The organism is Brevundimonas sp. Br13, from assembly GCF_055391505.1.
In genome coordinates, this window is sequence record NZ_AP044008.1 from 497,468 (window position 1) to 607,358 (window position 109,891).

General features: G+C 68.5%; 104 protein-coding genes, 1 tRNA gene, 1 pseudogene and 1 riboswitch (2 of these 107 cut by a window edge). Of the genes and pseudogenes, 45 read left to right on the forward strand and 61 right to left on the reverse strand.

Features of this window, described 5'->3' with window-relative positions; genetic code table 11:
• Positions 1 to 55: the end of a 4-hydroxy-tetrahydrodipicolinate reductase gene (dapB, locus tag ACZ5M6_RS02445; protein WP_152949186.1), read on the forward strand. 695 nt of this gene lie to the left of the window's left edge; 55 of the gene's 750 nt are visible here — the last part of the coding sequence; its start codon lies off the left edge, out of view; the stop codon is at positions 53 to 55.
• Positions 56 to 86: 31 nt separating this feature from the next.
• Here dapB and ACZ5M6_RS02450 read toward each other — a convergent pair whose 3' ends face one another.
• Positions 87 to 452: a hypothetical protein gene (locus ACZ5M6_RS02450; RefSeq protein WP_152949187.1), complete on the reverse strand. Its 366-nt coding sequence runs from the start codon at positions 450 to 452 to the stop codon at positions 87 to 89.
• Positions 453 to 586: 134 nt separating this feature from the next.
• Between ACZ5M6_RS02450 and ACZ5M6_RS02455 the strand changes: the two genes are divergently transcribed.
• Together ACZ5M6_RS02455 and ACZ5M6_RS02460 are read left to right on the forward strand one after the other, a co-directional pair.
• On the forward strand, positions 587 to 1,525 hold the full coding sequence (locus ACZ5M6_RS02455) for a DMT family transporter (RefSeq protein WP_191554729.1): 939 nt from the start codon (positions 587 to 589) through the stop codon (positions 1,523 to 1,525).
• A gap of 210 nt (positions 1,526 to 1,735) precedes the next feature.
• On the forward strand, positions 1,736 to 2,779 hold the full coding sequence (locus ACZ5M6_RS02460; protein WP_464159540.1) for an aspartate-semialdehyde dehydrogenase: 1,044 nt from the start codon (positions 1,736 to 1,738) through the stop codon (positions 2,777 to 2,779).
• Between the two features lie 18 nt (positions 2,780 to 2,797).
• Here the strand turns inward: ACZ5M6_RS02460 and truA are convergent, their stop codons facing one another.
• From truA to ACZ5M6_RS02505, 9 genes are all read right to left on the reverse strand, one after another.
• The gene (truA, locus tag ACZ5M6_RS02465; RefSeq protein WP_348685422.1) at positions 2,798 to 3,541 is read right to left on the reverse strand and encodes a tRNA pseudouridine(38-40) synthase TruA; all 744 of its coding nucleotides are present in this window, start codon (positions 3,539 to 3,541) and stop codon (positions 2,798 to 2,800) included.
• Positions 3,541 to 4,464 carry a methionyl-tRNA formyltransferase gene (fmt, locus tag ACZ5M6_RS02470; protein ID WP_464159541.1) on the reverse strand — a complete coding sequence of 308 codons (924 nt, stop codon included), beginning with the start codon at positions 4,462 to 4,464 and terminating at the stop codon, positions 3,541 to 3,543. Before fmt ends, truA begins: the two co-directional genes overlap by 1 nt.
• Before the next feature lie 18 nt (positions 4,465 to 4,482).
• A complete protein-coding gene (locus ACZ5M6_RS02475; protein ID WP_183216513.1) occupies positions 4,483 to 4,725 on the reverse strand; it encodes a hypothetical protein in 243 nt (80 codons plus the stop codon).
• A complete protein-coding gene (def, locus tag ACZ5M6_RS02480) occupies positions 4,725 to 5,303 on the reverse strand; it encodes a peptide deformylase (RefSeq protein ID WP_183216511.1) in 579 nt (192 codons plus the stop codon). Before def ends, ACZ5M6_RS02475 begins: the two co-directional genes overlap by 1 nt.
• Positions 5,304 to 5,347: 44 nt before the next feature.
• Positions 5,348 to 5,749, reverse strand: coding sequence for an acyl-CoA thioesterase (locus ACZ5M6_RS02485; RefSeq protein ID WP_054764324.1), 402 nt, complete (start codon positions 5,747 to 5,749; stop codon positions 5,348 to 5,350).
• Between the two features lie 113 nt (positions 5,750 to 5,862).
• On the reverse strand, positions 5,863 to 6,522 hold the full coding sequence (locus ACZ5M6_RS02490) for a hypothetical protein (protein WP_191554733.1): 660 nt from the start codon (positions 6,520 to 6,522) through the stop codon (positions 5,863 to 5,865).
• A gap of 5 nt (positions 6,523 to 6,527) precedes the next feature.
• Positions 6,528 to 7,700: a polysaccharide biosynthesis/export family protein gene (locus ACZ5M6_RS02495; RefSeq protein ID WP_464159543.1), complete on the reverse strand. Its 1,173-nt coding sequence runs from the start codon at positions 7,698 to 7,700 to the stop codon at positions 6,528 to 6,530.
• A 31-nt stretch (positions 7,701 to 7,731) separates the two neighbouring features.
• On the reverse strand, positions 7,732 to 9,021 hold the full coding sequence (locus ACZ5M6_RS02500) for a glycosyltransferase family 4 protein (RefSeq protein WP_464159544.1): 1,290 nt from the start codon (positions 9,019 to 9,021) through the stop codon (positions 7,732 to 7,734).
• A gap of 7 nt (positions 9,022 to 9,028) precedes the next feature.
• A complete protein-coding gene (locus ACZ5M6_RS02505) occupies positions 9,029 to 10,021 on the reverse strand; it encodes a KpsF/GutQ family sugar-phosphate isomerase (RefSeq protein WP_201463426.1) in 993 nt (330 codons plus the stop codon).
• A 168-nt stretch (positions 10,022 to 10,189) separates the two neighbouring features.
• On the opposite strand from ACZ5M6_RS02505, the gene otsB reads away from it, so the two are divergent.
• The 3 genes from otsB to ACZ5M6_RS02520 are packed head-to-tail and all read left to right on the forward strand — an operon-like array spanning position 10,190 to position 14,192.
• On the forward strand, positions 10,190 to 10,948 hold the full coding sequence (gene otsB / locus ACZ5M6_RS02510) for a trehalose-phosphatase (protein WP_464159546.1): 759 nt from the start codon (positions 10,190 to 10,192) through the stop codon (positions 10,946 to 10,948).
• Positions 10,949 to 10,952: 4 nt separating this feature from the next.
• Positions 10,953 to 12,737, forward strand: coding sequence for a glycoside hydrolase family 15 protein (locus ACZ5M6_RS02515; RefSeq protein ID WP_201463427.1), 1,785 nt, complete (start codon positions 10,953 to 10,955; stop codon positions 12,735 to 12,737).
• Between the two features lie 42 nt (positions 12,738 to 12,779).
• Positions 12,780 to 14,192, forward strand: a complete 1,413-nt coding sequence (locus ACZ5M6_RS02520) for an alpha,alpha-trehalose-phosphate synthase (UDP-forming) (protein WP_348683308.1) — start codon at positions 12,780 to 12,782, stop codon at positions 14,190 to 14,192.
• 13 nt (positions 14,193 to 14,205) lie between these two features.
• Here the strand turns inward: ACZ5M6_RS02520 and ACZ5M6_RS02525 are convergent, their stop codons facing one another.
• From ACZ5M6_RS02525 to ACZ5M6_RS02550, 6 genes are all read right to left on the reverse strand, one after another.
• Positions 14,206 to 15,192, reverse strand: a complete 987-nt coding sequence (locus tag ACZ5M6_RS02525; protein WP_464159549.1) for an esterase-like activity of phytase family protein — start codon at positions 15,190 to 15,192, stop codon at positions 14,206 to 14,208.
• A complete protein-coding gene (gene cobT, locus ACZ5M6_RS02530) occupies positions 15,189 to 17,072 on the reverse strand; it encodes a cobaltochelatase subunit CobT (RefSeq protein ID WP_191558672.1) in 1,884 nt (627 codons plus the stop codon). The genes ACZ5M6_RS02525 and cobT overlap by 4 nt, the downstream gene beginning before the upstream one ends.
• Before the next feature lie 41 nt (positions 17,073 to 17,113).
• Positions 17,114 to 18,355 carry a DUF418 domain-containing protein gene (locus tag ACZ5M6_RS02535; RefSeq protein ID WP_054764331.1) on the reverse strand — a complete coding sequence of 414 codons (1,242 nt, stop codon included), beginning with the start codon at positions 18,353 to 18,355 and terminating at the stop codon, positions 17,114 to 17,116.
• A gap of 50 nt (positions 18,356 to 18,405) precedes the next feature.
• The gene (locus ACZ5M6_RS02540) at positions 18,406 to 18,951 is read right to left on the reverse strand and encodes a phthalate transporter (protein WP_191558671.1); all 546 of its coding nucleotides are present in this window, start codon (positions 18,949 to 18,951) and stop codon (positions 18,406 to 18,408) included.
• Entirely contained in the window at positions 18,948 to 19,829 is an 882-nt protein-coding gene (locus ACZ5M6_RS02545) for a 3-hydroxybutyryl-CoA dehydrogenase (protein ID WP_464159551.1), read from the reverse strand. The genes ACZ5M6_RS02540 and ACZ5M6_RS02545 overlap by 4 nt, the downstream gene beginning before the upstream one ends.
• Before the next feature lie 106 nt (positions 19,830 to 19,935).
• Complete coding sequence (locus ACZ5M6_RS02550; RefSeq protein ID WP_054764334.1) at positions 19,936 to 20,241, reverse strand: YggT family protein; 306 nt, start codon at positions 20,239 to 20,241, stop codon at positions 19,936 to 19,938.
• 164 nt (positions 20,242 to 20,405) lie between these two features.
• On the opposite strand from ACZ5M6_RS02550, the gene ACZ5M6_RS02555 reads away from it, so the two are divergent.
• Positions 20,406 to 20,481: transfer RNA gene (locus ACZ5M6_RS02555), tRNA-Ala, on the forward strand.
• A gap of 14 nt (positions 20,482 to 20,495) precedes the next feature.
• Here the strand turns inward: ACZ5M6_RS02555 and ACZ5M6_RS02560 are convergent.
• Positions 20,496 to 20,873, reverse strand: coding sequence for a hypothetical protein (locus ACZ5M6_RS02560; protein WP_054766780.1), 378 nt, complete (start codon positions 20,871 to 20,873; stop codon positions 20,496 to 20,498).
• A gap of 280 nt (positions 20,874 to 21,153) precedes the next feature.
• On the opposite strand from ACZ5M6_RS02560, the gene ACZ5M6_RS02565 reads away from it, so the two are divergent.
• Together ACZ5M6_RS02565 and ACZ5M6_RS02570 are read left to right on the forward strand one after the other, a co-directional pair.
• Positions 21,154 to 23,757 (forward strand): TonB-dependent receptor, encoded by a 2,604-nt coding sequence (locus ACZ5M6_RS02565; RefSeq protein ID WP_464159553.1) that lies wholly within the window; start codon positions 21,154 to 21,156, stop codon positions 23,755 to 23,757.
• Between the two features lie 66 nt (positions 23,758 to 23,823).
• Positions 23,824 to 24,657, forward strand: a complete 834-nt coding sequence (locus ACZ5M6_RS02570) for a hypothetical protein (protein WP_464159555.1) — start codon at positions 23,824 to 23,826, stop codon at positions 24,655 to 24,657.
• Between the two features lie 4 nt (positions 24,658 to 24,661).
• On the opposite strand, the gene ACZ5M6_RS02575 is transcribed toward ACZ5M6_RS02570, so the two are convergent.
• The 3 genes from ACZ5M6_RS02575 to fsa form a co-directional block, all read right to left on the reverse strand.
• Positions 24,662 to 25,585: a tyrosine recombinase XerC gene (locus ACZ5M6_RS02575; protein WP_191558412.1), complete on the reverse strand. Its 924-nt coding sequence runs from the start codon at positions 25,583 to 25,585 to the stop codon at positions 24,662 to 24,664.
• Positions 25,586 to 25,742: 157 nt separating this feature from the next.
• Positions 25,743 to 26,450 carry a DUF484 family protein gene (locus ACZ5M6_RS02580; RefSeq protein ID WP_464160091.1) on the reverse strand — a complete coding sequence of 236 codons (708 nt, stop codon included), beginning with the start codon at positions 26,448 to 26,450 and terminating at the stop codon, positions 25,743 to 25,745.
• A gap of 36 nt (positions 26,451 to 26,486) precedes the next feature.
• The gene (gene fsa / locus ACZ5M6_RS02585) at positions 26,487 to 27,140 is read right to left on the reverse strand and encodes a fructose-6-phosphate aldolase (RefSeq protein ID WP_287398013.1); all 654 of its coding nucleotides are present in this window, start codon (positions 27,138 to 27,140) and stop codon (positions 26,487 to 26,489) included.
• A gap of 30 nt (positions 27,141 to 27,170) precedes the next feature.
• Here fsa and ACZ5M6_RS02590 point away from each other — a divergent pair, with 30 nt between their 5' ends.
• A complete protein-coding gene (locus ACZ5M6_RS02590; RefSeq protein ID WP_464159557.1) occupies positions 27,171 to 29,333 on the forward strand; it encodes a primosomal protein N' in 2,163 nt (720 codons plus the stop codon).
• 40 nt (positions 29,334 to 29,373) lie between these two features.
• Here ACZ5M6_RS02590 and ACZ5M6_RS02595 read toward each other — a convergent pair whose 3' ends face one another.
• On the reverse strand, positions 29,374 to 29,787 hold the full coding sequence (locus ACZ5M6_RS02595; protein WP_464159559.1) for a Tat pathway signal protein: 414 nt from the start codon (positions 29,785 to 29,787) through the stop codon (positions 29,374 to 29,376).
• A gap of 135 nt (positions 29,788 to 29,922) precedes the next feature.
• On the opposite strand from ACZ5M6_RS02595, the gene ahcY reads away from it, so the two are divergent.
• From ahcY to ACZ5M6_RS02610, 3 genes are all read left to right on the forward strand, one after another.
• On the forward strand, positions 29,923 to 31,314 hold the full coding sequence (ahcY, locus tag ACZ5M6_RS02600; RefSeq protein WP_182713753.1) for an adenosylhomocysteinase: 1,392 nt from the start codon (positions 29,923 to 29,925) through the stop codon (positions 31,312 to 31,314).
• Positions 31,315 to 31,338: 24 nt separating this feature from the next.
• The gene (locus ACZ5M6_RS02605) at positions 31,339 to 32,544 is read left to right on the forward strand and encodes a BaiN/RdsA family NAD(P)/FAD-dependent oxidoreductase (RefSeq protein WP_464159561.1); all 1,206 of its coding nucleotides are present in this window, start codon (positions 31,339 to 31,341) and stop codon (positions 32,542 to 32,544) included.
• A gap of 303 nt (positions 32,545 to 32,847) precedes the next feature.
• Entirely contained in the window at positions 32,848 to 33,147 is a 300-nt protein-coding gene (locus ACZ5M6_RS02610) for a TFIIB-type zinc ribbon-containing protein (RefSeq protein WP_464159562.1), read from the forward strand.
• A gap of 3 nt (positions 33,148 to 33,150) precedes the next feature.
• Here the strand turns inward: ACZ5M6_RS02610 and ACZ5M6_RS02615 are convergent, their stop codons facing one another.
• On the reverse strand, positions 33,151 to 34,869 hold the full coding sequence (locus ACZ5M6_RS02615; protein WP_464159564.1) for a hypothetical protein: 1,719 nt from the start codon (positions 34,867 to 34,869) through the stop codon (positions 33,151 to 33,153).
• 197 nt (positions 34,870 to 35,066) lie between these two features.
• On the opposite strand from ACZ5M6_RS02615, the gene ACZ5M6_RS02620 reads away from it, so the two are divergent.
• The 5 genes from ACZ5M6_RS02620 to ACZ5M6_RS02640 all read left to right on the forward strand — a co-directional run bounded on the left by ACZ5M6_RS02620 (position 35,067) and on the right by ACZ5M6_RS02640 (position 38,611).
• The gene (locus tag ACZ5M6_RS02620) at positions 35,067 to 35,771 is read left to right on the forward strand and encodes a response regulator transcription factor (protein ID WP_054764344.1); all 705 of its coding nucleotides are present in this window, start codon (positions 35,067 to 35,069) and stop codon (positions 35,769 to 35,771) included.
• Positions 35,740 to 37,365: an ATP-binding protein gene (locus tag ACZ5M6_RS02625; protein ID WP_444571606.1), complete on the forward strand. Its 1,626-nt coding sequence runs from the start codon at positions 35,740 to 35,742 to the stop codon at positions 37,363 to 37,365. The genes ACZ5M6_RS02620 and ACZ5M6_RS02625 overlap by 32 nt, the downstream gene beginning before the upstream one ends.
• Positions 37,362 to 37,820: an HPr kinase/phosphorylase gene (locus tag ACZ5M6_RS02630; RefSeq protein ID WP_464159566.1), complete on the forward strand. Its 459-nt coding sequence runs from the start codon at positions 37,362 to 37,364 to the stop codon at positions 37,818 to 37,820. The genes ACZ5M6_RS02625 and ACZ5M6_RS02630 overlap by 4 nt, the downstream gene beginning before the upstream one ends.
• Positions 37,821 to 37,937: 117 nt before the next feature.
• Positions 37,938 to 38,342 carry a PTS sugar transporter subunit IIA gene (locus ACZ5M6_RS02635; RefSeq protein WP_054764347.1) on the forward strand — a complete coding sequence of 135 codons (405 nt, stop codon included), beginning with the start codon at positions 37,938 to 37,940 and terminating at the stop codon, positions 38,340 to 38,342.
• On the forward strand, positions 38,339 to 38,611 hold the full coding sequence (locus tag ACZ5M6_RS02640) for an HPr family phosphocarrier protein (RefSeq protein WP_054764348.1): 273 nt from the start codon (positions 38,339 to 38,341) through the stop codon (positions 38,609 to 38,611). The genes ACZ5M6_RS02635 and ACZ5M6_RS02640 overlap by 4 nt, the downstream gene beginning before the upstream one ends.
• 12 nt (positions 38,612 to 38,623) lie before the next feature.
• Here ACZ5M6_RS02640 and ACZ5M6_RS02645 read toward each other — a convergent pair whose 3' ends face one another.
• The gene (locus ACZ5M6_RS02645; protein WP_464159570.1) at positions 38,624 to 39,727 is read right to left on the reverse strand and encodes a phytase; all 1,104 of its coding nucleotides are present in this window, start codon (positions 39,725 to 39,727) and stop codon (positions 38,624 to 38,626) included.
• 237 nt (positions 39,728 to 39,964) lie between these two features.
• On the opposite strand from ACZ5M6_RS02645, the gene ACZ5M6_RS02650 reads away from it, so the two are divergent.
• From ACZ5M6_RS02650 to lpdA, 3 genes are all read left to right on the forward strand, one after another.
• Positions 39,965 to 42,814 (forward strand): TonB-dependent receptor, encoded by a 2,850-nt coding sequence (locus tag ACZ5M6_RS02650; RefSeq protein ID WP_464159571.1) that lies wholly within the window; start codon positions 39,965 to 39,967, stop codon positions 42,812 to 42,814.
• A 203-nt stretch (positions 42,815 to 43,017) separates the two neighbouring features.
• Positions 43,018 to 44,898 carry a PAS domain-containing sensor histidine kinase gene (locus ACZ5M6_RS02655; protein ID WP_182713761.1) on the forward strand — a complete coding sequence of 627 codons (1,881 nt, stop codon included), beginning with the start codon at positions 43,018 to 43,020 and terminating at the stop codon, positions 44,896 to 44,898.
• A 112-nt stretch (positions 44,899 to 45,010) separates the two neighbouring features.
• Entirely contained in the window at positions 45,011 to 46,417 is a 1,407-nt protein-coding gene (gene lpdA / locus ACZ5M6_RS02660; RefSeq protein ID WP_464159573.1) for a dihydrolipoyl dehydrogenase, read from the forward strand.
• Between the two features lie 88 nt (positions 46,418 to 46,505).
• Here lpdA and ACZ5M6_RS02665 read toward each other — a convergent pair whose 3' ends face one another.
• Together ACZ5M6_RS02665 and mutS are read right to left on the reverse strand one after the other, a co-directional pair.
• On the reverse strand, positions 46,506 to 48,332 hold the full coding sequence (locus ACZ5M6_RS02665) for a methyl-accepting chemotaxis protein (protein ID WP_464159575.1): 1,827 nt from the start codon (positions 48,330 to 48,332) through the stop codon (positions 46,506 to 46,508).
• A gap of 86 nt (positions 48,333 to 48,418) precedes the next feature.
• Complete coding sequence (gene mutS / locus ACZ5M6_RS02670) at positions 48,419 to 51,103, reverse strand: DNA mismatch repair protein MutS (protein ID WP_464159576.1); 2,685 nt, start codon at positions 51,101 to 51,103, stop codon at positions 48,419 to 48,421.
• A 50-nt stretch (positions 51,104 to 51,153) separates the two neighbouring features.
• Positions 51,154 to 51,361, forward strand: a riboswitch (cobalamin riboswitch).
• Positions 51,362 to 51,506: 145 nt separating this feature from the next.
• On the opposite strand from mutS, the gene ACZ5M6_RS02675 reads away from it, so the two are divergent.
• On the forward strand, positions 51,507 to 53,330 hold the full coding sequence (locus ACZ5M6_RS02675) for a TonB-dependent receptor plug domain-containing protein (RefSeq protein ID WP_464159579.1): 1,824 nt from the start codon (positions 51,507 to 51,509) through the stop codon (positions 53,328 to 53,330).
• Here ACZ5M6_RS02675 and ACZ5M6_RS02680 read toward each other — a convergent pair.
• The 3 genes from ACZ5M6_RS02680 to ACZ5M6_RS02690 form a co-directional block, all read right to left on the reverse strand.
• On the reverse strand, positions 53,314 to 54,234 hold the full coding sequence (locus ACZ5M6_RS02680) for an aldo/keto reductase (RefSeq protein ID WP_054764355.1): 921 nt from the start codon (positions 54,232 to 54,234) through the stop codon (positions 53,314 to 53,316). The two genes, ACZ5M6_RS02675 and ACZ5M6_RS02680, sit on opposite strands and share 17 nt — an antisense overlap.
• Positions 54,235 to 54,324: 90 nt before the next feature.
• Positions 54,325 to 54,960 (reverse strand): maleylacetoacetate isomerase, encoded by a 636-nt coding sequence (gene maiA, locus ACZ5M6_RS02685; RefSeq protein WP_444571598.1) that lies wholly within the window; start codon positions 54,958 to 54,960, stop codon positions 54,325 to 54,327.
• A complete protein-coding gene (locus ACZ5M6_RS02690; RefSeq protein WP_152949214.1) occupies positions 54,960 to 55,613 on the reverse strand; it encodes a fumarylacetoacetate hydrolase family protein in 654 nt (217 codons plus the stop codon). The genes maiA and ACZ5M6_RS02690 overlap by 1 nt, the downstream gene beginning before the upstream one ends.
• A gap of 137 nt (positions 55,614 to 55,750) precedes the next feature.
• On the opposite strand from ACZ5M6_RS02690, the gene ACZ5M6_RS02695 reads away from it, so the two are divergent.
• Positions 55,751 to 56,095, forward strand: coding sequence for an ElaB/YgaM/YqjD family protein (locus ACZ5M6_RS02695; protein ID WP_054764358.1), 345 nt, complete (start codon positions 55,751 to 55,753; stop codon positions 56,093 to 56,095).
• Positions 56,095 to 56,505 carry a hypothetical protein gene (locus ACZ5M6_RS02700; protein ID WP_464159582.1) on the forward strand — a complete coding sequence of 137 codons (411 nt, stop codon included), beginning with the start codon at positions 56,095 to 56,097 and terminating at the stop codon, positions 56,503 to 56,505. The genes ACZ5M6_RS02695 and ACZ5M6_RS02700 overlap by 1 nt, the downstream gene beginning before the upstream one ends.
• Positions 56,506 to 56,518: 13 nt before the next feature.
• Here the strand turns inward: ACZ5M6_RS02700 and ACZ5M6_RS02705 are convergent.
• Positions 56,519 to 57,285: pseudogene (locus ACZ5M6_RS02705) on the reverse strand (IS5 family transposase).
• 199 nt (positions 57,286 to 57,484) lie between these two features.
• Here ACZ5M6_RS02705 and ACZ5M6_RS02710 point away from each other — a divergent pair.
• Entirely contained in the window at positions 57,485 to 57,664 is a 180-nt protein-coding gene (locus ACZ5M6_RS02710) for a DUF1328 domain-containing protein (RefSeq protein ID WP_008262305.1), read from the forward strand.
• Between the two features lie 100 nt (positions 57,665 to 57,764).
• Here the strand turns inward: ACZ5M6_RS02710 and ACZ5M6_RS02715 are convergent, their stop codons facing one another.
• The 3 genes from ACZ5M6_RS02715 to ACZ5M6_RS02725 form a co-directional block, all read right to left on the reverse strand.
• Positions 57,765 to 58,616, reverse strand: coding sequence for a metallophosphoesterase family protein (locus tag ACZ5M6_RS02715; RefSeq protein ID WP_054764360.1), 852 nt, complete (start codon positions 58,614 to 58,616; stop codon positions 57,765 to 57,767).
• On the reverse strand, positions 58,616 to 59,572 hold the full coding sequence (locus ACZ5M6_RS02720) for a diacylglycerol/lipid kinase family protein (RefSeq protein WP_464159585.1): 957 nt from the start codon (positions 59,570 to 59,572) through the stop codon (positions 58,616 to 58,618). Before ACZ5M6_RS02720 ends, ACZ5M6_RS02715 begins: the two co-directional genes overlap by 1 nt.
• Positions 59,573 to 59,638: 66 nt before the next feature.
• Positions 59,639 to 59,905 (reverse strand): hypothetical protein, encoded by a 267-nt coding sequence (locus ACZ5M6_RS02725; RefSeq protein WP_182713769.1) that lies wholly within the window; start codon positions 59,903 to 59,905, stop codon positions 59,639 to 59,641.
• Between the two features lie 133 nt (positions 59,906 to 60,038).
• Here ACZ5M6_RS02725 and ACZ5M6_RS02730 point away from each other — a divergent pair, with 133 nt between their 5' ends.
• The 3 genes from ACZ5M6_RS02730 to ACZ5M6_RS02740 all read left to right on the forward strand — a co-directional run bounded on the left by ACZ5M6_RS02730 (position 60,039) and on the right by ACZ5M6_RS02740 (position 63,246).
• On the forward strand, positions 60,039 to 60,380 hold the full coding sequence (locus ACZ5M6_RS02730; protein WP_054764362.1) for a YMGG-like glycine zipper-containing protein: 342 nt from the start codon (positions 60,039 to 60,041) through the stop codon (positions 60,378 to 60,380).
• A gap of 112 nt (positions 60,381 to 60,492) precedes the next feature.
• Entirely contained in the window at positions 60,493 to 60,933 is a 441-nt protein-coding gene (locus ACZ5M6_RS02735) for an OmpA family protein (protein WP_054764363.1), read from the forward strand.
• Positions 60,934 to 60,984: 51 nt separating this feature from the next.
• Positions 60,985 to 63,246 (forward strand): protein-disulfide reductase DsbD family protein, encoded by a 2,262-nt coding sequence (locus ACZ5M6_RS02740; protein ID WP_464159588.1) that lies wholly within the window; start codon positions 60,985 to 60,987, stop codon positions 63,244 to 63,246.
• On the opposite strand, the gene ACZ5M6_RS02745 is transcribed toward ACZ5M6_RS02740, so the two are convergent.
• Complete coding sequence (locus ACZ5M6_RS02745; RefSeq protein WP_183216447.1) at positions 63,218 to 63,694, reverse strand: hypothetical protein; 477 nt, start codon at positions 63,692 to 63,694, stop codon at positions 63,218 to 63,220. The genes ACZ5M6_RS02740 and ACZ5M6_RS02745 overlap by 29 nt on opposite strands.
• 114 nt (positions 63,695 to 63,808) lie before the next feature.
• On the opposite strand from ACZ5M6_RS02745, the gene pgi reads away from it, so the two are divergent.
• Complete coding sequence (gene pgi / locus ACZ5M6_RS02750) at positions 63,809 to 65,416, forward strand: glucose-6-phosphate isomerase (protein ID WP_464159590.1); 1,608 nt, start codon at positions 63,809 to 63,811, stop codon at positions 65,414 to 65,416.
• Between the two features lie 3 nt (positions 65,417 to 65,419).
• Here pgi and ACZ5M6_RS02755 read toward each other — a convergent pair whose 3' ends face one another.
• On the reverse strand, positions 65,420 to 65,989 hold the full coding sequence (locus ACZ5M6_RS02755; RefSeq protein WP_464159592.1) for a DUF1826 domain-containing protein: 570 nt from the start codon (positions 65,987 to 65,989) through the stop codon (positions 65,420 to 65,422).
• 96 nt (positions 65,990 to 66,085) lie between these two features.
• Here ACZ5M6_RS02755 and zigA point away from each other — a divergent pair, with 96 nt between their 5' ends.
• Positions 66,086 to 67,306, forward strand: coding sequence for a zinc metallochaperone GTPase ZigA (gene zigA, locus ACZ5M6_RS02760; RefSeq protein WP_464159594.1), 1,221 nt, complete (start codon positions 66,086 to 66,088; stop codon positions 67,304 to 67,306).
• A gap of 50 nt (positions 67,307 to 67,356) precedes the next feature.
• Here the strand turns inward: zigA and ACZ5M6_RS02765 are convergent, their stop codons facing one another.
• Positions 67,357 to 67,782, reverse strand: a complete 426-nt coding sequence (locus tag ACZ5M6_RS02765; RefSeq protein WP_464159595.1) for a hypothetical protein — start codon at positions 67,780 to 67,782, stop codon at positions 67,357 to 67,359.
• 275 nt (positions 67,783 to 68,057) lie between these two features.
• Between ACZ5M6_RS02765 and groES the strand changes: the two genes are divergently transcribed.
• Both groES and groL read left to right on the forward strand, forming a co-directional pair.
• The gene (groES, locus tag ACZ5M6_RS02770) at positions 68,058 to 68,345 is read left to right on the forward strand and encodes a co-chaperone GroES (protein WP_054764370.1); all 288 of its coding nucleotides are present in this window, start codon (positions 68,058 to 68,060) and stop codon (positions 68,343 to 68,345) included.
• Between the two features lie 137 nt (positions 68,346 to 68,482).
• Positions 68,483 to 70,129: a chaperonin GroEL gene (groL, locus tag ACZ5M6_RS02775; protein WP_054764371.1), complete on the forward strand. Its 1,647-nt coding sequence runs from the start codon at positions 68,483 to 68,485 to the stop codon at positions 70,127 to 70,129.
• Positions 70,130 to 70,228: 99 nt separating this feature from the next.
• Here the strand turns inward: groL and ACZ5M6_RS02780 are convergent, their stop codons facing one another.
• Positions 70,229 to 70,969: a glycosyltransferase family 2 protein gene (locus ACZ5M6_RS02780; RefSeq protein WP_054764372.1), complete on the reverse strand. Its 741-nt coding sequence runs from the start codon at positions 70,967 to 70,969 to the stop codon at positions 70,229 to 70,231.
• A 75-nt stretch (positions 70,970 to 71,044) separates the two neighbouring features.
• On the opposite strand from ACZ5M6_RS02780, the gene ACZ5M6_RS02785 reads away from it, so the two are divergent.
• From ACZ5M6_RS02785 to ACZ5M6_RS02795, 3 genes are all read left to right on the forward strand, one after another.
• Positions 71,045 to 72,748 carry an ArnT family glycosyltransferase gene (locus ACZ5M6_RS02785; protein WP_333895597.1) on the forward strand — a complete coding sequence of 568 codons (1,704 nt, stop codon included), beginning with the start codon at positions 71,045 to 71,047 and terminating at the stop codon, positions 72,746 to 72,748.
• Positions 72,745 to 73,659 (forward strand): hydroxymethylglutaryl-CoA lyase, encoded by a 915-nt coding sequence (locus ACZ5M6_RS02790; RefSeq protein ID WP_228184880.1) that lies wholly within the window; start codon positions 72,745 to 72,747, stop codon positions 73,657 to 73,659. The genes ACZ5M6_RS02785 and ACZ5M6_RS02790 overlap by 4 nt, the downstream gene beginning before the upstream one ends.
• 67 nt (positions 73,660 to 73,726) lie before the next feature.
• Complete coding sequence (locus ACZ5M6_RS02795; protein WP_054764375.1) at positions 73,727 to 74,149, forward strand: hypothetical protein; 423 nt, start codon at positions 73,727 to 73,729, stop codon at positions 74,147 to 74,149.
• A 179-nt stretch (positions 74,150 to 74,328) separates the two neighbouring features.
• Here ACZ5M6_RS02795 and ACZ5M6_RS02800 read toward each other — a convergent pair whose 3' ends face one another.
• The 3 genes from ACZ5M6_RS02800 to trhA all read right to left on the reverse strand — a co-directional run bounded on the left by ACZ5M6_RS02800 (position 74,329) and on the right by trhA (position 76,105).
• A complete protein-coding gene (locus tag ACZ5M6_RS02800; protein ID WP_054764376.1) occupies positions 74,329 to 74,691 on the reverse strand; it encodes a hypothetical protein in 363 nt (120 codons plus the stop codon).
• Positions 74,688 to 75,305, reverse strand: coding sequence for a polyhydroxyalkanoate synthesis repressor PhaR (gene phaR, locus ACZ5M6_RS02805; RefSeq protein WP_287104030.1), 618 nt, complete (start codon positions 75,303 to 75,305; stop codon positions 74,688 to 74,690). The genes ACZ5M6_RS02800 and phaR overlap by 4 nt, the downstream gene beginning before the upstream one ends.
• A gap of 86 nt (positions 75,306 to 75,391) precedes the next feature.
• Positions 75,392 to 76,105 (reverse strand): PAQR family membrane homeostasis protein TrhA, encoded by a 714-nt coding sequence (trhA, locus tag ACZ5M6_RS02810; protein WP_054764378.1) that lies wholly within the window; start codon positions 76,103 to 76,105, stop codon positions 75,392 to 75,394.
• A gap of 157 nt (positions 76,106 to 76,262) precedes the next feature.
• Between trhA and ACZ5M6_RS02815 the strand changes: the two genes are divergently transcribed.
• Positions 76,263 to 77,438, forward strand: a complete 1,176-nt coding sequence (locus tag ACZ5M6_RS02815; RefSeq protein WP_464159598.1) for an acetyl-CoA C-acetyltransferase — start codon at positions 76,263 to 76,265, stop codon at positions 77,436 to 77,438.
• A gap of 166 nt (positions 77,439 to 77,604) precedes the next feature.
• Here ACZ5M6_RS02815 and ACZ5M6_RS02820 read toward each other — a convergent pair whose 3' ends face one another.
• The gene (locus ACZ5M6_RS02820; RefSeq protein ID WP_348683886.1) at positions 77,605 to 79,209 is read right to left on the reverse strand and encodes a M20/M25/M40 family metallo-hydrolase; all 1,605 of its coding nucleotides are present in this window, start codon (positions 79,207 to 79,209) and stop codon (positions 77,605 to 77,607) included.
• Between the two features lie 147 nt (positions 79,210 to 79,356).
• Positions 79,357 to 80,343, reverse strand: a complete 987-nt coding sequence (htpX, locus tag ACZ5M6_RS02825; RefSeq protein WP_191558427.1) for a zinc metalloprotease HtpX — start codon at positions 80,341 to 80,343, stop codon at positions 79,357 to 79,359.
• Between the two features lie 93 nt (positions 80,344 to 80,436).
• On the opposite strand from htpX, the gene ACZ5M6_RS02830 reads away from it, so the two are divergent.
• Both ACZ5M6_RS02830 and ACZ5M6_RS02835 read left to right on the forward strand, forming a co-directional pair.
• The gene (locus tag ACZ5M6_RS02830) at positions 80,437 to 80,694 is read left to right on the forward strand and encodes a DUF1674 domain-containing protein (protein WP_054764382.1); all 258 of its coding nucleotides are present in this window, start codon (positions 80,437 to 80,439) and stop codon (positions 80,692 to 80,694) included.
• A gap of 60 nt (positions 80,695 to 80,754) precedes the next feature.
• Positions 80,755 to 81,582 carry a hypothetical protein gene (locus ACZ5M6_RS02835; protein WP_054764383.1) on the forward strand — a complete coding sequence of 276 codons (828 nt, stop codon included), beginning with the start codon at positions 80,755 to 80,757 and terminating at the stop codon, positions 81,580 to 81,582.
• Here the strand turns inward: ACZ5M6_RS02835 and pyrF are convergent, their stop codons facing one another.
• Entirely contained in the window at positions 81,583 to 82,314 is a 732-nt protein-coding gene (gene pyrF / locus ACZ5M6_RS02840) for an orotidine-5'-phosphate decarboxylase (RefSeq protein ID WP_054764384.1), read from the reverse strand.
• Between the two features lie 88 nt (positions 82,315 to 82,402).
• Here pyrF and ACZ5M6_RS02845 point away from each other — a divergent pair, with 88 nt between their 5' ends.
• Positions 82,403 to 83,098 (forward strand): MarC family protein, encoded by a 696-nt coding sequence (locus ACZ5M6_RS02845; RefSeq protein WP_054766783.1) that lies wholly within the window; start codon positions 82,403 to 82,405, stop codon positions 83,096 to 83,098.
• A gap of 4 nt (positions 83,099 to 83,102) precedes the next feature.
• Here the strand turns inward: ACZ5M6_RS02845 and ACZ5M6_RS02850 are convergent, their stop codons facing one another.
• On the reverse strand, positions 83,103 to 83,513 hold the full coding sequence (locus ACZ5M6_RS02850; RefSeq protein WP_464159601.1) for a metallopeptidase family protein: 411 nt from the start codon (positions 83,511 to 83,513) through the stop codon (positions 83,103 to 83,105).
• 128 nt (positions 83,514 to 83,641) lie between these two features.
• Here ACZ5M6_RS02850 and ACZ5M6_RS02855 point away from each other — a divergent pair, with 128 nt between their 5' ends.
• On the forward strand, positions 83,642 to 86,014 hold the full coding sequence (locus ACZ5M6_RS02855) for a sensor histidine kinase (protein WP_191558338.1): 2,373 nt from the start codon (positions 83,642 to 83,644) through the stop codon (positions 86,012 to 86,014).
• A gap of 14 nt (positions 86,015 to 86,028) precedes the next feature.
• Here ACZ5M6_RS02855 and ACZ5M6_RS02860 read toward each other — a convergent pair whose 3' ends face one another.
• A complete protein-coding gene (locus tag ACZ5M6_RS02860) occupies positions 86,029 to 87,255 on the reverse strand; it encodes a BaiN/RdsA family NAD(P)/FAD-dependent oxidoreductase (protein ID WP_409613011.1) in 1,227 nt (408 codons plus the stop codon).
• A gap of 63 nt (positions 87,256 to 87,318) precedes the next feature.
• Between ACZ5M6_RS02860 and greA the strand changes: the two genes are divergently transcribed.
• A complete protein-coding gene (gene greA, locus ACZ5M6_RS02865; protein ID WP_464159603.1) occupies positions 87,319 to 87,798 on the forward strand; it encodes a transcription elongation factor GreA in 480 nt (159 codons plus the stop codon).
• Positions 87,799 to 87,804: 6 nt separating this feature from the next.
• On the opposite strand, the gene ACZ5M6_RS02870 is transcribed toward greA, so the two are convergent.
• The 12 genes from ACZ5M6_RS02870 to ACZ5M6_RS02925 form a co-directional block, all read right to left on the reverse strand.
• Complete coding sequence (locus ACZ5M6_RS02870) at positions 87,805 to 88,218, reverse strand: helix-turn-helix domain-containing protein (protein WP_464159605.1); 414 nt, start codon at positions 88,216 to 88,218, stop codon at positions 87,805 to 87,807.
• A gap of 22 nt (positions 88,219 to 88,240) precedes the next feature.
• The gene (gene lnt / locus ACZ5M6_RS02875) at positions 88,241 to 89,893 is read right to left on the reverse strand and encodes an apolipoprotein N-acyltransferase (RefSeq protein WP_183216420.1); all 1,653 of its coding nucleotides are present in this window, start codon (positions 89,891 to 89,893) and stop codon (positions 88,241 to 88,243) included.
• Positions 89,894 to 89,897: 4 nt separating this feature from the next.
• The gene (gene ybeY, locus ACZ5M6_RS02880; protein WP_464159606.1) at positions 89,898 to 90,359 is read right to left on the reverse strand and encodes an rRNA maturation RNase YbeY; all 462 of its coding nucleotides are present in this window, start codon (positions 90,357 to 90,359) and stop codon (positions 89,898 to 89,900) included.
• Complete coding sequence (locus ACZ5M6_RS02885) at positions 90,356 to 91,342, reverse strand: PhoH family protein (RefSeq protein WP_464159608.1); 987 nt, start codon at positions 91,340 to 91,342, stop codon at positions 90,356 to 90,358. The genes ybeY and ACZ5M6_RS02885 overlap by 4 nt, the downstream gene beginning before the upstream one ends.
• Entirely contained in the window at positions 91,342 to 92,757 is a 1,416-nt protein-coding gene (gene miaB / locus ACZ5M6_RS02890; RefSeq protein WP_464159609.1) for a tRNA (N6-isopentenyl adenosine(37)-C2)-methylthiotransferase MiaB, read from the reverse strand. Before miaB ends, ACZ5M6_RS02885 begins: the two co-directional genes overlap by 1 nt.
• 44 nt (positions 92,758 to 92,801) lie before the next feature.
• Entirely contained in the window at positions 92,802 to 93,287 is a 486-nt protein-coding gene (locus ACZ5M6_RS02895) for a Fur family transcriptional regulator (protein WP_054764392.1), read from the reverse strand.
• Positions 93,288 to 93,314: 27 nt separating this feature from the next.
• A complete protein-coding gene (rimI, locus tag ACZ5M6_RS02900) occupies positions 93,315 to 93,758 on the reverse strand; it encodes a ribosomal protein S18-alanine N-acetyltransferase (protein ID WP_228184868.1) in 444 nt (147 codons plus the stop codon).
• Positions 93,755 to 94,435 carry a tRNA (adenosine(37)-N6)-threonylcarbamoyltransferase complex dimerization subunit type 1 TsaB gene (gene tsaB / locus ACZ5M6_RS02905; RefSeq protein WP_054764394.1) on the reverse strand — a complete coding sequence of 227 codons (681 nt, stop codon included), beginning with the start codon at positions 94,433 to 94,435 and terminating at the stop codon, positions 93,755 to 93,757. The genes rimI and tsaB overlap by 4 nt, the downstream gene beginning before the upstream one ends.
• Positions 94,436 to 94,517: 82 nt before the next feature.
• Positions 94,518 to 94,925 carry a helix-turn-helix domain-containing protein gene (locus tag ACZ5M6_RS02910; protein WP_054764395.1) on the reverse strand — a complete coding sequence of 136 codons (408 nt, stop codon included), beginning with the start codon at positions 94,923 to 94,925 and terminating at the stop codon, positions 94,518 to 94,520.
• Positions 94,926 to 94,970: 45 nt separating this feature from the next.
• A complete protein-coding gene (locus tag ACZ5M6_RS02915; RefSeq protein WP_287396449.1) occupies positions 94,971 to 95,552 on the reverse strand; it encodes a helix-turn-helix domain-containing protein in 582 nt (193 codons plus the stop codon).
• Between the two features lie 58 nt (positions 95,553 to 95,610).
• On the reverse strand, positions 95,611 to 96,171 hold the full coding sequence (locus ACZ5M6_RS02920) for a NifU family protein (protein WP_182715032.1): 561 nt from the start codon (positions 96,169 to 96,171) through the stop codon (positions 95,611 to 95,613).
• A 180-nt stretch (positions 96,172 to 96,351) separates the two neighbouring features.
• Positions 96,352 to 97,881 (reverse strand): helicase HerA-like domain-containing protein, encoded by a 1,530-nt coding sequence (locus ACZ5M6_RS02925; RefSeq protein WP_464159613.1) that lies wholly within the window; start codon positions 97,879 to 97,881, stop codon positions 96,352 to 96,354.
• 110 nt (positions 97,882 to 97,991) lie between these two features.
• Here ACZ5M6_RS02925 and ACZ5M6_RS02930 point away from each other — a divergent pair, with 110 nt between their 5' ends.
• The 3 genes from ACZ5M6_RS02930 to ACZ5M6_RS02940 all read left to right on the forward strand — a co-directional run bounded on the left by ACZ5M6_RS02930 (position 97,992) and on the right by ACZ5M6_RS02940 (position 104,873).
• Complete coding sequence (locus tag ACZ5M6_RS02930) at positions 97,992 to 99,116, forward strand: AI-2E family transporter (RefSeq protein ID WP_054764399.1); 1,125 nt, start codon at positions 97,992 to 97,994, stop codon at positions 99,114 to 99,116.
• A 354-nt stretch (positions 99,117 to 99,470) separates the two neighbouring features.
• Positions 99,471 to 104,327, forward strand: coding sequence for an NAD-glutamate dehydrogenase (locus ACZ5M6_RS02935; protein WP_464159615.1), 4,857 nt, complete (start codon positions 99,471 to 99,473; stop codon positions 104,325 to 104,327).
• A gap of 78 nt (positions 104,328 to 104,405) precedes the next feature.
• The gene (locus ACZ5M6_RS02940; RefSeq protein ID WP_152949247.1) at positions 104,406 to 104,873 is read left to right on the forward strand and encodes a universal stress protein; all 468 of its coding nucleotides are present in this window, start codon (positions 104,406 to 104,408) and stop codon (positions 104,871 to 104,873) included.
• Positions 104,874 to 105,430: 557 nt separating this feature from the next.
• Here ACZ5M6_RS02940 and ACZ5M6_RS02945 read toward each other — a convergent pair.
• On the reverse strand, positions 105,431 to 106,555 hold the full coding sequence (locus ACZ5M6_RS02945) for an MltA domain-containing protein (RefSeq protein ID WP_464159617.1): 1,125 nt from the start codon (positions 106,553 to 106,555) through the stop codon (positions 105,431 to 105,433).
• Entirely contained in the window at positions 106,555 to 107,196 is a 642-nt protein-coding gene (gene timA / locus ACZ5M6_RS02950; RefSeq protein ID WP_054764403.1) for a TIM44-related membrane protein TimA, read from the reverse strand. The genes ACZ5M6_RS02945 and timA overlap by 1 nt, the downstream gene beginning before the upstream one ends.
• Positions 107,197 to 107,384: 188 nt before the next feature.
• On the opposite strand from timA, the gene secB reads away from it, so the two are divergent.
• The gene (gene secB / locus ACZ5M6_RS02955; RefSeq protein ID WP_054764404.1) at positions 107,385 to 107,897 is read left to right on the forward strand and encodes a protein-export chaperone SecB; all 513 of its coding nucleotides are present in this window, start codon (positions 107,385 to 107,387) and stop codon (positions 107,895 to 107,897) included.
• 75 nt (positions 107,898 to 107,972) lie between these two features.
• Here the strand turns inward: secB and dnaQ are convergent, their stop codons facing one another.
• The 3 genes in view from dnaQ to ACZ5M6_RS02970 are tightly spaced (at most 6 nt apart) and all read right to left on the reverse strand, a layout consistent with a single transcriptional unit that may run on beyond the window.
• Positions 107,973 to 108,701, reverse strand: coding sequence for a DNA polymerase III subunit epsilon (gene dnaQ / locus ACZ5M6_RS02960; RefSeq protein WP_054764405.1), 729 nt, complete (start codon positions 108,699 to 108,701; stop codon positions 107,973 to 107,975).
• Between the two features lie 6 nt (positions 108,702 to 108,707).
• On the reverse strand, positions 108,708 to 109,358 hold the full coding sequence (coaE, locus tag ACZ5M6_RS02965) for a dephospho-CoA kinase (RefSeq protein WP_464159619.1): 651 nt from the start codon (positions 109,356 to 109,358) through the stop codon (positions 108,708 to 108,710).
• Positions 109,355 to 109,891 carry the 3' portion of a shikimate dehydrogenase family protein gene (locus ACZ5M6_RS02970; RefSeq protein ID WP_152949253.1) on the reverse strand. It continues 294 nt past the right edge of the window, so the window shows 537 of its 831 coding nt (coding positions 295-831); its start codon lies beyond the right edge, outside the window; the stop codon is at positions 109,355 to 109,357. Before ACZ5M6_RS02970 ends, coaE begins: the two co-directional genes overlap by 4 nt.

The following is a 109,891-nucleotide window of genomic DNA, read 5'->3' on the forward strand; positions in this document are numbered from 1 at the left end:
CCGCCGACCCGGCCTTTACGACATGCAGGACGTGCTGGGCTTCCGTCAGGCTTGAAGCCGCGCCTGGCCCCCCGAGCCCGCTGAACTCAGTGCAGCACCCTGCGCCGCCCGAAGGCCGTGCCCGTCAGCAAGGTCTTGATGAAGAAGAAGACGGCGATGACGATGGCGTAGCCCAGGAACAGGGCCAGACCCGTCAACCAAAAGCCCGCCGTCAGGATGGCCGGCAGGGCGAAGTCGCCGCCGTTCAGGACGGGAAGGACGGCCACGACGATCAGATGAACCAGGGTCGCCCCCAAGGCCGTCGATCCCAAGGATCGCCAATCGACCATCATCAAAGCGGCGATCACGGCGATGATCAGACCCATGACCTGATTGACGCCGTCGAAACCGGCGCTGGCCAGGTTGAACAGGCCGTTGAGGAACTGACCGATCTGATCCAGCAGATTTTCCATAGAGCGCCTCCAACCCTGTCGATGTTGCAGCGAAGCTTGCCGATCCGCAGGCTTAACGCGGCCGGATGGAAATCGCTCCGCCGGGGTGGGCGGCGGCGACGCGAAGGCCTATGGGTTCGTGCGACAGGAGCGGCATGAGCAAGACGACCGGAAGCGAAGACATTGCGAGGGGCATCGCCCTTCGGATCGCCGCAGCGGGCGCCTTTTCCATCATGGCGGCGGTTCTGAAACTGGCCTCCCTGGACGGGGTCACCGCGCCGGAGATGCTGTTCTACCGCGCCTTCTTCGGCCTGCCGGTGGTGTTGATCTGGGTGCTGACCCAGCCGGGCGGACTGACGGGCCTGGCCACGCGCCGCCCCCTGGCGCATCTGGGCCGCAGCGCCCTGGGCGTCGCCTCCATTCTGTGCGTCTTCCAGACCCTGACGCTTCTGCCGCTGGCAGAGGCCACGACCATCAGCTTCACCGCCCCGATCTTCGCCACCATCCTGTCCTTCCTAGTTCTGAAGGAGGCGGTCGGCCCCCGGCGCTGGGCGGCGGTGGCGGTCGGCTTCATCGGCGTGCTGATCGTAACCCGCCCCCTGTCTCTGGCTTCCGGGGCGGGCTCAACCCCCTTGCCCTTGGCCGGCGTCGGCTTCGGCCTGGCCGCCGCCCTCCTGACGGCGGCGGTCACGATCACCCTGCGGCAGCTGCGCGACACCGAACATGTGGCGGCGATCGTCTTCTGGTTCTTCGTCTGCTCGTCCATCGTCGGCGCCCTGCTTCTGCCCTTCGTCGGCCGGATGCACGCCCTGACGACCTTCGCCCTCCTGGCCGGGTCGGGCGTGGCGGGCGGCGTCGCCCAGCTGTTGATGACCGCCTCCCTGCAAAAGGCGCCCGTCGCCGTCGTGGCCCCGTTCGACTATCTGCAGATCCTCGGCGCGGTCGCCTTTGGCGCCTGGCTGATGAAGACCACCCCGACCGCCGACACCTTGGCCGGCGCCGCCCTGATCGCCGCCAGCGGCCTCTATACGGCTTGGCGTGAACGGGTCCGCCGCCGCCAGGCCCTGTTGCAGACGACCGCCCCGCCCGTCTGAGGTTTACACATCGCAGTTTCGGCCCTAGAGAGCTTGGCCGTGACCGTCTCCATGACCAAAGCGATTACCTCGAAAACCACCGGCTTCGGCGGGGCGGTTTCGGGTGTGCGCGAGGTCTGAAGCGCCGAACCCCGATCCCAAGCCCCGCCGATGCGCGGGGCGGTCGATCCGGCTGAACCCCGCGCCTCCATCCCTCCAGGAGACGCCTGAATGTCCTTTTCCCCGTCCAATCCGCCCCATGTGGGCATCGTCGGCGCCACCGGCCTCGTCGGCGAGATGATGCGCGGCCTGCTGGCCGAGCGGAACTTCCCCCTGGCCTCGCTACGCCTGTTCGCCTCGGCCCGGTCGGCGGGCAAGACCATCCGCTTCGGCGAGACCGACATTGTGGTCGAGGATGCGGCGACGGCGGACTACGCCGGGCTGGACATCGTCTTCTTCTCGGCCGGCGGGGATACCTCCAAGGCTCTGGCGCCCAAGGTGGCGGCCGCTGGGGCGGTGGTGATCGACAACTCGTCCGCCTGGCGCAGCGACCCCCAGGTGCCGCTGGTGGTCGCCGAGGTGAACCCCCACGCCCTGGCTGACCTGCCCAAGGGGATCATCGCCAACCCCAACTGCACCACCATGGCCGCCATGCCGGTGCTGAAGCCCCTGCATGACGCGGCGGGGCTGAAGCGCCTGACCGTCTCGACCTATCAGGCCGTCTCGGGCGGCGGGATCGAGGGCATTCGCGTGCTGGAGGACCAGGCGCGCGCCATCGTGGGGCAGGGCGCGGCCCTGGCCCGCGACGGCGGGGCCGTGGACTTCGGCGCGCCTGAAAAGTGGATCGTGCCGATCGCCGCCAACGTCGTGGCCCTGAACTACAAGCTGGGCGAGGACGGCTATACCGACGAGGAGCTGAAGCTCCGGGACGAGAGCCGCAAGATCCTCGAGATCCCCGGCCTGCCGGTCTCGGGCACCTGTGTGCGGGTGCCGGTCTTCACCGGCCACTCCCTGTCGATCAACGCCGAGTTCGAACGGGCCCTGTCCGTGACCCAGGCGCTGGAGCTGCTGGGCCAGGCGCCGGGCGTGGTCGTCACCGCCGTGCCGAACCCGCTGGACGCCGCCGGCCAGGACCCGGTCTTCGTCGGCCGGGTGCGTCCCGATCCGACGGTCGAGCACGGCCTGGCCCTGTTCGTCTCGAACGACAATCTGAGGAAGGGCGCGGCCCTGAACGCGGTCCAGATCGCCGAGGTCCTGGTTCAGCAGCGCGGCTGATCCGGCCCCAGGCGGGGTTCAGTCGTAGCGCACGCCGCTGAGATAGAGCCCCGCCGAGGGGGCGACGGGGCCGCACCGGGCGCGGTCCTTCGCCTCCAGCGCCGCCTTGACGTCATGGGCGGTCCAGCGGCCCAGGCCCACCTCGACCAGGGTCCCGGCCATCGACCGGACCTGGCGGTGCAGGAAGCTGCGGGCCTGGAAGACCAGATGCACCTCCTCGCCGAACCGGCTGACGCGGGCCACGTCCAGGGTCTTGACCGGCGACTTGGACTGGCAGCCCACGTCGCGGAAGGTGGTGAAGTCGTGCAGGCCGACCAGGACCTGGGCCGCATGGTGCATGGCCTCGGCGTCCAGGCTCTTCTTGACGTGCCAGACGCGGTCGCGCTCCAAAACGGGTTGAGGCCGGCGGTTCAGGATCCGGTACAGATAGCCCCGGCCGGTGGCGGAGAAGCGGGCGTGCCAGTCGGGATCGGGCGCGTATTCGGCCGACAGGACGCAGACGTCCTGTTTGATAAGATGGGCGTTGACGGCGTTCAGCACCGTATCGACCGGCCAGTCGCGCTCCAGATCGGCGTGGATGACCTGGGCCGTCGCATGGACGCCGGTGTCGGTGCGGCCGGCGGCGGCGATCCGCACCCGCTCGCCTGAAAAGGCCAGTATGGCGGCCTCGACCGCGCCCTGCACCGTCGGCTGGTCTTCCTGAGCCTGAAAGCCGTTGTAGGCCGTGCCGTCGTATTCGAGGATCAGCTTGTAGCGCGGCATCAGCCGAGCACGGTCCCGACCGGCAGGGCAAAGCCGCGCAGCATCTCATCGGCCGATTGCGCCGCCTTGCCCGCGCGCTGAACCCGGATCAGCCGCACCGCGCCGGTTCCGCAGGCCACGGTCAGGGCCTCGTCCAGCGCCGCGCCGGGCGCGCCAGAACCGTCGGCGACGGCCGACAGCAGGGCCTTGATCCGAACCGGACCAGCGTCTGAGGGGGCCTCGAACCAGGCGCCGGGGAAGGGCGACAGGCCGCGGATATGGGCGTCGACCTCGGCCGCCGGACGGGTCCAGTCGATCCGGGCCTCGGCGGGGGTGATCTTCTTCGCATAGGTCGGCTCGCCGACCTGTTCGGTCGGGGTGACGCCGCCGCGCTCGATGGCGGCCAGGGCGCGGGGCCACAGGGCGGCGCCGACATGGGCCATGCGCTCGGACAGGCTGGCGGCCGTGTCGTCGGGCCGGATGTCCATGATTTCGCTGAGCAGGATCGGCCCTTCGTCCAGGCCCAGGCTCATCTGCATGATCTGGACCCCGGTCTCGGCGTCGCCGGCCATGATGGCCCTCTGGATCGGCGCCGCGCCGCGCCAGCGGGGCAGCAGCGAGCCGTGCAGGTTCAGGCATCCCAGCCGGGGCGCGGCCAGCACCTCAGCGTTGAGGATCTGGCCGTAGGCGACGACGCAGGCGGCGTCGAGGTCCAGGCTCTGGAAGTCGGCGACGGCCTCGGGCGACTTCATGCTTTCAGGCGTGAAGACCGGCAGGCCCATGGTTTCGGCGAAGGCGTGAACCGGCGACGGCGTCAGCTTCTGGCCCCGGCCCCTGGGGCGCGGCGGCTGCGAATAGACGGCGACGATCTCGTGGCCCGAGGCGAGAAGCTCGGCCAGGGACGGCACGGCGAAATCGGGAGTTCCCATGAAGGCAAGGCGCATGGGCACGCCTTTAGAGGTTTACTGCCAGCGGGTGAAGACGCCGCCGCCCTCGTCCCATTCGCCGCCCGCGTCCAGAGCGTCGTCGAAATCGAGCAGCCGGTCCAGCAGCAGGCCCGCCACCACGCCCAGCAGGGCCACGCCCGCCAGGGTCGCAACCCCGGCGACGCCGATCTTCTGGCTGCGGGTCAAGCGACGGCGCCCTTGGGTGTCGATCACCAGGGACTGGCCGCGGCGGATGGGGCGGGGGCTGCGCTTCGTCATCAGGCGGCGATCCTGTCTCGGGCGGCCTTCTTGACCTTGGTCACGGCGCGTTCCCGCTTCAGCCGCGACAGGTGGTCGATGAAGAGCACGCCGTTAAGATGGTCCATCTCGTGCTGGATGCAGACGGCGTAGAGGCCCGAAGCCTCTTCCTCCACCGACTGACCCTCACGGTTCAGATAGCGAATGCGAACGCGGGCCGGCCGTTCCACCTTGTCGAAATACTCGGGAATGGACAGGCAGCCCTCTTCGTAGGTGTAGAGCTCGTCCGAGGCCCACAGGATTTCCGGATTGGCGAAGAAGCGCGGGTTGCGGCGCGCCTCGGCGGCCTCCGGCGTGTCTTCCTCTTCCGTTTCGCAGACGGTTCCGTCGCGATCGCCCAGGTCCATGACGATGACCCGGTCCAGGGCGCCGACCTGAACGGCGGCCAGGCCGATGCCCGGCGCCGCGTACATGGTCTCCAGCATGTCGTCCATCAGGGCGCGCACGGCGTCGTCGACGCCCGCGACGGGCTTGGAGACCTGTTTCAGGATCGCCAGGTCGGCGGCGTTGTCGATGGTGAGGATACGTCGGATGGCCATGGTCGGGACGTAGGCGCGCCCCGGCGCGAGGTCAAGATTTCCGCCTATTCCTTGCCCGGCAGGGGGCGCGGCTTGCGGTACTGGTCGATGGCCACATAGGTGAAGACGCCTTGGGTCACGCGCACGGACGTGGCCAGCGGCTGACCGCGCGACCGCTTCCAGGCCTCGACATGGATGCGGATCGAGGTGCGGCCCGTGCCGACGACCTTGGCGTAGATGCTGACCTCGTCGCCGACGGAGACGGGCTGGTGAAACACCATGCCGTCCAGGGCCACGGTGGCGCAGCGTCCCTGGGCCAGTTCAAAGGCAGGAGTCGCGCCGGCCACGTCCATCTGGGCCAGCAACCAGCCGCCGAAGATGTCGCCTTCGGGGTTGGTGTCGGCCGGCATGGCGATGATCCGGCCGACCGGCTGGGTTTCGGGGGGGAACTGGGGCGCGTCGGACATGGGAGGCTCTGGCGTTCGAGGACAGCTCGCTCTTAGATCAAGTTTGCGCGATACAAAACAGAGCCGGCAATATTGTTGCGAGTTACGCCGCCTGCAGAAACGGGCCGCCCGCCTCAGCCCGGCTTGGCGGGCTTATCCGCCGTTGCAGCGGAGGCGGCCTTGGACCGGCGCTTCCTAGGGGGCATGGCTGCCGGTTCGGTCGAGGGTTTGGCCGAAGGCTTGCGGGGCGTCTTGCGGGGCTTGGGTGCGGGTGGGGCCGCCGACGCAGGCGCGGCCTTGGCGTCCCTCAACGCCCGCCAGGCCCCGCCGAGTTCCATGGCGACCAGCAGATGATCTTCGGTCAGAACGCCCCTCCGCGCCAGGCGCAGGTCGGCGATCTCGTTCAGCAGCCGTGAGGCCGCGCGCAGGTCGGGACGACCGGATCGCGCGCCCAGGTCCTGAAGCCGGGCGAAGCGCCAGCCCGTCTCCGGCGGATGCTCCAAGGCCAGGGCGAAGCGCGCCTGAGGCGTCAGATCCGCAGCGACGAAGTCCCAGACGGTCTGGTTCGGCGCCCGACGATAGTGTCCGGGACGGGTGGGAAGACCCGCGCCGGCGTAGACATCCAGAGCGCCCGCCTCGATCTCATCCAAGGCGTCGTCCAGAGGCGAAGGATCGCCCGAGGGGATTTCGGCGGGGCGGGCGAAGGGGTCGGCGGCGATCGGATCGACCGCATCACTCCCGACGGCGGCGGCGCGCCCCGTCAACTGGGACAGAAGGGCGCGCCAAGCCTGCACAGGCGTCAGTCGACGTTGATCGCACTGGTCACCGACACGTCATAGACGACGCGGGTCACGCTCTGAACGAACTCGAAGAATTTCCGAGCCTCTGCGGCGCCGGCCAGGGGCACATAGATCACGTCCTCGGGCATGATCTCCATATTGGTGGCGGCGAAGACGTTGGCGGCGTTGTTGAAGTCCAACTGATAGACCACCGGCACCCCCTTGGGCGTAGCCGGCTGGTTGATTCCCAGAGCCTGGGCCACCTCAGGTCGCTCGAAGCGGAAGACCAGAACACGCCGGGCGTTGGCGGTGGTTGTGTTCAACCCCCCGACCTTGGACATGGCGCCCGTAAGCGTCATCGGCCCCGCCGGCATATCGACCTGGGCGACGGCGTTCAGAGCGCCGAAGGTGGAGAACCGACGCGGCTTGTACTGGACGTTGATCACATCGCCCCTTTGCAGGCGCACGTTCTCGCCGAACTCGGTGGTCACGGCTGAAAGAGGGGCGGTGTAGGTCTGACCGCCGCGCTGGATGCTGATCGTCAGATCGTCGGTCGGGCGGGCCGATCCGCCGGCGGCGGCGATGACGTCCAGAATTCGGTCGCTGTTGACGCCCAGAGGCGCGCGGCCCGGCTGGCGCACGTCGCCCAGGACGTTGACGGTGTTTGAGGCGTTGCCGGCGATGCCGACCAGGACCTGGGGGTTGGCGACCTTGCCGGCCAGGGCCCGGCGGATCGCGGCCGCCGCCTGGGTCGAGGTCAGGCCGACGACGCGAACCGGACCCGCGAAGGGCACGGAAACAGAACCGCTGCGATCGACCGTCACCCCCGGCAAGGCCTGGGACCCGCCGGACAGGCTGGGAACCGTGCGCGCCGAAGCCGACGTCCCGCCCAGGCTGCCGCCGAACAGGGCGCCGGAGGGATCATAGATCGAGATCGCCAGCGTATCGCCCTCGCCGATCACATCGACCGGCTGTTCGCTGGAAGCGGCCGCCAGGGTGCCGAAGAACTGAGGCGGCACCGCCTTCATCCGCTCCGTCACCTCATAGGTCAGGGGCACGAGGGCGTAGCTGCCCAGGGCCTGGGGCGTCGAAGCCCCGGCGTCGATGGAGGCGCCCGAGGGTCCGTCGCGCGGCAGGGTGGAGCACCCGCTCAGGATGGCGACGATGGCAAGCGGCAGGATGGTGCGAGTCATGGAAACGGATCGGCCCTTGTTCGCGCGTTGATTACCCGCCTTTCGCACCGCCCGCCAGAGGCGAGGCCGCCGCCAGGCCGACCGCCCGAGCGACGATGTCGAAATGGGCTTCCCACGACGGCGCAGCGCGAGCCTCCGAGGCGGCGGGCGGAGACGTCATGGTCGCCCGCTCAATCGCCGCCAGCCAGCCCAGCCCGTCCAGGGGATCGATCAACTCGGCTTGGGGCGTCAGTTCCCTGTGCGGCGGAATGTCGGAGGCGATCAGGGGGCGGCCCATGGCCACCGCCTCGACCGCAGGCAGGTCGAACCCCTCGACCGACGAGGGCGCCAGCACCGCCCGCGCGCCCCGCATCAGGCGCGCCAGCACCTCGTCGGACAGGTTGGCCGCCTGGTGAACGATCCCCCGCAGATTGGGCGAGCGCTGCAGATGATCCAGCACCGCCTCATTCTCCCAGCCGTAGCGCCCGACCAGGACCAGGGAGGGGGTGCGTTCGCCCAGCCGTTCCTCCAGCCGCCGCCACAAGGTCAGCAACAGGGCCAGGTTCTTTCGCGCCTCTATGGTGCCCACATGGACGAAATAAGGACGGCTGGTCGCCACCGCATCGCCGGCGACGAAGGCCGGTTCCAGGCCCAGGTGCGCCACATGGACCGGCGGCTGCGGCAAACCTTCTCGCGCCGCAAAGGCCCGCAACTCGTCGCGGGTATAGGCCGAGTTGACGATCACCCGACTGGCGTGACGCAGGGCGTGGGTCACTCGGGCGTGGTGTTTGGCGCCGTCGCCCGGCCGACAGAACTCCGGATGGGTGATGGGGATCAGATCATGGATCAGAACGACCCGTTCCACACCCGCCGCTTCCAGATCCCTCAGAGCGTCGGCCTGATGCAGGGTCGTATGGCCCACGTTCAGATAGAGGTCGGCGGCCGGCAGGGGCGCGACGTGACGGGATTTGAAGAACTGTTTCAACACCCGTCCCTTGTCCGCCGGCTTCTCACGCTCCGGCGGGGGCGGGGGACTGATGACAGACTCTGCGGGTCGGGCGGGGGCGGCCAGAGCCTCGAGCAACAAGGCTTCATGCGCCACGTCGGCGGGGGCGACGCCCGCCCCGCTCCAACGCGCGCGCAGATCGACCACGAAGTCCCGGAACCACTCGGGCTGGACGGCGACCAGGCGGTTCTTGCGCCCGCGAACCGGAAGGGTGACGACGTCGGGCCGTGACAGCAGCCATTCGGCATAGGCCAGACAGACGCGATCGACGCCGGTGGGGGCGGAACGTTCGGCCCGGCTCATCAGCCGGCTGGCGTCATAGAGGATACGCATCATCAGCGGCTCAGGCGACGTAGCCGGCCTGCATCAGTTCCGCGATATGGACGATGGCGGTCGGCCGCCCCTCCTCCACCACGAACAGATTGGAAATCTTGTTCGCGGTCAGCAGATCGACGACGTCGCTCATCCGCGCGTTCGGATCGACCGTGATCGGATTGGCCCCCATGATGTCGGCGGCGGTTAGGCCGGTGATGTCGCGCTGGAAGGCGCGACGCAGGTCGCCGTCGGTGACGATCCCCGCCAAGGCGCCGTCCGCCTTCAATACGGCGACCGCCCCCTTTCGGCCTTCCGTAATGGCCGAGACCACTTCGCTGAAGCTGGCGTTCAGCGGCACGCTGGCCGGGGCCGCGGCGTTGTCCCCCATCCATTCCCGCACGCTTTGCAGGCTCATGCCCAAGGCGCCGCCGGGGTGGTGCAGGCCGAAGTCCAGGGCGCTGAACCCGCGCCGGTCCATCAGCACCATGGCCAGGGCGTCGCCCAGGGCCAGGGTCATCAGGGTCGAGGTGGTCGGCGCCAGGCCGTTCGGACAGGCCTCAGCCACCTTGGGCATGGTCAGGCAGACCGCGGCGTTGCGTCCCAGGAAACTGGTCGGACGCTGGGTGATGGCGATGACCGGAATGCCGTTGCGCTGGCAGAAGATCAGAGGATCGCGCAGTTCGCGGCTCTCGCCCGAGTTGGAGATGGCCAGGACCGTCACATCCGGTCGCAGCATGCCCAGGTCGCCGTGGCTCATCTCCGCCGGATGGACGAAGAAGGCGTTGGTACCGGTGGACGCCAGGGTGGCGGCGATCTTGCCGCCGATGTGGCCGGACTTGCCGATGCCGGTGACGACCACATAGCCGGGGCGGCTCATGATCACATCCACCGCCCGCGCGATCGAGACGTCGATCATCCGCTCCAGCGCTTCCAGCGCCTCGATGTTCAACCGCATGACCTCGCGGGCGCGCCCCGTCATGGCGGCGATGTCTTCGGGCGAGGAATGGGCGATCTCGGTCATGTTTGGTCAGGCCCGCGGCCGGGCTCTCCTTGTTTCAACGCACGGCCGCAGACAGTCCCCTCGGCGGCGCGCACCGCCTCTTTCAGACGACTTTGTCGCTTTCGGGTCAACCTTTGCCGCTTTGGCGCGTTATGGGGGCCTGGGGAAGCCGTAAAGAGTCAGATACCTATGCCGTCTCACGCCGGAGCCGCCGATCTGTTGTTGCCCCGACCGCCGGTCGCCGCCCAGGGAATCGCCCTGTTCCTCGACCTGGACGGCGTCCTTGCGCCCATGGCGCCGACGCCGGACGAGGTCGGTCCCGTGGCCCGCCGCACGGCCGTGCTGAAGGCGGTGCAGGATCGCCTCGACGGCCGGGTGGCCGTGGTCAGCGGCCGCACCATCAGAGAGATCGACCGGATCACCGACCGGGCCCTTGAATCCGCCTCGGGCGTTCATGGACTGGAGCGGCGCCTGAAAGGCGGCCCGGTCCAGAGGACGACGGCCGACTCCGCCGTCGCCAGGGCTTTGGACGCCTTTCACGCCTTCGCCGCTGACCGGCAGGGAGTGATCGTCGAGGACAAGGGAGTCTCTGCGGGCCTGCATTATCGACTGGCGCCCGACCAGGGCGCGGCGGCGCAGCGACTGGCCCGGCAGCTGCAGGCCGAGACAGGCCTGGCGCTGCAGCCTGGCCATATGGTGCTGGAGTTGAAGACGCCGGGCGCCGACAAGGGCACAGCCGTCGCCGCCTTCATGCAGGAGGAGCCGTTCAAGGGGGCGACCCCCGTCATGCTCGGCGACGATCTGACCGATGAACATGGTTTCGAGGCCGCCGCCGCCCTAGGCGGCTACGGGGTATTGGTCGGGCCTGAGCGCGAAACCGCGGCCCGCTATCGCCTGGACGACGTGGACGACGTCCTGACCTGGCTGGAAGCGGTGGCGGGGGCCTGAATCGATGACGCCCAATCTCGATCTCTTCCCCATCGGCAACTGCGCGATCAGCGCCCTGATCGACCGTCAGGGTCGGTTCGTCTGGGCCTGCGCCCCGCGCGTCGACGGCGACCCCGTCTTTTCGGCCCTGATGAACGGAGAAGCGCCCGAGCATGGCTATTGGTCCGTCGAGCTGGAGGGGCTGAAACACGTCAGCCAGGCCTATGTCCGCAATACGCCGGTGCTCAAGACCGTTCTGACGGCCGAAGACGGGGCCGCGGTGGAGATCATCGACTTCGCCCCGCGCCATCCGAAACATTCGCGAACCTACCGCCCCCTCGCCTTCGGGCGGATCATTCGACCGCTGCACGGCACGCCGCGTATCCGCGTCCGGCTGCGCCCCTCGTCCGACTGGGGCGCGCGGCCGGCGCCCCACACCTCGGGCTCGAACCATATCCGCTTCCTGTGCCCGGACGTCACCTTCCGTCTGACGACCGACTGTCCCGTCTCTCACGTCCTGGAGGAGCGGATCTTTCGGCTGGAACGGCCGCACGCCTTCTTCTTCGGCCCGGACGAGGGCTATGATCAGGATGTGGGACCGGGGGTTCAGGCCGCGCTGGACCGCACGGTCGCCTATTGGCAGGACTGGGTCCGCAAACTCTATCTGCCGCTGGACTATCAGGAGGCCGTCATCCGTGCGGCCATCACCCTGAAGCTCTGCGCCTATGAAGAGACCGGCGCCATCGTCGCGGCCATGACCACCTCCGTTCCCGAATTCAAAGAGAGCGGGCGCAACTGGGACTATCGCTACTGCTGGATCCGCGACGCCTATTATACGGTGCGGGCGCTGAACCGGCTGGGGGCGGTCGACATTCTCGAGAACTACTTGGGCTATCTGCGCAATCTGGTTGACGCCTCGGCCGGCGGCCATGTCCAGCCGGTCTATGGGGTGGGGCTGGAGCCGGGCATCGGCGAGAGCATCGTCGATACGGTCGAGGGCTATCGCGGCATGAAGCCGGTGCGGATCGGCAATCAGGCCCATGAGCACCTGCAGCACGACGTCTATGGCCAGATCGTCCTGCCCCTGGTCCAGGCCTTCTATGACCAACGCCTGCTGCGTCCCGGAACGATCGAGGATTTCCACGCTCTGGAGAAGGTCGGCGAGCGGGCCTTCGCCATGCACGACCAGACCGACGCAGGGCTTTGGGAGTTCCGCACCATCGCGCGGGTTCACACCTATTCCTCCGTCATGTGCTGGGCGGCCTGCGACCGTCTGGCCAAGGCGGCGGATCATCTGGGCCTGCAGGCTCGCGCCGACGTCTGGCGTCAGCGGGCGGCGGCCATCCGAGAGCGGATCGAGGCGGAGACCTTCCTGACGGACGAGGGGCGTTTCGCCGCCAGTTTCGGCGGGCGCGAACTGGACGCCTCCCTGCTGCAACTGACGGATCTGGGCTTTCTGGACGCGCATGATCCGCGCCAGGTGGCCACCTTCGATGCGATCGAGCGGGATCTGAAAAAAGGACCCTTCCTGTTTCGCTATGTCGAACCGGACGATTTCGGCGAGCCCGAAACGGCCTTCAACTTCTGCACCTTCTGGTTCATCGAAGCCCTGCATCAGAACGGCCGGGTGGAGGAGGCGCGCGCCATATTCGAAGAGATGCTGGCCCGTCGCACCCAGGCCGGCCTCTTGAGCGAAGACATTTCCGTCGAGGACGGGGAGCTGTGGGGCAACTATCCCCAGACCTACTCCCTGGTCGGGATCATCAATTGCGCCGTGATGTTGAGCCGATCCTGGACCGACGTGCGTTGATCTTTCTGGTCCCGGGGCTGGGATCGCTGCCGAAGTGAAGTCATGAGCCGTCTCATCGTCGTATCCAACCGGGTTTCGGCCCCGACCGATCCCGCTGCGGGCTCCGCCGGCGGCCTGGCCATGGCCCTGTCTGCGGCCCTGCGAAAATACGACGGCCTCTGGTTCGGCTGGTCTGGAGAGACGATCGACAGCTTCACCGGCGAGATGAAGGTCGAGGACCGCGCCGGCGTGACCGTCGGACTGGTCGATCTGGAGCCCCAGGACGTCGAGGAATATTACAACGGCTACGCCAACAAGACCCTGTGGCCGCTGTTCCACCACCGGATCGACCTGGCCCAGTACGAACGCTCCTACGGCGAGGGTTATGAGCGGGTGAACCGCCGCTTCGCCGAGGTTCTGGCGCCGGTGATCAAACCGGACGACGTCATCTGGATCCACGACTACCATATGATCCCCATGGCGCGGGATCTGCGTCGTCTGGGCGTCCGCAACCGGATCGGCTTCTTCCTGCACACCCCCTGGCCGACGCGCCAGCTGCTGGTGACCCTGCCGCATCACCGGCGGCTGGTGGAGTCCATGTTCGACTTCGATCTGATCGGCTTCCATACGCGCGAATGGTGCGACCTCTTCACCGACTATGTGGTCAGCGAGGCCCAGGGCGAGCTGTTCGGTCATGGCGGGCTGGAATGTTTCGGCCGCCGGGTTCAGACCGGCGTCTTCCCCATCGGCATCGATGTGGACGGCTTCCTGGCGGCGAAGAACTCGACCCTCGGGGCCCGGACCTATGATCGGATGGCGGCCTCGGCGGCCTTCCGCGCCATGATCGTGGGCGTGGACCGGCTCGACTATTCCAAGGGGCTGGAGGAGCGGCTGCTGGGCTATGAGCAGTTCCTGCAGGACAATCCGTCGATGCGCGGCGAGGTCTTCCTGCTCCAGGTGACGCCGATCTCGCGGGACGATGTGGATTCCTATCAGGACATGCGGGCGCGGCTGGACGCCCTGGCCGGGCGGGTCAACGGGGCCTTCGCCGACATGGATTGGCAGCCGATCCGCTATCTGAACCGCACCTACCGCCGCGACCAACTGGCGGGGATCTATCGCGCCGCCAGGGTTGGGCTGGTGACGCCGCTGCGCGACGGGATGAACCTGGTCGCCAAGGAATATGTCGCCGCCCAGAACCCCGACGATCCCGGCGTCCTGATCCTGTCCCGGTTCGCGGGGGCGGCGGAACAGATGCGTGAGGCGCTTCTGGTCAATCCCTACAGCCGCGAGGAGCTGTCGGACGCCATCCAGAAGGCCTTGACCATGCCCCTGGCCGAGCGGGTGCGGCGATGGGAGGCCCTGATGCAGGTGGTGCGCGACACCGACGTGGGCATCTGGCGCGACGCCTTCGTCAAGGCCCTGCTGGCGGTCGAGACCGAGCCGGAAAAGGCCCAATGGGCCGGGGCGGCCTGATCTAGCGCCGCATCTAGCGAATATCGAAGGCCAGGAGCAGGGTGCGCTGGGCCGGATTGGCGTTGTCGTCCGACAGTAGATAGAGCCGGGTCGCCTGGCCGCGCCGCTCAGCGGCGACGCCTTCGAAATTGTCTGTCGTGCCGGGCAGTTTCAATTCGATCAGGACAGGTCCCACCGTGCCCTCCGCCGACAGGCGACGCACCCGCGCCCGCATGTCGATCGGCGGCGTATAGCGGCGTTGCACCAGAAACCAGCCTTCGCCGGTCGGGTCGCGGTCCAGGCCCGTGGGGCGATAGTCGCCGTCCAGCAGGTTCTGTGACACGGTCGGCCCCGCCCCTCGGCATCCGCCCGATGTACAGTCCCACACGCCACCGCCTTCTCCGACCACCCGCCAACCGTCCTCGCCGCGACGTGTCAAACCTGCGGCGAGGCCCTCCATCCCCTCATTGTCCGGGAAGGGAAATTCCGGCGACGGCGCCGGGGTTGGCTCCCGTATCCCAGACAGGGGGCCATAGTTCCAAATTCGATGGCGACGTTCGAAACTGACCAGCAGGTCGCCGGAGCGCGTCAAAGCCAGCCCTTCCGCATCGCCGTCGATCTTGGAGGCTATGGGCCGTCCGTCCTCCAACGTCAGTTCGCGCGACGCCAGTCTGTCCAAGCCGATCAGACGGCCGCGCGCGTCCAGGCGCAAGACGCCGCGAACCAGATCCCCCGCGTCGGACACGGCGACAAAACCGCCGTCTCCGCTCAGTTTGAGATCGGAAAGCCCGTGCAGCGGCGATTCAGGGCCGGCCACGATCTCGATGCCGCCCGCGAAACGCACGCCGGGCGCCAGCACGGCGCCGGGCAGGCCTAGACCGACCGGCTTCAACTCGGCGGCGGCGAAGGACCAGCCGTGTTCGTCATAAAGGGACGGTTGGGGCGGGCCCAGGGTCGCGGCGCAGGCCGTCAGGGCCAGGGCCGCCCAGGCCGCCACGAGACGCGGTAGACGACGTCTCATGCGGCGATCTTCTGACGCGGCCGGCGCGCGGCCGGGGCGGCGACGTCCGCCTCGAACAGCTCGGCCAGTTTTTCGGTCATGGCGCCGGCCAGCTGTTCCACGTCGACGATGGTCAGGGCCTTGCGGTACCAGCGGGTCACGTCATGGCCGATGCCGATGGCCAAAAGCTCGACGGGCGATCGGTCCTCGATCTCGGCGATGACCTGGCGCAGGTGCTTGTCCAGGTAAAGGGCGGCGTTGGCCGACTGGGTCGAATCATCGACAGGCGAGCCGTCGGAAATGACCATCAGGATGCGGCGCTGCTCGGTGCGGGCCAGCAGGCGATTGTGCGCCCATTGCAGGGCCTCGCCGTCGATGTTCTCCTTCAGCAGGCCCTCGCGCATCATCAGGCCCAGATTCTTCTTGGCCCGGCGCCAGGGCGCGTCGGCGGCCTTGTAGATGATGTGGCGCAGGTCGTTCAGCCGGCCGGGATTGGCGGGCTTGCCCGCGCTGATCCAGGCCTCGCGGCTCTGTCCGCCCTTCCAGGCGCGGGTGGTGAAGCCCAGGATCTCGACCTTGACGCCGCAACGCTCCAGCGTGCGGGCCAGAATATCGGCGCAGACCGCCGCCACCATGATCGGCCGCCCGCGCATCGAACCCGAATTGTCGAGCAGCAGGGTCACGACCGTATCGCGGAACGGGCTCTCGCTCTCGGCCTTGAAGGACAGGGGCGCGGTCGGGTCGGTGACGATCCGGGTCAGCCGGGCCGTGTCCAGCATCCCCTCTTCCAGATCGAAGGTCCAGGCGCGGTTCTGCTGGGCCAGCAGCCGCCGTTGCAGCTTATTGGCCAGGCGCGAGACGACGCTGGCCAGCAGGGTGAGCTGTTGATCCAGCAGATTGCGCAGCCGCTCCAGCTCCATCGGGTCGCACAGGTCGGCGGCGTCCACCACCTCGTCATAGGCGGTGGTGAAGACGCGGTAGAAGTCGACCGCCCGGCCGTCGTCGGCGGTCTGCTGGCGATTGGGCTGCTGGCCCTCGTTCAACTCCGGCCCGTCCTCGGCGCCGTCGCCCTCCGGATCGGCGGGCGCGCCCTCAGGGCGGCTCTCGCGCTCCTGCTCCGACGATTGATCGTCGGCGTCGCCCTCCATGGACTGGGAGCCCTCGCCGCCCTCCTCTTCCTCGTCCTCGTCCGGCTGATCGTCGGCGTCGGGCTCCTGGGGATCCGGCTCCTGATCGCCCGGGTCGTCCGAGGCGTCCTCGCCCTGGCCGTCGCCGGGATCCAGGTTCAGGGCGCGCAGCACTTCGCGCATCTTTTCGGCGAACAGAGCCTGGTCGCCGGCGGTCGCGGTCAGGGCGTCCAGCTGATCGCCCGCCTTGGCCTCTATGCCGGCTCGAACCAGATCCAGCAGGGATTTGGTTCCGTCGGGCGAAGGCCGGCCCGTCAGCCGTTCACGCACCAGGAGAGCCACGGCCTCCGAAACCGGCGCCCGTTCGGGCTCGAGGATGCGAAGCGCCCCGGTCTTCTCCAGCCGCGTCACCAGGGCGGCGTCCAGATTGTCCCTGACCCCCGCCAGGAATTCGGAGCCCACGGCCTCGACCCGCGCCTGTTCAACCGCGTCGAAAACCTCGGCCGCCTGGGTGTCGGCGGGGCGCATACGGGCGTCGATCCCCGCGTCATGATTGGCCAAACGCAGGGCCAGGCGGTCGGCCTGGCCTCGCAGGGACGCGCTCTCGTTACCGGAGGGGTCGCGTGGGGGATGCGGCAGAGTCAGAATCCCGCCAGCCAGCTTGGGTCCGTCCGACCCGAACACCACCTCCAGCTCAGGCTGCTCGGCCAGGGCGCGGGCGGCGTGGCTGAGCGCGCGTTTGAAGGTTTCGGCGGGAGTGTCCGGGGCGGCCATGCTCCTCAGTTAATCTTTTCACGCCGCTGATAAAAGCGCGATCAGGCGGCTTTTCGGATCGGCACGCGCCGCCCATAGGTCAGGCAGCGCCACACCCATTCCAGCGGCCCCATTCTGAACCGCGCCAGCCACAGCGGAGACCAGATCAGCTGGACCGCCCAAACGGCCGCCACCAAGCCCCACATGCCGACATAGTCCACCTGACCGAACAGACGCGGCCCCCAAGGCATGTAAAAGAGGGTGGTCATGATCAGCGTCTGGCTCAGATAGTTGGTGAGGGCCATCTGCCCCACCGGCCGAAGCGGGGCGACCAGCCAGGCCGGTCCGCGCGTGGTCACGAGCACGATCAGGCTGACATAGGCCAGGGTCACCAGGATCGGGAAGGCCGCGACCGCCTCCGCCAGCCCTTGCGTCGGATGGGCGTCGGGCGCGGCCATGATTTCGGTCCAATGGGTCGTCGCCACAAGGGCCAGGACCGCGCTCCCGACCGCCAGGACGAAGAGATAGAGCCAGGTCGGCGCCCGGCCGCTGAGGAAACCCGCCTTGAACAGACCCATGCCGGTCATCATCAGGGCGACGGTCGAAAAGACGAACATGGCCAGGCTGGCGCCCTGGAGGAAGAACCAGGCGGTCAGGTTCTGGCCCATGGCCCCGGCCCAGCCGCTGCGATAGGCGGCGATGGCGGCGGCGACGGCCTCCTGGCTGTTCTGCGGCTGGCCCTGTTTCATCGCCTCGACCACTTCTGCGGGGCCGGCGACCATCAGCCAGCTCAACCCCGCCTGCATCGCCCCCAGCGCCAGGGTGACCCCCAGCCCGACCCCGATCAGAACGGGGGCGGAGAAGGACCGCATCAGCATGACGAACAGGCCGGACCAGGCGTAGAGCAGAAGGACGTCGCCGTACCAGAAGGCCAGGCCGTGGATCAGGGCGATCACAGCCAGCCAGAACAGGCGCCGGCGCAGCAGCCGCCCCCGCGCCGCATCGCTTCGTTCACCGCCCACCAGAAAGATCGAAGCGCCAAACAACATGGCGAAGAGGGTGATGAACTTCTGGTGGAAGAAGACGTCCATCGCCCAACGGGCCACGGCGTTGGCGCCCGTCACAGGAAAGGGGCTGAGGTCCGCATCGCCATAGACCATGAAGGGCAGGCCGAAGGAGACGACGTTCACCGCCAATATGCCCAGGACCGCCAGCCCCCGCATCACGTCCAGAGAAGCGATACGGGCGGGCGCCTCGACCGGCGCCAATCCGGTCGGTTCCGTCGTCTGGTTCACCGTCGACATTCACAGCCTCCCCCGAAGCGTTTCAGCGCCTGAGCGGCGCTCGGATAATCTTAGCGACGCCGCCCGACCTCGATCGTCGGCCGCGCCTCAAAGGCGATGAAGGCCACGCAAAGACCCGCCCACAGAGCGTAGCTGACCCCGACGATCATGGCGATGGGCAGGCCGCCCACGCCGAAGATCAGGAGGGTCGTCTCGGCCGCGCCGAGACCCTGCATCAGGTCGCCCGCCTCCAGCCAGCCCATGACCACCATGGCCAGGCTGACGACCACCTGGACAAGGGCGGCGGTCAGGCCGCCGAACAGCATGAAACGCCAGACCACGCCCAGCCGCGACCCCGGCCGACCCTCGCGACGGCGCTCCTGATTGATCCGCCACAGGCCCGCAGGAACGGCCGCCAGACCGATCAGCAGCACCAGAATCCGCCAGTCGATGTCACGCCCCATCCCGATCGCGTTGGGCGGCCAGAAGGGCAGGGTCAGAATCAGCGGGGGCCAGGCGGCGCCGGCCAGAGAGGCCAGGATCGGATAGAGCGGCGCCGGCCGCGACTGGATGGTCGCCTGGCCCGGCAGGTCGGCATAGGTCTCGAACCGGCTCATCGCGTCGGCGCCGGCGTCTCGCCGGAATAGTCATAGAAGCCGCGCCCGCTCTTGCGGCCCAGCCAGCCGGCCTCGACATATTTCACCAGCAGCGGACAGGGGCGGTATTTGCTGTCGGCGAGCCCGTCGTACAGGACGTTCATGATGGCCAGGACCACGTCCAGTCCCATGAAGTCCGCCAGCTCCAGCGGCCCCATCGGATGGTTGGCGCCCAGGCGCAGCGCCTTGTCGATGGAGGCGACGTTGCCGACCCCTTCATACAGGGCGAAGATCGCCTCATTCATCATCGGCACCAGGATCCGGTTGACGATGAAGGCCGGGAAGTCCTCGGCGTCGGTGGTGGTCTTGCCCAGGCTTTCGGCGAAATCGACGGCCGCCGCATGGGTCTCGGCCGAGGTGGCGATGCCGCGCACGATCTCGACCAGTCGCATGACCGGCGCCGGCTTCATGAAGTGAAGGCCGATGAACCGGTCGGGCCGATCCGAGGCCGAGGCCAGTCGGGTGATCGAAATGGAGGAGGTGTTGGAGGCCAAAAGGGTCTGGGGGCCCAGATGGGGGGCGACCTCGGCGTAAAGGGCCTTCTTGACCGCCTCGTCCTCCAGCGCCGCCTCAATGACCAGGTCCGCGTCGGACACGGCCTCGGCCATGTCCGTCGTGACGGCGATCCGGGCCAGGGCGGCGTCGGCCTCGGCCTGGGTCACCAGATGGCGGCCGACGTGGCGCGACAGGCTGGCGGCGATCTCGCCCTGGGCCAGCGGCAGTCGCGCGGGCGCCACGTCGTAGAGTCGGACCGAATAGCCGCCCAGGGCCACCGCATGGGCGATGCCTGCGCCCATCTGTCCGGCGCCCAGGACGGCGACTGTGGTGATCGTGCTCATGAACCGTGGTCAATAATGGTCGGGGCCGGCACCTTTAGGAAGCTGGCGGCGGGGCGCAAGGGCGGAATCGCCGTCTCGCGTCGGAATCTCCCGCCGCCGTGGCGCCTCAGCCCAACATGCCGATCAGGACCGGGGCCGCCGAGGCGTTGAACAGGATGCGGACGAACTGAAGCAGCAGCAGGACGACGATGGGCGAAATGTCGATCCCGCCCAGCGGCGGAATGATCCGACGGAAGGGTTCCAGAATGGGGGCGGTGATCCGGTCCAGGAAGTCGGCGACCTGGCTGACGAACCGGTTGCGATGGTTGATCACGTCGAAGGCGAACAACCAGCTCAAGATCGCCTGGATGATGATGAACCAGACCATCAGGCCGATGACGGTGTTCACAAGCCAGACCAGGGCGGTGCCCATATGTATTCTCCTGCAAGGCGCGAACCTCGGCTTCTAGCCGTCCCCCGCCCATCCGACAATCTTCTGCGGTCGCCTGCGCGGATTGCGCGCACAAGCCCGTTGACACCACGCCCGCCCGCCTTCTATGTCCCGCGCTCGCCTGGAGGCCTGCTCCTGACTGGAACGGGGCCGTAGCTCAGTTGGTAGAGCGCGTCGTTCGCAATGACGAGGTCAGGGGTTCGACTCCCCTCGGCTCCACCAGGCGTCCTTAGAGCCTATTTCAGCACCACATAGCCCCGCTCGACCATGCGGCGCAGGGCTTCGTAGACTTCGGCGAGTTCGTCGAAGGCGGTGCGGGCGGCGGTCAGGCGGGCGACCTGGTCGGGGGTGACGGGCGAGCCCGAATGGGCCAGGCGCAGGGCCTCGGCCCCCCATTTGGCGCGGGCGCCGGCGGTCAGGACCGCCAGTTTCTGAAGCGAGGCGGCGTCCAGACCGGTCAGGGTGTGGCCGATCAGCTCCTTATTGGCGACATAGGCGGCGTAGTCGATCTGCTCCAACTGGCCGCGCAGGCGGCGCTGCTCGTGCGGATCGGTGTCCTGCGGTTCGAAATGGTCGCTGTGGCGACGCACGCTCGAAGTCATCTTGGTCGACATGGGCCGGCCCTCCACGGCCACCAGACGTTTCCGGCGGCCACATTGACAAGAGGGTGCGCCGCTTCGGTTAACGTCCCGTTTGCGCCGAGGCGGCTCAGGTTTTGACAATCGACCGACTGTCGCAATCTCCGCACAGCCTCGGGTCGCAAAGGGCGCGTAGCGGCGAAATCGCCATCGAATCTCCACCCACTGTTGTCGGGCGCGACACAGAACAGACGCCTGCACGTCGCCTCCGCCCCCTATGCGAGCCCCGTCGAAATTCGACGTTGGGGGATAGAACATGTGTTTTTCGTCACAGAGCCGGCAACGGTTTCTGCTCGCCACCACCGCCCTGATCAGCGCCGGACTTGCGGCCAGCGCCCAGGCCCAGGTTCAGGACAACCCGACCGCCGAGGTCGATGAGATCGTCGTGACCGGCCAGCGCGAGGCGCAGCGCGCCGCCATCGCCGTGAAGCGCGCTGAGTTCGAGGTGATGGACGCCGTCTCCGCCGACGACATCGGCAAGCTGCCGGACCACAACACCGCCGCCGCCCTGCGCCGCATTCCCGGCGTCTCGGTGATGGAGGATCAGGGCGAGCCGCGCTGGCCGATCCTTCGGGGCCTGGCCTCCACCTACAACCGCACGACCATCGACGGCGCCTTCGTGGGTTCGGTGGATGAAAGCGCCCGCACCGTGCCGATGGACATCGTGCCCTCTGTGATGGCCGGCCGGGTCGAGGTGATCAAGACGGTCACGCCCGAGAACGACGGCAACGCCATCGGCGGCGTGATCAATGTCGCCACCCGAAGCGCGTTCGACGCCGTCAAACCCTTCTTCAACGGCATGGCCTCCTACGGCGTCTATGAACAGCACGGCGACGTCCGCAACGACGATCCGTCCTATCGCCTGGCCTTCGCCGCCGGTCGCCGCTTCGGCGCGGCCGACGAATGGGGCGTGGTGATCGGCGCCTCCCACGAGCAGCTCGACTACGACATTCCACAGGCGGAATCGGCCGCGCCTTCGATCCGCGAATACGATGCGGCCGGCAAGCCGGTGAACTCGGGCTCTCCGGCCGGCAACGGAATCCAGGTGCCGACCCAGCTGCGCCTGTTCTGGTACAACAACACCAAACAGCGTTCGGGCGCGAACGGAAAGCTGGAATGGCGGCCGAGCGTCGATTTCCGCTGGGAGGCCTCGGCCCTGTACGCCCGGATGGAGGACAATGAAGAGCGGACCGAATTCCGCACCGAGCCGGTCGGCAATGTGACCAACCAGACCCGCACCTCGGGAACCTTCGCCACGGGCCGCAACATCATCGGTCTGAACCAGCCCATCACCCGTCGCGAGATCGGCCTGGGCCGCACCGCCTTCCGGTGGGACGCCACCCCGCAATGGCGGCTGGACGGCGATCTCGTCTATTCACAGGCGGGCTCAGAGACCCCCAACACCTCGATGGAGTTCCGCACGGCGTCGAACGCCAACTTCGGCTTCCGCTACGACACCTCGAACTTTTTCCCTGTGTTCACGCCGACCAATCCGACGGCCTTCCGCGATCCGACCCTGTTCAATCTCCAGCAACGGCGCGTGTCCTTGCTGCGGACCGATGAAGACACCACCCAGGCGCGGTTCAACCTGGCCTTCGACGACGGCGGCGAGACGCGGAACCTGAAGGCGAAGGTCGGCGCCGTGTGGCGCTCCAGCGATCGCAGCTATCGGTCCAGCCGCACCGACTACACCCCCAAGACCGGCTTTATCTATACGCTGGACAAGGTCGATCGTCCCGGGCCGGACAAGCTGATCGAAGGCCAGTATCGTCTGACGCCGCGCATCGACGTCGCCACGGCGGAGGCCTTCTATGCGGCCAACGCGGCCAGCTTCGACGCCAAGACCGCCGCCCCGACCGGCGACTATGACGTCACCGAGGACGTCTTCGCCGGCTACGCCCAGGCCAGCTACAAGATCGGCGACCTGATCCTGCTGGGCGGACTGCGCTATGAGAAGACCGAAGTCAGTTCAGACGCCGCCCGCCTGTCCGGCGGCGTCCTGACGCCGGTGTCGAACAGCGGCGACTACGACAACTGGCTGCCCAGCCTGCACCTGCGCTGGAACCTGCGTCAAAACGTGGTCGTCCGCGCCGCCTGGACCAACACCATCGGCCGACCGGACTTCGGTTCGCTCGCCGCCAGCGAGAGCATCAGCTTCGACGGCTCGCAGCCGACCCTGTCACGCGGCAACCCCGGCCTGAAGGCGCGTGAGAGCGAGGGTCTGGACCTGTCGTTCGAATACTATCCGACCGACGGGCTGATGTCGGTGGCCCTGTTCACCAAGGACATCGCCAACGAGATCTTCACCCTCAGCTCGGTCCAGAACCTGGACGTGGGCCGGGGCGTGGAGGCGGTGATCGTCTCGACGCCGACGAACGCCGAAACGGCCAAGATTCGCGGCGTCGAAGTCGCCTTCCAGCAGGCCCTGACCATGCTGCCGGCGCCGTTCGACGGCCTGGGCGTCAGCGCCAACGCCACCTTCCTGGACACGGAGTTCACCTTCCTGACCACGGCGGGCAAGCGTCACACGGGCCTGTTCCAGCAGCCTGCGACCACCACCAATGAATCGATCTGGTATCAGCGCGGCCCGATCGAGGCCCGCGTCTCGCACAACTATATCGGCGGCTTCCTGGAAACGATCAACGACACCATCCCGAACGCCGACCAGTATTGGAAGGGGCGCCACGTCTATGACGCCTCGGTCAGCTGGCGCTTCGGCAACGGCCTCACCGTCTTTGTGGAAGGCCAGAACCTGTCCAACTCGGGCCGTCGCGAAGTGACCGGCCCGGGTCGAACCTATCTTCAGGAATCGGCGAACTACGGCCGGACCTACTGGGTCGGCCTCTCCGCCAGCTTCTGATCCCCGCCACGCAAGGGGCCGCCTCCCCCAGGAGGCGGCCCCTGTCCTTTTGAAGGAACCTCCGTCATGCTCGCTTCAATGCTCTTGTCTCTGCTTGTCTCCGCCGCCCAGGCCGCGCCGACGGGCGGAGGCGACGCGGTCGCGCCGATCGTTCTCGCGGGCGAGGCTCAGACCCTGCGTCGCTATGAGGCCGAGGCGCGTCAGGGCGCGGCGGTGGGACCCGATGACGTCTACGCCGTCTCCAACTGGTCGATTGTGCGCTATGACAAGAAGACGGGCGCCAAACAGGCCGAATGGACCGGCGACCGCGCCCGATTTCCGCACATCAACTCCTGCGCCGTGATCGACGGCGAACTGGTCTGCGCCAGCTCCAACTTTCCCGCCGTTCCTCAGATCAGCACGGTGGAGGTCTTCGACGCCGTCGACCTGCATCACAAGCGCAGCGTCGCCCTGGGTCTGGGGACGGGTTCGATCACCTGGGTTGATCGACATGACGGCGCCTGGTGGGCCATGTTCGCGAACTATGACGGTCGCGGGGGCGAGGCGCCGCGCGACCACCGCCACACCACCCTGGTGCGGTTCGACGACCAGTGGCGACGGCTGGAGGCCTGGGGGCTGCCGGCCTCCATTCTGGAGCGGATTGCGCCGATGAGCATTTCCGGCGGCGGCTGGGGACCGGACGGACGTCTCTATCTGACCGGCCACGACCGGCCCGAACTCTATGTCGTCGCCCTGCCCGACGGCGGGGGAGTTCTGGATCATCTGGAGACCCTCGGCATAGAGGCCGAGGGACAGGCGATCGACTGGGATGAAAGCGAGCCCGGCGTCCTCTACGGCATCACCCGGCGAACACGGGAAATCCTGGCGATGCGCATGCCCGTCACGACCACGGCGCCCTGATCTGTCAGGCGCCGCTCGCGCGCGGATGGGCCGCAGAATAGGCGCTCAACAGGCGCTCCGCATCGACGCCGGTGTATTTCTGAGTGGTGGACAGGCTGGCGTGGCCCAGCAGTTCCTGGATCGAGCGCAGGTCGGCGCCGGCCCCCAGCAGATGGGTCGCGAAACTGTGGCGCAGGGCGTGGGGGGTGGTGCGTTCGGGCAGGCCCAGCCGCCCGCGCAGTCGCTGGACCGAGGCCTGGACGTGGCGCGGGCTGAGCGGGCCGCCGCGCCGAGCCCGGAACAGGGCGTCTGACGGCTGAAGCGGGAAGGGCAGCAGCGCCAGATAGGCGTCCACGGCCGCGCGAACGGCCGGCAGAACGGGCGCGACCCGGGTCTTGGCGCCCTTGCCGACGATGCGCAGGGTCTCGCCCAGGGGCGCATCGGCGCGGACGAGAGACAGGCCTTCGGAAATCCGCAGGCCGCAGCCGTACAGCAGGGTCAGGACGGCCCGGTCGCGCGCGGCTTCCCAGGGTTCGGCGTCTGGATCGGCGTCGGGTTCGGCCAGCAGGCCGCGCGCCTGGTCCTCGCTGACGGGGCGGGGCAGGGACGGCTTGATCCGGGGACCGCGCACCAGAGCCAGCTGGGGGGCGGGCGTGTCCAGCCGCCGGTCCAGAAAGGCGTGAAAGCCCCGAACGGCCGACAGGGTCTGGCTCAGGGATCGGGCCGCCAGGGGGTGATCGCCGCTGCGGCGGTCGGCTAAATGGGCGCGCACCTCGGCGGCAGTGATGGTTCCCAGGCCTTTCAGCGTCAGGGTCTCGCCGCGATGGCGTTCGAGAAAGGCGACATAGAGCCGGCCGATATGGCCGTAGGCCTCCAGGGTGCGGGGCGACAGCCGTCGCTCGTGCGCCAGATGCTCCAGCCAGGCGTGGAGGGCCTCGGCGGCGGTCATTCGCCCGTTTCCTGTCCGTCACCCTCGGGCTTGATCCGAGGATCGGGCGTTGAGCGAGGCGAATGGCGGGGATCGCGCGCCAACCCGTACGCATTTGCGACGGAGCGTCCGACCCTCGGGTCAAGCCCGAGGGTGACGGTGAGCGAAGTACGGAAAGTCAGTTCAACACCGGCCATCGCTCGGCCATCCGCTCGACCACCCGCGCCAGAAAGGCCGCCAGTTCGCAGCCCATGTTGGGGGTGAAACCCTCGGGCTCGGGCGAGCCGAAGGCGCACAAGCAGGGTCGGGGCGGTTCGCCGGGGGTCAGATGCGGCGCCATCCGGACAAGGGCCACCGACTTCACCTGATCGCCGGCCGCGCCGAACAGGTCGAGCCCGTCGAACATCGGCCCCAGCCAGCTCAGGCCGTGGTCGCCCAGCAGGCGGTCCACCTCGCCGGCGTCCAGTCCGCGCCAGCCGAACGGCACCCCGCCAGGGCGTTCCAGGGCGATGGCGGCGCCGGCCAGGCCGAACCGGCCCTGGGCCGCCGCATCCAGCCGCCGCGCCAGGTCGGAATGATTGCGCGCCTCCATCAGGTCCAGGGCGGCGACGTGGGTCTGGGTCTGGGCGGCGAAATTGGCGCGGGCGATCATCTCGACCTCGCGCCGGGCGCCGGCCTCGCGCTCGACCACCGCCTCAAGCCGCGTCAGGGCGGCGGCGCCGAACTCGATCACATTGCGACCGTGCGGGCGCAGGCCGATCTCCTCCAGCAGCGACCGGTCGTCCAGCAGCATCTGGGGATGGGCCTGCAGCCAGCCGCGAACATCCGGCCAGTGGAGACCGTCGCCCGAGGCGGCGTCCGCTTCAGAGGTTTCGAAAAGGTCCAATGAGCCGCTCAACAGACCTTCTCCGTGACGCGCGAGTTACAGGATGGACTGACCGGTCTTGGCCCAGTCCGCCACAAAGGCATCAAGACCCTTGTCGGTTAACGGGTGCTTTACCAGGGCCTTGAAAGTGTCGGCGCCGAAGGTGGCGGCGTCCGATCCGGCCACAGCGGCGGCGGCCACATGGGCCACGTTGCGCAGCGAGGCGGCCAGGATCTGGGTCTCGAAACCGTGGACGTCGTACATCACCCGGATTTCTTCCAACAGGGCGATCCCGTCAGCGCCGTTGTCCTCCAGCCGCCCGACGAAAGGCGAGACGAAGGTGGCGCCGGCCTTGGCGGCCAGCAGGGCCTGGGCGGCCGAGAAGCACAGGGTGACGTTGGTCTTGATCCCCTTGTCGGCGAAGACGCGGCAGGCGCGCAGACCGTCCCAGGTCAGGGGCAGCTTCACGACCACATTGGGGGCGATGGCGGCCAGCTTGTCGCCTTCCTTGACCATGGTCTCGAAATCGAGCGAGACGGCCTCGGCGGAAATCGGACCCTCGACCAGGGCGCAGATTTCGGCGATGACCTCGGCGATGTTCCGACCCGACTTGGCGATCAGCGACGGATTGGTGGTGACCCCGTCCACCATGCCGGTGGGAACCATGTCCTTGATGACGGCGACGTCGGCGGTATCGAGAAAGAGTTTCATGGACGGCTTCATAGCCGAGGGCGCAGTTCGTTGAAAGTCGCCTCGGTCCTCATTCCCCTGCCCGTGCCGGAAGCCTTCGACTACGAGGTTCCCGAGGCGCTGAGCCTGGCGCGCGGCGATCAGGTCGCCGTCCCATTGGGTCCGCGCCTGATCCGGGGCGTGGTGGCCGAGGTGTTCGAGACCACCGGCTCGAACCGGCGGCTGAAGGCGGTGGACTCGAGACTGGACGACCCCGCCCTGCCGGCAGGGGTGATGGACTTCGTCGAATGGGCCGGGCGCTGGACCCTGTCCCCGCCCGGCGAGATGGCGGCCACCGCGCTGAAGGGTCTGCGCGCGCCGCGTCCCCGGCCGGAACGGAGGGTGCGGCGGGTCGGCGACCGTCAGCCGGCCCGCGCCACCCCCGCGCGAACGGGCGTGCTGGAGGCCCTGGGCGCGCGATCAATGACGGCCGCCGACCTGGCGCGGGACGCCGGCGTGTCGGCGGGCGTGGTGAAGGGACTGATCGACGAGGGGGTTCTGGAGATCGTCGAGATCGCCGCCGAAGCCGCCTTCGCCCGGCCCGATCCCGACCATGCGCCGGCGACCCTGAACGGCGACCAGGCGGCGGCGGCTTCAGCCCTGGCGGCCGGAGCGACCCAGGGCGGGTTTCGACCCTTTCTGCTGGACGGGGTCACGGGGTCCGGCAAGACCGAAGCCTATCTGGAGGCGATCGCGCGGGTGCTGCGCGCCGATCCGGCGGCGCAGATCCTGATCCTCTTGCCTGAAATCGCCCTGACCCAGGCCCTGATCGAACGGATTGCAGCCCGCTTCGGCGCGGCCCCAGCAGAGTGGCATTCCGGCGTCGCCCCGCCCCGCCGCCGCCAGGTGTGGGAGGCGACCATCGCGGGCCGTTGCAACATCGTGGTCGGCGCCCGGTCCGCCCTGTTCCTGCCCTTCGTCAATCTGCGGCTGATCATCGTCGACGAGGAGCACGACGGCTCGTTCAAGCAGGAAGAGGGGCTGGTCTATCACGGCCGGGACCTGGCCGTGGCGCGGGCGCGGATCGAGGGGGCGGCCGTAGTCCTGGCCTCGGCGACCCCGTCGCTGGAGACGCTGTGGAATGCGCAGAACGGTCGCTACGACTGGTTGAAGCTGGGCGCGCGGCATGGGACCGCCGTCCTGCCGGACATCGACCTGATCGACCTGCGCGCGGCGCCTCCGGATCCGCAGACCTGGCTGTCGCAGAGCCTGAGGGAGGCGATCGGCGAAACCCTGGTGCGCGGCGAACAGACGCTGCTGTTCCTGAACCGACGCGGCTATGCCCCCGTGGTCCTGTGCCGCGCCTGCGGGCACAGGCTGACGGCGCCGGACACCGACAGCTGGCTGGTCGAACATCGCTACACCGGCCGACTGGTCTGTCACCTGACCGGCTTTTCCATGGCCCGGCCGAAACTCTGCCCGTCGTGCGGGGCCGAAGACAGTCTGGTCTCGGTCGGACCCGGCGTCGAACGGGTCGAGGAGGAGGTGCGCCAGCTGTTCCCCGAGGCGCGGACGGCGGTGTTCAGCTCCGACACCGCGCCCGACGCCAAATCGGCCCGGGCCCTGATCCAGCGGATGACCGACGGCGAGATCGACATACTGGTCGCCACCCAGGCGGCCGCCAAGGGCCACAACTTCCCCCGCCTGACCCTGGTCGGGGTGGTGGATGCGGATCTGGGCCTGAGGGGCGGCGATTTGCGGGCGGCCGAGCGCACCTATCAGCTCTTGGCCCAGGCGACGGGACGGGCGGGCCGGGCGGATCGGCCGGGACGGGCCCTGTTGCAGACCTGGACCCCCGAACATCCGGTGCTTCAGGCCCTGGCGGCCGGCGACCGGGACGCCTTCGTCGAGGCGGAGATGGCCGAGCGGGAGGCGGCGTCCCTGCCCCCCTTCGGCCGGCTGGCGGCGATCATCCTGTCCAGCGAGAATGCGCAGGCGGTGGAGAAGACCGCCGCCGACCTGGCCCAGACCATTCCCAACGCCGAACGGCTGGAGGTCTATGGCCCCGCCGATGCGCCCCTGGCCCTGGTGCGCGGCCGTCGGCGCAAGCGGCTCTTGGTGCGCGCGGATCGCGACGTCGATCTGCAAGCCTTTCTGCGCGCCTGGCTGCAGCGGGTGAAGGTTCCGGCCTCGGTCCGGCTGGCCGTGGACGTCGATCCCTATTCCTTCCTCTGAGGGGGACTCTGAGGTGGACGCGGCCGTCCGAGAGGGCGGATCAGATCGCCATGACCGTGCCCAGCAGCAACCGGGCGCCGGGGCGGCCCAGGGTGGCGTTGGTCGCCGCCTGCAAGGCGTTGGCCAGGCGGTCGATGTCGGGCGCCGCGCCGGGCCGCAGGCCTGCGGCGAACTGCTGAGCGGCGGTGTTATAGGCGGCGCGGAGGCGGGGCGTGGACTGCTGGGCGCGAAGACGCAGGGCCGCGTCAGGCACGTCCAGACCGGTTTCGATCGACAGAACCCCCCGGCGCCCGGTCAGTCCGGCGATGGAGGCGGTCACGACCGGCAGTCGGAAATAGGTTTCAGTGGAGGCGCCGCCGCCCTCCTTGCTCGAAGAGGCTGCGGCGGGCTCCGGCGAGGCCGAGGCGGCGGCCGTTGCGACAAGGGCGAGACCGAGAAGGGCGCGGCGTTCCATGGCCTGATCCTAACGCGCGGCGCTTAATAAACGGCTACGCCCCGCATATAAGGACATCCTTATATGTTTATTGCTCCTTCAGACCTGCCGGGCTATGAGGCGCGCAATACCCCCTTACGGCCAGGAGCCCCTGCCATGACCGACTACATCATCCGCGACATCTCTCTGGCCGACTGGGGCCAGAAGGAAATCGCCATCGCCGAGACGGAAATGCCGGGCCTGATGGCGCTGCGCGCCGAGTTCGGCAAGGACCAGCCGCTGAAGGGCGCCCGGATCGCCGGCAGCCTGCACATGACCATCCAGACGGCGGTTCTGATCCAGACGCTGGAAGCCCTGGGCGCCGAAGTGCGCTGGGCCTCGTGCAACATCTTCTCGACCCAGGATCACGCCGCCGCCGCCATCGCCGCAGCCGGCACCCCGGTCTTCGCCGTCAAGGGCGAGACCCTGGAGGAATACTGGGACTACGCCCACAAGATTTTCGAATGGGCTGACGGCGGCTATCCGAACCTGATCCTGGACGACGGCGGCGACGCCACCCTGCTGTGCGTGCTCGGTCCGAAGGCCGAGAAGGACCCCTCGGTCCTCGACAACCCGACCAATGAGGAAGAAGAAGCCCTCTACAAGGTCATGAAGCGGTATCTGAAGGAGAAGCCCGGCTTCTATTCGGCCATCCGCGACGCCATCGGCGGCGTGTCGGAAGAGACCACCACCGGCGTGCACCGCCTCTACCAGATGTCGGAGCGCGGCGAATTGCCCTTCCCGGCCATCAACGTCAACGACAGCGTCACCAAGTCGAAGTTCGACAATCTGTACGGCTGCCGTGAATCCCTGGTCGACGCCATCCGTCGCGGCACCGACGTCATGCTGTCGGGCAAGGTGGCCGTGGTCTGCGGCTACGGCGACGTGGGCAAGGGCTCGGCGGCCTCGCTGCGTCAGGGCGGCGCCCGCGTGATCGTGACCGAGATCGACCCGATCTGCGCCCTGCAGGCGGCCATGGAAGGCTATGAGGTCCAGACCCTGGACGACGTCGCAGACAAGGCCGACATCTTCGTCACCGCTACCGGCAACAAGGATGTGATCACCGTCGACCACATGCGCCGGATGCGCAACAACGCCATCGTCTGCAACATCGGCCACTTCGACTCCGAGATTCAGGTCGCGGGCCTGAAGAACTTCAAGTGGGACGAGATCAAGCCTCAGGTCCACCACGTGGAGTTCCCGAACGGCAACAAGATCATCCTGCTGTCGGAAGGCCGTCTGGTGAACCTTGGCAACGCCACGGGCCACCCCTCCTTCGTGATGTCGGCCTCCTTCACCAACCAGACCCTGGCCCAGATCGAACTCTGGACCAACAAGTCGGCCTATGAGACCAAGGTCTACACCCTGCCCAAGCACCTGGACGAAAAGGTCGCGGCCCTGCACCTGGGCAAGCTGGGCGCCAAGCTGACCGTGCTGAACAAGGAACAGGCCGATTACATCTCCGTGCCGGTCGAAGGGCCGTTCAAGCCCGAACACTACCGCTACTAAGAACCGCCTTCCGGAGCCGGTCTCGTGAGCCGGGCGTCGTTCGACGTCCTGGTGGTCGGGGCCGGCGCCGCCGGCATGATGTGCGCCGCCGAGGCCGGGCGGCGCGGCCGTCGGGTTCTGGTCGTCGATCACGCGGCCCATCCCGGCGAGAAGATCCGCATCTCCGGCGGCGGACGGTGCAACTTCACCAATCTGGGCTGCGGGCCGGCGAACTTTCTGGGTGAAAACCCCCGGTTCGCCACCTCGGCCCTGCGCCGGTTCACCCCCCAGGACTTTATAAAGCGGGTCGATCAGGCGGGCATCGCCTGGCATGAGAAGACCCTGGGCCAGCTGTTCTGCGACGGCAGCGCCAAACAGATCGTGCGACTGCTGACCGACGCCCTGGCGGAGGCCGGGGTCGAGCTGCGGATGAAGACCGGCGTCGATCGGATCGCCCGAAAGGGCGAGGGCTGGTCGATCGGCCTGTCTGATGGGTCCGAGATCGCGACGGCCTCGCTGGTGGTCGCCACAGGCGGAAAGTCCATTCCCAAGATGGGGGCGACCGGCTGGGCCTATGAGGTCGCGCGGCAGTTCGACATCCGCGTGACCGAGACCCGTCCCGCTCTCGTGCCGCTGACGTTCGAGGCGGGCCTGCTGGAGACCCTGACGCCGCTCGCCGGGGTTGCGGTGGAGGCTCGCGTGGCCTCGGCCCCGGCCGAGAAGACGCGCAGGGCCCGGTTCGACGAAGCCATGCTGTTCACCCACCGCGGCCTGAGCGGTCCGGCCATACTTCAGATCAGCTCCTACTGGCGCGAGGGCGAGCCCATAGTCGCCGCCATGGCCCCGGATCACGACGTGTTCGAGGCGCTGAAGGCCGCCAAGGCGGCGAACGGACGCCAGGCGGTCCACACCGCCCTGTCCCAGATCGTGCCGCGTCGGCTGGCCGAGAGCCTGTGCGCGCGCGAAGGCGTGGCGGGCAATCTGGCCGATCTGTCGGACAAGGCCCTGCGGCGACTGGACCAGGCGGTCAACGCCTGGACGGTGAAACCGGTGGGGTCCGAAGGCTACCGCACGGCCGAGGTCACCCTGGGCGGGATCGACACCGCCGCCCTGGACCAGCAGACTCTGGTCGTGAAGTCCGTCCCCGGCCTCTATTTCATCGGCGAGGCGGTGGACGTCACCGGCTGGCTGGGCGGCTATAATTTCCAGTGGGCCTGGTCTTCAGGCTGGGCCGCCGGTCAGGTCTGCTAGAGCCTGATCCGTTGAGGAGGAACCGCTTCGCGGTTCCGCTGAAACGGTGAATCAGGCTCCAGATTAAAGCGAGAGCAGGATCAAGCCGCGCCCTGTGGCGCCACGACGCATGGCGGCGCAGACGCCGACCCCTTAGCTTGGTTTTGCGGAACGGGCCCCTCTGGCGTCGTCGCGGCCGGGTTTCCCCTCCCCTGGGCGTGCGATGCGATGTCGGACCGCACGGGTGCATCGACGCGACGGGTCTCGGACCCCCTGCCTTCCCGTCGCGTCGCACCCGATCGTCAACCGACCAGGAGCCCGCCCATGCCCCTTCTGATGTGCCCCAACGACAACAGCCCGATGCAGAGCCTGGATCGGAACGGCGTCCAGTTCGACATGTGCCCCACCTGCCGGGGCGTCTGGCTGGATCGCGGCGAGTTGGAAACCCTGATGGCCTCGGCCGTCGATGAAGGACGCGCCGCCCCCCCCTCGCCGCAGACCCGCCCCTGGAACGCGCCGTCCGACTATGGAGAAGTCAAGGGCTACAGGGACGATCGCCGCCGCGACGACGGCTATCACTACAAGAAGAAGAAGCGCGACAGCATCTTCGACATTTTCGACTGACGCCTAAAGCCGAATCCCGGCGGCCGGCATCAGGGCGTTCAGCGCGGCGGACGCCTCCGGCTCAACGCTCAGGGCCTCCTTGACCTCGGACGCGCGCAGCATGCGCAGCGCTTCCGCCCGGGCGCGATCGGCGGCCGGTCCCAGAGGCGCCGTCTCGCCGGCCGCCATTCTCAGCAGGACGCCCAGCTTCTGCGTCACGGCGGCCGAGGCGCGGGCGATCTGGCTGATCAGGCCGGCGTCCGCCTCCAGGGTTCCGCCCAAGGTCCCGATCGAGGCGGCGATCTCACGCTCGTCGATCTCTCCCAACTGCACCGCGCGCACCGAGCGCTGCAGCCGCGCCAGAGTGAGCAGTTTCTGCGAGGCGTTCGAACCGCCCGGCGTCGATTGCCGGAGCTCGGCCTCAAGCCGCACCGATTTGACGCAGCCGCTCAGCCATCGCGCCGCCGCCCGCTTGTTGGCGGCGCCGGTCACATTCTCGCAAAGCCGCGTCAGATGTTCGGCCTCGGCCAATACGGTCGCGCATGACTGAACATAGGAGGTGACGAAATCGGGCGTGACCAGGCTTCTGGACCGCTCGACGAAGGCGTTCTGCACCTCCTCCAGGGTCAAAAGCCGACCCGAGGCGGACGTCAGGGCCATAGCCAGGGTCCGAAGAATATCGATCTCGCCCGCCGGATCAGCGGGGCGCAGGCGGCGGGAACTGGACAGTTCGCGCGTTATGAATCGGGCCAAGGCGGCCGACAGACGCGGAAAGTCGCCGGCGGCGATCCGGCTGCCGAGCCGGGCTGCGGGGCCATCCACGGTCGGGGTCAGAAGCCCCATCCGGGGATCCACGGCGATCAGCCGCTCCACCTCCTTGGGCGCCACCATCCGCACGAGGGCCGCCAGACTGGCGCCGAGATCCAAGGACGGCCCCAGGATGTCCGCCAGATTTGACCGGATCGCCAGCATCTCCGTCGCAATCTGCTCGACGACGCTCACCACCAGGGCGCGCGGCGGCCCTTCCGTCGGCGCGCCATCCATCAGATCCATCAGCCGGTCCAGCCGCGCCCGTGCGCCCTGACGATCGGCCAGGGCCTGGGCCGCCACGCCGCCCATGATGAAGGCTCGGTCGGCCGATCCCGACAGGCGATGGGCCACATCGGCGATCGAAAGATCGTCCAGTGACGGAAACTGGCCGCTTCGGCCCGCCTTCATCAGCTGGGAGATCGTGGCGTCGGCCAGCCGCTGGTAGTGGCGCACCATCCCATGCAGATCCTGGCCGCTGGCCTGGCTTTCGGGCACGGCCACCTTCTGAACGGCATGTTGAAGTTCGACGCCCGAGGCGTCCAGCCGTTCCGCCAGATCCGGCCGGTGCAGAAGCTCGAAGGCGGTCACCCCGTGCCGCTTCAGCCAGTCCTCGAGGACGCGGCCGATCAGGGCCCGAGCATGGGGCGCATAGAGTTCCTTGGGCGAGCTGCAAGCCGGACGAGCCGCCGCTTCCGGCTTCTTCTTCGACTTCTCCTCCGGCAGCCCGAGATTCAGAATCGTCAGGCTGTTGAACTCCATCGTCTCGGGGTCCAGCGTCTCCTTGGTGACCCGCACCGCGACGGCCTGTTTGGCCTGAAACTGCTCTTCGGCGGTTTCCAGCGCGGTTTTTCGATCTTCGGTCGCGATCAGCAGGGCCCAGGCCGCCGGGGCGGTCCTTCGGACATAGACTTCATAATGGATTGGGCCGGCCATGCGACCACCCTAAGCGCCAAGGCTTTAAGGCGGGGTTGCCCGGTAAATTGTCAGTTTCTGAAGGATCCGCCTATCGCCGTCGTTGAAACCTGCGGCTTGGCGGCCCATCTGTCTTGGCCCTAATGTAACCGCGATCGAACGGTTACGCTTGCCGTGCGTTCTCGGTTTCGGGAACGGGAAGTTCAGGAGAAGACCCCTTGGCCAACATCACCCTGGTCGATGACGACGAGAACATCGTGACGTCCGTCTCGCTGGCGCTGGAAAGCCATGGCCATAAGATCACCGCCTATCACGACGGTGCATCGGGTCTGGCGGCCTTGGAGAGCACGCCGCCCGATCTGGCCATTCTTGACGTGAAGATGCCGCGCATGGACGGGATGGAGGTGTTGCGCCGGCTGCGCCAGACCTCGCAGCTCCCGGTCATCATGCTGACCTCCAAGGATGAAGAGATCGACGAGATCCTAGGCTTCAACCTCGGCGCCGACGACTATATCCACAAGCCGTTCAGCCAGAGGCTGCTGATCGAGCGGGTCAAGGCCCTGCTGCGCCGCACCGGAGCCGACGGCGTGGAGCCCGAGCCCTCGGCCGAGGTGTCCGGCAAGGCGATAAAGCGCGGCAAGCTCAGCATGGACCCGGCGCGCCATGAATCGACCTGGGACGGCAAGCCGGTGAAGCTGACCGTCACGGAATTTCTGCTGCTTCAGGCCCTGGCCCAGCGCCCCGGCTTCGTGAAGAGCCGCGACAATCTGATGGACGCGGCCTATGACGACCAAGTCTATGTCGATGACCGCACCATCGACAGCCACGTGAAGCGGATGCGCAAGAAGTTCCGCGCCGTGGACCCCGAGTTCGACGCGATCGAGACCCTGTATGGCGTCGGCTACCGATACCGCGAAAGCTGATCTTCCCGGCCGCGAGGCCGAGGAAGAGCCTCATCGACGGCCGCTGTTCCGCTTCGGCGGCTCGCGGCTCGGCGGCTTTATCCTCGCCCTCAATCTGCTGAGCCTGCTGATCCTGTTCGGCGGCGCCCTCCTGCTCAATGAATGGAGCAAGGGGTTGATTCAGGCGCGCCAGGAATCGCTGAAGGTCCAGGCCGAACTGCTCGGCAACGTGCTGGGGCAGCTCAGCATCACGCGAGGCGAGCCCACGCCGGAGCTGGACGTCGGCGAGGCGGCCCGCTGGCTGCGCGACAACTTCGTGCCCGAGGGCCAGCGGGTGCGCCTGTACGACATCAACGGCCTGCAGGTCATCGACAGCTATCAGGTCACCGAAAACATCCCCGGCCAGGCCTTGCCGCCCGCCCGGCCGGCGGGTTCCAAGGCGCCCGGCGATCTGGCGCGCGTCAACGCGCGTCGGGCCGAACAGAAGGACGCGGCGGAGCGCGAGGTGACGGCCGAGGTGGAGCTGGCCCTGGCCGGCGCGCCCCAGACCACGCTCCGGCGCAATGAGTCGGGCGATCGCGTCGTCTCCGTCTCCATCCCCATCCGCCATGTGCGTCAGGTCCTGGGGGTGTTGACCCTCGAGGCCGGCAATGTCGATGAGATTCTCGGCGCCCAGAGGCGCGCCCTGGTGCCCTTCGCCCTGGTGGCCCTGGGGGTGAATCTCCTGGCCTCCCTGCTGCTGCATCTGTTCGTGGCCCGGCCGATCATGCGGCTTTCGGCGGCGGCGGACGGGGTCAAGCTGCAACGGGCCCGATCCATCTCTCTTCCCGATCTGGAGGACCGCAAGGATGAGATCGGCGACCTGGCCCGGTCGCTGGAATCGATGACCGACACCCTGTCCACGCGGATGGACGCGATCGAACGGTTCGCCGCTGACGTGTCGCACGAGATCAAGAACCCCCTGACCTCGATCCGCTCGGCCCTGGAGACCCTGCCCCTGGTGAAGACGGACGCTCAGCGCGAAAAACTGACCGCCCTGCTGCAGCAGGACGTGCGGCGCCTGGATCGGCTGATCACCGACATATCCAACGCCTCGCGGCTGGATGCGGAACTGTCGCGCGATCGGCCCCGCCCCATCGCCCTGAACACCCTGCTGAGCGACATCGTCAACGTCTATGAGACGACGGCCAAGCCCGGCGACATTCCGGTCCTGTATGATCCGCCGGCTCAGGCGCTGCGGGTGGTGGGGCGCGACGGGCCTCTGGGCCAGGTCTTCCGCAATCTGATCGACAACGCCCGCTCCTTCAGTCCGGCCGACGGATCGGTGCGCGTGACCCTGGAAGAGACGGAGGGCGAGCTGCCGATCCGCATCCGGATCGAGGACCAGGGGCCGGGGGTCCCGCCCGAAAATCTCGAGACGGTGTTCGAACGCTTCTACACCTCGCGACCCAAGGGCGCGGCCTTCGGCTCGAACTCGGGTTTGGGCCTGTCCATCGTCCGCCAGATCGTCGAGGCGCACGGGGGGCGCGCCTGGGCGGAGAATATGACCGAGGGCGACCGCATCCTGGGCGCCCGCTTCGTGGTGGCCCTGCCGGCGAACGGCCGCCGGCCGTGACCGGGGCCGCCCCGATCCACGCCCCCATCGACGCCCCCGTCCACGCCACGACGGTGGCCCGGCGCGGACCGGGCGAGGGCGCGTGGCGGGCGGTGATGATCCTGGGACCCTCAGGCGCCGGAAAAAGCGATCTGGCGCTGCGGCTGATCGGACGCGGTTGGCGACTGGTCAGCGACGACTATACTCGGGTCTGGGCCTCGGACGGAGCGCTTTACGCAACGGCGCCCCAGTCGATCGCCGGCCGGATCGAGGCGCGCGGGGTCGGAATCGTGTCCGCCAGAACACGTTGGATCGCCCGTGTCGTCATGGCCGTCGCCTGCGCGCCCGAGGCGGTCGAACGCCTGCCCGAGACGCAAACGCGCCGGTTCGCGGGGGTGGATCTGCCGCTCCTGGCGCTGGATCCCCGCCCCCCGTCCGCCGTCGAGATGGTCGCAGTCGCGCTCGGAACGCTTTGAACCGGCGCGCAACGAGTCTATGACACGGCCCTTGCGGTCCCGAGGTGGGCGCGTCCGGCCTCCCTGTCGGACAGGGAGAGGTCCGGGGATGGTTCGGGGGATGCGAGTGACGTTCTCATGATTGGCCTTGTTATCGTCACCCACGGAGGGCTGGCTTCGGAGTTTCTTTCGGCGATGGAGCATGTGGTCGGCCCGCAGCGCGGGGTGGCGGCCATCTGCATCGGGCCCGAAGACGACATGGAGCGCCGTCGGCGCGACATCGTCGACGCCGCCGCCGCCGTGGACGACGGCGACGGCGTCATCCTGCTGACCGACATGTTCGGGGGCACGCCTTCCAATCTGGCGATTTCGGTGATGGAACAGACCCATGCCGAGGTCATCGCCGGGCTGAACCTGCCCATGCTGATCAAACTGGCCAGCGTGCGCGGGCGTGAGACGCTGGAGGCCTGTGTGGCCCATGCCCAGGACGCCGGTCGCAAATACATCTCCGTCGCGTCCTGGGTGCTTGCAGGCGAGAAATGAGCGTCACCGCCACACTGGACATCTGCAATGCGCGGGGGCTGCACGCCCGCGCCTCGGCCAAGTTCGTCAAGCTGGCGTCCAGCTTCGACAGCGAGATCCATGTCTCGCGCGACGGCGTCACCGTGGACGCCCGGTCGATCATGGGCCTGCTGATGCTGGGCGCCGGGATCGGCTGCCAGATCGAGGTCTCAGCCGAAGGCTCCGACGCCCAGGAGGCGATCGAGGCCCTGACGGACCTCGTCGCCCGCAAGTTCGACGAGGATCAGTAGAACCGGCGGGTCCTAGAGCCCCAGGGTGCGGCGGATGTCGCGCCAGTCCACATATTTGAAATTCTGGGTCCCGACGTCGTTCACATCGTCCTGGATCACCACCACGCCTTCGGGGAAGGGGCCGACTGCGCCGCCGGCGGCGGCCAGGCCGTCGGTGCCGGTGATCCCGTCCACCGACCCGTCCACGACCTTGAACCGGCCCTTGTATTCGGGCGCCGCGCCGTCGATGCGCCAGACGGGGAAGGTCGAATCGCCCTGGCTGGAGGCGATCAGATAACGTTTGTCTCCATCGGTCAGGGTCGTCAGCCCTTCGGCGTCGGCGACAAGGCGGTCCTTGGCGATCGGCTGGACCAGGGTGCGCGCCGCGCCCGTCGCCGGATTGAGGCCATAGCGCCACAGGCCGACGTTCTCTTCGTTAATATAGAGGGCGTCGGTCGCCTCGTCGGCGGCGCAGCCTTCGGAGATCGAACCGATCTCGGCCCGGCGCACCTCGCGCGACGCCGGACGGCCGGCGGCGTCCACGCTCAGGATGAACTGGCGCAGCTCGCCCTCATGCCCGACCAGGATCGCATGGACCTCATCGCCCCGACGCGCGAAGCAGAAACCATAGGGTTCGACCACGTCCGTAGCGATGGCGCCCCAGGGCCGCACGCGGTTGTCGCCGGTTCCCGCCGGGTCGAACAGATACAGAGACACCCCCGTCTTGCCCGGCGTGCGGTCGCTGGCGCCCAGGACGATCTGCGGACGGCCCTCGACGGTCAGACCTTCGACCAGATCGACGTTGTTCAGCAGGCCCTCCGGCAGGAATTGCAGGATCCGCCCGTCGAGGCCGTAGATGTAAAGACCCGACTTCTTGTCCGTGCCGGCGACGAAACCGAGCGTGGTCTGGCCCCCGACCGTCACCGGGGTTGACGACGCCCAGACGGCCGGGTCGTCGGCGGCGTCCTGGCCCGCCGTGCCGACCGAGGGGGTCTCCAGCACCGCCTGAACCTCCGCCCCCGGCCCCACGAAGCCTTCGCCTTCGCCCTGGAAATCCACCTCATGGGTCGCGCAAGCCGCGAGCAGGAGTGCGGAGATCGAGATCCCGGACCAAACGGCGCCTTGATTGACCTTCATGATATCCCCCTAAGGAATGAGAAGCGCCTGATCCGCAAGACGCCGCACGGCGTCAACGGCGAATGAGTGACGTTTTCGAGACGACAGAACGATGATTCGCCAGCTTACTGACGATTTGTCACACCAGCGACGCCGAACCGATCCGCAAGCGTCGCTGAACCGTCGCGATCCTTTCGCCGCTCGGCGCTAAGCGCGGCTGTATTCGTCGGGATTGAACCCGGCATTGGGGACATCGTCATGAAATTCCATCTCCTCGCGGGCGCCTCGCTCGCGTCGCTCGCCGCTGTGACCGCCGCCCTGCCGGCTCACGCCTATGAGAGCTCCGCCCTGGCCGCCTCGGTCGCCGTCGCCGGCGAAGTGGTTCACGGACGGGTCACCAACGCCGCCGGCGACGCCCTCCCGGGTGCGGAGGTGGTCGTTCGCGCTACCGGCCAACGCGCCGTGACCAACACCCAGGGCGAGTTCGACCTGGTTCTGCCGACCGGTACGGCGGTTCTGGACGTGCGCTACATCGGCCAGCCCTCGGCCAGCCAGACCGTCAATGTGGTTCAAGGTGGAACCGAAGTCGCCATCGCCCTTGGCGCGGCCGAGGCCGCCACGGTCAGCGACGTGATCGTCACCGGCGTCATCACCGACGGCGTGGCCCGTTCGCTGAACCAGCAGAAGAACGCCGACGGCACCATCAACGTCCTGTCGGCCGACGCCATCGGCCGCTACCCCGACCCCAACGTCGCCGAGTCCCTGCAGCGCGTCCAAGGCATCGCCATCCAGCGCGACCAGGGCGAAGGCCGCTACATCAATGTCCGCGGCGCGCCGTCCAGCTTCACCGCCATCTCGGTGGACGGGGTGGCCGTCCCCGCCGTGTCGCCGTCGACCCGCGCGGTCGATCTCGACACCCTGCCGTCGGACATCGTCTCGACCGTCGAGGTCTCCAAGACCCTGCGCCCCAGCCAGGACGCGGATTCCATCGCCGGCGCCGTGGACATCAAGACGCGCTCGCCCTTCGACAAGCGCCGCCTGGCGCTCAGCGGTTACGCGGGCGGCAGCTACAATGATTACGGCGGCGAGGACTATCGCGGCGGCCTGACGGCTTCCAACGTCTTCGGCCCGAACCAAACCTTCGGCGCCCTGGTGTCGTTGAGCTATTCCGAAACCAACCGCCGTCCCGACAACGTCGAGAACGGATGGGTGCTGATCAACCGCAACCCCGCGCAGGGCGGCGGCCAGATCTGGGGTCTCGAGAACACCCTGTTCAAGGACTACGAGACCGAGCGCACCCGCAAGGCGGTGACGGGCGCCCTGGAATGGCGTCCCAGCGAGGCGACCCGCGTCTGGCTGAAGGGCTCCTACGCCCAGTTCCGCGACGACGAGTTCCGCAACACGCTGAACTTCACCTACAGCGACGGCACGCTGCAACCGGGATCGACCGACACCAGCGCCACCTTCAACAACGCCCGCATCTACAAGCAACTGCGTCACCGCACGCAAGAGAACGACATCTCCACCGTGCAGTTGGGCGGCCAGCGGACGTTCGGCAACGGGGCGGTCTGGGACGCCGTCCTGTCGTTCGCCGACAGCGAGCAGACCTATCCGCACCGTGACGAACTGGTCTATCGCTCGGACCCGGTGCCGACGATGTTTTACAACACGGCCGACCACTATCAGCCGACCTATTCGGTCTTCACCGACCCGACCGGCTTCTACCTGAACTCCAACAACTATAAATTCCGCGAAAACACCTTCCGGTCCAACTCGACCGAACAGGACGACGTCGCCTTCAAGACCAACTTCGAACTGCCCACGATCATCGGCGGACGAGAAGTCGAGCTCAAGTTCGGCGCCAAGTACAGCGCACGCGAAGTGACGGCCGATGAGGAGCGTTTCCGCGACCGCTCCGCCGCCGCAAATCCGGGTACCCTGGCTTCGCTGCTCAGCGATCGTCCGTCGCAGAACTACGACTATAACCTCGGCTTCAAATTCGACGCCGGTTTGGTGACGGACTATTTCGACCGGGTTCGGGCTGGCTCGACCAACCCGGATTCGGCCGCTGGCGTGCGCCGCATTCCCCAGTCGATCACCGCCGACTACACCGCCAAGGAAGACATCCTGGCGGGCTACGCTCAGGCCAGGTTCGACCTCGGCGCGACCGATGTCCTCGTGGGTCTGCGCGTCGAGAAGACGGACTTCGAAGGGTCGGCGACCAGCGTCGCCCTGTCGGGCGCCCAGACCCCGGTCACGGTCGATCGCGATCAGACGGACTTCTTCCCCAATCTGACGCTGCGCCACAGCTTCAGCGATCAGCTGATCGGACGGTTCGCCCTGACCCGCGCCATCTCGCGTCCGGACTATACGGACATCGTCCCGCGCGTTCTGGAAACGACCGACAGCGGCCGCACGACCGTGACGCGGGGCAATCCCGATCTGAAGCCGACCCTGTCGAACAACGTCGATCTGGGTCTGGAATACTATCTGCGTCCTCTGGGCGTGATCTCGGCCAACGCCTTCTACAAGGACCTGTCCAACTACCGCTTCACCCTGGTGACGGACAATGTGCCCTACGTCACCCCGACCAGCACGGTCGCCCAGGTGACCGAGGCCCGCAACGCTCGCGACGGCCACATCGCCGGCGTCGAGTTCAACTGGCAGCAGACGTTCGACTTCCTGCCGAGCTGGGCGTCCGGCTTCGGCGTCTTCGCCAACTACACCCTGACGGATGCGGAAATCAAAACCAGCCGCGCCTTCGCCGGCCGTGACACCTTCGCCCTGCCGGGTCAGTCGGACGAAACCTACAACGCCGCTCTCTTCTATGAGCGGTACGGGTTCAGCGCGCGGATCTCCTACACCCACCGCGGGGACTTCCTGGAGGCGATCGACGCGACCAATCCGGGCAAGGATCTGTATGTCGAAGGTCGCGGTCAGCTGGACTTCACCACCAGCTACGACTTCGGCAACGGCGTCGAAGTGTTCGGCGAGGCCAAGAACCTCACCGACTCGGCGGGCGTCCGCTACTACGGGGTCAAGGAAAGGACCTATGAGTACGAGAAGTTCGGCTACAACGTCTTCGTCGGCGTGCGCTTCAAACTGTAAGGCTCAGCCGAGCCGCGAATAGAAGGGGCCGGGCGGCGACGCCCGGCCCTTTTTTCGTTGGGGCTGAGAGGGTTGGAACGGCTTGACGACGCCCGTCGCGATGTCGTGTGGTTAACACGCTAAGTCTCCGCTTCACCGGTTCGCCTTTTGCACGGGGACGCCGATGCGGGGGATGTGAGCCCCAAATTGAGACGGATCGACTGATGTTCCTCGAAGGCGAGGTCAACTGGACCCTGGTGCTTGGACTCCTGGCGGGCTTCGGCAATGTCGCGGCGGTCATCGCCATCTGGTTCGCCATCGCCAACCGGGTGCGCCACGCCAGCGCGACGGATCAGCTGGACATCGTTCAGAAGGTGGCGGAGTCCTCGGATCGCCGCCTGTTCGAAACCCTGAACGCCGTTCCCGTCGCCATGGTCGAGACGGACCAGACGGGCAAGTTCGTCTTCGCCAACCGCGCCGCGCATCAGTTGCTGGGCCGTCGCGACGCCGAACTCCTGGGGCTGCGGTTCCACTCCGCCACCTGGGGCATCACCTTTCCGGACGGCAAGACCGTGCCGCCCGACCTCCTTCCCAGCGCACGGGCTCTGCGGGGCCAGACGGTGCGCGGCTTTCAGCACCTGATGGTCAATGCGGCGACCCGCAAGAAGATGCTGGTTTCGGTGACGGCCATGCCGATCGAGAACGAGCACGGCCAGATCACGGGCTCGATCGCCGCCATCGTCGAGACGGACGTCCTGACCACCCCGGCGATCGAACCGATGACGCCTCCGCCGGCGCCCCCGGCCGCGCCCTCGGCGCGCCCGGCGGGACCGAGCCTGTCCGACCGCGTCTTCGACGCCGCCTCCAGCGCCCTGGTGGTGGTCGGGGCCGACGGCGCGATCCGCCAGGCCAACCGCGCCGCCCTGGTCATGCTGGGCCGCAGCGAGGGCGTGGCGGGGGCCGATTTCGCCGACCTGTTCCTGCCGCCCGACCGCCGGGTCGAGGCTCGCCAGACCCTCAGAGCCGTTCTGACCGCTCCGAGCGAGGATATCCCTCCGATAGAGACGATCGACGCCGAGGGCGCGGCGATCCGCTGGACCCTCCTGCCTCTGACCGACGAGGCGGACGCTGCGGATGCCATCCTTCTGGCCGGCTCGCCCGTGTCCGAGGCCCAGGATACGGCCCCGGCTGCGCCCGCCCTCGCCGAGGCAAACGACGATGCGGCCGCCTCCGACGCGGTCGCCGCCGCCCTTACCGCCGCCCAGGCCGAATTCTCCCGCCGTCAGGAGGCCCAGGCGCTCGCCCATGAAAAGGCGCTGGCCCAGGCGGAAAAGGCGGAGCGCGATCTGCGTGAGGCCTTGGAGGCCGAACGCCGCATGGCCAATGTCGGCCGTTTGGCGGGCGGGGTGACGCAGGATTTCGCCGCCCTGCTGAACGTCATGACCTCCGCCCTGGACATGCTGTTGCGCCACTCCGACGATCCTGACCGCGTCCGCCGGCTGGGCCAGGCGGCCCTGACGGCGGGGCGACGCGGCGAACAGATGACCCGCCGGCTGAGCGCCTTTTCTCAGGACGAGGACCGCACCCTGCTGCGGCGCCTGGACCTGGGCGTACTGTTGGCGGGGCTGGAGGGCCGGCTGCGCCAGATCGCCGGACCGGACGTCGATCTGATGATCGAGACCCCGAACCAGCCCGCGCCGGCGCGGGTCGATCCCGTCGCATTCGAGGCGGCGGTCATCGCCTTGACCCGCAATGCGGTCGAGGCCTCGAACGGCGCCGGATCGGTCGCCGTTCGTCTGGCGATCGCCTCGGCCGGCGACCTGCGGCTCAGCGTGCGCGACTCCGGCCCCGGCATGGATTCGGACACTCTGCGTCGCGCGCCCGAACCCTTTTTCACCACCCGAAGCGACGCGGCGGGGCTGGGTCTGTCTCAGGCCTTCGCCTTCGCCCGACAGGCGTCCGGCGCCCTGACCGTGGAGAGCGCCCCGGGCGAGGGGGCTGAGGTGGCCATCACCCTGCCGCTGGATTTGACGCCTGAAGGCGCCGCCGGCGCCCAGCCCGAGCCGTCGCCGCAGGAGCAGACCAGGGCCGAGCCGGTCGTCTGACCCCCTGCAAAGGTCGATTCCGCGCCCCATATGATGCGCGGCGGTTGACCCGTGCGGGGTCGGCGCTAGTGTCCGCGCGCTTTTCCCGCGCGCCAGAAGACCAGAGGATATCATGGCCGAAGCCCCCGCTCCCTACGACGTCGTCATCATCGGCGGGGGGCCCGGCGGCTATAACGCCGCCATCCGCGCCGGCCAGCTGGGCCTGAAGGTCGCCTGCGTCGAGATGCGCGCCACCCTGGGGGGCACCTGCCTGAACGTCGGCTGCATGCCGTCCAAGGCCCTGCTGCACGCCTCGGAAATGTGGGACGCCGCCAACAGCGAGTTCGCCAAGATCGGCATTGAGGTCCAGCCCAAGCTGAACCTGAGCCAGATGCACAAGTCCAAGGACGACAGCGTCACCGCCCTGACCAAGGGGATCGAGTTCCTGTTCAAGAAGAACAAGGCCGACTGGATCAAGGGCAAGGGCAAGATCGTCGGAAAGGGCCAGGTCGAGGTGACCGCCGCCGACGGTTCGGTCCAGACGCTCGAGGCCAAGAACATCGTCATCGCCACCGGCTCGGAGCCCACCCCCCTGCCCGGCGTCGCCTTTGAAGCGGGCAAGGTGATCGATTCCACCGGCGCCCTGTCCCTGCCGGCCGTGCCGAAGAAGCTGATCGTGGTCGGCGCCGGCATCATCGGCCTGGAGCTGGGTTCGGTCTGGCGTCGCCTGGGCGCCGAGGTGACCGTCGTCGAATTCCTGGACCGGATCACCCCCGGCATGGACACCGAGGTCGCCACCGCCTTCCAGCGCACCCTGACCAAACAGGGTATGACGTTCAAACTGGGCGCCAAGGTCACGGCCGCCAAGTCCGGCAAGGACGGCGTGGAGCTGACGGTCGAGCCCTCGGCCGGCGGCGCCGCCGAAACCCTGAAGGGCGACGTCGTCCTGGTCGCCATCGGCCGTCGCCCCTATACGGACGGCCTGGGTCTGGAGACCATCGGCGTCACGCCGGACAAGCGCGGCTTCATCGACCATGACCACTTCAAGGTCGCCGACGGCCTTTGGGTGATCGGCGACGTGACCCACGGCCCGATGCTGGCGCACAAGGCCGAGGAAGACGCGGTCGCCGTGATCGACACCATCGCCGGCAAATACGGCCACGTCGACTACGCCCTGGTCCCCAGCGTGGTCTACACCTTCCCGGAAGTGGCTTGGGTCGGTCAGACCGAGGACCAGCTGAAGGCGGCCGGCGTCGCCTACAAGAAGGGCAAATTCCCCTTCACCGCCAACAGCCGCGCCAAGATCAACCACGAGACCGACGGCTTCGTTAAGGTTCTGGCCGACGCCGCGACGGACAAGGTGCTGGGCGTCCACATCATGGGCCCCCAGGCCGGGGAGATGATCCACGAAGCCGCCGTCACCATGAGCTTCGGCGGCGCCTCGGAAGACATCGCCCGCACCTGCCACGCCCACCCGACCCGTTCGGAAGCCGTGCGTCAGGCGGCCATGGACGTCGAAGGCTGGATGATGCAGGCCTGATCCGGCCCCCGTCGACCTGTCAGTCGATGTGACAAGGCCCGCCCGGAGGATCCGGGCGGGCCTTTCATTTGCGCCTGTTCGATCCTGCTCAGGCGGCCCAGACCCTCCGTTCGTCCTGAGCGTCGCCGTATGGCGCCCCGTCGCCCAGACGGAAGCGCGACACCAGTTCGGCCAGCCGTTCCGCCTCCTGGCTGAGCGCCTGGTTGGCGGCGGTGGTCTGTTGGACCATGGCCGCGTTCTGCTGGGTGGTCTGGTCCATCTGGTTGACGGCCGTATTGACCTCGGCCAGCCCCTCGGCCTGCGCCTTGGCCGAGGCGGCGATCTCGCCGGCCAGCTGGTTGATTTCGGCCACCTGGCCGATCAGGGCGGTCAGGGCCGCACCGGTCTGGGACACCAGTCGGGCGCCTTCGCCGACGCTGGCGCTGGAGGCGGCGATCAGGTCTTTGATCTCCCGCGCGGCCTCCGCCGACCTTTGGGCCAGGGCGCGAACCTCTGAAGCCACCACCGCGAAACCGCGACCGGCCTCGCCCGCCCGCGCCGCCTCGACCCCGGCGTTAAGCGCCAGAAGGTTGGTCTGGAAGGCGATTTCGTCGATCACCCCAATGATCTGCCCGATCCGACCCGAGGTCGCCTCGATCTCGCCCATGGCGGTTGTGGTCTCGGCGATGATCTGCTCTCGCGTCGCGGCGCCGCTCCGGGCCTCGGCGGTGATGTCGGCGGCGGACCGGGCGCCTTGCGCAGTCTTGCGCACCGTGACCGTGATCTGGTCCAGAGCGGCGGCGGTCTGTTCCAGGGCGGCGGCCTGTCTTTCGGTGCGGCGCGACAGGTCGTCGGTCGCGGTCGTCACCTCCGATGTTCCCGCCCGCATCGCCTCAACCAGGTCGATGATGTCGGCCATGGTCGCCGCCAGGGTGTCCACGGCGGCGTTGTAGTCGTCCTTCAGCTGGCGGCTGCGCTCAGCGAAGTCTGCGGTGATCCGGTGGCTCAGATCGCCGCGCGCCAGGGCGGACAGGCCCTCCCCGAGGGCTGCGGCGACCCGGGCGTCTTCCTCGGCCAGACGATCCCGCTCCGCCTCTCCCGCCTCTCGCGTCGCGCGGGCGGCCTCACGCATGGCCTCGGTCTCGGCTTCCGTGGCCTTCTGGCGCACGGCGGCCTCGCGGAAGGCGACCACCGCCCGGGCGATTTGGCCGATGTCGTCCTGACGGGCCGCCCAGGGCGCGTCGAAGTCGGTCCGGCCCTGTCGCAGGGCCTCCATCCGATCGCAAAGCGCCTTCAGGGGCGAGAACATGCGGCGAGAGGCGAGCAGGCAGAGCGCCACCCCTATCAGGGCGGCGATCAGGCCGCATAGGACGAGGGCCGAGATGACCTGGTTTACCGGGGCCATGAAGTCGGCCTTGGGGATGCCGACGTACAGCACGCCGATGGTCTGACCCGAAGCGGTCTTGATCGGGTCGTAGGCGACGAAATAAGGCTTGCCCAGAATGTCCGCCTGACCGCGATAGGGTTCGCCCGCCTTCAGCACCGCGTCATAGACGGGGCCGGGCTTCAGCCGAGTGCCCACGGCGCGGGAGCCGTCATCCTTGACCACATTGGTCGTCACCCGCAGATCGTTCAGGAAGACGGTCGCGGTTCCCCCGACCAGGGCCTTGATCCGGTCCACGGGCTCGACGAAGTCGTTCATCGGAGTCGATCCGACATACAGCCTGCCGTCGCGCGCCGTGAAGCCGTCGCCGTAATCGGCCAGCACGTCCCAGGCGACCCGCATATTGGCCTCCTGACGCTCGGCGGCCTGGGCCTCAGCGTCGCGGGTCAGCAGGACCGCAGCGACGGCCGTCAGCACCAGGGTCAGGACGCCGAGGGCCGTAATGACCATCAAGGCCGTCTTGCCGGAAAGGGAAAGCGCGCTGGGCTTCATGGCCGATCCTCAGCGATTCGGTCTGGCGGACCACGACTGTTACCGAACAGGGTCTAGATTTCTATCCCTGGCAAGGGCCGACCTTCTCAATCAGCCAGGCTCTTCAACCTGTAGAGCGTCTCCAGAGCCTCGCGCGGCGTCAGGGCGTCGGGGTCCACCGCCTGCAAGGCCGCCTCCAGCTTGGAAGGCGCGCGCGGCGGCTCCGGCTCGGCCACGGCGAACAGCGGCAGATCGTCCAGGCGGGCCGCTGCCGCCTTCTCCCCTTCCAGCCGCTCCAGCACCGCCTTGGCCCGCGCCACCACCGCGGCCGGCGCCCCGGCCAGCTTGGCCACCTGAACGCCGTAGGATCGGTCCGCCGCCCCCGGCGCCGCCTCGTGCAGAAAGACCAGATCGCCGTTCCATTCCTTGGCCGTCATGGACAGGTTGCAGACGTGGTCCAGCCGCGTCTCCAACTGGGCCAGCTCATGATAGTGGGTGGCGAACAGGGTGCGGGCGCGATTGACGTCGTGCAGGGCCTCGGCCGTGGCCCAGGCGATGGCCAGGCCGTCATAGGTGGCCGTGCCGCGGCCGATCTCGTCCAGAACCACGAAGCTGCGCGGCGTGGCCTGGGTCAGGATGGCGGCGGTCTCGACCATCTCCATCATGAAGGTGGACCGGCCCCGCGCCAGGTCGTCGCCGGCGCCGACGCGGCTGAACAGCCGGTCGACCACGCCCAGACGCATGGCGCGCGCCGGTACGAAGGCCCCGGCCTGGGCCAGGATCACCAGAAGGGCGTTCTGGCGCAGGAAGGTCGACTTACCGGCCATGTTCGGCCCGGTGACGATAGCCAGGCGGGCGCAGTCCGATCCAGACCCGTCCAGGCGGGCGTTGTTGGGCGTATAGGGATCGCCGGCCGCCTTGACCGCCGCCTCGACCACCGGATGCCGCCCGGCCTCGACCGAGAAGACCAGACTGTCGTCCACCACCGGCCGAGTCGCCCCGGCCTCCTGGGCCCATTCCGCCAGGGCCGCATGGGCGTCCAGCTCGGCCAGAGCCTCCGCGACCGCCTGCAGCGGCTGGGCCAGGCGGGCGACTTCGCGCCGCCAGCCCTCGAAGGTCTCGGCCTCGATGGCCAGGGCGCGGTGACCGGCCTGGCTGATCCGGGCGTCCAGCTCCGACAGTTCGACCGTGGTGAACCGTACCTGGCTGGCCAGGGTCTGACGGTGGATGAAGGGACTGTCCGGCCCGGCCCGCAACAGGCCCTCCGCCGCCTTGGCCGAGGTTTCCAGGAAATAGCCCAGGACGGCGTTGTGCTTGACCTTGAAGGGTACGCCGGACTCGGCGACCGCCCGCGCCTCCAGATCGGCCACCACCCGGCGGCTGTCGTCGCGCAGGGTGCGGGCGGCGTCCAGTTCGGGGCGATAGTCGGGGCGCACGAAGCCGCCGTCGCGGGCCAGATGCGACGGTTCGTCCACCAGGCCGTCGATCAGATCGGCCTTCAGCCGCGACACCTCGGGCGACAGGTTCAGTCGGTCCAGGGCCAGGGCGATGCGGCGCGGCTGGCCGGTAAGCGGGTCCACCTGACCGATGAACAGGCCCGCGATCCCCTCGGCGACGGACAGGCCCACGCGCACCGCCGCCAGGTCGCGCGGACCGCCGCGCCCCAAGGCCAGCCGTCCGACCGCCCGCGCCACATCGGCCGACGCCTTCAGACCGTCGCGGAGGTCGCGCCGCAGATCGCGCCGCTCCAGCAGCCATTCGACGGCGTCCAGCTGTTCATTGATCGCCAGGGGGTCGCGCAGCGGTCGGGCGATCCGTTCCGCCAGGGCCCGGGCCCCGCCCGAGGTGACGGTGCGGTCGATACAGGCCAAGAGCGAGCCTTCACGTTCGCCCCTCTGCGTTCGGTCGATCTCCAGACTGGCGCGGGTCGCCGGGTCGATGGCCAGAAACCCGCTCTCGCCCAGACGGCGGGGCGGGGCCAGGGCCGGAACCTTGCCGGCCTGGGTCGTCTCCAGATAGGCGGCGATCAGGCCGAGCGCCGAGACCTCGGCCTCCTCGAAGGCGCCGAAACCGTCCAAGGCCGCAACCCCGTACAGCCGCTCGACCCGCGTCCGCGCCGCCTGGGGCTCGGCGATGGCCGAGGCCAGGGCCTGAACCACGCCGCCGGACCCGTCCAGGGCGTCCCGCGTCGTCGGGTCGGAATAGATCCGGTCAGTGACCAGAACCTCGGACGGGCGGAAGGCGGCCAGCGTCGCCCCGAGATCCTCCAGCGCACAGGCGACGCTGTCCACCGCGCCGGAAGACAGTTCGACCACCGCCACGGCCGCCCGACCCTTGCGCACCGCTGCGGCGGCCAGCCGGTTGGCGCCGCGCGCGTCCAAGAGACTGTCCTCGGTCAGGGTGCCGGGCGTCACCACCCGCACCACGCCGCGCTGGACCACGGCCTTGCCGCCGCGCTTCTTGGCCTCGGCCGGGTCTTCCAGCTGTTCGCAGATGGCCACCTTGTGGCCCAGGCGGATCAGCCGGGCCAGATAGCCCTCCATGGCGTGGACCGGCACCCCGGCCATGGGGATGTCCTCGCCCTGGTGCTTGCCCCGCTTGGTCAGGGTGATGCCCAGAGCCGCCGCCGCCACCTCGGCGTCCTTGAAGAACAGCTCGTAGAAGTCGCCCATGCGGAAGAACAGGATGGCGTCCGGCTGTCCGGCCTTGGCCGTCAGATACTGGGCCATGAAGGGCGTGGCGCCCTCCAGAGAGGCGGCGATGTCAGGCGGGTGAGAGACAGGGGCGTTCATGTTGCGACAGGGTGACGGATCGCGTCCTGGCGCTCAAGCCCGTTGACCGGCTCTTGCACAGGCTTGTCGCCCCTGCGATAGGCCGGATCAGGCGGTTAAGGGAACACGGTGAGACACCGTGGCTGTGCCCGCAACTGTAGGCGGCGAGAGCGTCGTCCGTCCGGGGTCTAGACCTCGGCGCCACTGGGTGACTGGGAAGGCGAGGACGGCGGTTTATGACCCGCAAGCCAGGAGACCTGGCCGCCGACGTCGCTCGCTCCTGTCCGGGACCAGACAGAGGCGCGGTTTCTCCGTGGAAGCGACCCGATCTTGCGTCGTCCCGGCCTCGCGGCCGGGCGGATCGGCTCGCTGGTCACGACCCTGCGCGCGCATTCGCCGGGCCGATACGGGGACATCGCTCACAATGAAGCGCTCCATTCTTTCATCGACGGCGGCCATGGCCGCCGTCATCGCCGCACCCGCTTTCGCCGATGAGGCGACCCAGCTGGACGAGGTCGTGGTCACCGCCACCCGCCTGCCCGCCATCGTCGCCGAGACGCCCGGCGCCCGGGTCATCGATTCTAGGATCATCGAGCAACGCGGCGCCGTCTTCGCCGCCGACATCCTGTCCGACGTGCCTGGCCTGTCGGTGACGCGAACGGGGGCCTTCGGCGGGATCGCCCAGGTCCGCATGCGCGGCGCGACGCCGGGCAAGACCCTGGTGCTGGTGGACGGGGCGCCGATCAATGATGCGGCCGAACCGAACGGCGCCTATGACTTCTCCAGCTTCGAACTGGCCGACATCGACCGGATCGAGGTGCTCAGTGGTCCGCAGTCGTCCCTGTGGGGATCGGACGCCATCGGCGGGGTGATTTCCTTCACCACGCGCGAAATCGATGGCGTTCGCGCCGAGGCCGAGGCCGGCAGCTTCGACACGGCGCGCGGTCGTCTGTCGGCCGGCGTCGCCAATGAGACCTACGCCTTCAGCGCCTATGTCTCGCGCTTCCAGACCGACGGGATTTCCGCGGCGGACAAGGCGGACGGCAATCCCGAGACCGACGGCTTTCGCAGCACGACCCTGGGCGCCAAGGGCCGCTATGTCCTGTCCGACGCGGTCAAGGTCGAAGGCGCGGCGCGCTGGAACGACAGCCACGCCGACATCGACGGCTTCCCCGCGCCTGACTATGTGCTGGCCGACACCGGCGACGCCCAGGACAGCGAACAGTGGTCGGGCTTCGGTCGGGTGACGGCCCAGGCTTTCGGTCTTGATCATCAGTTCAGCATCTCGGCGTCCGATCTGGAGCGCACCTCCTACAGCGACGGCTTCGGCTCGACCTTCAGCGGCGACCGTCAGGCCTACCGCTGGCAGGCGGACGGTCAGGCGCAAGGCGTGGACTACGCCTTCGGCGTCGAACGCAACGAGGCCTCGGCGGCCCTGTCGTCAGGTCTGTCGCGCGACCTGTCGATAACCTCGGTGTTCGGCGTGGCCCGGTATGACGCCGGCCCGCTGAACCTGAGCGGCGGATTGCGGTACGACGACACGGACGATTTCGGCTCAAAGACCACGGGGCGGATTTCGGCGGCCTATGATCTGGCCGGCGGCTTCATCCTGTCGGGCGCCTATGGCACAGGCTTCAAGGCCCCGACCGTCAGCCAAGCGGTGTGCGACTATTGTTTCGCGCCCCAGCCGTGGCCCGCGCTGAAGCCGGAGACGGCCGACAGCGTCGAGATCGCCCTGGGCTGGGCCTCCGCCGGCGGTCGGTTCGAGGGACGCGCGACCCTGTATCGGCTGAACGTCGAGGACCAAATCACCTATTCCGCCGGCCGCTACGTCAACGTCGCCAAGACGCGGTCGGACGGGCTCGAGCTGGAAGGCCGCGCGCGCCTCGGCGCCGGTTTCGACCTGACCTTGGCCTACGCCTGGACCGACGCTGCGGACCGCACCACGGGCGCTCGCCTGCTGCGCGTGCCCGAACACGCCGGTTCGGCGACCCTGGGCTGGACGGGGGATCGCCTGTCCGGCGCCCTGACCGTGCGGGCGGAAGGCGATCAGGACGACTCTGGCGGCTTTTCCACAGTGGTCCGCGAGAGCTTCGTCACGGCCAATCTGAACGCGGCCTACGCTTTGACGGACAAGGTCGCCCTGACGGCGCGGATCGAGAACCTGGGCGACGAACACTATCAGCAGGTGTTCGGCTATGGAAAGCCCGGCCGGTCGGCCTATGTCGGGGTCAGGCTGCGCTACTGATCAGGTTGCGGGCGTCGGCGGCGAAGGCCGCCGGCGCCTCCAGCGCCAGTTCCGACCAGTCCAGGTCGGGACCGGGCGCATGGGCGGCCGCCAATATGGCGCGCAGCTCGGCGGCGGAGGCCACGCTGGCCACCACCCGGTCCACCGCCTCCAGAGAAAAGGCGTAGGCCAGGGCGGCCTGCATCGGATCGCAGCGCCGTTCCGCCAGGCGCCGTCGGATGCGCGACAGGGCCTGATCATAGCCGGTCAAATGGGCCGGAAGATCGTCGCCGGGGGCGAACAACAGGCCGCCGGCGAAGACCGAAGACAGGTGGACCTGGGCCCCCAGGGCCTTGATCTCATCCAGAATTCCCTCGGCCGCCGCGCGCTGATCCAGAAGATTGCAGGCGACCTGAACCACATCGGCCTCCAGGCGCCGGGCTAGGAGGACGGGTCCGTCCTCGACCGTGGCGCAAAAGCCGATGCTGCGAAACAGGCCGCGGGCCTTCAAGGCCTGCAGCCGGTCCCAAAGGGCCCGCCCCTCGGCGCCGGCCAGGTCGGCGGGATTGTTGACCAGCAGGGCCTCGCCCCGCGGCAGGCCCAGACGTTCCAAGGAGCGGCGCGCCCGCGCCTCAACCCGATCCAGTCCTTCGCCCAGGCCGACGGTGCGAACCGTGACGCGGAAGGGGGAGGGGAAGGGCCAGGCCTGGCCCAACAGCCGTTCGCCGTCGCCGGTCGGCTTGGTCGCGATCACCTTGACCCCCGCGTCCGCTCCCGTCTGCAACAGGAAACGCATCGCGTCCTCGCGGGCGCCCGACGGGGCGGCCATGAGGGGCTTGGCGGCGCGCTCGGGCTCGGTCACCACGGCCAGGGCCAGGCGATCGACCGGCGATGGCGCCGAGGGAGAGGGTGGGGACTGCGTCACCCCCCGATCATGCCCCCCAAAGCTTAAGGGAGGTTGATCAAGACCTTACGCGAGTCTTACTCATCGACCGCCGATATGGGTCGGGCGCGCTCAGCCGTCGGCGTCGGGCTGCCGGTCCGGGTGGGCCGCCTGAAAGGCCGGATGGGCCTGGGCGGCGGCCTCGACCGCCACAAGGCGCGGCCAGGGCGTCAGGGCCAGATTGAACCGCCGCGCCGAATAGAGCTGTGGAATCAGATAGCAGTCCGCCAGTCCGGGACGATCGCCGAAACTCCAACCCGCACCGTGGCGCGCGACCAGGACCTCCAGAGCGTCGAAGCCCGGCGTAATCCAGCGCCCCGCCCAGGCGTCGACCGTCGCCTGATCGGCGCCGAACTCCTGACGCAGGGCGGTCAGGACGCGAAGATTGTTCAGCGGATGGATGTCGCAGCCGATCAGGGCCGCCATGGCCCGGACCTGGGCGCGGTCCTGGGCGTCCTTCGGCAACAGGGGCGGCTCGGGATGGGTCTCCTCCAGCCATTCCAGGATCGCCGGGCTTTGGGTCAGGACCGTCTCCCCCTGCTGCAAGGCGGGGGTCATGCCCTGGGGATTGATCGCCAGAAAGGCGGGGGCCTTCTGTTCGCCCTTGCGCAGATCAAGGGCCGCAGTCTGATAAGCCAGTCCCTTCAGCCCCAGGCCGATGCGGACCCGATAGCTGGCGCCGGACCGCCAATAGCCGTGCAGGATCATCAGACGATCTCGAAGCTCAGGGGCGCCAGACCCTCGATGGCGACCGCCACCTTGTCGCCGCGCACGATCGGCCCGACGCCGGATGGGGTTCCGGTGAAGATCAGGTCGCCCGGCTGAAGCGTCCAGAGCCCGCCCGCCGCCGCGACGATCTGGTCCGGGTTCAGGATCATGTCGCTGAGGACGCTGGATTGGCGGGTTTCGCCATTGACGGTCAGGACGATGGACCCGTCCGGGTTCGGCAGGGCGCCAAGGGTTATGGCGCCGCAGGGCGCCGACTGATCAAACCCCTTGGCGGCGTCCCAAGGGCGACCGGCCGCCTTGGCCTGGGCCTGCAGATCGCGTCGGGTCAGATCGCACCCGGCGGCCCAGCCGACGATCCGCCCGCCTTCGCCGATGGCCGCCACCAGCTCGGCCTCATAGTGCAGCTGGGCCGTCGCGGACGGGTAGGCCGGATCGGCGCTGTCGGTCACCACGGCGTCGGCCGGCTTCGAAAAGAAGAAGGGCGTCTGCTTCTCCGGATCCGACCCCATTTCTCGCGCATGGGCGGCGTAGTTCTGGCCCACGCACAGAATCCGCCGCACGGGAAACCGTCGCGCATCGCCGATGATCGGCAGGCTGGGCTGGGGTCGGGGCTCGAACAGAAAGGCGGTCATGGCGCCAATCTAAGGCGCCGGGACGGAGGTGACGAGGCCTTCACCGACATTGGCGACGACGGAACCTCGACAGGGGTGTGGCGTTGGCAGACGGGGTTCCCTATTCTAATGCCAAGCTTGAAACTGGAGCGCGCATCATGGCCACCACCAAGGCTCGAGAAGACATCAAGGCCGATCTGAAGACCCTGAAGGAGGATCTGAAGGCCGGCGCTCGTGAAGAAACCCAGCGCCTGCGCGAAAAGGCCGAGGAGGCCGAGGCCCGCCTGCGCGCCAAGAGCGAGGAAGTGCGCGAACAGGCCCGCACCTATTACGACGCCGCCCGCGTTCGGGGCCGCGAATATTACGACGACGCCGCCGAGCGCCTGGACGAAGCCCAGCGCTATGTCGTCGAACGGGTGCAGGAGCGTCCGCTCCAGTCCACGGCCATCGCCCTGGGCGTCGGTCTGGTGCTGGGCATGCTGCTGGCCGGTCGCCGCCGCTGATGTTCAAGGGCATCCTCAAGCGCGCCGTGGCGACCGCCGTGGTCGCCGCCAGCGTCTTTTTGGCCGTCATCTTCCTGGGCGTCGCTGTGTTCTACGCCCTCCAATTGATGACCACGCCCTTGGGCGCGGCCGCCATCACCTTCGGCCTGTTCGCCTTGACGGCCCTGATCGTCGCCCTCGTCTTCCTGAAGCGCGCCGAAGGGGACGATGAGGACGAGGAGGAGGAGCCGGAGGGTCTGGCCGGCAAGATCCTGCATATGGTGCGCGAACGCCCCGTGATCGGGGTGGTCGGCGGACTGGGGGCCGCCTTCCTGCTGCTGCGGAATCCCGCCCTGGCCGCGATCGTGGCCAGCATGGTGGCCGACCGCAAGATGGAGCATCGCGGCTACGGTCGACGCCGCCGGCGCTAGGACGAATCGACATTCAGCGCATCCAGAGGATGGAAGCGGCGATGTGGACGAAGGCGAGGTAGTGTCGCGCCAGCCTATCGAAGCGGGTGGCGAAGCGGCGGAAGTGCTTGAGCTTGTTGAAGCAACGCTCGACGCAGTTGCGCAGCTTGTAGATCAGGGGATCGTGCGGGATCTGTGCCTTGCGAGATCGGGTCGAGGGTATGACAGCCTCGGCTCCGATCCTGGCCAGATGGGCGCGTAGGCTGTTGGCGTCATAGGCGCGGTCGGCGAGCACGGCGGCGGGGCGGTGGCCTTCCAGAAGGGCCGGCGCCGCCAGGATGTCGTGGCTCTGACCGGCTGCGATAAGGAAGCGAACGGGCCGTCCGAGCGTGTCGCAGGCCATGTGGACCTTGGTCGTCAGTCCACCTCTGGAACGCCCCACAGCCGGGTCGGGGCCCCCTTTTTTTGGCCGCTGCCCCGGCCGGTCGTCGCTTGTTGGTGGGCCCGCACAAGGGTCGAATCCAGCATCAGATACTGGTTGTCGCGATCCTTGATCAGGTCGTCGAACACCTTCTCCCAAACCCCCGCCGCCGCCCAGCGGCTGAAGCGCTTGTGCGCCGTCTTCCACTTGCCGTAGCGCTCCGGGAGATCCTGCCAATGCGCACCGGAGCGCAGCACCCAGAGCACCCCGTTCACGAACAGTCGGTTGTCGGACCCCGTCCGCCCGGGGTCCGACGCCTTACCCGGCAGCAACGGCGCGATCCGCAACCACTGCGCCTCGTCCAGCTCATAACGCTTCACGCCCATCACAAACCTCCGCCAAAGCGGAGACCTATGAATCACGCATCAAGCCCCGCGTGAATCCCTGAATGTCGATTGGACCTAGTCTTTCCTTTCTCTGTCGCGGGCGGAACGCCCCGCGACCGGGAACGTTGATCCACCGACGGACGAACGGCTGCGAGGCCGCCGTCGGAAACATCAACGCAGGAGAGCTAAACCCATGATTCGCTGGGCAATTATCTTCCTGGTCGTGGCTTTGATCGCAGCCGTTCTCGGCTTCGGCGGCATCGCGAACTTCTCGTTCGAGATCGCCAAATTCATCGCCGTGATCGCCATCATCCTGTTCGTCATCGCCCTTGTGGCCGGCGGACTTCGCGGACGCGGCGCGCCTCGATTGTAAAGGGCGTCGAGCTTCAAAACGGAAAGGGCCGGAACGCGAGTTCCGGCCCTTTCTTCATGCCGAGGTCCTTATGGGCCGTGGCCGAGATGGAAAGGCGGCGTCAGACCGCCGCCTTTTCCAGCATGCCCGGCGCGTTCGGATCGGGCGCCGTCGCCGCGCGGCGGGTGTCTTGGCGACGCGGAAGCCTCCACACCTGATGCGGCCTGTAGGCCGCGCCGTCCCAGGCCAGGGCGGTGACCGTGATGGTCTTGGCGTCCCACTCCACCTGATTGAAGCCGGGCGGCGATCCCCGCTCCCGATGCGACAAGGTTCCGCAACCCACCGCATAGGAACAGCGATCCGCCAGGTCGATCGCCAGGGCGAAGGGCACATGGACATGGCCCGTCATGATCAGATCCACGCCCGCCTCGGCGAAGATCAGCGCCGCCTCGTCCCCGCGCTTGACCTCACCGGTCATCGGCGCCCCGATCATCTCGATCAGCGGATGGTGACAGGCGAGGATGCGCAGCGCCCCGATCGGCGCCTGCCGCAGGGCCTCGGCCGCGCGCCGGGTCTGGTCCAGATCGATGACCCCCTTTGACCAGTTGGGCCGCGCCTGCCAGCCGCGCGCCGTGACGACGCCGCGCACCATGACGGTCTCATTGCAGAACTGGCCGTCGTGGGCCGGAAACCCGGTCGCCGTCTCGAACGCTTTCCAGGGATGGAACAGCCTTGCGACCGCGTCCCAGTAGGGGACGTCGTGGTTGCCGACGATGACGAAGCGCGGCTCGGGCATGGCGCGCATCCAGCGACCCGCCGCCGCGAACTCCTTGGGATAGCCCTTCTGGGTGATGTCGCCTGTGATCAGGACCAGGTCGTTGGGCGTGGCGTGGGCGTATTCCAGGGCGGCGGCGACCGCCCCCTTGTGCTCACATCCGAAATGAACATCGGAAAACTGGAGAATACGCCCCATTACAGACTGTCCTCGGCGGCGGGGGGTTTGGGCGCCAGGGCGCGAAACGCCTTGGGAATGAACCGCACCGTCGCCTCGGGGCTCAGAAGAAGGGGTTCGCCGTCGATCACGGCGGGAATCTTGGACCGAGCGCGCACGTCGATCCGCTTGGCGGGGCGGGTCGAGACCGCGGGATCATGGCGCCAGTCGCTGAACAGGGCCGTCGCCGCCAGTCGGAAGGCCTGGGTGGCGTCCGACGGATCCAGCGCCGCCGCCTCCAGCCCCGTCGGCTCCTCCATCGCCTTGGAGATCATCGGGCTGATCAACACCAGGGCTTCGGCGCGGCGACGGCCGCCTCCGTCCAGGCTGAACCTCAATCGGCCGGAAAAGGCTCGCTTCAGCGCCCGTCGAGCATAGGCCCAGGCCAGTCTCAGCTTTCCGGTCCGCATCGCCTCCCGCGCCGGGGCCCAAAGGGCCGGCGATCCCAGGATGGCCGCGCAGTAGAAATATTCCCCGCCGACCTCGCCGCCGGACACCGTCTGGGGCTCGCCCTCCTCCAGGGCGTGGCGCAAGGCCGCCTTCCAATCGCCGGTGCCGTAAAGCGCCTTGGGCAACATATTCATGGTGCCCCCGGGCAGGGGGGCGATCATCGGACCGTCCGGCCTGGCCTTGGCCGCCACCGAACGGGCCGTGCCGTCCCCGGCGAGAACGAAGATGACGTCGGGCGTTGCGGCGAAGGCGTCGGCGATGGCCTGGTCGAAGCCGCCGCCTTGCAACAGCATGACCTGGCTCTCCACCTGATAGTCGGCCAGGATCGCCTCGACCTCTGCGACGGCGCGCGGTCCGACGCCGCCTGACAGCGGATTCACCAGAATGACCAACCGCTTCAGCGACGCATGAGGCGTCAGGACGCGGCCCGCGTCCGGGCGCGGCCCGCCCGCCCCTGTGTCGGGCTCAGAGCTCAGGATGTCGGTCATGTCGGGCCGAACGCCTGCCAAGCCGAGCCGTTCCCCTCAGCATGACTCGAACGTCGCTTTGACGCCTCAGCGGCTGGGGCTGGGCGTTCGGCCGATCAAGGCTTGACCGTGGGCCCAGGCCGTCGCGATCCATCCGTCCATGGTCCGGCCGGCGGTCTCGACCGAACCCGCCCTGATCGACAGAACCAGCGTCAGGGCGCCGATCAAGGCCAGCAGAACCAGCAGGGTGTTGACCAGGGACGCCGCCGAGACTCTGCGCTTGCGTTTGCGAGGCCGCGACCAGATCGGTCCCTCGGCGCCGGCCGAAGCCCGCGTCAGTGTGGAAAATCGCATCGTCCTGCCCCCATAAGCTTGACTGCCGTGCGGCGATTTTAGCCGCTTCAGCGGAACAGTGATAGACAAGGGAACCGGTGCGGGAGTCCAGCGTTCTCGTATTCGGGGCGAACCCAGGATAAAGGAATTCACCATGAACAAGGCCATCATCGCCATAGCCGGCGCCGGTCTTCTGGCTTCGGCCTGCGCCAGCGATCCTTACGGCGGCACCAACCAGACGGTGCGCCAGGGCGCCATCGGCGCGGGCCTCGGCGCCGTGGCGGGCGCGGTCATCGGCAACAATGTCGGCGGCGGCAATGCGGCCACCGGCGCCCTGATCGGCGGCGCCCTGGGCGGTGCGGCCGGCGCGGTGCGCGGCTCTCAGGCGGACCGCAACAACCAGCAGCGTTATCGCGACAGCCAGGGTCGCTACTACTACTGCTACGACAACCGCCAGGACGAATGCTACTGGGACAATGGCCAACGGCGCTATTGAGCCTCAGGGTTTCTGAACGGACGTGAGACGGTTCGCGTCCGTTCAACCGGGCGGCTCGTCGGCGACGGGCCGCCCTTTTTGCGTCTGCAGACGCACAACCGAGGGGGACGGTATGAGATATCTGACGATTTCGGCATTGGGTTTGGCTGCGGCCGTGTCGGCCTGCGCCACCGCGCCTTCGCGAGACGCAATCGTGACGGGCGAATCGCCGTGCGCGCCGGTGCGGTTCGACATCTATTTCCGTGAAGGCGAGGCTCGGCTTACGCCTGCGGCCGATCAGGCGATCACGGCGGCGGCGAATGTGCTGAAGACCTGCGACGTTCGGCGGGTCCAGGTGCTGGGCCTCGCGGACGCCACGGGCGGGTCTGCGGCCAACCTCAGCCTCTCTCAACAGAGGGCGCGGTCCGTGGCCCAGGCCTTGAACACCGCCGGCCTGCCCGCCCCCGTCTTCGACGTGGCCGCCGCCGGGGACGTCGGCGCAGTCACTACCGAGGGCGCTGCCGAGCCGTTGCGCCGCCGCACCGAGGTGGCGATCGACGCCCATCCTCGCTGATCCCGTAAAGGCGCCCTGACAGGGGCGGTCTCCCGGCCTAAAAGGCCGATCATGCGCCTTCTTTTCTCCATCCTGTTCAAGGCCGGCCGGCTCCGCGACGGCTCCAGAGTCGGGGTGCGCCTGCTGCTGGTCTTGAACCTCGGCCTGCTGCTGGGCCTGGCCGGTCCGGCCCTGGCCCAGGTCCGAAGCCAAGCCCCCGTCGAGAGGGGCGCTCAGGGCGCGCAGAACATCCGGGCGGAACTCATTCCTCTGACGCGCTGGGCGGCGCCGGGCTCCACCGCCGTGGTGGCGGTGCGACAGCAGATCGCCGAGGGGTGGCACACCTATTGGCGCAACCCCGGCGATTCCGGGGGCCCCACCACCCTGAACTGGCGCCTTCCGCCGGGGGTCGAGGCCGGCGACATCGTCTGGCCCCTGCCGACCCGCCAGCGGCTGATGAGCCTGGTCAACTACGGCTATTCGGGCGAGGTCTATCTGCCCGTGCCGATCGAGATCCCGGCCTCGGCCCGACCCGGCACCACCCTGCCCCTGGTCGCCGACGCCCTGCTTCTGGTGTGCAGCGACCAGATGTGCGTGCCGGTGCAGATGAGCCTGAGGCTGGACCTGCCGATCCGGGAGGGGGCGCCGCCGCTGGACCCGGATCACGGCCGGGCGCTCCAGGCCGTGCTCGAGGCCGCGCCACGCCCTGCGGGGATCGAGGCGCGCGCCGCGCTCGAGAACGGCGTCCTGACCCTGTCGGCGGCGGGCGGACCGCTGGCGGAGATCATGGGCCGCGCGCCGGGCGTGACCCAGGCCTATTTCTATCCCTACGACAGCAGCGTGATCGACCATGCGGCGGCCCAGTCGGGCCAGGCCGGCCCCCGGGGGCTGAGCCTGACCCTGACTCCCGGGGCCGATCTGAAGGCTCAGGGCCTGACCCGGCCGGTGTCCGGCGTCCTGGCCACCGACGCCGGCGCCTGGGAGATCACGGCCCAGCCCGGTCCCCCCCTGCCCGGAACGGCCGGCGGCGCGGCCCTCAGCGGCGAGGCCGCCCCCCCCGCCGAAGGGGCCGGCGCGGGCTTGATCCTGCAGTCGATCCTGTTCGCCTTCGTCGGCGGACTGATCCTGAACCTGATGCCCTGCGTCTTCCCCATACTGGCGATGAAGGCCGCCGCCCTGGCCGTCTCGGCCCATCAGGCCGGCGAGGCGCGGCGCGACGGCCTGCTGTTCCTGGCCGGGGTCCTGTCCAGCTTCCTGGTCCTGGCGGGCGTCCTGCTGATCCTGCGCGCGGGCGGCGAGGCCATAGGCTGGGGCTTCCAGCTTCAGTCGCCGGCGGTGATCGCGGGCCTGGCCCTGCTGATGCTGGGCGTCGGCCTGAACCTGTCGGGCGTCTTCCATGTCGGGGCAGGACTGCAGGGGGCCGGCGCCGGTCCCCTGTCGCGGCTGCCCGGCGGCGTGGGGGCCTTCTTCACCGGGGTGCTGGCCGTGGTCGTCGCCGCCCCCTGCACCGCCCCCTTCATGGCCGCCGCCCTGGGCGCAGCCCTGCTGGCGCCCTGGCCGGCGGCCCTGGCGATCTTCCTGATGCTGGGCCTGGGCCTGGCCCTGCCCTATGTGGCGATCAGCCTGTCGCCCGGCCTGTTGCGACGCTTCCCCCGGCCGGGGCCGTGGATGGAGCGGCTGAAGGCCTTGCTGGCCTTCCCCATGTACGGCGCGGCCCTGTGGCTGGTCTGGGTCTTTTCGCGCCAGACGGGACCCGACGCCTTGGCCCTGGTCCTCGCTGCGGGCCTGATGCTGGCCTTCGGTCTGTGGCTGTCCGGCATGAACCAGGCGCGCCGGGCCCAGGGCGGGACCGCCGTGGTCAGCGCCGTCGCCGCCACCCTGGCCCTGCTCTTCGCCGTCGGTTTCGCCGGTCTGGCCGCCACCCGACCGCCGTCCGCGGCGGCGGCCGAGACCGGTTCCCTCACAGCCGCCCACTGGTCGGCCGAGGCCGTCCGCGCCGCCCAGGCCGCAGGCCGTCCCGTCCTGGTCAACTTCACCGCCGACTGGTGCGTCACCTGCAAGATCAATGAGCGCGCCGCCCTGTCCTCGCCCCGCGTCGCCGAGGCCCTGAAGGCGTCGAACACCCTCTATCTGGTCGGCGACTGGACCCGCCGCGACGACGCCATCAGCCGTGAACTGGAGCGTCACGGCCGCTCGGGCGTGCCCCTGTATCTGCTGTATCCGGCGGAAGGCGGCGAGCCCCGCGTTCTGCCGCAACTGTTGACTGAAGGCCTGGTCCTCGAGGCGCTCCGCCCCGTCAAAACGACTAGACCTCAGGCTGAGGCGGGGCGGTGATCACTTCGACATTGTCGTTCAGCAAATAGGACAGTTCCGACAGGGCCGTAGCGCGCTCTGCGGGGGTAGCGGCGGCCTGAACCGCCTGGACCTTTTTCGGCATGTCCTCGGAGATGCCGCGCAGGATGCATTTCAGATCGCCGTCGGTGCCCCGTTCCTTCAGAATCAGATGGCCCTGCAGGTCCAGGGCCGCCAGTTCGTCCGCCTGGGCCTTGAAGCCGGTGAAGGCCTGGCTGGTGAAGAAACCGGCGTCGTCCGCAGCCTTTGACGCCGCCCAGCCGTCGACCATCGCCTTCAGCCTCCCGGACCGGGCCACGATGTCGGCGAACAGGGGCTCGGCCGCCACGGACACGGGGGCGCCGGCGGCCGCAGGGGGCTGATCGGCCGCCAGGGCCACGGCGGGATTGGACAGGGTCAGGGCGATCGTGAGAGCAAGGCCGCAGGACATGAGGTGACTTCCTGTTTCAGCGTCGGCTAGGACGTTGAACCGGCATACGCTCGACCCGTAAACGAGTGTTTACCTTCCTTGTCTTCCCAAGATTTCTCCTCCCGAGGACGACTGATGACCCGCAACGACGCCTGGACCGCCTTCGACGCCGCCGCCGCAACGGCGGGCAAAGCCCGTATCGTGGACCAGTTCGCCGCCGATCCGGACCGGCTGGCGCGGATGTCGGTCGAGGCGGCGGGTCTCTATCTGGATCTGTCGAAACAGAGCTGGACCCGGGACGCCTTCGAGGCCTGTCTGGACCTGGTCCACGCCTGCGACGTCGAGGGCCGTCGCGCCGCCCTGTTCGCTGGCGAGGCCGTCAACCTGACCGAGGGCCGGGCCGTGCTGCATCCGGCCCTGCGGGCCCCGGCCGGCGCCGACTTCAAGGCCCTGGGCGAGCCGGTCTCGGCCGAGGTGGACGCGGTGCGCGCCGACATGAAGACCTATGCCGAGGCCGTGCGCGCGGGCGCCGAGGCGGGGGCGACGGGCAAACGGTTCAAAGCCATCGTCCATGTCGGCATCGGCGGCTCGGACCTGGGTCCGCGCGTGGTGTGGGACGCCCTGCGGCCGCTGGAGCCGTCCATCGACCTGCGTTTCGTCGCCAACATCGACCCCCGCGACATGGCCGAGGCCCTGACGGGGCTCGATCCCGAGACCACCCTGGTCGTGGTGGTGTCCAAGACCTTCACCACCCAGGAAACCCTGGCCAACGCCGAGGCGGCCAAGGCCTGGCTGGCGGCCGCCCTGCCGGTCGAAGGCATGACGAAACACTTCATCGGGGTGACGGCGGCGCCGGACAAGGCGGCGGCCTTCGGCTGCGGCCGCACCTTCGCGTTCAGGGACTGGGTCGGCGGACGCTATTCGCTGTGGTCGGCGGTCAGCCTGTCGTGCGCCATCGCCCTGGGCTGGGACGTGTTCGAGGCCATGCTGGCCGGGGCGGCGGCCATGGACGATCACTTCGTCTCGGCCCCGCTGGAGCGGAACGCCCCGATCCTTCTGGCCCTGGCCCAGGTCTTCAACGTTGACGGCCTGAACCGGCCCGCCCGCACCGTGGCGCCCTACGCCCACGCCCTGCGTCGCCTGCCGTCCTTCCTCCAGCAGCTGGAGATGGAGTCGAACGGCAAGCGGGTGCATCGCGACGGCGCGCCCGTGACGCGCCAGACCTGCCCCATCGTCTTCGGCGAGCCCGGCACCAACGGCCAGCACGCCTTCTTCCAACAGATCCACCAGGGCCCCAAGATCGTCCCGGCCGAGTTCGTCATCGTGGCCAAGACCCACGGAGACGCGCCGGAATCCCCCCTCTGGTCAAACGCCCTGGCCCAGGGTCAGGCCCTGATGCTGGGCAAGACCACCGAAGCCGCCAAGGCGGAAGGCCTGGCCCAGGGCCTGTCGGAGGAAGAGGCGACGCGTCTCGCGACCCACCGCACCTTCACCGGAAACCGCCCCTCGACCGCCATACTGATGGACCGTCTGACGCCCCAGACCCTGGGCGCCCTTCTGGCCCTCTATGAGCACAAGACCTTCGTCGAGGGCGTGATCTGGGACATCAACAGCTTCGACCAATGGGGCGTGGAGCTGGGCAAGGTCCTGGCCAAGGCGATCCTGAAGGATGTCCACGCCGGCGGCCCCTCCGCCGATCTGGACCCTTCGACGGCCGGCCTGATGACGCGGTTGATGGGCTGACGCTCAGGCCGGCGCGGCGTCGATCGTCAGGACGCGCCGGGGGGTGCGTCTCCCGGCCGGCGGCGAGCGGTGCAGGACCACCGGCAAGTCCGGCCAGGCCTCCCAGCCCGGCGCCGTGCCCTTGATGACGGCGACGTCGCCAGGGTGAAGGGTGCGGACCCGACGACGCGTGCCGATCAGGCGCCCGTCCAGATCCTCGCCGATCTCGCCGGCGAAGGCCCATTCGGGCCCCGGCCCCTCATAGGCGACGATCAGGCGCACCGGAACGGCGTCCTGATGAAACCGCGGGCAGGCGCGCCGGGTCACGGTCTCCCACCGCGCGCGCCAGGCGTCGTATCCGCTGATCGCCGCCACAATCTCCGCCAATCCCTCGATATCCTGCAGCAACCATTCGGGCGCCGGGCCGGACGTGGCGATCCAGCGCCCGTCGCAGTCGGCGGTGAAGTCCGCCGGGGGTAAGGCGTCCGGCGGCATGGGACTGGGCCGCGACCAGATCGCCATCCGCACCTGCGGCTCGAACAGGGTGGTGAAGACCGTGGGCGCCTGCCCCTGGACGACTGCGCCGACCGCCATGGAAAACCTTGCTGACTGTGCTTGTTATAATATAACGTAACTCTCACAGTCGCCGGGCTGTGGTCAAGCTCGGCGCAGCAGCCGTGGAGCGCCGTCATGTCCGAGTTCAAGACCCTGCCCGTCACCGTCCTGTCCGGCTTCCTCGGAGCCGGCAAGACGACCCTGCTGAACCACGTCCTGGCGAACCGCGACGGGCTGCGGGTCGCGGTCATCGTCAACGACATGAGCGAGGTGAACATCGACGCCGCCCTGGTGCGCGACGGCGGCGGGGCGGACCTGTCGCGGACCGAGGAACGGCTGGTTGAGATGTCCAACGGCTGTATCTGCTGCACCCTGCGCGAGGACCTGCTGATCGAGGTCGGCAAGCTGGCGCGCGAGGGTCGGTTCGACTGCCTGCTGATCGAATCCACCGGGATATCCGAACCCATGCCGGTCGCCGCCACCTTCGACTTTCGCGACGAGGACGGTTTCAGCCTGTCGGACCTGGCCCGGATCGACACCATGGTGACGGTGGTGGACGCCTTCAACTTCCACCGCGACTATCCCTCGACCGACCGGCTGAAGACTCGCGGCGAACATCTGGGCGAGGACGACGAACGCACGATCGCCAATCTGCTGATCGACCAGATCGAGTTCGCCGACGTCATCGTGCTGAACAAGTGCGATCTGCTCGATGCGACCCAACTCGGGACGCTGAAGGCGATGATGGCCCAGTTCAATCCGCGCGCCCGGATCATCCAGGCAGTGCGCGGCGCCGTGCCCCTGGATCAGGTCGTCGGCACGGGCCTGTTCGACATGGAAAGGGCGGAACAGGCGGCCGGCTGGTCCCAGGCCCTGCGCGGCGAGGTGACGCCCGAGACCGAGGAATACGGCGTCTCAACCTTCGTCTACAGGGCGCGCAGACCCTTTCATCCCCGACGCTTCTACGACCTGCTGCAGCGCGAATGGCCCGGCGTCTGGCGCTCCAAGGGCTTCTTCTGGCTGGCCAGCCGGATGGACTATGTCGGTTCCTGGAGCCAGGCCGGGGCCGTGACCGAACATGAATGGGGCGGACTGTGGTGGGCTTCGGCGCCGCGCGAGCGCTGGCCCGACGACAACGCCGAATGGCTGAAGGCGATCGAGGCCGTCTGGCGACAACCCTATGGCGACCGTCGTCAGGAGATCGTCCTGATCGGCAAGGACATGAACCGCGATCTGCTGACCTCCCTGTTCGACGCCGCCCTTTTGAGCCGGTTCGAGATGGAACGCGGACCCAAGGGCTGGGCCAGGCTGGAGGATCCCTTCCCGCATTGGGACCCGCGTCGGGACGCGGCATGACAAAAGGGGCGTCTTGATAAGGCGCCCCTTCTGAATTTCACGTCCGCAGTCTACCAGCGGCGATCGTAGCGATAGTCGCGGCGCTCGTCGCGCCGGTCATAGCGCTGGTCGCGGCGCCAGTCGCGATAATCACGGCGCTGCTCCCAGCGCGGGTCGCGGCTGTTGATGCCGTGCTCGCGTTCCCAGTGGCCCTGGTTCCGGTAGCATTGGCCGCCGCGATAATAGCCGCAGTCCGATCCGCGATTGGACGAGGCTACCGCGCCCAAGGCCGCGCCGGCCAAGGTGCCGCCCGCAATATAGGTTCCGTCGCCATTGCCGTAGACGGCGCCCGCCAGTCCGCCGACGGCGGCGCCGATCAGGGCGTTGCGGGCGGTGTCGTCGCGGTCACGCGACTGGGCCGAAGCCGGGGCGGCGGTCAAGGCCAGGGCGGCGGCGGGGGCGACAACGGCGGCGGTGATTTTCAACAGCTTGGACATGGTCCGTCTCCTCTGAATCGCCTCGCGTCTTCCGGGGATCGCGAGCGTTGAGGTGGTTTTAGCGCGCGCCGTTTGAACGGGTTCGGAGGCCGTGGTTCATCGCGCGTTCATCCGTCGCGGAAGTTTCACACGCGGCGGCGCTTGACGCCCCGCCGCCCTCTGACTAACTCCCGCTCGCGTTAGCACTCTCCGTGGTCGGCTGCTAAAACGGCGGTCGCGGAGAGGCTGACCCATTGTTCAAATCGCCCCATTCGGGGGATCAAGGGAGACAACCGATGGCGTTTCGTCCGCTCGGCGACCGCGTGCTGGTCAAGCGCGTTGAAGAAGAATCCAAGACCAAGGGCGGGATCATCATCCCCGACACCGCCAAGGAAAAGCCCCAGGAAGGCGAAGTCGTCGCCGTCGGCCCCGGCGCCCGCGACGACTCGGGCAAGGTCAACGCCCTGGAGCTGAAGGCCGGCGACCGCATCCTGTTCGGCAAGTGGTCGGGCACGGAAGTGAAGATCGACGGCGAAGACCTGATCATCATGAAAGAGTCGGACGTGCTTGGAGTGCTGAGCTAAGGCTCAGCCCTCAGTGGCGAGTGATCAGTGGCGAGTGGCGAGCAGGTTTCCGGACGAAACCGCCGCCGTCGCCCCAATCTCAGATCCTCGCCACTCGCCACTAACCACTCGCCACTCACACAAAAGGAGCTGCCCGCATGGCCGCTAAAATCGTACAGTTCAACACCGACGCGCGCGACAAGATGCTGCGCGGCGTCAACGTCCTCGCCAACGCCGTCAAGGTGACCCTGGGTCCGAAGGGTCGCAACGTCGTGATCCAGAAGTCCTTCGGCGCCCCGCGCTCGACCAAGGACGGCGTCTCGGTCGCCAAGGAAATCGAGCTGGAAGACGCCTTCGAGAACATGGGCGCCCAGATGATCCGCGAAGTCGCTTCGAAGACGAACGACAAGGCGGGCGACGGCACCACCACCGCGACCGTTCTGGCTCAAGCCATCGTGCAAGAGGGCCTCAAGGCCGTCGCCGCCGGCATGAACCCGATGGATCTGAAGCGCGGCATCGACAAGGCCGTCGGCCTGGTCCTGGAAGAGGTCAAGACCAACTCCAAGCCCGTTTCCAACAACTCGGAAATCGCCCAGGTCGGCACCATTTCGGCCAACGGCGACTCCGAAATCGGCGAGCTGATCGCCCAGGCCATGGCCAAGGTCGGCAATGAAGGCGTGATCACCGTCGAGGAAGCCAAGACCGCCGACACCACCGTCGACGTCGTCGAAGGCATGCAGTTCGACCGCGGCTATCTGAGCCCCTACTTCATCACCAACGCCGACAAGATGGAGGCCGTTCTCGAAGAGCCGCTGATCCTGCTGTTCGAGAAGAAGCTGACCTCGCTGCAGGCCATGCTGCCGATCCTGGAAGCCGTGGTGCAGTCGGGCCGTCCGCTGCTGATCATCGCCGAGGACATCGAAGGCGAAGCCCTGGCCACCCTGGTGGTCAACAAGCTGCGCGGCGGCCTGCGCGTCGCCGCCGTCAAGGCGCCGGGCTTCGGCGACCGCCGCAAGGCCATGCTGGAAGACATCGCCATCCTGACGGGCGGCCAAGTCATCTCGGAAGACCTGGGCATCAAGCTGGAGAGCGTCACGCTCGACATGCTCGGCAAGGCCAAGAAGGTCTCGATCACCAAGGACGACACCACCATCGTCGAAGGCGTGGGTGAGAAGGCCGACATCGAAGCCCGCGTGGCCCAGATCAAGCGCCAGATCGAAGACACCACCTCCGACTACGACAAGGAAAAGCTGCAGGAACGTCTGGCCAAGCTGGCCGGCGGCGTCGCGGTTCTCCGCGTCGGCGGCTCGACCGAAGTCGAAGTGAAGGAAAAGAAGGACCGCGTCGACGACGCCCTGAACGCCACCCGCGCTGCGGCTGACGAAGGCATCGTTCCCGGCGGCGGCATCGCCCTGTTGAAGGCCTCCAAGATCCTGGCCGACGTCAAGGGCGACAACGCCGACCAGAACGCCGGCATCGCCATCATCCGTCGCGCCCTGCAGGCCCCGATCCGTCAGATCGCCGAAAACGCCGGCGTCGAAGGCTCGATCGTGGTCGGCAAGGTGCTGGAGAACAACGACGCCTCCTTCGGCTTCAACGCCCAGACGGAAGAGTACGGCGACCTGGTCAAGATGGGCGTCATCGACCCCGCCAAGGTCGTCCGCACGGCCCTGCAAGACGCCGCTTCGGTGGCCGGCATCCTGATCACCACGGAAGCCGCCGTCGCCGACGCCCCCAAGAAGTCGGGCGGCGCCGCCGCTCCTGACATGGGCGGCATGGGCGGCATGGGTGGCATGGACTTCTAAGTCCAAGCCTTCCGACGCTGAAATGCAGAAGGGCGGGACCGCGAGGTCCCGCCCTTTTCTATTGTCGCGCCCGTTCTGTGAGCGTCTGGATTATCGCGCTCAGAATTCGGAGATCGCCCCCGGCCGGCGCGACCGGCTCTTCAGCCACATGACGCCCAAGAGATCGGCGAAGGCGACCTTCAGCCGGCCCCAGTTGGTGTATTTCGACCGGCCGGTTTCGCGGTGGCGGTGATCGACGTCCAGATACTGGTTTCGGTAACCCTCGCGGATCATCAGGGCCGGCAGATAGCGGTGGATGTGATCGAAATAGGGAAGCCGCAGGAAGACGTCGCGGCGAAAGGCCTTCAGCCCGCAGCCGGTGTCGTCGGCGTCGTCGCCCAGCAGCCGACGACGGATGCGGTTCGCCCAGACCGAGGCCTGGCGTTTGGCGGCGCTGTCCTGGCGCTTGGCCCGTCGCCCGCCGATCAGACCGACGTCTGCGGGGGCCGCAAGCAGGGCGTCCACCAGCCGGGGCGCATCGGCCGGCGGGTTCTGACCGTCGCCGTCCATCGTCACCACCACCGATCCCCGCGCCGCCAGCACCCCGGTGCGCACCGCCCGGCTCTGGCCCGCATTGGTTCCGTGGGCCAGAACCCGCAAGGTCGGCAGTTCGGCCATGGCCGCCTTCAGCTCGGCCAAGGTCGCGTCCCTGGAGGCGTCGTCGACGAAGATCATTTCATAGGACCGGCCGGCGAAGGCGGCCGCGATTTCACGCGCCAGGGGCACGGCGGCGCCGGCCTCGTCGTGAACGGGAACCACTACGGAGATCTGGGGCGCGTCAGGAGCGATTTGGGCGGTCATGCCGCTCCATAGACGAGATCGACGGCTTAGGGGAGACGGCTGACGCCGGCCCGGTCCCCGTGTAAGGAGTCTCTCATGAAGAGCTTCGATCTGGATCGCCGCATCGCCGGCTGGAGAGGCCCCCTGCTGGCGGCCCTGTTGACGCTGGTCGCCGGCCTGCCGGGCCTGCTGCTCCTGCCGCCGCTGGATCGGGACGAAAGCCGCTTCGCCCAGGCCACCGTCCAGATGCTGGAGAGCGGCGACTATGTGGACATCCGCTTCCAGGACGAGCCGCGCTGGAAGAAGCCGGTCGGCATCTATTGGCTGCAGGCCGCCGCCGTCGCCCTGACCTCGGACCCCGAGGATCGCGAGATCGCCCCCTATCGGATCCCCTCTCTCCTGGGGGCCATGCTGGCCGCCTGGGCTGTCGCCTGGGCGGGTTCGGCCCTGCTGGGCGCGCGCGTCGGCTTCTTCGGCGGCGCGATCATGGGGGCGACCTTCCTTCTGTCCACCGAGGCCGGGATCGCCAAGACGGACGCCATGCTGTGCGGCGCCACCACCCTGGCCATGGCCGCCCTGGCGCGAATCTATATGGCGACCCGAGCCGGGGAACGACCGATCCGGCCCCACAAGCTTCTGTTCTGGCTGGGCCTGGGGCTGTCGATCCTGATCAAGGGGCCGATCGGCCTTCTGGTCGTGGCCCTGGCGATCCTGGCCCTGTCGATCTGGGACCGCGACGTCCGCTGGCTGGGCCGGCTGGGCTGGGGCTGGGGCCTGCCGCTGGTGGCCCTGATGGTCGGCCCCTGGGCGATCGCCATCACCATCGCCACCGACGGGGGCTTCTGGCGCGAAGCCATCGGCGGCGACCTGGCGCCCAAGATCGCCGGGGCCCATGAAAGCCATTCCGGCTTCCCGGGGATGTATGTGCTTCTCGCGCCCCTGCTGTTCTTCCCCTCCACCCTGCTGCTGCCTGCCGCCGTCGCGACCGGCTGGTCCCGTCGGGCCGAGCCGGCCATTCGCTTCCTGGTCTGCTGGCTGGTTCCCGGCTGGCTGATGTTCGAACTGGCCCCGACCAAGCTGTGGCACTACACCCTGCCGACCTTCGGCGCCCTGGCCCTGTTGGCCGCCGCCGCCCTGGCCCGGCCGATCGGCAAGGTCTCGCGGATCACCGGCGCGGCCCTGGCGGTATTCGCCGCCGTCCTGATCTGCGGCATCACCGTCTATGGCTTGACCGTCTACGGCACCTCGACGGCCCAGACCTGGGCGGCTCTGACGGTCGGATCGACCCTGGCGGCGGCGGCTGTCGGCGGCTTCCTGCTGTTGAACCGGGCGCCGGTGGCGGCGCTGGTCGCGTCCCTGGCCTTTGGAATCGTGGCCCACGCCGCCTTGTCGGGCACCATCCGCCAACTGCGCCCCCTGGCCATCGCACCGAGACTGGAGAAAACCCTTGAGGCGGCGGACCTGCATCCCCGCCAGGGCCGCACCCCTGGACCGGTCGCCATCACCGGCTTCCATGAGCCGAGCTTCGTCTTCCTGACGGGCCGCGACACTGAACTGACCGACGCCCAAGGCGCGGCCGACGCCCTGGCCGAAGGACGGCCGGCCATCGTCGAGGGACGCGACGCCGACGCCTTCCGCGCCGCCGCCGGGCGGCTGGGTGTGGCGGGCCGGGCGGTCGGGGTGGTGCGGGGCTACAACTATTCCGCCGGAGACGAGGTGAGCCTGACCGTCTATGCGCCTCCGCCCCGCACGGCGGAGCCTGCGACGCAAGCCGCCCCCGCGACGGCGGCGACGCGATGAGCCGCTTCATCCAGATCGTCGAGGTCGGGCCCCGTGACGGGCTTCAAAACGAAAAGGCCGTGCTGGACCCCGCCGTCCGCGCCGAGCTGGTGCGGCGGCTGGAGGCGGCCGGAGCCCGGCGGATCGAGGCCGTCTCCTTCGTCCATCCTAAATATGTGCCGCAGATGGCCGGGGCGGAAACGGTGATGGCGGCCCTGCCTCACGAAGCCGGACGCAGCCGCATCGGTCTGGTGCTGAACGGCCGAGGCTATGATCGCGCCCTGACCACGGCCGTGGACGAGGTCAATGTCTCGCTTTCCGCCACCGACGGCTTCGGCCTGAAGAACCAGGGCCTGGCCGTCAAGGACCAGCTGGCTATGCTGGGCGAGATCGTCGCCCGCCGTCACAACAGCCAGACGTCCGACGTTGTCCCCTCTCTGTCGGCGACCCTGTCATGCGTCTGGGGCTGTCCGTTTGACGGAGAAGTCTCGGTTCAGCAGGTCGGCGACCTTGTGGGGGCGATCGGCGCCTTGGGCGTCGGTGAAATCGCCCTGGCCGACACCATCGGCGCCGGAGATCCCTGGGCGGTGACGCGCAAGGTCGAGGCCGCCCGCCGGGCAGCGCCGGAGGCGCGCCTGCGCCTGCATTTCCACGACACGCGCAACACCGGCCTGGCCAACGCCTATGCCGGCGTGGAGGCGGGGGTGGACGTGTTGGACGCCTCGGTCGGCGGCATCGGCGGCTGTCCCTTCGCGCCCGGCGCCACCGGAAACATCGCCACCGAAGATCTGGTCTATATGCTGGAGCGCGCGGGTTTTCAGACCGGCTATGATCTGGACGCCCTGATCGAAACGGCGCGCTGGATCGGTGCGGTGCTCGGCCGCCCCGCCCCGTCCGCCCTTAGCCGGGCAGGCGGCTTTCCCCGCAGGTGACGAACGGACGCAATAGGGTTAATCAGACTTAAGAAGCGCAGCCGTTGCGCCGGGGAGAGGAGCCGCCATGCTGATCGCCATACCCCTGCTGCTGATCCCGGTGGTCCTCTACAATATCGTCGTGCTGTTCGGCGCAGACGGAAACGGCGGCATGAGCCAGGCCGACGCCCTGCTGCGTGATCCGCTGTTCTCCATTCCCATGGCGTCAGGGGCCCAGTGGAATGTGGGCTCGGGCGACCTGATCCTGTTCGTCGGCCTGATCCTGCTGTTCTTCGAACTGGTGAAATCGACGTCGAGCCAGAGGGTGGCCATCGTCAATCACGCCCTGTCGATGGTCCTGTTCATCATCGTCCTGGTCGAATTCCTGCTGATCCGCGGCTTCGCCACCTCGACCTTCTTTCTGATCGTGGTGATGATCCTGCTGGACGTGCTGGCCGGCTTCATCGTGACCATCATCGCGTCGCGCAAGGATTTCGACCTAGCCAACTGACGGCCGGTGCGCGGGGCGGCGAAAAGACGATTTAGGAAAAGGCGGTGAAGATCAGCGCCACGACGGCGACGTCGAAGACCTTGGCGGCGAGGCTGAGGGCGGCGGGCATGGTGTGTCCTGGCGGAGGCGTTTCGATACGCCTTCAGCAAGTTCCGTGCCGCCCGACGCCTAACGCCCGATCAGACGTCGGTCTTGGACGCGCGCCCGACCGGCGGCCGTCGCTCGGCCTCGCCCGAATACTCAGCCCCCAAATAGGCGGCGCGCGCGGCGTTCAGAACCGGAGGACCGCCCTTCAGGCCGCGCCTTTGCCCCTTCTGGCCCATCTGCTGGGCCACAAAGGCCGCCGCGCCGGGTTCGCCGGCCGTATGGACGGCAGGTCTTGCCGAGGACCCCGTTGCAGCCTCGGCCTCAGCCTCGGTCAGCGGCGCCGGGACCAGGGCCTTGGCCGCCGCCTGCTGAGCGCGCCGTTCGCGCTCGCGCCTTTCACCTTCGCGGCGATCCACGCGCTCAGGTCCGCTGACCGCCTGGATCCGATCGGTCATTTCGGCTTGGACTCGGCGAGACGGTCGATCTGGGCGCGCATTTCGTCCATCTGGCGGCGCATCTCCTCCAGGGCGTCGCTGTCTGCGGCCGCCTTGGTTTCCGCCGCCGGCGGGGCGGCCGGCTCGCTTCGGCCATAGCCGAAGCCGGGGAACATCTGCATCGCCCGTTCGAACACGGCCATATTGGTCTTGGCCGCCTCCTCGATCAGGGTCGCGCCGGCGCCGGCGCCGAAGGCCCGGCTCATCTGACTGGCGAACTGCTCCTGCTGACGGCTGAAGTTGGTCAGGGACATTTCCAGATAGGAGGGCAGAACGCCCTGCATCGAGCCGCCGTAGAAGCCGATCAGCTGACGCAGGAACTGGACCGGCAGCAGGGCCTCGCCCCGGCTTTCCTCTTCGAAGATGATCTGCGTCAGGATCTGGCGCGTCAGGTCGTCGTTGGTCTTGGCGTCATAGACGACGAACTCGGTCCCCTCGCGCACCATGGCGGCAAGGTCGTCCAAGGTCACGTAGGTGCTGCTGCGCGTATTGTAGAGACGCCGGTTCGCATACTTTTTGATGACGACCTGATCGCCTTCGCCGGTCTTTCCGCCCTTGGTGTTTTCGTCAGCCACGCTTGTTCTCGCGATTTTGCAACGCACCACTATCGTCCGTTGCGGCGCGAAGCGCTAGAGGCTGATCTCAAGGGCGACGGAAGGCCTCAGTGGCTCATGGCCGGAGCCAGGACGACGCCGACCAGGACGGCCGTCCAATGCACCGTCGCCCCGGTGACGACGAACCCGTGCCAGATGGCGCGGCGGAACGGCACCTTCGGGCTGATGAAGACCAGCACCCCGGCCGTATAGATCAGCCCGCCCAGAACCAGCAGGGCCAGGGCGACGGGGTGGACCGTCTCCACCATTGGCTTCAGAGCTGCGACGGCCAGCCAGCCGAAAACGACATAGACCGCGCTCCAGAACCGGTCCGAAATGCGCGGTGCGAACAGCTTCACCCCGGCGCCGACGAAGGCCAGGGTCCAGATCAGGGCGGTGAAGCCGATCGACCAGAGGCCTTCGAACCTCTGGGTGGTGAAGGGGGTGTAGCTGCCGGCGATCATCAGAAAGATGGCCGCCTCGTCCAGGCGACGAAGCACCGGACGGGCCGCGCAGGGGTTGGTCCAGTTATACAGGGTCGAGGCGGTCAGCATGCCGATCAGGCACAGGGCGTAGATGGCCGTGGCCAGAACGCCTCCGACCCCCGTATAGACCCCTGCCAAGCCCGCCAGAACGACGCCGCCGACGGCCGCCAGCATCAGACCCACCGCATGGACCCAGAGGTCCGCCAGCCTTTCGGCGCGGGTCTGATAGTGCTCGATCATGTCCAGCTCGTCCGGCGTGCAGACATGGGTGACAAGGCGTTTCAGCGTTCCCAGCATGGCCAATCAAATCCAAGATCGTCCCTATCGTTCCGACACAATGCGCCGTCAGGATGACGAAGGACTGAATCCGAGGCGGTGTTTCCTCCGACAGGTGACGAAGCCGCCCATATGCGGCAAAAGAGCCACTCGATAATTCCGCAGAGAGTGAAATCCCATGACCGAGGTCGTCATCGTCTCCGCCGCCCGCACCCCCGTCGGGTCGTTCCTCGGCGCCCTGTCGTCCTTGCCCGCCTCCAAGCTGGGCGAGATCGCCATCAAGGCGGCGCTGGAGCGGGCCGGGGTCGCGGGTGATGAGGTGGACGAGGTGATCCTGGGCCATGTGCTTCAGGCTGCGGCCGGCCAGGGCCCGGCGCGTCAGGCGGCGGTCGGCGCCGGCGTGCGCCAGTCCGCCCCGGCATGGAGCCTGAACCAGATCTGCGGTTCCGGCCTGCGGGCCGTCGCCGTCGCCGCCCAGCAGATCGCCCTGGGCGACGCCGGGATCGTGGTCGCCGGCGGACAGGAGAGCATGAGCCAGGCGCCCCACGCCCAGCAGCTGCGCACGGGCCACAAGATGGGCGACGTCGCCCTGATCGACACCATGATCAAGGACGGGCTGTGGGACGCCTTCAACGGCTATCACATGGGCCAGACCGCCGAGAACATCGCCGACAAATGGGGCATCACCCGCGAGGCCCAGGACGAGTTCGCCCTGGCCAGCCAGCACAAGGCCGAGGCGGCGCAGAAGGCCGGCAGATTCGCCGAGGAGATCGCCCCGGTGGTCATCCCCGGCAAGAAGGGCGACGTGGTCGTGGACCAGGACGAATACATCCGCCACGGCGCCACCCTGGAGCTGATGCAGAAGCTGCGGCCCGCCTTCGCCAAGGAGGGCAGCGTCACCGCCGCCAACGCCTCGGGCTTGAACGACGGCGCCGCCGCCCTGGTGCTGATGAGCGCCGAAGAGGCGAAGGCGCGCGGGCTTGAACCCCTGGCCCGCATCGCCTCTTCCGCCACGGCCGGGGTCGATCCGTCGATCATGGGCACGGGGCCGATCCCCGCCTCGAAGAAGGCGCTGGAAAAGGCGGGCTGGACCGTCGCCGACCTGGACCTGGTCGAATCCAACGAAGCCTTCGCCGCCCAGAGCCTGTGCGTGGTCAAGGAGCTGGGTCTCGACCCGGCCAAGGTCAACGTCAACGGCGGCGCCATCGCCATCGGCCATCCCATCGGCGCCTCGGGCGCGCGCATCCTGACCACGCTTCTGTTCGAGATGAAGCGGTCCGGCGCGAAGAAGGGTCTAGCCACCCTGTGCATCGGCGGCGGCATGGGCGTGGCGATGTGCGTGGAGCGGGGGTGACCTGAAACTTCCTTCTCCCTTTGGGAGAAGGTGGCCGCGAAGCGGACGGATGAGGGCCGGACGGTGGGACAGTCGCACCGCCGCAACCCTCTCCCTTTCGCGCGAGACCGATCGCTACGCTCTCGGGCGCTCAAGCCCTCTCCCAATGGGAGAGGGGATCCGCTTATCAGTCCGCCGGATATTCGAAGGGATCGGTCGGCGTCGGCTCGGTCGGCAGGGGCATGCGCGGCAGGGGCTCGTCGCGGTTGGCCGCGTTCAGCAGGAAGCTGGCCAGGATAATCGCCGCCTGACGCATGTCCTCCGGCTTCAGGTGGTCATAGCTGTCGATACTGGTGTGGTGCAGGCGACTGGAATAGTCGAGCGGGTCCTGAATGAACTGATACCCCGGCACGCCGACCGTCTGCATATAGACGTGGTCGGTGCCGCCCGAAGGGCGCAGGGACACGGTGGTCGCCCCCATGTTGGCGAAGGGCGCAAGCCATTCCTGGAAGATCGGAACTGCGGCCACATTGCCCTCGGCGTTGATGCCCCGGATCTTGCCCGAGCCGTTGTCCAGGTTGAAATAGGCGACCAGATCCCGATAGCCTTCGCGCGGCTGGATCGGCCAGCGGCTGCGCCAGGTTCGGTTGTTCGGCAGGTTCGCCAATGCTGGATCGTTCGAGGGCGCGCGAGTGGCCAGATGCCTGTCGACATAGGCCAAAGAGCCCAGGATGCCCTGTTCCTCGCCGCTCCATAGGGCGAAACGGATGGTGCGTTTGGGCCTCACGTTCAGGGTCTTCAGGATGCGTGCGGCCTCCATGACCACTGCGCTGCCGGCGGCGTTGTCCACCGCTCCGTCCGAAGCGACCCAGCTGTCCAGATGGGCGCCCGCCATGACGTATTCGCTGGTTCCCCCGCTGCCGGGGATGTCGGCCAGGATGTTGTAGGCGTTGACGTCCTCGTCATGGAACTGGACCTCGCTCATCAGTTCCAGCGTGGGCGGCGTATCGGTCAGGGCCAGTCGGGCCAGACGACGATAGTCCTCAGCCGCCAGCTCCATGCCCGCCAGCTTGGGCGTCGCGCCGACCTGATAGGTATAGCCCGTGCCGTGCAGCAGGCCGCCGTCCCGCTGGGAAATCCTCACCCAGGCCAGGGCGCCCTGTTCGACCAGGAAGGCGTCGAGCCGCGCCGCGAAATCGGCCGTCTTCAGCTGACGCTCGATCGCAGCGGGCGAATACTGGGGTTGGACATAGGTGTTGCGCTCGGCCAGCTCGGCGCTGGTCCAGCGTTTGAAGGCCGGCTCGGTCGGTTCGGACCCCGTGCCGGGCTGGGACAGCATGACGATCTTGCCCGACAGCTTGCCCCGCCATTTGTCGAAATCCTCGACCTTGGAGATCGGCGCCACGATCACGCCGCCGCTGATCACCCCGTTGGTCGAAGGGGTCCAGGCCACCGGAATGGCCCTCAGGTCCAGCGGTCGCGGCGCCGTCATGCGGGCGCTGGAGCGGACGATGGACCAGCCCCGCCCGAACTCGAACCCCTCGGCCCGGACGTTCGACAGGCCCCAGTCGCGGAACTGCTGCTGGGTCCAGCGTTCCGCCTCCCGCATCTGCGGCGAATTGGTCATTCGCCCGCCGATCCGGTCCGTCAGATAGGCGGCCGTCTGCATCACCTGGCTGTGGTTCAGCCCCTGGTCGATGATGCCGTTGACGGTGGTCCGGTTGACGGACTGGGCCGCGACCGGCGTGGCCAGAAGAGCGGCGGCGGAAACGAAGGCGAGCAGACGCGACATAGGACCCCCTGATTGGCTTAGAGCATGATCGTTTCGGACGGAACCGCTTCGCGGTTCCGATAGAAGCGTGAATCATGCTCTCGCTTTAATCTGCTATCTGACGGAGTCCTCGACGGAAGTGCAAATCCAAAAGGCCCCGCGCGACGCTCAGCCCCAGGGACCGCGCGGCTCGGCCGGGGTGGCGGGCACGCCGGTGGTCAGGCGCCGGGGCGTCGCGGGGACGGCCGAGAGCGGAACCGCCGGGGCGGACGCGGGCGCCGTCTGGCGCGGCCGCATCCCCATCTTCGCGCCCAGCTCCACCAGAGCCCGAACGCGATTGCCGGTCGCCGGGTGGGTCGAGAACAGATTGTCCGCCCCGCGCCCGGCCAGGGGATTGATGATGAACAGCTGTCCGGAGGCGGGATTGCGCTCGGCCGTCGGATTGTGGATCCGCTTGGCGTAGGCCTCGATCTTTTGCAGGGCCGAGGCCAGGGCGTGAGGGTCATTGGCGATCTCCGCCCCGACGCGATCGGCCTCATATTCGCGGCTGCGCGAAATCGCCATCTGCACCAGGCCGGCCGCCATGGGCGCCAGGATCATCAGGGCCAGGGTTCCGATCAGACCACCCGGCCGCTCGCGGTCGTCGCCGCCCTGGAAGAACAGGGCGAAGTTGGCCAGGGCGGCGATGGCCCCGGCGATGGTGGCCGTCACCGTCATGATCAGGGTGTCGCGGTTCTTCACATGGGCCAGCTCGTGCGCCATCACGCCGCGCACCTCGTCGCGGGTCAGCATGTCCAGAAGACCGGTGGTGGCGCAGACGGCGGCGCGTTCAGGGTTCCGGCCGGTGGCGAAGGCGTTGGGCTGGTCGCTGGGGATGATGGCGACCTGGGGCTGGGGCAGGCCGGCGTCGCGCGCCATCTGGCGCACGTCGGCGACATAGTTGCGGACCACCGCATTGGGATGCTGCTCATCGACCGGCTGGGCCCGGTACATCTTCATGACGATCTTGTCGGCGTTCCAGTAGCTGAACAGATTCATGCCGCCGGCGAAGACCAGGGCGATCGCCATGCCGGTCGCGCCGCCGATCAGATAGCCGAGCCCCGCGAAAAGGGCGGTGAGGGCGGCCAGAAGAATGAAGGTCTTCAGATGGTTCATCGTCGTTCCGGGACCGTCGGCGGCTTTTTGTGGCGTCGCGGCTTTGATCGACTATTTGAGGCCATGAGCCGCCGTCCTCAAGGGAGCCGACCTGTGACCGAACATCCCACCCCCGATCCGGCCGAAGCTGCGGCGGAGGATGGGGAAACCCCCGCCTTCAACCAGGACGTCCCCCACGCCACGCCCGAAAGACCACTGAGCACGGTCGCCCGCCGCGCCCTGCTGGAGGCGGCCGAACGCCGCATGGCCGAGGAGGGCGCGGCGGCCGAAACCGAATACGGCGGTCCGACGGGGCCTGAACCGACCCGCTACGGCGATTGGGAGAAAAAGGGCCTGGCCGTCGATTTCTGACGGGCGACGACGGCGCGACAATTGCCGAGACAAGACTTAGGTCAAGGAGTCTGTCCCGCAATGACACAGCCCATCATCGCCGCCGCGTCTGCGGTCCTCCTGCTTTCCGCCGCACCCGCTCTGGCGGGCGGTCCTTCCGGCGCTCACGGCGGCGGCTGTGGAGGCTGCGGCGGCGGGCATCAGGGCGGACACCCCGGCGGCGGTCATTACGGCGGCGGCCACAACAGCAACGTCAATGTGAACGTGAATGCGAATGCGGGGGCCAACGCCTCGGCCTACGCCGGGGCTTCGGCCTATTCGGCGATCAACGCCCGCGCCTATTCCCAGTCGTCCAGCTTCAGCCGTCACGGCGGAGGCGGGGGCGGGGTCGTTTATGTCGGGGGCGGCTATGCCGAGGGCGGCGCCGTCGGCGGGAGCTATGCGTCCGCCCCGGCGGTGGTCTTCGTGGGGCCTGCGCCCGTCAGCGCCCCTGTCGGCTATCCGGTCTATGGCTTCGGTCGCGACTATATCGGCTGGCGCCCCTATCGGCCTCAGCCGCCGATCGACTGCGGCTGCCGCCCGCCGTATCCCGGTCACGACCGCGAGATGCGCTACGAGGATCGGCGCGACCTGAGCCGCCGAGACGCCTATGAGGCGCACGTCTACGAAGAGCGCGCCTATGAAGAGCGGGCCTATGAGGCGGGCGGCTATTATAGGGAGGAAGGGTCCGTTCCGGCGCCGACGCCCTATGTCGAATACCCGCCGATCTACGGGGAGCCTGAACCCCTGCCGCCGCCTCCCCCTCCGCCGCCGACGGACTATTACGGCGACCTGCCGCCGCCCGGCAATGTTCCGCCGCAAGCCCCGCCCCGCCAGTACTACGCCCAGGAACCGGGCGAGCGCGGCTGATCAGATCAGGGCGATGCTTTCGGCGACGGCCAGGGCGGCGGCGCGGGGGTCGGCCGCCGCCGTGATCGGCCGGCCGATCACCAGATGGGTGGCGCCGGCCTGAAGCGCAGCCTCGGGCGTGGCGGCGCGGGCCTGATCGTCCAGGGCCGACCCCGCAGGCCGAACGCCGGGCGTCACGATCAGAAAGTCGGGCCGGCCGGCGGCCTGTGCGATCTCGCGCACCCGGGCCGCCTCCTGCGGGCTGGAGACCACCCCGTCGATCCCCGCCTCAAGCGCCTGCCGCACACGCAGCTCCACCAGTTCGGCCGGCGACAGACTGTGGTCGTCCGCCGCCAGATCCTCGGCCGTCAGGCTGGTCAGAACGGTCACGCCCAAAACCTTGAGCCCTGATCCGGCCACGCCCCGCGCCGCCGCCGCCATGACCTGGGGCCGGGCGTGGACGGTCAGGAGGTCGCAACCCGAGGCCGCCAGATTCGCCGCCGCCTTTTCGACCGTCGCGCCGATGTCGTGCAGCTTCCAGTCCAGAAACACCTTGCGGCCCTCGGCCTTCAGGTCGCGCGCCAGCTCCATGCCGCCGACGGCGAACAGCTGCAGTCCGATCTTGTAGAAGCCCGCCGCATCCTGAACCCGCCCGACCAGGGCGGCGGCCTCTGCGACCGTCGGCACGTCCAGGGCGCAGATGATCCGTTCGTCGGGACCGCGATTGGGGGCGACGGTTTGGACCTGGGTCATCGACGGACTCGCGCTGAGCGGCTATGCCGGGACGCTGAAGGTGCGTCGGCGCGGCCGGCGTGTTGAATTTCAAGAGCGAGGCGAGGCGATGAACGCGGTCGATCTGGGTGTCAACCTGTTCGTGACCCTGTTCGCCCTGTTGGACCCGATCGGCAATCTGCCGATCTTCGCCGCCGCGACCGCCGGGGCCACCCTGCGTCAGCGGATCTCGGTCTCGGCCCTGATCTGCCTGTTCGCCATGCTGTTCCTCAGCTTCTTCCTGTTCACGGGCCTGGGCCTGCTGCAGTTCTTCGGCATTTCCCTGGCGGCCTTCCGCATCGCCGGGGGCATTTTGCTGCTGTTCCTGGGGCTGGACATGGCGCGCGGGGACTTTCTGGCGATGTTCGCCGACAAGGACGCCTTGAGCGACAGCAAGGATGTGCGCGGCTACGCCCGCCGGCGGTTCCAGCGTCTGGTCGTGCCCTTCGCCATCCCGCTGATGATCGGTCCGGGCGCCATCTCGGCCGTGATCATCAATGCGGGCGAGGCCGCTCAACTGGGTTACGCCGGCATGGCGGGCTCGGTCGTCGCCATCGCCGCCGCCTGCGTCGTCTCCTGCATCTGTTTCGCCCTCACCGGCTATCTGAGCCGGGTGCTGGGCGAAGTCGGCATGGCCATCATCGTCAAGGTGCTGGGCCTGATCCTGTGCGCCCTGGCCATCCAGTTCATCCTGCTGGGCCTGGGCGAAGCCATCCCCGGCATGATCTCCGGCGCCGTGACCACCCCCTATCCCGCCGCCTCCTGAAGCTTCAGTCGGCGGCGTCCTCGATGGCGTGGATGTCGTCGTCGGACAGGCCGAAATGGTGGCCGATCTCGTGGATCAGGACATGGGCGATCAGCTCGGCCAGGCCCACGTCGCCGCGCTCGCACCATTCGTCCAGTATGGGGCGGCGATACAGGAAGATCCGCGAGGGCTCGGGCGCCGGCCCCAGGCTGTCGCGCCGCCCGATGTCCACCCCGTAGTAGAGGCCGGTCAGTTCGAAGGGGTCTTCGATCTCCATCTCGGCCAGGGTCTGTTCGTCGGCGAAGTCGTCGATGCGGAACACCACCTCCCCCGCCGCCGCCCTGAACTCGGCCGGCAGGGCGTCGAAGGCCTGACGGGCCAGACGCGCGAAATCGTCCAGGGAGGGGGCGAAAAGGTCGGCAGCGGGCTCTGTCATCCGTCCGCTATCGCCGCGGTCGGCGGGGCGCGCAACGGGGCGCGATGACGCGATCGGAGGGTCTGACTTTTTCGTGCTGCATTGAGGTATGGTAAAGGCGAATCAGGGCGCGGGACTCAAGGACAAGAATGGCCGAGGCCGACATCGCCTATGTCGCCACTGCAGGCGCAGCCGGACTGGCCTTGGGCGTCAGCGCCTGGGCCTTGCGGCTGCGCGCGCGTCTGAGCGCCGCCGTCGCCGCCGCCGAGCGGGACCGTGACGCCGCCCAGGCCGATCTAAGCCGCCACGACAGCATGTTGCGCGCCTTCGACGACGTGAGCCTGGCCTTGACGGCCGAAGGCGAGGCGAGCGGCGCGCCCATCGGCCCCGCCGAACTGATCGCCCGACTGACCGCCTCGGACGCCGCCGTGGGGTCGGGCATGGATCAGGGCGAGGCGGGCCAGGCCATACTGACGCGGCTGAGGTTGAGCCATGCGGTTTCGATCGAGGCCCTGGTCGAGGCCGGAAAGGCGTTCGAGAGCCTGATCGACCTCGGCGACATCGAGCCTTGGCGCGTCGAAGGCCGGGTCGCCGGCGGGGTCGCCTGGCTGCGCCTGTCGCCGGCGTCCCGCGTGGTCCTGACCGGAGCCGATGCGACCGAGAGCGGCCTGTCTCTGCTGGGCGACGCCTCGCCGATTCCGACCTGGATCGTGGACGGCGCCGGACGACTGGCCTGGGCCAACCGCGCCTGGTTGAGCGAGCTCGGCGCCCAGTCGGTGGATGAGGTGCTGGACAAGGGCCTGTCATTCGACCGCGGGGCCGACGCCCTGATCGCCGAGGCGGGCCGGCTGGGGCTGCGTCAGGAAGGGTTCCGCTGGACGACCGGCGGCGGCCATCGCCGGGCCTGGCGGATCATCGCCGAACCGGCGGCCGGCGGCGCCGTGACCGCCTTCGCCATCGAGGTGACGGAGGCCGAAGAGACCCGCGACACCCTGCGCCGCCACGTCGACGCCCACGACGAGACGCTGAACCACCTCGCCGATGCGGTCGCCATCTTCGGCCCCTCCAAACGCCTGGCCTTTCACAACACCGCCTTCCAGACCCTGTTCGACCTGGACCCCGCCTGGCTGGACGAACGGCCGACCCATGCCGAGCTGCTGGACCGGCTGCGCCAGCGCCGCCGCCTGCCGGAGGTGGTGGACTACGCCGGATGGAAGGCCCGCGAACTGGAATTCTACGGCGCGTCCCAGGCCGCGCCGGACGACAGCTGGTCCCTGCCCGACGGGCGGACGCTCCGGGTCGTGCGCCAGCCCCATCCGCTGGGCGGCATATTGCTGATCTTCTCGGACATCACCGACGAACTGAATCTGCGCAGCCGGTTCAACGCCCAGATCCAGGTGCAGAGGGCGACGCTCGACAAGCTGAACGACGCCGTCGCCGTCTTCGGCTCGGACGGACGGCTGCGGCTGCACAATGAAGCCTTCGAAAGCTTCTGGCGTCTGCCCAGCGATCGGATCGCCGCCTCGATCGACTTCGACGCCCTGGCCGAACTGTGCAAGGCCGTCCTGCCCGATCCGGCCCTGTGGCTGGGATTGAAGGCCCGCGTCGCCGATCCGGACCCCGAAAGCCGCATCGCCATCTCGGGCGAGGGGCGCACGATCGACGGCCGCATCGCCGCCTGGCAGACCCGCCCCCTGCCGGACGGCGCCACCCTGGTCGCCTTTTCCGACGTGACGGCCCGTCGGGGCCTGGAACAGGCCCTGGTTCAGCGCGAACAGGCCCTGGCGGAAAGCCAGGCCTTGAAGCGCGAGTTCGTGGGCAATGTCTCCTATGAACTCCGCACGCCTTTGACGACGATCGTCGGCTATTCCGAACTGCTGGAGACGATGGGCGATCTGCCCGAGCGCAGCCGCCAGCATGCGGGCGCCATCCGCGTCGCCGCCGTCCAGCTGGCCCGCTCGATCGACGACGTTCTGGACATGGCCCAGATCGACGCCGGCGAGATGGAGCTGTCGCTGGGCGACGTCCGGGTCTGCGACCTGCTGAACGAGGCGGCCGAAAAGGTCCGGCCCAAGGTCGAGGGGCGCGGCGCCGTCCTGACCGTCGCCTGCGCCGCCGATCTCAGCCCCATTCGGGCCGACGAGCACCGGATCGGCCAGGCCCTGGATCATCTGCTGGAAAACGCCGCCCGCGCCGTTTCCGAAGGCGGGGCCGTCACCCTGACGGCCGAGGCCGGCGCGTCGGAGGTACGGCTGACCGTCTCCGATACGGGGCGCGGCATCCCCTATCATCTGCAGGCCCATGTGTTCGATCGCTTCGTCCGGCGCGAGCGGGGCGGACCGGGCGTCGGCCTGGCCCTGGTCAAGGCCCTGGTCGAACTGCACGGCGGCTGGGCCGAGGTGGAAAGCGAACCCGGAAAGGGCGCCGCCTTCATCCTTCATCTGCCGCTGGGCGCGGCCACCACCGCCGCCCCGCCGGAACTCCAGTTGGATCGGCCGCAAGCCGTAGAGGCGGCCGACTGAGCCGGAGCCGTCTCTCAGCCCTTCGACCCCAACCAGTCGAGCAGGCCGCGCGCGGCCGCGACGCCTGAGGCGAAACTGGCCTGAAGCAGATAGCCGCCGGTCGGCGCCTCCCAGTCCAGCATCTCGCCCGCGACGAAGACGCCCGGCCTGGCGATCAACATCGAGCGGGCGTCCACCGCCTCCAGCGCCACCCCGCCCGCCGTGGAGATGGCCCGCTCCAGCCCTTGGAACCCCGTCAACCGCACGGGCGCGGCCTTGATGCGCTGCGCCAGGCAGAAAGGATCGGCCGGCAGGGGGCCGGTCTCGCGCAGGAGGGCGACGGCTAGAGGGTCCAGTTTCGCCGTCTTGCGCAGATGGGTGGCCACACTGGCCTTGGCCCGCGGCCGCGCCAGGCGCTCCGCCAGCTGTTCGACCGTCAGGCCGGGCTTCAGATCAAGGTGGATTTCGACCTGACCGTCGGCCTCGATCGCCTCACGCAGGGCCGCGGACAGGGCGTAGATCGCCCCGCCTTCCAGTCCATAGCGCGTGACCATGACCTCGCCCGGCACCGTTCGATCCCTCAGGCGGACCGAGACGGGCTTCAGGGGCCGCCCGGCGAACCGCGCGCGAAAGGCGGCGGACCAATCCACGTCAAAGCCGACGTTGGCGGGGCGGAAGGGGGCGACGGCCACCCCTTGGGCCTCCAGCCACGGCTTCCAGTCGCCGTCCGACCCCAGACGCGGCCAGCTGGCGCCGCCCAGGGCCAGGACGACGGCGTCAGGCCGCACTCGCCGCTCGCCGTCAGGCGTTTCGAACACCAGATCCGGCCCCGACCAGCCGATCCAGCGCGACCGCGTGCGGATTTCGACGCCCAGCCCTTCCAGCCGCGCCAGCCAGGCGCGGAGCAGGGGCGAGGCTTTCATGGCGCGCGGGAAGACGCGCCCGCTGGAACCGACGAAGGTCGGCTGGCCCAGGCCCTCGACCCAGGCGATCAGATCATCCGGCCCGAAGTCGGCGATCCAGGCCCTCGCTGTTTCAGCCGCCGGACCGTACCGGCTCAGAAAGCGCTCCATCGGCTCCGAATGGGTCAGGTTCAGACCGCCGCGCCCGGCCATCAGCAGTTTTCGCGCCGGAGACGGCGTCTGTTCATGCACCACCACCTTCAATCCGGCCTGGGCCAGGTGCTCGGCGGCCGTCAGGCCGGCCGGTCCGGCGCCGATCACATGGATGGCGGGCTCGGCTTGGCGGTCGGAGTGGGTCATCGCCCCGCTTTGCCCGCTCACCGCGACGCTGGCTATAGGGGGCGGGATGGTTATGTTCGGCCGATGAGCGTCGCCTTCACCCGAGAAGAAGATCTGGAAGCCACGGCCGCCGACCTGGCGGACCGGCCGATCTCGCCCCACCCCAACCTGGTCACGGCCGAAGGCCTGGCCCAAATCGAGGCCGAACTGGCCTCCGCGCGCGCCGCCTACGCCGCCGCCCAGATCAAGGGGTCGATCGAAAGCGATCGGACCGCCATGGCCCGCGCCACCCGTGATCTGCGCTACTGGTCGGCCCGCAGGGCGTCGGCCCAGCTGGTGGAGCCGGGCGAGACCGACGGGCGCGTTCGTTTCGGGGGCTCGGTCCGCATCGAGCGCGACGACGGGCGATCCCAGACCTGGCGCATCGTCGGCGAGGACGAGGCCGATCCCGCGAAGGGCTCGGTCAGCCATGTGTCGCCGCTGGCCCGCGCCGTTCTGGGCCGGCGCATCGGCGACGAGGTGGTGGTGGCGGGCCGGAGGGTGGAGATCACGGCGGTGGGCTGACCGCCTTCAGCGCGGCTTTTCGGCGGCGTCTCCCAGCATCTCGCGGATCATGTCCAGGATCAGCTTCTGATTTCGCAGGGGCAGATGCGGCGCCAGACGGGCGATCTCGACACTGTGTTTGGTCATCCGGGGCTCGTGGTCGAAGGCGGGCGCCTCCTCCTCGCCCACGCCGGCCTGGGCCACGCGAAAGCCCGAAAAGAAGTAGGGAATCTCCACCTTCATGAAGTCGGCCATTTCGAACAGTTTCGAGGCCGAGACGCGGTTCGTGCCCTTCTCGTACTTCTGAACCTGCTGGAAACTGACGCCCAAGGCGCGCGCCAGGGCGCTTTGGGTCAAACCCAGGCCCAGACGCTTCTCCTGAACGCGGCGGCCGACGTGGATATCGACGGGATGGGGCTCCTCGAGTTTTTCGCGCGCCATCCCGATTCCCCTCGTCCCGCTGTCAGCCCCTAAGGCGAAGCCTAGTGGGAGAGGTCAACGGCCACAAGCCGGGACGGCGGCCGGCGAAAAGGGAAATCGCCAGGGCGGCCAGAAGACCCGCGAAAAAGAACGCGTCGCCCCATCGGCCGTAGGGGGTCACCGCCGTCGGGCGCGGCAAGGGCGCATCGATCACCCCGGCGACGCCGGGATCAAGCCTTTGATTCTGAACGATCCGGCCCCAGGGATCGATCATGGCCGAGATTCCCGTCGGCGTGGCTCGCGCGATGGGCAGGCCGGTCTCGATGGCGCGATAGCTGGCCAGGTTCAAATGCTGGCGCGGCCCGGAGGTCGCGCCGAACCAGGCGTCGTTCGAGGCGTTGACGATCCAGTCGGGACGCCCGTCCGCGCCGGGCGTGAAGCCGGGATAAAGGCTTTCATAACAGATCAGCGGCTGGACCGGCGGAACGCCCGGAACGCGGATGGGCGCAGGAATGGGCCCGGCGGAGAAATCGCTCGGCATGTGAACCAGGCTGCGAAGCCCGACGGCCGTCATGATCGAACCCAGCGGCAGATACTCGCCGAACGGCACCAGCCGATGCTTGTCATAGACGGCGGCGATCCGCAGGCCCGGCCCGCCTTCGTCCACCAGGGCGAACAGGCTGTTGTAATAGCGGGCGCCCTCTGGGGCCGTTGGATCAGGTTCGCCCCGCGCCAGCCCCATCATCAAGGTTTGCCCCGGCCGCACGGCGCCGGCGATGGCGGCCGCATCCGCCGAGGCGAAGACGTCATTGGCCGAGGCCGGCAGGGCGCCCTCGGGCCAGACCACCACGTCGGGCGTTCGGGCGGCCGGCTGTCTCGTCAGGGCGACGTAGCGATCGACGATGGAGCGATAGGCCTCGGGCGACCACTTGGTTTCCTGTTTAACGTCGGCCTGGACCAGGCGAACCACGGTGTCGGTGAACCGCAACTCGGCCTGGGCCAGGCGCACGGCGCCGAAGAGGCCGATGGCGGCCAAGGCCAGAACGCCCAGTCCGGCCGAAATCAGACGGCTGCGCGCCGCGCCGGGGCCGATCGGGGGCGCGAGGGCCGCAGTCGCCGCAACCGTGACCAGACTCAATCCATAGACCCCGACCACCGAGGCGAACTGGGACATGCCCCCGCCCGCCCGCCAGGTCGCGCCAGCCGGGTTCCAGGGAAAGCCGGTCAGCACATGGCCGCGCAGCCATTCGGCGGCGCAGAACAGGGCGGCGAACAACAGAACCCGAACGACGCCTATGGGTGCGAACCGGCGATAGAGGGCGCAGGCGACGCCCCAGAAGAGCCCCAGGCCCGCCGGCAGCAGGCTGGCGGCGAAGGGCGCCATCCAGGCCTGTTCCGGATTGACGAAGAAGGCCTCCGCCACCCACCAGCAGCCGATGAAGAAATAGGCGAAGCCCGCCAGCCACCCCATCCAGAAGGCGCCGCGCGGGGTGTCCGACCGTTCCGACAGGATCATCAGCAGCGGATAGCCCAGGAGGCCGACCAGCACCCCGAACGGCGGATGGGCCAGGGCCGTCCCCGCCCCGGCCGACAAGGCCAGACCGATGCGGATCAGACGCCAGGTCCAGGCGCGACGCTTCTCGGGAAGGGCGCGAACGCGGGCGGCGAAACGGTCGAGCGCGGCGTCGGGAAACATAGTGTCAGTCCTGCCCCTCTACAGAGACATCAGCGGCATAGGGGTCAGCGACGCCCAGTTCGGCCAGGATCTCGCGCTCCTCGGCCTCCATCGCCTCGGCCTCGGCCTCGTCCTCGTGATCGCGGCCCAACAGGTGCAGCACCCCATGGACGACCAGATGGCTCAGATGGTCCGACAGGCTCTTGCCCTGAACGTCCGCCTCGGTCGCGCACACGCCATAGGCCAGGACGATGTCGCCCAGGTGGGGCGCGGCGTTCTCGGGCGCGGGAAAGGACAGGACATTGGTCGGCTTGTCCTTGTCTCGGAATCGGGCGTTCAGCGCCCGCACCGCCTCGTCGTCGGTCAGCAGGACGACGACGTCGCCCGCCACGGCGCCCAGGGCCGCCGCTGCGGCCCGTTCCGCTGCGGCTGCGACATCCGGCAGGGCGGCGGTCCAGGCCTCGGCCTCGATTTCGATGTCGATCATGCGGCGTCTTCAAGGTCCGGGGTCGGACGGGACCGGGCGGCGTCGGCGTCATAGGCGCGCACGATCCGCTCGACCATGGCGTGGCGCACCACGTCCTCGGCCGCGAACCTCAGGATGCCGACGCCCTGGACCCCGTCCAGGATCCGCAGGGCATGGGCCAGGCCGGAATCGCGCGGGTTCAGCAGATCGATCTGGGACGGGTCGCCCGTCACCACCATCCGCGCCCCCTCGCCGAGACGGGTCAGGACCATCTTCATCTGCAGACGCGAGGTGTTCTGGGCCTCGTCGACGATGACGAAGGCGTGGCTGAGGGTGCGGCCGCGCATGAAGGCGATGGGGGCGGCCTCGATCTCGCCCTTGTCGCGGCGGCGCTGCACGTCCTCGGCGCCGAGAATGTCGTTCAGCGCCTCCCAAATTGGGGCCAGATAGGGATCGACCTTTTCGTTCAGGTCGCCCGGAAGGAAGCCCAGCTTCTCGCCCGCCTCGACCGCCGGGCGGGTGATGACCAGCCGGTCCACCTGGCCGCGCCGCAGCAGGGAGGCGCCGTAGGCGGCGGCAAGGAAAGTCTTGCCCGTGCCGGCCGGACCGACCCCGAAGCTGAGCTCGCAGCGGCCCAGCATGTCGACATAGGCGGCCTGGGCCTTGGTCTTGGGCACGATGGCGCCGCGCTTGCCGCCCGGCAGGGAGACGCCCGCCGCCGCCAGACCCGGCGCGCCCTTGCCGCCGCGCGCCTGGCCCAGGGCGGCGCGTACGTCGGCCTCGGTGACCTCGGCCCCCAGGGCGGCGCGCTTGGCCAGATCCTCAATGACGCGGCGGGCGTCGGCCCGGTCGCGCGTACCCCCGTTGACGGAGACCCCGCCGCCGGGCGCCTCGACCAGAACCTTGAAGGCGTCCTCGATCAGGGCGACGTGACGGCTGTTGGGTCCGATCACCGCCCTCAGTTCGGCGTCATTCAGGGGAACGAACTCGGACTCTCTCGCCACTAGGCCGCCTTTTCCTTTTCCGCCGCCCCTGGGGCGACAAGCCGGCCCGTCAGACTGTTCTGCTGACCGGAAATGATTTCGACCGGAACGATCTGGCCGATCAGATGATCCGCGTCGTCGACATGGACCGACTGGAGATAGGGCGAGCGACCGATGGCCTGGCGGCGATCGGGATGGCGGCCCTTGCGGTCGAACAGGACATTCAGGGTCCGGCCCGCCTGGGCCTTGTTGAAGGCCGTCTGCTGTTCGGTCACCAGTTCGATCAGCCGGTGCAGCCGTTCCTTGGCCACTTCGGGCTCGATCTGTCGGCCCATGCCGGCGGCCGGCGTGCCGGGCCGGGGCGAATACATGAAGGCGAAGGCCGAGGCGTATCGGACCTGGCGCACCAGATCGAGCGTCTCCTCGAACTCGCGATCCGTCTCTCCGGGGAAGCCGACGATGAAGTCGCCCGAGAGGGCCATGTCCGGCCGGGCTTCACGGATGCGGGCGATCAGATCGAGGTAGGTCTGGCGGCCGTGCTTGCGGTTCATCAGCCGCAGGATGCGGTCCGAGCCCGCCTGAACCGGCAGGTGCAGATAGGGCATCAGGGCGTCCAGATCGCCGTGGGCGGCGATCAGGGCGTCCGACATGTCGTTGGGATGGCTGGTCGTATAGCGGATCCGGTCCAGGCCGGGGATCTCGGCCAGGGCGTAGGCCAGTTCGGCCAGGCTGGACTTGCGCCCGTCCGGCCGCTCGCCGTCATAGGCGTTGACGTTCTGGCCCAGCAGGGTGACCTCGCGCACGCCTCGATCCGCCAGCTGTCGCGCCTCTTCCAGCACCGAGGCCAGGGGCCGCGACCATTCTGCGCCCCGCGTATAGGGCACCACGCAGAAGGTGCAGAACTTGTCGCAGCCTTCCTGCACCGTCAGGAAGGCGGTCGGCCCCTCGGTGAAACGGGCGGCAGGCAGGGCGTCGAACTTGTCGTCAGGCGCGAAGTCGGCGCCGATCCGTTCGCCCCGGGCCCGCGCCGTGCGGGTCAGAAGCTCGGGCAGCTGGTGATAGGCCTGGGGGCCGACGACGATGTCGACCGCCGGTTGGCGTTTGATGATCTCCTCGCCCTCGGCCTGGGCGACGCAGCCGGCGACGGCGATGGTCATGTCGCCGCCCGTCTGGCGCTTGAGGTCGCGCAGTTCGCGGATCTTGCCGAGCTCGGAATAGATCTTCTCGGCCGCCTTCTCGCGGATGTGGCAGGTGTTCAGGATGACGAAGTCGGCCGCCTCGACCTCCTCCGTCACGGCATAGCCCAGCGGCCGCAGCACATCGGCCATGCGCTCGCTGTCATAGACATTCATCTGACAGCCGTAGGTCTTGATGAACAGCCGCTTGGACGGCGTGTTCTGCGCGGCCTCGGCTTTGGGAACCAGGGTCTCGGTCATGTCGGGCTTATGATCGCCCGAACCGGCGAGAACAAGACCGGGTTTCAGCCCGCATCCACGTCTTCGGGCGCCACGCGCGCGGCATGGCGTTTGAAGATGAGCCCTTCACGCTTGGACGGTTCGGCGCCGTCGATCGGCACGCCGTAAAGCTCCAGTTTGTGGCCGATCAGTTCGAACCCCAGCCGTTCGGCGATCTCGGACTTCAGCTTTTCGATCTCGGCGTCGAAGAATTCGATCACCTCGCCGGTCTTAGTGTCGATCAAGTGATCGTGATGGTCGTCGCCGGCCTCTTCATAGCGGCTGCGGCCGTCCCCGAAGTCGTGCTTCTCGACCACGCCCGCCTCTTCGAACAGGCGCACGGTGCGATAGACGGTGGCGATCGAAATATGCGGGTCGATCGAGGAGGCGCGGCGGTACAGTTCCTCCACATCGGGGTGGTCTTCCGCCGAGGAGAGCACCCGGGCGATCACCCGGCGCTGTTCGGTCATACGCATGCCGCGGTCGGCGCAGAGTTTTTCAATCCGGTCCATAGGCCTAGAATAGGGGCTCAGGCCGCTTCAGGGAAGCGGCGCCGTGTCCGGATTCATCGCAAGATCGCGTCCCAGCACCAGGGCGTCGGTTCGACCGCCGTCGGGCCGCGCATAATAGGCCTTGCGTCGCCCGATCGGGCGGAAGCCGGCGCGGTCGTAAAGGGCGCGGGCGGCCGCATTGTCCTCGGCCACCTCCAGAAACAGGCGCACGGCCCCGGCCTTGGCGGCGGCGACGGCCGCCTGACCGACCAGTCTCCCGCCTAGGCCGGCCCGCCGCGCCTCGGGCCGCACCGCCAGGGTCAGGATCTCGGCCTCATCCAGCACGACCCGGATCAGGATGAAGCCGTCCGGTTCGACCACCGCCAAGACGCCGGGCTGGGCCAGCAGGGCGGCGAACTCGTCCCGGCTCCAGGGCGCCGGAAAGGCTCGCGCATGGACGGCGGCCAAGGCGGCGGGATCGGGACGGATCATGGCGCGGTCTGGCGGGGCTGTCCCGGCAGACGGGTGGGCGGCGCCGCATCGGGCGCGCGCAGATACAGGGGCCGGGGCGGATGGGCGGCGGGATCGACTGACCGGGTCAGCCGAGCCAGGGCCGTCGGCGCGGGGGCGACGACGGGATCGGCCGAGGCCAGGCTCAGCTCAGGATAGGCTTCGCTCAGAAGACCGGCCCCGCTGCCGACCGCCTGAACCTTCGTCCCAAGAGCGGCGATGCGGTCGGCGGCCGCCTCCAAGGGCAGGGCCTCTTCCGGGCCGAGGGTCCGGCCGTCCGAGAAGAATTTGGCGTAGACCTGACCCCGCCGGGCGTCGATCAGGGCCGCGACCGGGACGCCCGCCGTCGCCAGGGGATCAGCCAGGGCGTCCAGCGTGGACACCCCCACGACCGGCCGCCCCAGGGCGGCGCCCAGACCCTGGGCGAAGGCCAGGCCCACTCTCAAACCAGTGAAGGAGCCCGGCCCGACCGTGACGCCGATCCGATCAAGACGATCGAAACCGCCCCCCGCCTCGGTCATGACGTCGCGCACCAGACCGCCCAGCCGTTCCTGGTGGCCCTTGGCCATCGGTTCGAACCGCACCGACAGGGGCCGGTCGTCCTCAAAAACCGCCGCCGTACAGGCGCCCAGCGCCGTATCAATGACCAAGAGTCTCATGCCGGCCTTCTAGAGGCTGACAGGCGGATGGGAAATCGCTTTGCGGCCTCAACCCGCCCTCAGCCGCCGCTCAGACCGTGCGTCAGGCCGCGCGCGACAGAACCTCGACCAGCTGCGTCAGGGCCTGTCTTACGGAACGGTCCTCAATGGCGGCGAAGCCGGCGGCCATGGCCAGGCCTTCCGGCGTGGCGGCGAGGGTTCGCATGATCGAGAGGTCGGTCGGCTCGCCGGCCTCCGCCCGCGCCGGAAAGAAGGCGCTGATCGGCATGGACAGGGCGATCGCCAGATTGTGCAGCCGGGCGGCCGATATCCGGTTCTGCCCGCCTTCGTACTTCTGCACCTGCTGGCAGCTGACCCCCACCATCTCGCCCAGCGCCGTCTGAGACAGCCCCAGGGCCTGACGCCGAGCGGCGATCCGCGCCCCCACATGCAGGTCCACAGCCTCGACTGAGCGGGCGTTCCGACGGGGAGCGGCGGGGCGGCTGTTCATGGCTCGAAGATGGCGCAACCTGTCCGGGTATGCAACCTTTTCGTTTCATGGCTCGTGGCGCGCCGTGACGAGGCAGAGCTGCGCCACCCGGCTAGGGTCGATGACTTCCTTCCCTTCCAGACGGCCGGCGCCCCGCACGTGCAGGCCGTCGGCGGCCGAGCGATCAAAAATGCGCGCCAGCCGCCGGCCGTCGGTCGTCAGGATTACGCAGCCCTGCCCCGGTCGCGGGCGACCTGGCCGATATTCCAGAACGACGCCGCGATCCGCCCAGGGCGACAGGGCGTCGTCGGCCACTTCAAGCCGATGGGTCCGGGGAATGGACGCGCCGGAGAAGGCGCGACCCCGCGCTTCGAGACCGGCTGCAGGACCGGCCGGCGCCGCGTCCGGACCGCCGGCCGCCAGCAGAGCCAGGGCCTCGGGCGTGGAATCCAGGGCGCCGGTCAAACGCCTCTGGACATCCGGCCGAAACAGGCCCGGCCGACGACCGGCCTCGTACAGGCCCCAACCCTGGCTGGTCATCTCCAGTCGAGCGCCCGCCTCGGCCTGGGACAGGCCGCGTTGGCGACGCAGGGCGGCGAGGGCCTCGCCGAGACGGAGAACATGAGGATCAGGGACGAAGCGCGCCATCAGAAGTTAAAGATGGCGCCTCCTTGCACGTCTGGCGATAATTTAAAGCGGGATCGCCCTAGATCGTCTGCTCGACCCGCGTCACCTCAGGCACATAGTGGCGCATCATCTGTTCGACCCCCGCCTTCAGGGTGGCGGAGGACGACGGACAACCCGAACAGGCGCCGCGCATCCGCAAGGACAGGACGCCGGTGGCCTCGTCGAAGGAATCGAACAGGATGTCGCCGCCGTCCTGGGCCACCGCCGGGCGGATGCGGCTGTCCAGCAGGGCCTTGATCTCGGCGACGATCTCGCTGTCGGCCTCAGCGTTCTGATCGGCTTCGCCAGCCTGACCGCGCGTCAGGGGCGCGCCCGAGACGAAATGGTCCATGATGACGCCCAGGATCGGCGCCTTCATCTCCGACCATTCCGGCCCGGAAACGCTGCGGACGACGGAAACATGGTCGGCGCCGAACAGGACGGCCTCCACCCCCTCCAGCTCGAACAGGGCTTCGGCGAGCGGCGAGGCGGTCGCCTCGTCGATCGTCCGGTATTCCAGCGTAGCCGACGGCGAGACCTCCCGGCCGGGCAGGAACTTCAACGCATTGGGATTGGGCGTGGGCTCGGTCTGGATGAACATGGGCCGGAGATGCGCATGACGCCGACGGCTTGCAAGTCTTAAACGCTTGAGCCTGATCGTTTCGGACGGAACCGCGAGGCGGTTCCGACAGACGCGTGAATCAGGCTCTCGCTTCAATCTGGAGCCTGATTCACCGTTTCAGCGGAACCGCGTAGCGGTTCCTCCTCAACGGATCAGGCTCTAGCGCCGACGCAGGCTTCCCAGAACGCCGCGCAGCAGTTCGCGGGTCAGGGTCGATCCGGCCGTGCGCAGCACGGACTTGGTCAGGGCCTCCATCGGCGTCTGCCGATTGGATGTTCGCTTGCGCGGCGCCGGCGCCGGTCGAACGTCGCCCCCGTCACTGTGCTGGTCGGCACCTACTCCCCCCTTGGCCCGGCCTTGCGGCTTTGGATCAGCCTGGGCCTGAGCCTCCCGTTCGGCGGCGGCGTGGCGGGCGGCGAGCACTTCTTCAGCGGATTCGCGGTCCAGGACCGGCTCATACCGGCCCTGGACCGGGCTGGCGGCGATTACGGCGGCGCGTTCGGCTTCGGTCGCCGGCCCCAGCCGCGAGGCGGGCGGCCGGATCCTTGTGCGGGCCACGACCGTGGGCGCGCCCTTGTCGTCCAGAACCGACACCAGGGCCTCGCCGACCCCCAGGGCCTGGATGGCTTCGGCCGTGTCGAAGGCGGGGTTGGGGCGGAAACTCTGGGCCGCAGCCTTCAGCCCCTTCTGTTCGGACGGCGTATAGGCGCGCAGGGCGTGCTGGATGCGATTGCCCAGCTGCGCCAGGACGCTGTCGGGAATATCGGCCGGATTCTGGGTGACGAAATAGACGCCGACCCCCTTGGACCGGATCAGCCGCACCACCTGTTCGACCTTCTCCAGCAGGGCGCGCGGCGCGTCGTTGAACAGCAGGTGGGCCTCGTCGAAGAAGAAGACCAGACGCGGCTTCTCCGGGTCCCCGACCTCCGGCAGCTGTTCGAACAGTTCCGACAGCAGCCACAGCAGGAAGGCCGCATACAGACGCGGACTGTTCATCAGCCGGGTGGAATCCAGCACATTGACCTGGCCCCGGCCGTCCAGGCCGACGCGGATGACGTCCTCCAGCTTCAAGGCCGGCTCGCCGAAGAAGGCCGCGCCCCCCTGCTGTTCCAGCTGAAGAATCGCCCGTTGAACGGCGGCGATCGAGGCTGGGGCGACATGGCCGACCTCGCGTCCGATCCGCTCGGCGTTCTCCCCGACATAGGCCAGAAGGCTGCGCAGATCGTCGATGTCCAGAAGCAGCAGCCCCTCCTGATCGGCGACGTGGAAGACCACCGTCAGCACGCCCTCCTGGACCTCGTTCAGGTCCAGCATCCGCGCCATAAGCACCGGGCCGATCTCGGAGACCGTCGTGCGGATCGGATGGCCCTTTTGACCATAAAGATCCCAGAACACCGTGGGCGCCGCGGACGGGGTCAGGGCCAGGCCCATGTCGGCGGCGCGGGCCAGCAGCTTTTCGTTCGGCGTCCCGATCTGGGAAATCCCCGACAGGTCGCCCTTCACATCGGCGCAGAAGACCGGGACGCCCGCGTCCGAAAAGCCCTGGGCCAGGATCTGCAGCGTCACCGTCTTGCCGGTTCCCGTCGCCCCGGCGACCACGCCGTGGCGGTTCGCCCGATGGAACAGAAGGGCCTGGTCCTGGCCTTCGTCGGACTGGCCAAGGAAAAGACCGGCGGGGGTGTCGGACATCGAAAGGTCTCCAGAAGCGGGACGAAGGTCTAGCGCAGTCGCGAGCGGGTCGGAACCGCCGCCTTCAAGGCCGGTTGACGGCGTTCTTCGCCCCACCGACAAGGGTGGCCATGAAGAGCCCCATCACCATGCAGTCTTCGGCCGTCTCGCGAAACGCCCTGGTCTTGATCGCCACCGTCGCGGCCGGTGCGGCCCTCTACTGGCTGCGCGACATACTGACGCCCCTGGCCATGGCCGTTTTCCTGTTGATCATGATAGACGGGGTCAAGCGGTCCGTGGCGGCGCGCACTCCTTTGAACGACCGCTGGGCGGGGACAGCGGCCCTGCTGCTGGTGGTCCTGGCCTTCTTCGCCTCCATCGCCATCATCGTGAACGGCGCCGCCGGATTCTTCGGCGAGGCGTCGGGCGTGTCGCAGAACATCGGGCCGCGCATCGACCAGATCATCCGCGACGTCTACGCCCTGATCCGGCTGAACAATCCGCCCACGGCCCAGGACCTGATCAACGGCGTCGATCTGCGCGGCTATCTGACCTCCGTGGCCTTTCAGGTGCAGGGCATCGCCTCGGGCGCCTTCTTCGTCCTGGTCTATCTCGGTTTTCTTCTGGCCTCGCAGATCGGCTTCCGGCGCAAGATCATCGCCATGTTCCCCCACAGGCATCAGCGCGACGAAGCGATCGCGGTGTTCAACCGCGTCCGCGGCGGGGTCGAGGGCTATCTGTGGGTCCAGACCGTGACCGGGGCCCTGATCTGCGCCGCAGCCTGGATATTGATGCGGGCTGTCGGGCTTCAGAACGCGGAGTTCTGGACCTTCGTCATCTTCATCGTCGGCTTCATCCCGGTTCTGGGCGGGGCTGTGGCGGGTCTGGCCCCGCCCCTGTTCGCCCTGGTGCAGTTCCCCAGCTACTGGCCGGCGCTGATCCTGCTGGTGGGGCTTCAGACCATTCTGTTCATCGTCGGCAATCTGGTCCAGCCGCGCATGCAGGGCGACAATCAGAACATCGACCCGGTGGTGGTCCTGCTGGCCCTGGCCTTCTGGGGCAAGCTATGGGGCGTGGTCGGCATGTTCCTGTCGACCCCGCTGGCCGTGATGGCCATGGCGATCCTGGCCGAGTTCAAGGGTTCGCGCTGGATGGCCGTGCTGCTGTCGGGCGACGGCGAACCCTATGCGGACGAACACAAGACGGCGCATCACAGGCGGGGCTCATTCTCCAAGGACGACGCTGACGAAGCCTGAGGCCGCCGTGCGGCGTCAGGCCGCAGAGAAACCTGTGACGCCGGCCTCTTGAAACCCGCCCCGGACCGCCCATCTCAGCCTCAACGCCGCGGCCATCCCCCCTCCGACCGCGGCCGAGCGAGGCCGACGCCCCTCCCCTCCCCATGCGTCGGTCCGCGCAGGCCGCCGAGTTCCCCCACTCGGCGGCCTTCTCGTTTGCGGCGCCGCACAACCGTTCCAACCTGAACGCTGTTCATGAGAATCTTCGCCCCTCAGGGGCTTCCCGAGCGATCAGTCCTGGCCTAGTCAGCGGTGTGGCGCTGCGTCGCGCCAGCCCCCAGCGGCCCCGGCCGCGTCGCCCGAGACTGGAAGTCCATGACCGCCCTCGATCCGCGCTCTGCAACGGTTCAGCCGATCACCCCGGCCCTGCTGGAAGCTTCATTCGCGCGGATTCTGGGAACCAGCCCGGGCGAGGCGGAGCGTTCCTTCCTGGCTCAGGCGCACGAGGACTACGCCGCCGACGAAACGCCGGAGCTGGACGGCGAGGATCTGGCCGCCCTGCTCGCCGCCTCCTGGCGCGCCGCCGGCGACTATCCGGCCGGCTCCCCGCCCCTGATCACCGTGGGGCCGTTGTCGGGCGCCGACGGCCAGGCCCTGGACTATGACCTGGTCCGCATCGTCCAGAACGACGCCCCCTTCCTGGTGGACAGCGTCATGGGCGTCCTGGCCGAGGCCGGGGTCTCTGTGCGCGCCCTCTTCCACCCCGTCGTCGCGCTGGACGGACGCCGACTGTCGGTCATCATCCTGGTCATCGATCCCGTGCCCCAGGAACGCCGCGACGCCCTGGGCGAGGGCCTGGCCCAGAGCCTGAGCGACGTCCACGCCGCGGTCGAGGACCACGAGGCGATGGCCGCCCTGATGCGCCAGGCCGTGCAGAGGTTGGAAACCACTCCGCCCGCGGTCGATCCGGCCATACTGGAAGAAAACATCGCCTTCCTGAAATGGCTGAAGAGCGACCATTTCGTCTTCCTGGGCGCACGCGACTACGACTATCCGCGCGGGGCCGACGGCGACTATGAGGCCGAGGCCCCCCTGAGCCAGTCGGGCGCCGGCCTGGGCATTCTGGCCGATCCGGAACGCACCGTTCTGCGCCGCGCCTCCGAACCGGCCGTCCTGACGCGCCAGATGCGCCGCCAGCTGGACTTCAGCGACCCCGTCACCGTGGCCAAGGCCAACGCCCGTTCGCGGGTCCACCGCCGGGCCTATATGGATTATGTCGGGGTCAAGCGGTACGGGCCGGACGGCAAGGCGACCGGCGAAACCCGGTTCGTGGGCCTGTTCACCTCCGAGGCCTATGACCGTCTGGCGACCGAGACCCCGCTGATCCGCCGCAAGGTGGCCAACGTCCTGTCGCGCGCCGACAAGGCGCCGGGCAGCCACAATGAAAAGCGGCTGAAGAACATCCTCGACAACTATCCGCGCGATGAGCTGTTCCAGATCAGCGAGGACGAGCTGCTGTCCATCGCCCTGGGCATTCTGCACCTCTACGACCGGCCGCGCATCCGCCTGTTCACGCGCCAGGATCCGTTCGACCGCTTCGTCTCGGTCCTGTGTTTCATTCCGCGCGAGAAGTTCGACGCCTCGGTGCGCGAACGGATCGGCCAGATCGTCGCCCGCGCCTGGGGCGGACGCGTCTCCGCCTGGTATCCCCAGCTTTCGGACGCGCCCCTGGTTCGGGTGCATTTCATCATCGGCGTGACGCCCGGCGAACATCCGGTTCCCGATGCAGCCCAGCTGGAACAGGATGTGGCCGAGGCCGGTCGCAGCTGGATCGAACGGTTCGAAGCCGCCCTGCGGCGGGCCGAGGTGGCTGATGTCGAGGTCGGCCCGCTCAGCGCACGCTGGGCTCGCGCCTTCGGGGCCGCCTATCGCGACCGCTATGACGCCGATGAGGCGGCGGTCGATCTGCGTGAGATGGATCGGCTGAACGCCACCGGCCAGGTCGGCGCCGGCGAGCCCGTGGCGGTCCGGGCCTTCCGCAATCTCGACGACAGTCCGCTTCAGTTCCGTTTCAAGCTTTATCGTCGCGGCCCCTCCGTCCCCTTGTCCGACGTCCTGCCGATCATGACGGACATGGGCCTGAAGACGCTGGAGGAATACGGCTATTCCATCCGGCCGATGGGCGAGGAAGAGATTCACGTCCATGAATTCCTGATGGAGGATCCGCGCGGCGAGGATCTGGTCTTCGCGGACGTCAAGGGGCCGTTCGAGCGCGCCTTCGCCGCCGTCTGGAGCGGCCTGACCGAGAGCGACGGCTTCAACCGACTGGTGATCGAACTTGGGATGGAATGGCGCGAGGCCGCCCTGATCCGCACCCTGGCCCGTTATCGTCAGCAGACGGGTCTGGACCCGTCCCAGGCCGTGCAGGAAGAGGCCCTGCGCGAATATCCCGAGGTGTCGCGCGCCCTGCTGGCCCTGTTCAAGGCCAAGTTCGAGCCGAACGGCGCCGCCGTGGAGACCCGCCAGGAGACCGTCGACGCCCTGACGGCCCAGATCACCGCCCTTCTCCAGGCGGTGAAGAGCCTGGACCACGACCGCGCCCTGCGTCGCATCGCCGCCCTGATCGGCGCGATCAAGCGCACCAACTACTTCCAGCAGGACGCTGACGGCCTGCCCAAGCGGCACATCTCGATCAAGATCGCCTCCAGCGAGCTGGAAGACCTGCCCCTGCCCAAGCCCTATCGCGAAATCTTCGTCTGGGCGCCGCACGTCGAGGGCGTGCACCTGCGCTTCGGCCCGGTTGCGCGGGGCGGCCTGCGCTGGTCGGACCGTCGCGACGACTTCCGCACCGAGGTCCTGGGCCTGGTCAAGGCGCAGCAGGTCAAGAACGCCGTCATCGTGCCGGTCGGCTCCAAGGGCGGCTTCTATCCGAAGCAACTGCCCCGCACGACCGACCGAGAGGCTGTTCAGGGCGAGGCCATCCGCGCCTATCGCACCTTCCTGTCGGGCCTTCTGGACATCACCGACAACATCGCCGCCGACGGCGCGGTGACCCGTCCGGCCCATGTGGTCGCCTGGGAGCAGGACGATCCCTATCTGGTCGTCGCGGCCGACAAGGGCACGGCGACCTTCTCGGACATCGCCAACGGCGTCTCGGCGTCCTACGGCTTCTGGCTGGGCGACGCCTTCGCCAGCGGCGGTTCGATCGGCTATGACCACAAGGCCATGGGCATCACCGCCCGCGGCGCCTGGGAGGCGGTGAAGCGCCACTTCCGCGAACTGGGCAAGGACATCCAGACCGAGCCTTTCACAATGGTCGGCGTCGGCGACATGTCCGGCGACGTCTTCGGCAACGGGGCCCTGCTGTCGAAGGCGACCAAGCTGGTTGCCGCCTTCGACCATCGCGACATCTTCATCGACCCGGATCCGAACCCCGAAGTCAGCTGGGCGGAGCGCAAACGCCTGTTCGACCTGCCGCGCTCGTCCTGGCAGGACTATGACAAGGGCCTGATCTCGGCCGGCGGCGGCGTCTTCTCCCGCTCGGCCAAGTCGATCCAGCTGACGCCTGAGATCAAGGCGGTTCTGGACATCGCCGAGGACGCGCTGGACCCGGTCAGCCTGATCCGCGCCATACTGAAGGCGCCGGCCGAGCTGCTGTATCTGGGCGGGATCGGCACCTATGTGAAGTCCGCCGCCGAGACCGACGCCCAGGTGGGGGACAAGGGCACCGACGCCCTGCGGATCAACGCCGACGAACTCAGGGTCAAGGTGGTGGGCGAGGGGGCCAATCTGGGCTTCACCCAGGCCGGGCGGATCGTCTTCGGTCAGAACGGCGGGCGCATCAACACCGACGCCATCGACAATTCGGCGGGCGTGGACACCTCGGACCATGAGGTCAACATCAAGATCCTGGTCGGCTCGGCCGTGACCAACGGCGTCCTTCCGGCCGAGGAGCGGACCCCGCTGCTCGCCTCCATGACCGAAGAGGTCGGGCGCAAGGTTCTGGCCCACAACTACGACCAGACCCTGGCCCTGACCCTGCAACAGGCGGAAGGGGCCGGCGCCCTGGACGCCCAGCAGCGGTTCATGCAGAGCCTGTCGGCGCGCGGCAAGCTGGACCGCAAGGTCGAGGGCCTGCCCTCCGACGCCCGCATCAAGGAGATGATGGCCTCGGGGATTCCTCTGGCGCGGCCCGAGCTGGCGGTCCTGACCGCCTACGCCAAGCTGGAACTGTCCGAAGAGATCGTGGCGTCCCAGGCGCCCGAGGATCCCTTCTTCGAGCAGATTCTGGTGCGCTACTTCCCCGACGCCCTGGCCCGGTTCGAACCGCAGATGAAGAGCCACCGTCTGCGGCGCGAGATCATCGCCACGGTCCTGTCGAACGAAGTGGTCAATATGTGCGGCCCGACCTTCCCGGACCGCCTGCGCGGCTCGGCGGAATGCGACACCACCGCCCTGATCATCGCCTTCGAGGCGGCGCGGCGCATCTTCCGGCTGGATGAGGCCTGGGACGCCGTCTCGAACCTGGATCTCAAGATTTCCGCCGAGGCGCAGACGGCCCTCTATCGTGAGATCGCCGTGGTCCTGCGCCGCCAGACCTTCTGGCTGGCGCGCCGCGCCAAGAACGGCGCTTCGGTCCAGGCGCTGATCGACCGCTATCGCCCCGTCGCCGACGCGCTCCAGGCCGAGGGCGCGCCGGTCCTGTCCCGTTTCGAACAGGGACGACTGGACGAACGGGTCAAGACCTTCGCCGACCACGGGGCGCCGGAGGATCTGACCCGGCGGATCGGCGTGATGCGGCCCCTGGTCGCCGCCGCCGACATCGGCGACATCGCTCAGGAGACGGGCTGGCCGGTCGCCGCCATGGCCCGGCTCTACCACCAGGTGGGCGCCGCCTTCGATTTCGACCGGCTGCGCGCGGCCGCCGGCTCGATCCCGTCGGTCGATCATTTCGATCGCCTGGCCGTTCGCCGCCTGATCGAGGATCTGATGACCGAACAGGCGACGCTGACGCGCGCCGTGGCGCGGGCGTCGGACGCTTCGGTGGGGATCAGCGAAGACGCCGCCGAGGGGGCCGTCGACGCGTGGATCGGCTCGAAACTGGCGGTGGTCGAGGGGGTTCGCGCCTCGGTGGACGAGATCGAACAGTCGGGCGCAGGCTGGACCTTCGCCAAGCTGACGATCGCCAACGCCACCATTCGCGACCTGGCCTCTGCGGCCGGCAAGGGCTGAACCGGCTGCGGCCGAGACTTGACGAGGGGGCCGCATCCCGGCCTCCTCCGTCAGGGAAAACCGGCTGGGGAGGCCGTCATGCCGAGAAAGTTCCTGGTCGTCGTCGACGACAGTCCTGAGTTCGAAGCCGCCCTGCGCTTCGCCTGCCGGCGGGCCAAATCCACCGGCGGGCGGGTGGTCATGCTGCGTGTCCTGGCGTCCCACAGCGACGCCCACTGGTCCGGCGCGCGCGAGGAGATCGAGCGGCAGCAGCGCGAAGAGGCCGAGGCCCTGCTGAACCGGCTGGGCGAGGAGGCGATGGAGCGATCGGGCGCGCCGCCGGTCTTCCTGATCGAGAAGGGCGAGCCCCAGGCGGCGATCAAGAAGGTCGTGGGCGACGATCCGGACATCAAGATCCTGGTCCTGGCGGCGGGATCGGGCTCACGCGGGCCCGGCCCACTGGTCTCCGCCATATTGAAACAGGGCGCCCATGTGGGGGGCCGCAAACTGCCCGTCACCATCGTCCCTGGCGAACTGACCGAGGCGGAGATCGAGGACCTAGCCTAGCGCCAATCTAGGAGAAGCGCCTCGGACGTTGAAGACTCTATTCCATTGAGTGTCGGTCTTCCTTCCCGCGTCAGCGGAAGGGAAACCGTCTGGCGGCGGAACGCCGATTGAGGGTGGGTTCATCACAACGGGGCACGACGAGGTCACGGCGAACACGGCGCGTACTGATGGCGTCGTGACCGCTGTGAATGCGCCGTGCTCGCCGTGATGAACCCGGTCGCCGCATCAAGGCCCTCTGACGCGGGAAGAGCGGCCTGACCGCAGTAGGCTGAATGTCGATTGAACCTGGAGCCTGATCGGCGCGATGTCCGCCTTAAGGCCGCGCCAATTCAGAGGCTTGCAGATCCGATCGAGGATCTGCCCGGCGCCCCTTCAGCCGCGCCTATAATGGCGCCTCGGTCTTTGACATCGCCAAGAGGGCAGAGCGCGTCTGACACCGGACAGTCCGGTCGGTGTCCGACAGTTTCTTCATAGAAAACAAGGGCCGTCGGACAGATCGGACACATCGGACACCTTTTTTCGAGCCGACGGACCGCCCAGGCCGAAGCGCGGCGTCCTCAGCCCTTGGGGATCAGCCGCCACATATGCAGGGGATGGCGCACCGTCCCGGCCTCGGCGCCGGCGGCGTCTCCACGGCCCATATAGAGGTCGGCCCGCACCGGGCCGCGAATGGCCGACCCCGTATCCAGGGCCATGGCCAGACCGCGATAGGAGGTCGTGGCGCCGCGCAGATTTCCGCCGTCCGCCTCCAGCCAAACCAGATCGCCGTAGCGCCACTGGGACGGATCGACCGCCACCGCCCGGCGCTCGATCAGGGGCAGGCCCGCCGCCCCGGCGGGATGGCCGTCGTCGTCGGGGTCCAGCCGGAAGAAGATGTAGCGGGGGTTCAGGGCCATGACGGCCTGGGCCTCAGGCCCGCGATGGTCGGCCAGCCAGGCGCGGATCGCCTCTCCGGACGTGCCGTTCTCCGGCAGCAGGCCTTGGCGCGCCATCGGCCGGGCGATGCCGACGAAGGGACGGCCGTTGTCGCCGGCGTAGGCCGCGCGGGCGCGGGTTCCGTCCTCGAAGGTCAGATAGCCGGAGCCCTGGATCTGGAGGAAGAAGAGGTCCTCGGCCCGCATCCAGGCCAGGGCCTGGTCGGGGCGGGCGTCGGCCTCGATGGCCGCCCGGTCGCCGGCGGCGCGGGGATCGGCCGGCTTGGGCAGGACGGGCGCCGAAAACTCCGCGTCCGGGGCGCGGCGGGCCGAATATTCCGGAGCGAAATAGGCGGTCAAAAGGCCGGGACGCCCGTCTGGGGTCTGAGCCGGGACCGCGCTGAAACGGGCTTCGAAAAAGGCCCGCGCGTCGGACGGAGTGACGGGAGCGGCCGCCATGGCCTGAGCGCGGCTGCAGACGGCGCGGCCGGCCGCATCCCGCGCGGCGGCGCAGCCGCCGACATAGGCGCGAAAGGCCGCCAGATGATCCTCGTCGTTCCAGCCGGGCAGCACCGCCGGGCTGACGCCCTCGGCGGGGCTGGGCGCGGGCAGATAGGGGCGGGGACCCGCCTCAGTCTCCGAGGGCCGGGACGCCGGCGGCGTCTGAGGAAGAGGCGGGGTGATCGCCGGGCCCGTGGAGCAGGCGGCGACCGCCAGCAGGGGCCACAGACGCGCCGTCCGCCGGCCGAGCCGGCGCGAGACCGACATCAGGCGCTGGCCGGCTCGACGCGGGCCAGGACCCAGTTGGGATCGGCGGCGCCCAGGCTGCGTTCGAAGGTCCAGTGTTCGGCGGTACGGCGTTCCTCGACCAGGGGCTCGCCGGTCACGGAATCGGCGGTCTCGCCCGAGGCCTTGGTCACGCGGCTGCGCAGTTCGGCCAGGAAACGGACCTTGGCCACGGCCTTGTCGCCCTGGACCGTGGCGCCTTCAAGATCGGCGCGGGGCGGGAAGAGGAATTCGACCGTCTCCGTCTCGCCCCGGGTTTCCCGCGCCGCGATGCCGGCCTCGAACGAGGCCATGACGGTCGGCGTCAGAAGGGGCTTCAAGGCGGCGCGATCGCCGGCGGCGTAGCCGCGCACGATGGTCTCATACGCTTGACGCGCCCCTTCCAGGAACCGGTGCGGATCGAAGGCGGGATCGCGCGCCTTCAAACCCGCGATCGACGCCAGAAGGGCGGCGTCCAGGGCCGGCGTCTTCGAGGCCTCGGGGGCAGTCGGGCTGGGCGTGGCCAAGGTCTTGGCGTCCTCCTGCGGCTGTCGCCCCACCTTCTTGCCCAGCACATTGTAGAGCTGGAACAGGACGAAGGCCGCGATGACGGCGAAGATCACGATCTGGAACTGGACCGGCAAGGGGACTTCCTGAATGTCGGCGCGCGAAGGAGAAGGCGCGAGGGAGACGATTAGGGGCTGATATAGGAGGAAGCAAGGCGCGGCGCGCCCCCCGGCGCAGGTGCGACATTGCGGCCGGCCGCCCCGGCGTGTTAGTCGCGGCGCCTTATTCCGGCCCTATCGGCCCTTTTTCGCAATCGAACACGCCCATGACCGACGCCGCTCCGCCCGCCGACACCCCCGCACCGGCCCAGCCTCAGCAGGGTCAACCCGCAGGCCCCGGCTTCCGCATCCTGGCCCAGTATGTGCGGGACTTTTCGTTCGAAAACCCCCGCGCCCCGGAATCCCTGCGTATCGACGGCAAGCCGGCGATCGACCTGGGCGTCGAAATGTCGGCCCAAGGCCGCCCCGACGGTCTGTTCGAACTGGACCTGAAGCTGTCGGTCAAGGCGACCCACGAGAACCAGGCCGTCTTCCACGTCGAACTGGTCTATGGCGGTCTGTTCCAGCTGGCGAACGTCCAGGAGCAGGACATTGAGCCCTTGCTGCTGATCGAATGCCCCCGTTATCTCTTCCCGTTCGCGCGTGAAATCATCGCCCGCGCCACGGCCGACGGCGGCTTCTATCCGCCCTTCATGCTGGACCCGATCGACTTCGCCGCCATCTATATCGCGCGCCAGCAGCAGATCGCCCAGCAGCCGATCGAGACCGGCCAAGCCTGAGCCGAACCCAAATTGACGAGGGAAGGGCGGTCCTCAGAGGGGCCGCCTTTTTCGTTTCGGCCGAGGCGCGTGGAATCAGGCCGCCGCCTCTTCGTCGGCCCCGACGCCGTAGGCCGCCCAGAGCGACCGGTCCTTCAGGGTCTCGGCCAGGAAGGCTAGATGGTCCGCCTGCTCCTCCGGCGTCGAACGCGGAGCCAGGGGGCGGGGGCGGGGGCCGTAAGCAGCCGCTTGAACAGCGCCGGTCGCGCCGCGGCTCGCCGCCGGGGTCGACGACAGGTCCAGCACCCGCTCCTTGCCGCCGCGCAGCTCCAGATAGACCTCGGCCAGCAGACGGGCGTCGATCAGGGCGCCGTGCAGGGTCCGCTCGACCAGGGACACCTTGAAGCGCTTGCACAGGGCGTCCAGCGAGTTGGGCATGCCCGGGAACCGGGTCTGGGCCAGTTTCAGGGTGTCGATCCACCGCGCCTCGCCGGTGATCGGACGGCCGCAGCGTGCATATTCGAAGTCGATGAAGTTCCGGTCGAAGGCGGCGTTATGGGCGATCATCGGGGCGTCGCCGATGAATTCGATCAGATCGTCGACGATCTCGTGGAATTTGGGAGCGTCCTTGACCTTCTCGTCGGTAATGCCGTGGACGCGGATCGCGTCCGGCGGGATCAGCCGCTCGGGATTGACGAACCGGTGGAAGGTGCGGCCCGTCGGCAGCAGGTCCAGCAGTTCGATACAGCCGACCTCGATCAGCCGGTCGCCCGTCTTGGGGTCGAAGCCGGTGGTTTCGGTGTCCAGAACGATCTCGCGCGCCATCGCGCCTTAATGGCCCCGTTCGTCAGACGGTGAAAGAGCCCCCGCGCGGCGACGGGGAGATATCCACGCCGGATCCAGCACAGTCTGAACCACAGCGGCGACCTCGGCTCGGGCAGGCTCCAGGCCGTGGCCGGTGTCGATAACGAAGTCGGCGCGGGCGCGTTTTTCCGCGTCGGGCAGCTGGCGGGCCAGAACGGCCTCGAACCGGTCGCGGGTCATGCCGGGGCGGGCCAGAACCCGTTCGGCCTGGACCTCCGGATCGGCGGTGACCACGACCACGGCGTCGACATGGGCGTCGCCGCCGGTTTCAAACAGCAGAGGAATGTCCAGGACCGCCAGCCTTACCCCCATGACCCTGGCCGCCGCCAGATCGCCCGCCCGGCCCTGGGCCACCAGGGGATGGACGATGGCTTCCAGCCGCCGGAAGGCGGTTTCGTCCCGCCCCAGGGCCTCGGCCAGGCGGACGCGGTCCACGGCGCCGTCCACGACCACGCCGGGAAAGGCCGCGCCGACCGGCTCGACCGCCGCGCCGCCGGGGGCGTAGAGGCGGTGCACGGCGTCATCGGCGTTCCAGACCACGGCGCCGAGGTCGGCGAACATGGCGGTCGTCGTCGACTTGCCCATGCCGATGGAGCCCGTCAGGCCGAGCAGGATCATGCCGTCTGATCCATATGGGCGGTCAGCAGGGCGCGCAGATCCAGCGGCGGGGGCGGTCGGCGGAACAGGGCCCGGAACGAGGGCGCCGCCTGGCCGATCAGCATGGCCAGGCCGTCGACCGTCGGCAGGCCCCGCACCCGCGCCGCCGCCAGGAAGGGGGTGGTCAGGGGCTTGTAGGTCATGTCCATCATCACCGTGCCGGGGGCGACGGCGTCGAAATCGAAATCCGGCTGGACGCTGAGGGCGTTGATGACCAGGGCGGCGCCGTCCAGGGCCTCAGACACGGCCATGACGCGGACCGAAGCGCCGAGATCCGCCGCCAGGGCCTCGGCCCGGTCGCGCGAGCGGTTGACGATCCGAACCTGGGCGCCCGCCTCGACCAGGGCGCCGGCGCCGGCCCGCGCCGCGCCGCCCGCGCCCAGGAGGACGACCGGACGGCCCTTCAGCGCCAGATCCGGCGCCTGCTCCTTCAGCCCCAGCATCAGGCCGACGCCGTCCGAACTGTCGGCCGAGACCCGGCCGGCGTCGAAGGT

Excerpts from the sequence above, each read along its gene's own strand:
- ACZ5M6_RS02765 (WP_464159595.1), bottom strand. The coding sequence starts at position 67,782 with ATGTCCAAGCTGTTGAAAATCACCGCCGCCGTTGTCGCCCCCGCCGCC.
- truA (WP_348685422.1), bottom strand. The coding sequence starts at position 3,541 with ATGCCGCGCTACAAGCTGATCCTCGAATACGACGGCACGGCCTACAAC.
- secB (WP_054764404.1), top strand. The coding sequence starts at position 107,385 with ATGACCGACGCCGCTCCGCCCGCCGACACCCCCGCACCGGCCCAGCCT.
- ACZ5M6_RS02915 (WP_287396449.1), bottom strand. The coding sequence starts at position 95,552 with ATGGCGCGCTTCGTCCCTGATCCTCATGTTCTCCGTCTCGGCGAGGCC.
- ahcY (WP_182713753.1), top strand. The coding sequence starts at position 29,923 with ATGACCGACTACATCATCCGCGACATCTCTCTGGCCGACTGGGGCCAG.
- fsa (WP_287398013.1), bottom strand. The coding sequence starts at position 27,140 with ATGAAACTCTTTCTCGATACCGCCGACGTCGCCGTCATCAAGGACATG.
- ACZ5M6_RS02930 (WP_054764399.1), top strand. The coding sequence starts at position 97,992 with ATGAAGAGCCCCATCACCATGCAGTCTTCGGCCGTCTCGCGAAACGCC.
- miaB (WP_464159609.1), bottom strand. The coding sequence starts at position 92,757 with ATGACCGAGACCCTGGTTCCCAAAGCCGAGGCCGCGCAGAACACGCCG.
- ACZ5M6_RS02895 (WP_054764392.1), bottom strand. The coding sequence starts at position 93,287 with ATGGACCGGATTGAAAAACTCTGCGCCGACCGCGGCATGCGTATGACC.
- ACZ5M6_RS02565 (WP_464159553.1), top strand. The coding sequence starts at position 21,154 with ATGTGTTTTTCGTCACAGAGCCGGCAACGGTTTCTGCTCGCCACCACC.
- ACZ5M6_RS02665 (WP_464159575.1), bottom strand. The coding sequence starts at position 48,332 with ATGAAGCCCAGCGCGCTTTCCCTTTCCGGCAAGACGGCCTTGATGGTC.
- ACZ5M6_RS02570 (WP_464159555.1), top strand. The coding sequence starts at position 23,824 with ATGCTCGCTTCAATGCTCTTGTCTCTGCTTGTCTCCGCCGCCCAGGCC.
- ACZ5M6_RS02575 (WP_191558412.1), bottom strand. The coding sequence starts at position 25,585 with ATGACCGCCGCCGAGGCCCTCCACGCCTGGCTGGAGCATCTGGCGCAC.
- ACZ5M6_RS02595 (WP_464159559.1), bottom strand. The coding sequence starts at position 29,787 with ATGGAACGCCGCGCCCTTCTCGGTCTCGCCCTTGTCGCAACGGCCGCC.
- ACZ5M6_RS02755 (WP_464159592.1), bottom strand. The coding sequence starts at position 65,989 with ATGGCGGTCGGCGCAGTCGTCCAGGGGCAGGCGCCCACGGTCTTCACC.
- mutS (WP_464159576.1), bottom strand. The coding sequence starts at position 51,103 with ATGAACGCCCCTGTCTCTCACCCGCCTGACATCGCCGCCTCTCTGGAG.
- ACZ5M6_RS02675 (WP_464159579.1), top strand. The coding sequence starts at position 51,507 with ATGAAGCGCTCCATTCTTTCATCGACGGCGGCCATGGCCGCCGTCATC.
- zigA (WP_464159594.1), top strand. The coding sequence starts at position 66,086 with ATGTCCGAGTTCAAGACCCTGCCCGTCACCGTCCTGTCCGGCTTCCTC.
- ACZ5M6_RS02860 (WP_409613011.1), bottom strand. The coding sequence starts at position 87,255 with ATGACCCACTCCGACCGCCAAGCCGAGCCCGCCATCCATGTGATCGGC.
- cobT (WP_191558672.1), bottom strand. The coding sequence starts at position 17,072 with ATGGCCGCCCCGGACACTCCCGCCGAAACCTTCAAACGCGCGCTCAGC.
- ACZ5M6_RS02795 (WP_054764375.1), top strand. The coding sequence starts at position 73,727 with ATGCTGATCGCCATACCCCTGCTGCTGATCCCGGTGGTCCTCTACAAT.
- ACZ5M6_RS02935 (WP_464159615.1), top strand. The coding sequence starts at position 99,471 with ATGACCGCCCTCGATCCGCGCTCTGCAACGGTTCAGCCGATCACCCCG.
- ACZ5M6_RS02820 (WP_348683886.1), bottom strand. The coding sequence starts at position 79,209 with ATGTCGCGTCTGCTCGCCTTCGTTTCCGCCGCCGCTCTTCTGGCCACG.
- otsB (WP_464159546.1), top strand. The coding sequence starts at position 10,190 with ATGCCGTCTCACGCCGGAGCCGCCGATCTGTTGTTGCCCCGACCGCCG.
- groL (WP_054764371.1), top strand. The coding sequence starts at position 68,483 with ATGGCCGCTAAAATCGTACAGTTCAACACCGACGCGCGCGACAAGATG.
- ACZ5M6_RS02695 (WP_054764358.1), top strand. The coding sequence starts at position 55,751 with ATGGCCACCACCAAGGCTCGAGAAGACATCAAGGCCGATCTGAAGACC.
- ACZ5M6_RS02535 (WP_054764331.1), bottom strand. The coding sequence starts at position 18,355 with ATGTCGACGGTGAACCAGACGACGGAACCGACCGGATTGGCGCCGGTC.
- ACZ5M6_RS02450 (WP_152949187.1), bottom strand. The coding sequence starts at position 452 with ATGGAAAATCTGCTGGATCAGATCGGTCAGTTCCTCAACGGCCTGTTC.
- ACZ5M6_RS02925 (WP_464159613.1), bottom strand. The coding sequence starts at position 97,881 with ATGTCCGACACCCCCGCCGGTCTTTTCCTTGGCCAGTCCGACGAAGGC.
- ACZ5M6_RS02650 (WP_464159571.1), top strand. The coding sequence starts at position 39,965 with ATGAAATTCCATCTCCTCGCGGGCGCCTCGCTCGCGTCGCTCGCCGCT.
- ACZ5M6_RS02785 (WP_333895597.1), top strand. The coding sequence starts at position 71,045 with ATGAAGAGCTTCGATCTGGATCGCCGCATCGCCGGCTGGAGAGGCCCC.
- ACZ5M6_RS02515 (WP_201463427.1), top strand. The coding sequence starts at position 10,953 with ATGACGCCCAATCTCGATCTCTTCCCCATCGGCAACTGCGCGATCAGC.
- ACZ5M6_RS02940 (WP_152949247.1), top strand. The coding sequence starts at position 104,406 with ATGCCGAGAAAGTTCCTGGTCGTCGTCGACGACAGTCCTGAGTTCGAA.
- ACZ5M6_RS02540 (WP_191558671.1), bottom strand. The coding sequence starts at position 18,951 with ATGAGCCGGTTCGAGACCTATGCCGACCTGCCGGGCCAGGCGACCATC.
- ACZ5M6_RS02520 (WP_348683308.1), top strand. The coding sequence starts at position 12,780 with ATGAGCCGTCTCATCGTCGTATCCAACCGGGTTTCGGCCCCGACCGAT.
- ACZ5M6_RS02710 (WP_008262305.1), top strand. The coding sequence starts at position 57,485 with ATGATTCGCTGGGCAATTATCTTCCTGGTCGTGGCTTTGATCGCAGCC.
- maiA (WP_444571598.1), bottom strand. The coding sequence starts at position 54,960 with ATGATCCTGCACGGCTATTGGCGGTCCGGCGCCAGCTATCGGGTCCGC.
- ybeY (WP_464159606.1), bottom strand. The coding sequence starts at position 90,359 with ATGATCGACATCGAAATCGAGGCCGAGGCCTGGACCGCCGCCCTGCCG.
- ACZ5M6_RS02745 (WP_183216447.1), bottom strand. The coding sequence starts at position 63,694 with ATGTCCTGCGGCCTTGCTCTCACGATCGCCCTGACCCTGTCCAATCCC.
- ACZ5M6_RS02835 (WP_054764383.1), top strand. The coding sequence starts at position 80,755 with ATGACACAGCCCATCATCGCCGCCGCGTCTGCGGTCCTCCTGCTTTCC.
- htpX (WP_191558427.1), bottom strand. The coding sequence starts at position 80,343 with ATGAACCATCTGAAGACCTTCATTCTTCTGGCCGCCCTCACCGCCCTT.
- ACZ5M6_RS02815 (WP_464159598.1), top strand. The coding sequence starts at position 76,263 with ATGACCGAGGTCGTCATCGTCTCCGCCGCCCGCACCCCCGTCGGGTCG.
- ACZ5M6_RS02715 (WP_054764360.1), bottom strand. The coding sequence starts at position 58,616 with ATGGGGCGTATTCTCCAGTTTTCCGATGTTCATTTCGGATGTGAGCAC.
- ACZ5M6_RS02870 (WP_464159605.1), bottom strand. The coding sequence starts at position 88,218 with ATGGCGCGCGAAAAACTCGAGGAGCCCCATCCCGTCGATATCCACGTC.
- lpdA (WP_464159573.1), top strand. The coding sequence starts at position 45,011 with ATGGCCGAAGCCCCCGCTCCCTACGACGTCGTCATCATCGGCGGGGGG.
- ACZ5M6_RS02735 (WP_054764363.1), top strand. The coding sequence starts at position 60,493 with ATGAGATATCTGACGATTTCGGCATTGGGTTTGGCTGCGGCCGTGTCG.
- ACZ5M6_RS02690 (WP_152949214.1), bottom strand. The coding sequence starts at position 55,613 with ATGACCGCCTTTCTGTTCGAGCCCCGACCCCAGCCCAGCCTGCCGATC.
- ACZ5M6_RS02610 (WP_464159562.1), top strand. The coding sequence starts at position 32,848 with ATGCCCCTTCTGATGTGCCCCAACGACAACAGCCCGATGCAGAGCCTG.
- trhA (WP_054764378.1), bottom strand. The coding sequence starts at position 76,105 with ATGCTGGGAACGCTGAAACGCCTTGTCACCCATGTCTGCACGCCGGAC.
- ACZ5M6_RS02505 (WP_201463426.1), bottom strand. The coding sequence starts at position 10,021 with ATGACCGAGATCGCCCATTCCTCGCCCGAAGACATCGCCGCCATGACG.
- greA (WP_464159603.1), top strand. The coding sequence starts at position 87,319 with ATGAGCGTCGCCTTCACCCGAGAAGAAGATCTGGAAGCCACGGCCGCC.
- groES (WP_054764370.1), top strand. The coding sequence starts at position 68,058 with ATGGCGTTTCGTCCGCTCGGCGACCGCGTGCTGGTCAAGCGCGTTGAA.
- rimI (WP_228184868.1), bottom strand. The coding sequence starts at position 93,758 with ATGATCCGTCCCGATCCCGCCGCCTTGGCCGCCGTCCATGCGCGAGCC.
- ACZ5M6_RS02790 (WP_228184880.1), top strand. The coding sequence starts at position 72,745 with ATGAGCCGCTTCATCCAGATCGTCGAGGTCGGGCCCCGTGACGGGCTT.
- ACZ5M6_RS02720 (WP_464159585.1), bottom strand. The coding sequence starts at position 59,572 with ATGACCGACATCCTGAGCTCTGAGCCCGACACAGGGGCGGGCGGGCCG.
- pgi (WP_464159590.1), top strand. The coding sequence starts at position 63,809 with ATGACCCGCAACGACGCCTGGACCGCCTTCGACGCCGCCGCCGCAACG.
- ACZ5M6_RS02475 (WP_183216513.1), bottom strand. The coding sequence starts at position 4,725 with ATGACGAAGCGCAGCCCCCGCCCCATCCGCCGCGGCCAGTCCCTGGTG.
- ACZ5M6_RS02920 (WP_182715032.1), bottom strand. The coding sequence starts at position 96,171 with ATGTTCATCCAGACCGAGCCCACGCCCAATCCCAATGCGTTGAAGTTC.
- ACZ5M6_RS02495 (WP_464159543.1), bottom strand. The coding sequence starts at position 7,700 with ATGACTCGCACCATCCTGCCGCTTGCCATCGTCGCCATCCTGAGCGGG.
- ACZ5M6_RS02910 (WP_054764395.1), bottom strand. The coding sequence starts at position 94,925 with ATGAACAGCCGCCCCGCCGCTCCCCGTCGGAACGCCCGCTCAGTCGAG.
- ACZ5M6_RS02855 (WP_191558338.1), top strand. The coding sequence starts at position 83,642 with ATGGCCGAGGCCGACATCGCCTATGTCGCCACTGCAGGCGCAGCCGGA.
- ACZ5M6_RS02485 (WP_054764324.1), bottom strand. The coding sequence starts at position 5,749 with ATGTCCGACGCGCCCCAGTTCCCCCCCGAAACCCAGCCGGTCGGCCGG.
- def (WP_183216511.1), bottom strand. The coding sequence starts at position 5,303 with ATGGCCATCCGACGTATCCTCACCATCGACAACGCCGCCGACCTGGCG.
- ACZ5M6_RS02560 (WP_054766780.1), bottom strand. The coding sequence starts at position 20,873 with ATGTCGACCAAGATGACTTCGAGCGTGCGTCGCCACAGCGACCATTTC.
- ACZ5M6_RS02800 (WP_054764376.1), bottom strand. The coding sequence starts at position 74,691 with ATGACCGATCGGATCCAGGCGGTCAGCGGACCTGAGCGCGTGGATCGC.
- ACZ5M6_RS02730 (WP_054764362.1), top strand. The coding sequence starts at position 60,039 with ATGAACAAGGCCATCATCGCCATAGCCGGCGCCGGTCTTCTGGCTTCG.
- ACZ5M6_RS02645 (WP_464159570.1), bottom strand. The coding sequence starts at position 39,727 with ATGAAGGTCAATCAAGGCGCCGTTTGGTCCGGGATCTCGATCTCCGCA.
- ACZ5M6_RS02460 (WP_464159540.1), top strand. The coding sequence starts at position 1,736 with ATGTCCTTTTCCCCGTCCAATCCGCCCCATGTGGGCATCGTCGGCGCC.
- ACZ5M6_RS02845 (WP_054766783.1), top strand. The coding sequence starts at position 82,403 with ATGAACGCGGTCGATCTGGGTGTCAACCTGTTCGTGACCCTGTTCGCC.
- ACZ5M6_RS02615 (WP_464159564.1), bottom strand. The coding sequence starts at position 34,869 with ATGGCCGGCCCAATCCATTATGAAGTCTATGTCCGAAGGACCGCCCCG.
- ACZ5M6_RS02545 (WP_464159551.1), bottom strand. The coding sequence starts at position 19,829 with ATGAGCACGATCACCACAGTCGCCGTCCTGGGCGCCGGACAGATGGGC.
- ACZ5M6_RS02740 (WP_464159588.1), top strand. The coding sequence starts at position 60,985 with ATGCGCCTTCTTTTCTCCATCCTGTTCAAGGCCGGCCGGCTCCGCGAC.
- pyrF (WP_054764384.1), bottom strand. The coding sequence starts at position 82,314 with ATGACCCAGGTCCAAACCGTCGCCCCCAATCGCGGTCCCGACGAACGG.
- ACZ5M6_RS02550 (WP_054764334.1), bottom strand. The coding sequence starts at position 20,241 with ATGGGCACCGCCCTGGTCTGGCTTGTGAACACCGTCATCGGCCTGATG.
- ACZ5M6_RS02655 (WP_182713761.1), top strand. The coding sequence starts at position 43,018 with ATGTTCCTCGAAGGCGAGGTCAACTGGACCCTGGTGCTTGGACTCCTG.
- ACZ5M6_RS02945 (WP_464159617.1), bottom strand. The coding sequence starts at position 106,555 with ATGTCGGTCTCGCGCCGGCTCGGCCGGCGGACGGCGCGTCTGTGGCCC.
- ACZ5M6_RS02625 (WP_444571606.1), top strand. The coding sequence starts at position 35,740 with ATGGCGTCGGCTACCGATACCGCGAAAGCTGATCTTCCCGGCCGCGAG.
- dnaQ (WP_054764405.1), bottom strand. The coding sequence starts at position 108,701 with ATGGCGCGCGAGATCGTTCTGGACACCGAAACCACCGGCTTCGACCCC.
- ACZ5M6_RS02640 (WP_054764348.1), top strand. The coding sequence starts at position 38,339 with ATGAGCGTCACCGCCACACTGGACATCTGCAATGCGCGGGGGCTGCAC.
- ACZ5M6_RS02635 (WP_054764347.1), top strand. The coding sequence starts at position 37,938 with ATGATTGGCCTTGTTATCGTCACCCACGGAGGGCTGGCTTCGGAGTTT.
- coaE (WP_464159619.1), bottom strand. The coding sequence starts at position 109,358 with ATGATCCTGCTCGGCCTGACGGGCTCCATCGGCATGGGCAAGTCGACG.
- ACZ5M6_RS02725 (WP_182713769.1), bottom strand. The coding sequence starts at position 59,905 with ATGCGATTTTCCACACTGACGCGGGCTTCGGCCGGCGCCGAGGGACCG.
- ACZ5M6_RS02525 (WP_464159549.1), bottom strand. The coding sequence starts at position 15,192 with ATGAGACGTCGTCTACCGCGTCTCGTGGCGGCCTGGGCGGCCCTGGCC.
- ACZ5M6_RS02780 (WP_054764372.1), bottom strand. The coding sequence starts at position 70,969 with ATGACCGCCCAAATCGCTCCTGACGCGCCCCAGATCTCCGTAGTGGTT.
- ACZ5M6_RS02850 (WP_464159601.1), bottom strand. The coding sequence starts at position 83,513 with ATGACAGAGCCCGCTGCCGACCTTTTCGCCCCCTCCCTGGACGATTTC.
- ACZ5M6_RS02500 (WP_464159544.1), bottom strand. The coding sequence starts at position 9,021 with ATGATGCGTATCCTCTATGACGCCAGCCGGCTGATGAGCCGGGCCGAA.
- fmt (WP_464159541.1), bottom strand. The coding sequence starts at position 4,464 with ATGCGCCTTGCCTTCATGGGAACTCCCGATTTCGCCGTGCCGTCCCTG.
- tsaB (WP_054764394.1), bottom strand. The coding sequence starts at position 94,435 with ATGAGACTCTTGGTCATTGATACGGCGCTGGGCGCCTGTACGGCGGCG.
- ACZ5M6_RS02700 (WP_464159582.1), top strand. The coding sequence starts at position 56,095 with ATGTTCAAGGGCATCCTCAAGCGCGCCGTGGCGACCGCCGTGGTCGCC.
- ACZ5M6_RS02455 (WP_191554729.1), top strand. The coding sequence starts at position 587 with ATGAGCAAGACGACCGGAAGCGAAGACATTGCGAGGGGCATCGCCCTT.
- lnt (WP_183216420.1), bottom strand. The coding sequence starts at position 89,893 with ATGTTTCCCGACGCCGCGCTCGACCGTTTCGCCGCCCGCGTTCGCGCC.